A 113,436-nucleotide genomic window follows, 5' to 3' on the forward strand; every position below is an offset into this window, starting at 1 on the left:
AACTGCGGGATACACCATGAGACTGCCGCGCGAGATCGGACCTATCCACTTCGTCGGGATCGGCGGGATAGGCATGAGCGGAATCGCCGAGGTGCTGCTCAATCTCGGCTATTCCGTGCAGGGTTCGGACGCCTCCGACAATTACAATCTCGACCGCCTGCGCAAGAACGGTGCGAGGGTCTCGGTCGGCCACAAGGCGGAGAACGTCGACGGGGCCGAGGTCGTCGTGGTTTCTACCGCGATCAAGCGCGACAATCCGGAACTGACGGCGGCGCGCGAACGGCGCATCCCCGTGGTGCGCCGCGCCGAGATGCTGGCCGAGCTCATGCGGCTGAAGAGCTGCGTCGCCATCGCCGGCACCCACGGCAAGACCACCACGACCACGATGGTCGCGACGCTGCTCGACGCCGGCGGCCTCGATCCCACCGTGATCAACGGCGGCATCATCAATGCCTACGGCTCCAATGCGCGTCTCGGTGCGGGTGACTGGATGGTGGTCGAAGCGGACGAGAGCGACGGCACGTTCCTGAAGCTGCCGACCGAGGTCGCGATCGTCACCAATGTCGATCCCGAGCATCTCGATCACTTCAAGACCTTCGAGGCGGTGCAGGACGCCTTCCGCCATTTCGTCGAGAACCTGCCGTTCTATGGCTTCGCCGTGATGTGCATCGATCATCCCGTGGTGCAAACCCTTGTCGGCAAGATCGAGGATCGACGCATCATCACCTATGGTGAGAATCCGCAGGCCGATGTGCGCTTCGTCGACCTGACCCCGGCGGGCGGCGGATCGAAGTTCAAGGTTGCCTTCCGCGATCGCAAGACGGGCGCCGTGCACGAGATCTCCGATCTCATGCTGCCGATGCCGGGGCGCCACAATGCCTCCAACGCGACCGCCGCGATTGCGGTCGCGCGCGAGCTCGGCGTGTCGGACGAGGCGATCCGCAAGGCGATCGCCGGCTTCGGCGGCGTCAAGCGCCGCTTCACCAAGACCGGCGAGTGGAACGGCGTCACCGTCATCGACGACTACGGCCATCATCCGGTCGAGATCGCGGCGGTGCTGAAGGCGGCGCGGGAATCCACCAACGGTAAGATCGTCGCGGTGGTGCAGCCGCATCGCTACACCCGCCTGCAGTCGCTGTTCGAGGAATTCTGCACCTGCTTCAACGATGCGGATGCGGTGATCGTCGCCGAGGTCTATGCTGCGGGCGAGACGCCGATCGAAGGCATCGATCGCGACCATTTCGCCGCGGGCCTGCGCGCCCACGGCCACCGCGAGGTGATCCCGCTGCCCGCGGCGTCCGATCTCGCTGGCATCGTCAAGGGCGTGGCGAAGTCCGGCGATCTCGTCGTGTGTCTGGGCGCCGGCAACATCACGCAATGGGCGTATGCCTTGCCCGGCGAATTGAAGGCGCTGGGGTAGCGCAGTGAGCTTCCCCGACATCACACCCGACCTCAAAGCCGTGATGCCCGATCTTCGCGGCCGGCTGCTGGCGAACCAGTCGCTCGCCGAGCTCACCTGGTTTCGCGTCGGAGGTCCCGCGCAGGTGCTGTTCACGCCGACGGATGAGGACGATCTCTCTTATTTCCTCGCGCATCTCGCAAGCGACATTCCCGTCTATGTCGTCGGCGTCGGCTCCAACCTGATCGTGCGCGACGGCGGCATGGCGGGCGTGGTGATCCGGCTTGCGCCGCGCGCCTTTGGCGAGGCGAGCGCGAGCGGCGATGTCGTCACCGCGGGCGCAGCCGCGCTCGACAAGCGCGTGGCGGAAGTCGCCGCGTCGGCCAATATCGGCGGGCTCGAATTTTACTTCGGCATTCCCGGCACGATCGGCGGCGCGCTGCGCATGAATGCGGGCGCCAATGGCGGCGAGACCAAGGACGTGTTGATCGAGGCGCGTGGCGTCGGGCGCGACGGCACGAAGCACATCTTCTCCAATGCCGACATGAAGTTTGTCTACCGCAACAGCGGCGTCGATGCCTCCATCATCTTCACCTCCGCGCGGTTCTGCGGCGAGCTCAGGGATGCCGAGGCGATCCGCGCGCGCATGGCGGAAGTGCAAACCCATCGCGAGACCGCGCAGCCGATCCGCGAAAAGACCGGCGGCTCGACCTTCAAGAATCCGCCCGGCCATTCCGCCTGGAAGCTGGTCGATGCCGCCGGCTGCCGCGGTTTGCGCGTCGGCGGTGCAGAAGTCTCCGAGATGCACTGCAATTTCCTGATCAACACGGGCAATGCCACCGCGCACGATATCGAGACGCTGGGCGAGACCGTACGTGAACGGGTGAAGGCAAATTCCGGAATTGAGCTACACTGGGAAATCAAGCGGATCGGAATTCCCGGCTAATTTGGACAAGCGACGAGAGAACATGCGCATCACCATCCTCTTCGGCGGCTCCAACCGCGAACGTCTGGTTTCCGTCGCCTCAGCCCAGGCGCTGCATCAGGCGCTGCCCGAGGCCGATCTCTGGTGGTGGGACGTCGAGGACAAGGTGCATGTCGTGCAGTCCAAACAGCTGCTCGAACATGCCCGCCCGTTCGAGGACGAGTTCAAGCCGGGCACGTCGGGCATTCCGTTGGAGCAGGCGCTCGACCAGGCGAGGGCGGAGGACCGCGTGCTGGTGCTCGGCCTGCATGGCGGGCGTGCCGAGAACGGCGAATTGCAGGTGATGTGCGAAGCGCGCGGCGTGCCGTTCACCGGATCGGGCTCGGCCTCCTCGCATCTCGCGTTCGACAAGATCGCGGCCAAGCATTTCGCCGCGCTCGGCGGCGTGACGCCGCCGGCCAACATTGCGCTGGACCAGATCGACGAGGCCTTCGCCGAATACGGCCGGCTGATCGCAAAGCCCGCCAGGGATGGCTCGAGCTACGGCCTGATCTTCGTCAACGCCAAGCAGGATCTCGTCGCCGTTCGCAATGCGGCCAAGCACGAAGAGTACGTGATCGAGCCCTACATCTCCGGCGTCGAGGCGACCTGCGGCGTGCTGGAGCGGCCGGACGGCTCGATCATCTCGCTGCCGCCGATCGAGATCATTCCGGGCGAGGGCAGTTTCGACTACGCGGCGAAATATCTTTTGAAGTCGACCCAAGAGATCTGTCCCGGCCGTTTCGCACCCGAAATCACCGCCGCGCTGAAGCACCAGGCGATGCTGGCGCACCGGGCGATGTCGTGTACCGGCTATTCCCGTTCGGACTTCATCGTCTCGGACAAGGGGCTGGTCTATCTCGAAACCAACACGCTGCCCGGCCTGACCAAGTCCTCGCTCTACCCCAAGGCGCTGAAGGCCGAGAGCATCGAGTTCGTCGACTTCCTGCGCGGCCTGATCGAGCTCGCTGTGGCCGGTGTGCGAAAATAATTAGGACTGGTTAACGGCCGAACTGGCGAAACGGCCGGTTTTGGAACCCAAAACCGGTAAAATGCCGGATATTGCGGCATAAATGCCTCACAGGCCTGGGCAAAAAGCTCACGTCGTTAACGAACTTTACCTTTTGTTTACCAGGACGTCCGAAGGTTAACGCTGGCGGCGCATATGACGCTTTGGCTGCCGGCGCGTGGACCGTTGCGGGTGTTGTCACCCCCAGCGAACGCTCTGAAGGGGAGAGGTTTTCTTCTGCTGAAGACCAGCACCCGGCCCGGCAAGTCCGAGACGTCATGTTCGCCAGGACCCGCGCGATGTCGCGGGCAAACTGTTGACGAGCTCGTGCAATGGATGGAGCAGGAAGCCTCACTCGGTCGCTTTTCAGATCGCTGAGGCCCCAAGCTGACCTGAAGGCGGCCGCTATCGGAGCGGTCGTGCTTCTGCGCGAGTGGGTGCAGGACAAGCGTCAGGAAAGAGTTCTCGGCGCCCGTGCTGCCGCCAAGGAAAAGACCAGGGCCAAAGCCATCGTCGAGCGCGAGCCGCCGCCGCGGTTGGTCGCGCTGGTCGAGCGCTATCTGCCGCGCCGGGTCGGGATCAGCATGACGGTGCTGCTCCTGATCGGAAGCTGCGGCTTCGGTATCGTCAAGGGCGGCCATCTCCAGGATTTCATCACGGCGGTCAACGACACCCGCAACGCGCTGGCCAATTCCGCCGGCTTCCGCATCACCTCCGTCGTGATCAACGGTCGCAAGCAGCTCAGCCAGGACGAGATCCTCGCGATCGGCGGCGTCAGCGGCCGATCCTCGCTGCTGTTTCTCGACGCCGACGCCGTGCGCGACAAGCTCAAGGCCAATCCCTGGATCGCGGATGCGACCGTGCTGAAGCTCTATCCGGGCCAGCTCATGATCGAGCTCACCGAGCGCAAGGCGTTCGCGCTGTGGCAGGAGGCCGGCCGGCTCTCCGTCATCGCCGATGACGGCGCCGTGCTCGAACCCTACGTCTCGCGCCGCTTCCTGTCGCTGCCGCTCGTGGTCGGCAAGGGCGCCGAGACGCAGGCCCGCGATTTCCTCGCTTTGCTGGCGCGCTATCCGCAGGTCAATTCCATTACCAAGGCCGCGATCTTCGTCGGTGAGCGGCGCTGGAACCTGAGGCTCAAGGACGGCCTCGACATCCGCCTGCCCGAACAGGACGTCGGCAACGCGCTTGCGATGCTGTCCAGGCTCGACAAGGAGGACAGGCTGTTCTCCCGCGACATCGTCGCCGTCGACCTGCGCCTGCCCGATCGGCTCGTCGTGCAGCTGTCCGAGGACGCCGCCAAGGCGCGCGACGATTTGTTCAAGGACAAGAAGAAGAAAAAGGCCGGGGACGCTGCATGACCGGTCTTGATCGCACCCAGACACCGAAGACACGCCCGATGCCGCACAAGCGCGGCGGCCTCGTCGCCTGCCTCGACATCGGCACCAGCAAGATCGCCTGCATGATCGCGCGGCTGAAGCCGTCGGCGCCGAGCGAAGCCCTGCGCGACCGGACCCATGCGGTGGAGCTGATCGGCTACAGCCAGATTCAGTCGCGCGGCATGAAGGCCGGCGCCGTGATCGATCTCGGCGAATGCGAGCAGGCGGTGCGACAGGCCGTCGGGCTTGCAGAGAAAATGGCCAAGGTGCGGGTCGAGTCCGTGCTGCTGTCGGTCTCCGGCGGCCGGCTCTCCGGTCAGCTGGTCGAAGCTGCGGCCGACATCCGCGGCGGCGCCGTGACACCGGCCGATGTCAGCCGCGTCACCTCCACCGGCATGCGCCACGCCACCGGCGAAGGCCGCACCGTGCTGCACGCGCTGCCGGTCGGCTACACGCTTGACGGCGTCAAAGGTATCCGCGACCCCCGCGGCATGGTTGCGCATCAGTTCGGCATCGACATGAATGTCGTCACCTGCGACGCCACGGTGGCGCGGAACCTGATGCTGGCGGTCGAACGCTGCCACATCAACGTCGAAGCAATGGCGGCAAGCCCCTATGTGGCAGGCCTGTCGGTGCTGACCGACGACGAGGCCGATCTCGGCGCCGCCGTGGTCGAAATGGGCGCGGGCACCACCACGATCGCGGTCTTTTCCGGCGGCCACTTCGTGCATGCCGCGGGTTTTGCGGTCGGCGGGCAACACATCACGATGGATCTGGCGCGCGGACTCTCCGCGACCATTGCCGATGCCGAGCGAATCAAGACGTTATACGGGACCGTCATCACCGGCGGATCGGACTCGCGTGAGCTGATGTCTGTACCGACAGCCGGTGACGAGCAGGATCTGCCGCAGATCGTCTCCCGCGCTACCATCGCCAACATCGTCAAGCATCGTGCCGAGGAAGTCTTCGAAATGGTTCGGGACAAGCTGAAGGACTCGCCCTTCGCCTCGGAGCCGAACGGCCGCGTCGTGCTCTCGGGCGGGGCCTCGCAGCTCACGGGTCTCGTTGAGCTCGGAACGCAGATTCTCGGCCGGCCCGTGCGGGTCGGACGTCCGCTCGGTTTCGGCCGGCTGCCCAACGAGGCGAAGAACGCCGCCTTCGCGGTGCCGGCCGGACTGCTCGTCTACCCGCAATATGTTCACCACGAACATGTCGAACCGCGGCATACGCGGCAGCAGGTCAGGACGGGGACCGGCGGGTATTTCGGAAAGGTCGGACGATGGCTACGCGAGGGCTTCTGATGACTCCTTCCCGCAATATTCGATTTTCACCAACTCCCGCGGCCGCCGGCCGGGGCGAACCCACGCGCGCGTGATCGAGAGGCAAACATGACCATCAGCATCAATGTTCCTGATATTCACGAACTGAAGCCCCGCATCACCGTGTTCGGCGTCGGCGGCGCCGGTGGTAACGCCGTCAACAACATGATCACGGCGGGCCTCCAGGGCGTCGACTTCGTGGTCGCCAACACCGACGCGCAGGCGCTGACGATGTCGAAGGCGCAGCGCATCGTGCAGATGGGCACGGCGGCCACGCAAGGGTTGGGCGCAGGTTCGCAGCCGGTGGTCGGCGCGGCCGCGGCCGAAGAAGTCATGGACGAACTCCGTGACCATCTCTCGGGCGCCAACATGGTGTTCGTCACCGCCGGCATGGGCGGCGGCACCGGCACCGGCGCAGCTCCCGTGATCGCCAAGATCGCGCGCGAGATGGGCATCCTCACCGTCGGCGTCGTGACCAAGCCCTTCCACTTCGAGGGCGGCCGCCGCATGCGCACCGCGGAAGCGGGCATCAATGAGCTGCACAAGGTCGTTGATACGCTGCTGATCATCCCGAACCAGAACCTGTTCCGGGTCGCGAACGAGAAGACCACCTTCGCCGACGCCTTCGCGATGGCCGACCAGGTGCTCTATTCGGGCGTTGCCTGCATCACCGACCTGATGGTCAAGGAAGGCCTGATCAATCTCGACTTCGCCGACGTCCGCGCCGTCATGCGCGAGATGGGCAAGGCGATGATGGGCACGGGCGAAGCCTCCGGCGACAAGCGCGCGCTGACCGCCGCCGAAGCCGCGATCGCCAACCCGCTGATCGACGATAGCTCGATGAAGGGCGCCAAGGGCCTCCTGATCTCCATCACCGGCGGCAAGGATCTCACCCTGTTCGAGGTCGACGAAGCTGCGACCCGCATCCGCGAGGAAGTCGACCAGGACGCCAACATCATCGTCGGCGCCACCTTCGACGAGGCCCTCGATGGCCTGATCCGCGTCTCGGTCGTCGCCACCGGCATCGAACAGGCCGCGATCGCGCGCAACAGCCAGGCCACCAGCGCTCCCGTGGCGAATCCTGCTCCGCAGGCGCAGCAGGCTCCCGCCGCTCCCGCCGCGGCTGCCGAGAGCCGTCTTGCCGATCTGACCGCGCGGCTGCGCGCTGACAATCAGCGCATGGCCGAGCGCGCCCAGAAGTTCGAAGGACAGACCCCGGCCACAGGAACGGGCCAATTTGCCGCCGCTCCCACGGCTCCGCGTCCGAACGTCGAGCGCGCTGCGCTTGCCGCCATCGCCGCCGCCGTTGCGGACGTTCCGCAGGCTCCCGCGCCGATGCAGACCTATGGCGACGTTACCGTGCGCCCGATCGCGCAGAAGCCCACGCTGTTCCCCGAGCCCGAGCAGGCGCCGATGGCCATGCAAGAGCCGATGACGCCGGAAACCTTCATCCCTCCGCAGGCCGAGCGTGCACCGGTCCGCACACCGCGGATGCCGCGGATCGAGGAACTTCCGATGCCCGCCCAGGCCGAGCTTCGCCAGGCCCGCGGCGAGGTCGAGGAGGAGACCCCGCAAAAGACCCGGCTGTCGCTGCTGCAGCGCCTCGCCAATGTCGGCCTCGGCCGTCGTGACGAGGAGACCGAGGCGCCGATCGCGGCCCGCACCGCCGGTCCCGCGATGCCGCCACTGCCCGATCGCCGCCCCCAGAAGACCGTGGCGCAGCAAATCGCTTCTACCGAGCCGGTGTCTGAGTATGCCCGTCGTCCCGCGCCGCAGGGCCTGGACATGCACGGCCGTCCCGCGCCTGTTGCCCCGGCGCCACAGGGAGATGACCATCTTGATATCCCGGCCTTCCTGCGGCGGCAGGCGACCTGAGGATTGTTACAATAAGGCAGACGAAAAAAGGTCCCGGGGGGAAGCTTGCCGGGACCTTTTCTTTTGCCCCGTGCATATCCGGATTGCGTGGCCAAGCAACTGATTTTAAATCATTAATTACGTATTCGATGGTTCAGTAAAACTACCGAAAACGGTCCCGAACTCCGGTCCAATTTGGTTAAGCCTTGGCGCGAATACGGCGGGTTTGGGGTAACAATCGGTAAAAAAGCGTGAGTTGGCGCTGTTTGGGGCAGTGACTATGGTTTGCCGTGACTTGGGGATACGGATTCGGAACAGCGGTCTAGGCCGCAGTCGGGTTCAGTATAAGTCGCGATGGTCGTAGTGGGGCGGTTCCTGATGAAATTTAGCCGGCAAACAACGCTTCGTGCGCAAGCCAGTGTGGCAGGCGTCGGCGTTCATTCCGGTCTTCCTGTCACGCTCGCGCTTGGACCCGCGCCTGTCGACGCGGGATTTGTTTTTATCCGCACCGGGCTCGAGGGAAGCGACCGCGAAGTTCAGGCCACCGCCGAGCAGGTGATCGCGACGGATTTCGCCACCGTCCTCGGTGATCGCAACGGTCCGCTGGTTTCCACCGCCGAGCATGTCCTTGCTGCGCTGCGGGGAATGGGCGTCGACAACGCCATCATCGAGATCGATGGGCCGGAAGTGCCGATCATGGACGGCAGCGCGGCAGCCTTCGTTGCGGCGATCGACCAGGCCGGCATCGTGACCCAGCCGGCGCAGCGCCGCTTCATCCAGGTTTTGAAGCCGATCTCGGTCAAGATCGGCGACTCCTTCGGTGAGATCAGGCCCTATGCCGACGGGTTCCGCGCCGAGGTCGAGATCGACTTCACCAATCCTGTCATCGGCCAGCAGAGCTATGCCTTCGACCTCAACCCGGAGCGTTTCCGCCGCGAAGTCGGCCGGGCCCGGACTTTCGGTCTGATGTGCGACGTCGCGCGGCTCTGGAGCGCCGGCTACGCGCTCGGTGCCTCATTCGACAACACCGTCGTGTTCGACGAGGAGCGGCTGCTCAACACCGAGGGCCTGCGCTACGCCGACGAATGCGCCCGCCACAAGGTGCTGGACGTGATCGGCGACCTCGCGCTGGCGGGTCTGCCGCTGCTCGGCGCCTACCGCTCGGTACGTGGCGGCCACAAGCTCAACCACGCCGTTCTGACCGCGCTGCTCGCCGACCGCACCGCTTGGCGGGTGGTCGAGGGCGAGGCAGCCCGCCGCACCACGCGTCCGGTGGCCGAAACCGGTCGCGGCATCGTCGGTGGCCGGATCGCCGCGGTCTACGGGCCGGACGTTTCCTGAAGAGAGACGTTTCCTGCAGCGGACGTTTCCTAGACGAGAGACGCGTCCTGAAGAGACCCGTCGCCGCGGGCGTTTGGCGGCGGCTTTCCCCGGGAAACTCCTGGTAACGATGATCGGCTAGGATTGCGGCGCCTCGCCTTAATCCGGGCGGAATGCCTGCCTATCCGGTTGGTTGAAGATCGTTTTTCGGTTACACCGGCGTGGTCGCACGGCAGGCACCACGGCTATATTTCGCGCCCAGGACGGGGTTCATGGGCTGGCGGACACCGCACCACAGGGCGTCAGGGCAATACTCATGTCGGCACAGCGTATGACGCGCGGATATCTTCAAGTCCCGTCTCGAGAAGTCTCGTCTCGAGCCCGTGGGCTGCTTCAGGTTGTCGCCCTCTTCGTGCTCGCGCTGCCGCTGGCCGGCTGCGGCACCGGCGCGCTTTGGGACAAGTTCACCGCCAAGGACGACACCTTCGTCGAGGAGCCCGCCGACAAGATCTACAATGAGGGCCTGTACCTCATGAACGAGAAGAAGGACATGAAGGCGGCGAACAAGAAGTTCGAAGAGGTCGACCGCCAGCATCCTTATTCCGACTGGGCCCGCAAATCATTGCTGATGTCGGCCTACGCGTCCTACCAGGGCGGGGATTATGACAATTGTATCGGCGCGGCCACCCGCTACGTCACGCTGCATCCCGGCAGCCCGGATGCGGCCTACGCGCAATATCTGATCGCCGCCTCGCATTACGACCAGATTCCGGACATCAGCCGCGACCAGACCCGCACCGAGAAGGCGATCGCCTCGCTGGAAGAGGTGGTGCGCAAATATCCGACCTCCGAATATGCGACCTCGGCCAAGGCCAAGATCGAAGGTGCGCGCGACCAGCTCGCCGGCAAGGAAATGAACGTCGGCCGCTATTACGCGCAGAAGCGCGACTACACGGCGGCGATCAACCGGTACAAGGCCGTGGTGACGCAGTACCAGACCACCCGCCATGTCGAGGAGGCGCTGTACCGCCTGACCGAGGCCTATATGGCGATCGGCATCGTTGGCGAGGCCCAGACGGCCGCCGCCGTGCTCGGGCACAATTTTCCTGATAGTCGCTGGTACAAGGACGCCTATAATCTTGTAAAATCAGGCGGTCTCGAACCGAGCGAGAATCAGGGGTCCTGGATTAGCAAGACCTTCAAGAAAATGGGTCTCGGCTAGGAAATAGAATTCCATGCTGGCGCGTCTGTCGATCCGTGACATCGTCCTGATCGAACGGCTCGATATCGAATTCGCACCGGGCCTCGCGGTTTTGACCGGCGAGACCGGTGCGGGCAAATCCATCCTGCTCGATGCCTTTGCGTTGGCGCTCGGCGGCCGCGGCGATGCCGGCCTCGTGCGGCATGGGGCGGAGCAGGGGCAGGTCACTGCCGTATTCGATATCCCAAAAAACCATCCCGCGGCCAAAATCCTCGCGGAGAACGGGCTGGACGATACCGGCGAGATGATTCTCCGCCGGGTCCAGCTCGCCGACGGCCGCACCCGCGCCTTCATCAACGACCAGGCGATCAGCGTGCAGACGCTGAAGGCGGTCGGGGCTGCCCTGGTCGAGATCCACGGCCAGCACGACGAGCGCGCGCTGGTCGATGCCGCCACCCACCGCCGCCTGCTCGACGCCTTCGCCGGTCTCGAAAAGGACGTCTCGGCGGTCGAGGCGCTCTGGGACGCACGCCGCACCGCCAACACCGCGCTGGAGGAGCATCGCGCCGGCATGGAGCGCGCCGCGCGCGAAGCCGATTACCTCCGCCACGCCTCCGACGAATTGAAGCAGCTCGCGCCCAAGGACGGCGAGGAGACCTCGCTGGCCTCCCGTCGGACCACGATGATGCAGGGCGAGAAGATCGCCTCCGACCTGCGCGAGGCGCAGGAGGCGGTCGGCGGCCACCATTCGCCGGTCGCCTCGCTGTCGGCCGCCGTGCGGCGGCTGGAGCGTCGCGGCGTCAACTCGCCGGCGCTGGTCGAACCCGCGGTGAGGGCGATCGACATCGCCATCAACGCGCTGGAGGAAGCCGACCAGCATCTTCAGGCGGCGCTTGCCGCAACCGATTTTGATCCCTCGGAGCTCGAACGCATCGAGGAGCGCCTGTTCGCGTTGCGCGCCGCCTCGCGCAAATATTCGACGCCGGTCGACGGGCTCGCCGCGCTGGCCGCAAGATACGCCGCCGATGTCGTTCTGATCGATGCCGGCGCCTCACGGCTGAAGAAGCTGGAGCAGGCCGCGATCGAGGCCGATGCGCGCTATGCGGCGGCTGCGAAGAAGCTGTCGATGGCGCGGCAGAAATCGGCGGAGAAGCTCAACAAGGCCGTCAATGCCGAGCTCGCGCCGCTCAAGCTCGAGCGCGCAAAGTTCATGACCCAGGTCGAGACCGACGAGGCAGCTCCGGGCCCGCAAGGGTTCGACCGCGTCGAGTTCTGGGTGCAGACCAACCCGGGCACCAAGCCGGGGCCGCTGATGAAGGTCGCCTCCGGCGGCGAGCTGTCGCGTTTCCTGCTGGCGCTGAAGGTCGTGCTGTCCGACCGCGGTTCGGCGCCGACCTTGGTCTTCGACGAGATCGACACCGGTGTCGGCGGCGCGGTCGCGGACGCCATCGGCGGACGGCTGGCGCGGCTCGCCGGCAAGGTCCAGGTGATGGCCGTCACCCACGCCCCGCAGGTCGCCGCCCGTGCCGACCAGCATTTGCTGATCTCAAAGGACGCACTGGACAAGGGCAAGCGCGTTGCGACCCGCGTCAATGCGCTTGCCGCCGACCACCGCCGCGAGGAGATCGCGCGGATGCTCGCCGGTGCCGAGATCACCGCCGAGGCGAGGGCTGCCGCGGACCGTCTGCTCAAGGCGGCGACGGCTTGATTTCGTGTCCCGGACGCGCGCAACCGCAGGGCCCTAAACGTTGAGTCCGGGGTACGAAACTGTAACCGCCTTTACCCTCCTGCCCGCTCCATCGTATCCAAGCACCATGGCCAGAGCAGCAAAATCGAAACCAACACCGCTTCGCGAAGTCGCCGACCTCACCAAGGCGCAGGCCAAGGTCGAGCACATGCGGCTCGCGCTCGAGATCGAGGGGCATAACGAACGCTACTACCAGGAGGACGCGCCCACCGTCACCGACGCCGAGTATGACGCGCTACGCCAGCGCTTCAACGCGATCGAGAAGCGCTTTCCGGAATTCGTCAGCGCGGACTCTCCGTCGCAGAAAGTCGGTGCTGCACCATCAGGCCGCTTCAAGAAGGTGCGGCATGCCGTCCCCATGTTGTCGCTCGACAACGCCTTTGCGGAAGAGGATCTGCGCGACTTCGTCGGCCGCATCGTGCGCTTCCTGAAGCTCGACGACGACAAGATCGATTTTTCCGCCGAGCCGAAGATCGACGGCCTCTCGATGTCGCTGCGCTACGAGGGCGGTGAACTCGTCACCGCGGCGACTCGCGGCGACGGCGCGGTCGGCGAGGACGTCACCGCCAACATCCGCACGCTCGAAGACGTGCCGAAGAGGCTGAAGGGCCGCAACGTCCCCGACATCTGCGAGGTGCGCGGCGAGGTCTACATGACCAAGAAGGCGTTTCTGGCGCTCAACGAGCGGCAGAAGGCGGAAGGCAGCACCATCTTCGCCAATCCACGCAACTCGGCCGCGGGCTCGCTCCGGCAGAAGGATCCGACCATCACCGCCTCGCGCCCCCTCGGCTTCTTCGCCTATGCCTGGGGCGAGATGAGCGCGATGCCAGAGGGCACGCAGAGCGGCATGATCGGCTGGTTCGAGCGCTGCGGCTTCAGGACTAACCCGCTGACCAAGCTCTGTCACTCCGTCGAGGAACTGCTGGCGTTTCATCGTGCGATCGAGGAACAGCGCGCAAAACTCGACTACGACATCGACGGCGTCGTCTACAAGGTTGACCGCATCGATTGGCAGGAACGGCTCGGCTTCGTCTCGCGCACGCCGCGCTGGGGCATCGCGCACAAATTCCCGGCCGAGCGCGCCACGACGGTGCTGCGCGACATCGAGATCCAGGTCGGCCGCACCGGCTCGTTCACGCCGGTGGGCAAGCTCGAACCGGTCGGCGTCGGCGGCGTGATCGTGCAGAACGTCACGCTGCACAACGAGGACTACATCAAGGGCATCGGCAACAAGGGCGAAGTGCTGCGCGAGGGCCGCGACATCAGGATCGGCGACACCGTCGTGATCCAGCGCGCCGGCGACGTCATCCCGCAGGTGGTCGACGTCGTCCTCGACAAGCGGCCGAAGGCTGCCAGGGAATTCCAGTTTCCGAAGAAGTGCCCGTGCCCGTTGCACACCGATGTCACGCGCGAGGAGACGGCGGCGGGCGAAGAGGGCTCACGCGCTCGCTGCACCGGCGAGTTCGCCTGCCCCTATCAGAAGATCGAGCATCTGAAGCTGTTCGTGTCGCGGCGCGCCTTCGACATCGACGGTCTTGGCGAGAAGCAGCTCCAGTACTTCTTCGACGAAGGTTTTGTGAAGGAGCCAGCCGACATCTTCACGCTGGAAAAGCGCAACGCAAAGCTCAAGCTGGAGGACATCGAGGGTTACGGCGCAACCTCGGTGCGCAATCTGTTCGGCGCGATCGAGAGCCGTCGCAAGATCGCGCTGGAGCGTTTTATCTACGCGCTCGGCATGCGCCATATCGGCGAGACCACGGCGCTGGCGCTGGCCCGCGGCTACGGCTCCTGGGACGCCTTCCACGATGCCAGCCTGAAGGTCGCCAAGGGCGACGAGGAGGCGATGGCCGAGATGGACGCGCTCGACCAGATCGGCGAGACCGTGATCAAGAGCATCGCCGATTATTTCGGCGAGAGCCACAATCGCGGCATCGTCGAGCGGCTCACCAGGGAGGTCGAGATCATCGACGCGGAGAAGCCGAAGAGCAACTCCGCCGTCGCCGGCAAGACCGTGGTGTTCACGGGCTCGCTGGAGAAGATGACGCGCGACGAGGCCAAGGCCACCGCTGAGCGGTTAGGCGCAAAAGTGTCCGGCTCGGTGTCCAAGAAAACCGATCTCGTCGTCGCAGGCCCCGGCGCAGGTTCGAAGCTCGCGGAGGCCAACAAGCATGGCGTCAAGGTGCTGACCGAGGACGAGTGGCTGCAGCTGATCGGGGAGTGACTCTTCCCTTCTCCCCTTGTGGGAGAAGGTGGCGCGTAGCGCCGGATGAGGGGTTCTATTCTCGAGTTCAAGCTTTGAGAGGGGACCCGCGCGGAGAGAGACCCCTCATCCGGCGCGCTACGCGCGCCACCTTCTCCCACAAGGGGAGAAGGAAGAAGGCCTCACCGCGCCCGATCACATCATCCCGCTCTCTTCCTCTTCCGCCTGCTCGATCAGCGTCTCGCTCATCATGACCTCGCGGCGGGGGACGACGAAGATCATCGTGCAGGCGCAGAGCAGGGAGATCGCCAGTACCGCGGCGGTGAGCGGCAGCGTGGTCGCGGAATGGCCGCCGAGATAGGCGCCGAATTGCGACATCAGCGCGCCGATGCCTTGCTGGAGAAAGCCCATCGCACCTGATGCGGTGCCGGCGGCCTCGGGACGGATGCTGATCGCGCCGGCGGCCGAGTTCGCCATCACGAAGGCATTGCCGACCATCACGATCATCTGCGTGCCGAACAGCCAGGCGGGCGCCTCGTTCCAGCCGGTGAAGCTCCAGAGCAGGTTCAACAGGCTGCCGCAAAGCTGAAGCGCGAGGCCGAACCAGATCAACTTCTCCAGCGAGTGCCTGGGCGCGAAGCGCACGCAGAGCAGATTGCCGACGAGATAGGCAAAACCCGTCGTCGCGAACCACGCGCCGTATTCGGCGCTGGTCCTGCCCATCTGCGTCACCACGATATAGGGGCCGCCGCCGGCGAAGGTGAAGATGATCTGCGAGGCCAGCACCTGGCACATCACGTAGCCGACGAAGGCGCGGTTGCGGATCAGGATGCCGACATCGCCGCGAAAGCCGCTGCCGGCGGCGCGATCTCGGCGCGTCTCGGGCAGCGCGAATGCGATGCCGACGGCGACAATGATCGCGGCGACGGTGATGGCGTAGAAGATCGCGCGCCAGCCGAACGCTGTCTCGATCAGGCCGCCGCTGAGCGGAGAGACCATCTGCCCGATCATCAGCGCCGCGACCACGAGGCTGATCATCGAGGCGACGCGGTCGCGCTCGTAGATGTCGCGGATGATGGCGCGGCTCACCACCATGCCCGCGGCGCCGCCCAACGCCTGGAAAAAGCGCGCGGCGATCAGCTGCGGCAGGGTTTCCGCGAAGATGCAGGCGGCGCTGGCGACCACCATCAGCGCCAGTCCTCCGAGCAGCACCGGTCGCCGCCCGAAACGGTCCGACAGCGGGCCCATGATGAGTTGCGACAGCGCGATGCCGACCATGTACAGCGACACCGTCATCTGCGCGACCGAGATGTCGCTGCCAAAGGTCGTCGCCAGCACCGGCAGCGCCGGAACCAGCATGTAAAGCGAGATCGGCGCGATGCCGGTCATGACGACGAGCAGCAGCAACACCACGCGCGAGGTCGCGAGGTTCTTCGCCGTGTCCGGCGGCTTGCTGATCATGCCGTGCATGCGTGTCCGTCTCGTAGAAATTCGAATCGGACTGTAGCGCGCTCGCGCAAGACGCATATCGGCGTTTCGGAATGCGGCTATACGGATTCCGGGACGGTTATGATGAGGGCGCCATAGCGCCGCTTGGGCGCGTTGCTCGCGTCAAAAAGTCGGTGTCATCGCCGGCTTGACCGGGCGATCCAGTACGCCGCGGCTTCTTCGCATGCGTTTCCTGTCTCTGGAATGCTGGATTCCCCGCCTGCCGCCTTCGCTAAAGCTTCGGCGCCCCTAGACCTCACCCCGGCGAAGCCTTGGCGTAGCCGGGTCGCGGGGCATGACAGCTGTGGTGGAGAAGCAGCCTTGCGCAAAGCGCGTGGAGCCATGCGGCTTTGCGACGACGCGCTTACGCCTTCAACTCCGCCGTGGCCTGGTCCAGCCAGGCCTTGGTCGTCTCGTCCAGCGCCGGCCGCACCTCGGCCCTGACGCGCGCGTGGTAGGCGTTGAGCCAGTCGAGCTCGTCCTTGCTGAGCATGCCGACATCGATCAGCCGGCGGTCGATCGGCGCCAGGGTCAGCGTCTCGAACGCGTTCATCGATTTTTCCGCGCCCTTGATATCGGCTTCGACCACCAGTTCGAGGTTCTCGATGCGGATGCCGAAACCGTCTGTCTTGTAGTAGCCGGGCTCGTTGGACAGGATCATGCCGCGCTTCAGCGGCGTAGTGCCGAGCTTCGAGATTCGCGCCGGCCCCTCATGCACGCTCAGATAGCTGCCGACGCCGTGGCCGGTGCCATGCTCGAAATCGACGCCGGCGGCCCAGAGATATTGCCGTGCGAGTGTGTCGAGCTGCGCGCCGGTGGCGCCGTCGGGAAAGATCGCCCGCGCAATCGCGATGTGGCCGCGCAGCACACGCGTGAAGCGGTCGCGCATCTCGTCGGTCGGCTCGCCCACGGCCATGGTGCGGGTGACGTCGGTGGTGCCGTCTTCGTATTGTGCACCTGAATCGATCAGCAGCAGATCGCCGGGGACGATCCGCCGGTTGCTCTTGCGGGTGACGCGGTAGTGCACGATCGCGCCATTCGGGCCGGTGCCCGATATGGTCGGGAACGACACATCTTTGAGCGCGCCGGTGTCGCGGCGGAATGTCTCCAGCGCCTCGACCGCGTCGATCTCGGTGAGCTTGCCGCTTGCCGCCTCGCGGTCGATAAAGGCGAGGAAGCGTGCCAGCGCCACGGCGTCGCGCCGGTGCGCCGATTGCGTGCCCTTGATCTCGGTCGTGTTCTTGACCGCCTTGAGCAGCGCGATCGGATCGCTGCCGCGCACCGGCTTGCCGCCGGCGCCCGTGATCAGCCGGCTGAGGGCGTCGGCCGCGGTCGCATTGTCGAGCGCGATCGATCCGCCGCTCTTGGCGAGCGCCATCAGCGTCGGCGCCATCGCATCGGGCTCGCGCACGTCGGCGGACTGCTCGAGATGGTCGCGGGTCAGATTTGAGAGCTTGCGGTGATCGATGAAGATGGTGGGACGGCCGTCCTTCGGCACCAGCGCATAGGACAGCGGCAGCGGCGTATGCGCGACGTCGGCGCCGCGGATGTTGAAGGTCCAGGCCACGGCATGGCTGTCGGACAGCACCAACGCATCGACGCCGAGCTTGCCGATCTCGCTCCTGATCTGCGTCAGCTTCTCGGCTTCAGTCACGCCGGCATGTTGCATTCCGTGCACCGTGACCGGCGCAATCGGCGGCTGTGGCCGGTCTTGCCAGATCGCATCGACCGGATTGCTGTCGACGGCGACCAGTTCGGCACCGGCCTTGGTGCAGGCGGCGGCCAAACGCTCGGCTGCTGCAAAAGTGTGCAGCCACGGATCAAATCCTAGGCGGTCGCCGGCCTTCAGGTGTGCCGACATCCAGCTTTCCGGCGGGGGATCGATCAGAGATTCCACGGCCCAGGCCCTTGAATCGACCTGCTTGGCCGCCTGGATCGTGTAGCGGCCGTCGACGAAGACCGCGGCCTCGTGCGTCAGCACCACCGCCAGTCCCGCCGAGCCCGTAAAACCGGTCAGCCAGGCGAGACGTTCTTCGGACGGCGGCACGTACTCATTCTGCTGCTGATCGGCGCGTGGAATCACGAAACCGGTCAGCTTGCGGCGGGCGAGTTCTTCACGGAGCGCGGCCAGCCGGGCTGTCAATGCGACGCCGGCCTCGGGCTCCTCGAATGTCTGGAAATGCGCTTCGAACATGGTGGATCACTTTAGGATCATGCGGATCAGTCCGCAATGTAGACGCATTTGAGGTCGCATCTGGCATGGACTGTGCTTGAACAAGTTCCATTCGAATTGAGTGGAGTACAGGATGCGGCAGTTGCGCTTCGTCCAGATGACAGGGAAATTCGAGCAAGTTGTTCATCTCAACGACGAGGGGACACTCGATGCCAGCGTTCACGTTTGAAAAGATTACGCCGCCGGTGCGCCGCGCCCCGGCTGCGGCAACACCGAAGAAACCGCGCGGCCTGATCAGCCAGATGATCGACCGTTTCGCCGAACGCCGCGCGAGGCGCGCCTCGCAGGCCGAGCGCGCGATGCGCCGGGACGAAGAGACGGCAAAGTAGCGGCATCTACGGCAGCAGCCGTACTCACCCCATCTTCCGCAGCAACAGGCTGCTCCATCCCTGGATTCGCATGTGCTTCAGAGGCACGAGGCCGCGCGCGCGGTAGGCGGCGATCACGGCGGGGACCTGGGGCGTCAACAGGCCGGAGAGGATGACGCGCCCGCCAGGGGCGAGGTGGCGCGTCATCGGGCCCGCCAATTGCCGTAACGGATTGGCAAGGATGTTGGCCAGCACCAGGTCGAACGGGCCGCGTCTGCCGAAATCAGCCGCCGCGAAGCCGATGGCGCGGATCACTCGCACATGGTGACCGACCTCGTTCAACACGGCGTTCTCGGCTGCCACCTTGACCGAGGCCGGGTCGATGTCGGAGGCCAGCACCGCGCGATGCAGCGCTTTCGCCGCCGCTATCCCGAGCACGCCGGTCCCGGTACCGAGGTCGAGCACGCGGTCCGGCCGGGTGCGTTTCAGGACATGGTCAAGCAGGAGTAAACAGCCGCGTGTGGTGCCGTGATGGCCAGTGCCGAAGGCGAGAGCCGCCTCGATCTCGATGGCGAGCTTGTTCGGGGCCACGCGGTCGCGGTCATGGCTGCCGTGGACGACGAAGCGCCCGGCCGGCACCGGGACGAGATCTTCCAGGCTCGACTTGACCCAGTCCCTGGCTTCGACGGTGTCGAAGGCCAGCGTGTCCGCGATCTCATTTCCTGCTGATGTTGCAACGAGTTCGCGCAGCCACGCCCGGTCCGGCGCGTGGGCGAAATGCAGCGCGACGTCCCACTGTCCGTTCGGCTGCTCGAAGGCGGCGACCGCCGCATCATCCTCGAAGAACATTTCGGTGAGGACGTCGACAATGCGCCTTGCGGCGATCTCGCTGCCGATCGAAAAATTGGCGCGATGGGTGGGGGCAGGCTGCATCTCAGGGTTCCGTCCGGTTCAATTTTTGGAACTTTTGTTCCCGATTTTTCTAATAACTTGCATTTATGAGGTTAACCCGACCGCAGGTTGTGCCACGTAGATTTGCGGGTGTTGGGCAACCCACACAGCTTGAAATGGAAAAGGAGGCGAGACTTGAAGCGCATGATTTTGAAATTCTGGACCGACGATTCAGGTGCAACCGCAATCGAGTACGGCCTGATCGCAGCCGGCATCGCGCTGGCGATCATCACCGTCGTGAACGGACTGGGCACCACCATGAACGACAAGTTCACTTCGATTAGCAGCTCCTTAAAGTAATTTCCGCCTCCCATTCCCGGCGGGGCAATTCTCCATACGACTGCTTTCGAGCCGCGCCCGCCGGGGGAATTGCCCCCTGGCGGGCGAAGTCGTTTTGGGGAGAGGTTTTCACAGAATGCCCACAGGCTACCCGCTGGTTTGTCCGGACTTTGTCCACGGATTATCCCGCCGCTCATTCCCGGATTTTCCACCGATTTGTAGCAGGCTTTGAAGGGGCATAACCCACCGCCCTTTCACAGCTTTGCCAACAGTCTGTCCACAGCCCATCCACAGGCTTATCCACGGCTTCCGAACAACGACCGGTGATCCCTCAGGATTGCCTGGGCGGCGTTGTGGCCAGGCGCGCCGGTGACGCCGCCGCCGGGGTGGGCGCCGGAGCCGCAATGATAGAGGCCCTTCACGGGCCCGCGATAATCGGCGTGGCCCAGCATCGGCCGCGCCGAAAACAGCTGGTTCAGCGTCAGCGCGCCGTGGAAGATGTCGCCGCCGAGCAGGCCGAACTGCCGTTCGAGGTCGAGCGGTGACAGGATCTGGCGGCCGAGCACGCTTGTCGCAAAACCCGGCGCGTATTTGTCCACCGTCGCGATCATGAGGTCGGCAACCTCGTCGCGATGGTCGTCCCACGACTTCCCATCGGGAAGCTCCGGCGCGACGTGCTGGCAGAACAGGCTTGCGACGTGGTGTCCTGCGGGCGCGAGCGTGTCGTCGAGCGTCGAGGGGATCAGCATTTCCACGACCGGCTCCCGGCTCCAGCCGTGCGCGCGGGCATCGAAAAAGGCGCGGTCCATGTAGCCGAGATCAGGGGCCAGGATAATGCCGGAGGTGAGATGATCGCCGTCGCCCGGCAGCGCCGTGAAGGAGGGCAGGCGGTCCAGCGCCACGTTCATGCGGAAGGTGCCGGAGCCGTTCTTCCAGTGCCGGATGCGGGCGAGGAAGTCTTGGGGAAGCGCATCGGCGGCGACCAGCCGCGTGTAGAGCAGTTTCGGATTGACGTTGGCTGCGACATATTTCGCGCGGATGGTCGTACCGTTCTCCAGCGCCACGCCGACCGCGCGATCGCGCTCGACGATGACCTCGCGCACGCCTGCATCGGTGTCGATCACAACGCCGCGGTCGCGTGCGGCGCGCGCCATGGCCTGCGTGATCGCACCCATGCCGCCGATGGCGTGACCCCAGACGCCCTTCTTGCCGTTCACCTCGCCGAAGGCGTGATGCAGCATCACATAGGCCGAGCCCGCGGCGTAGGGGCTGGCATAATTGCCGACGATGGCATCGAAGCCGAACAGCGCCTTGACCAGATCATGCTCGAAACGTTCGTCCAGCATCTCGCCGGCCGAGCGGGTGAAGAGATCGAGCAGGCTGCGGCTCTGCTCCAGCGACAGCCCGCGCAGGATGTTGGCGCTCTGGAATGCGTTCACGGCTTCGCGGATCGAGGCCGTGCCGAAACCATCGAGCAGGTTTGGCGGCGCGCGCAGCACGAATTGCCGAAGCACGTCGGCGATATCTTCCAGTTCGCGCGAAAACCCGTCGAGTGCATTTGCGTCATGCGGGCTCAGCCGGGCGACGGACGCCTGCGTCCGCCCCTCGCCGGTGAGAAGATAGCTGCCGTCGGGGGCGGGCAGAAAATTCTGCGCGCGCCGTTCGACGATGCGCAGGCCCTGTTCGGCCAGCTTCAAGTCACGGATCACCAGCGGATTGAGCAGGCTCACGGTGTAGGCCGCGACCGAATTGCGGAAGCCGGGATGAAATTCCTCCGTGACCGCGGCCCCGCCGACCACCTTGCGGCGCTCGACCACGCGCACGCGCAAGCCGGCCATCGCGAGATAGGCCGCGCAGGTGAGGCCGTTATGGCCAGCGCCGATGATGATGACGTCGGTTTCGATCATGAAGGGGTCAGCTGTTCCACGCCCATTCCGGGATGGTCTGAACGACCGGGCTCGGGACATCTGTATATCAAGCATTCCCCGCTGCAACATCACGAGACCCTTTATTGCCCGTTCAGGCGCCTTGTGCTCCATTGCGCGCGCCCGGCGCCCGCCGGGGCTGGAGCTTCCATGGATTCGATCGTGCAACCCGCCGCCACGGAGCAGCCGTCCTCGTCACGCAACCGGCTGCTGCTGACGGTCTACACCGCCGCGATCTTCGTCAGCGCGCTGTTGCTGTTCTCGGTGCAGCCGCTGTTCACGAAAATGGTCCTGCCGCGGCTCGGCGGCTCGCCGGCGGTGTGGTCGGTGGCGATGGTGTTCTTCCAGTCGCTGCTGCTGGCGGGCTACGCCTATGCGCATTTGTTGATGCAGGTGAGGAACCGCATCGTTCCGGTGGTGGTGCATCTCCTGCTGCTGATCACGGCGTTCGTCACGTTGCCGCTCGGCATCGCCTCGGCCTATGGCGATCCGCCCGCTTCGGGCTACGCGATCTGGCTGCTCGGTCTGTTCGTGATCTCGATCGGGCTGCCGTTCTTCGCGCTTGCCGCCAACAATCCGTTGCTGCAGGCCTGGTTCGTCCGCACCGGGCATCCTGCCGGACACGATCCCTATTTCCTCTATGCGTCCTCCAACATCGGCAGCTTCCTCGCCCTGCTGTCCTATCCGTTCCTGCTGGAGCCGATGTTCACGCTGCACACGCAGAACCGGCTCTGGACCGGCGGTTACGGCATTCTGATCGTCCTGATCGCCGCCTGCGGCGTGCTGCTGTTGCGCTCGCCGAAACTGGCCATGGTCGATGCGCGAACCGAGGATTTGAATGCGCCGGCGCCCGGTCTCATGACGCGGCTGCGCTGGATATTCCTCGCCGGAGTGCCGTCCGGCCTGCTCATCGCCGTCACCGCGCACATCTCGACCGATGTTGCGGCAGCGCCGCTGCTGTGGGTGCTGCCGCTGTCGCTGTATCTCCTGACCTGGGTGGTGGTGTTCCAGTCGCGGCCGTTACTGCCGCACAAATGGATGCTGATGCTCCAGCCGGTCGCGATCGCGGGCGTCGTCTTCCTGCTGGCGTTCGGCGGCGAACAGAACCTGCTGCTGACGCTCGGCGGTCATCAATTGTGCTTCTTCGTCATCGCGATGGCCTGCCACGGCGAATTGGCGCGAACCCGGCCGGCCGCCAAATATCTCACCGGATTCTATGTCGCGCTATCGTTCGGCGGCATGGTCGGCGGCCTGTTCGCAGGGCTCCTTGCGCCGTTCACATTCTCCTGGATCGCCGAATATCCGATCCTGGTTGCGCTTGCCGCGCTGTGCCGGCCGCCCGCGAACGAGCGGCTGGCGGGCATCGTCAAATGGTACTGGCTGGCGCTTGCCGCGCTCGCCGTCGTGCTCGTTGTGCCGTCCACCACGACGGGCGGGCTATCGACCTGGTTCGAGGATCACCGGGTCTGGATGGCCGGCGGCGTCGGCGTGCTCGCCGCGCTGCTGGCGCTGGCGGTCAACGCCGGCCGCTGGAAGATATTCGCCACCGTCGCGCTCGCGCTGGCGTTGATCCGGGTTTATCCGGCGGACGAAGGCCGCGTCACCACGGTGCGCAGCTTCTTCGGCGTGCACAAGATCGTGGTGACGCCCGGCGGCTATTTCCACGTGCTGATGCACGGCACCACGATTCACGGCGCCGAGCGCTTCCTCAACAATGACGGCACGCCGGTCACCGGCCGGCCGGAGCCGATCACCTACTATCACAAGGACGGCGGCATCGGTCAGGCCGTGACCGCGATGCGCGAGCGCAAGGGCGCGCCGCTGAAGGTCGCGGCGATCGGCGTCGGATCGGGCACGCTCGCCTGCGCCGCCGAGCCCGGCGAGAGCTGGACATTCTTCGAGATCGATCAGTCCATGGTCGACGCGGCAAGCGATCCGAAGAATTTCCGCTACATCTCGAGCTGCATGCCGGGCCTGAAGCCGGTGATCGGCGATGCCCGCCTCACCTTCGCGAAGGAGCCGGACGGTGCCTATGATCTCATCATCGTCGATGCCTATTCGTCGGATGCGATCCCGATCCATCTTGCGACCGAAGAGGCGATGAAGATCTACAAGGACAAGCTCGCTCCGCACGGCGCCGTGGTGATGCACGTCTCCAACCGCCACCTCGATCTCGAGACGGTCGTGGTCGGTATCGCCGATGCCAACGATCTCAAGAGCTGGGTCTACAACGAGGATTCCGGGCGCGATGGTGACTACATCTTCTCGACCGACGTCGTCATCTCCGCCCGCGAGGATGCCGACGTCGGCAGGCTCGCATCGTCGAAAACATGGGAGCAGACCGAAGCCGACGACCGGGTGCGGGTCTGGACCGACGATTACTCCAACATTTTGGGCGCGCTGTACCGGCGCTTGCGGGACGGGGAGTAGGGCCCGCTTCTACGGCTCCACCGGCGTCCCCGCGGGCAACGCGATTGCCTTCTCGCCAGCGACCTGCCGCAACAAATCGGGCCTGTCGGAGATGATCCCGTCGACGCCGATCTCGATCATGCGCGCCATGTCTTCGGGTTTGTTGACCGTCCAGACCACGACATGCAGCCCGAGCGCATGGGCCTCGGCGATCAGTGCCGCGGTCACATCGCCGAAATAGGGTGACCAGACCGCGCCGCCCGCCGCCTTGATGGTCCGCGGCAGCGACCCGCCGTGATCGGCCGGGCTGAAGCCCGCCGTCCAATTGGTCGCCTTGTCCAGCGCCACCGTCTGGCCCGAGCCGCGCTGGAGCGTCAGGTACACCGTCGGCATCTTTGGTGCCCGCTGCTGGACGAGCAGCAGGGTCCGCCAGTCGAACGACTGGATCATGACGCGGTCGGAGAATTTCTCGGCTTCGATCACGCCGAGCAGTTTGGTGACGAAAGATTGCGGATCGAGCGTCTCGTCCGGATGGTTCGGATCGATCTTGGTCTCGATGTTGAAGCGCACGCGCGTATTGCCGGATTTGCGCACCAGCGCGAACAGCTCGCTCAAGGTCGGAATACGGGTCCCGGGCATGGCGCGCTGGTCGGGGAATTGCTTCGCGTAAGGGCTGTCTGGCCGGATCTGGCCGACGTCATAGGTCCTGACGTCGGCGAGCCGCAGTTTCACGAAGGGCGTGCCGGGAGGCGTGACGTAGGCGCCGCTCGCATCCCGCGTGATATCAGGATTGAGCCCGCGCTCATGCGAGACGACGACTTCGCCGTCGGCGGTGATGCCGACATCGAGCTCCAGCGTGTCCACGCCGATCGACAGCGCGTTGGCGAAGGCCGGAAGCGTGTTTTCCGGCAGCAGTGCCCGCCCGCCGCGATGGGCCTCGAGGTCGAAAGCCGAATCAAATGCCGAATCGAATCCCATGGCCGGTCCCGCAATGAGAAGTGACAGTACGGTCAAGATCGTCGCAGCACGTGACGGCATGGTGGCTCATGGGGCAAGGGGAAAGGGGCGATATTTCAACGCGTTTGGCGCGTCCGTCCTATTGTATAGGCTTTCCTGGCTGTTGAAACCTTGGGCGGTGGCTTGGGTTGCGCCCGCCGCGGGGGTATGTACTCATAGTCGGTGCCCTGGAATCCCGCCCGTGCAGCAGCAACGCGATCATCGAATTATCCGCAGCCGGCATTTTCGCCGGATGCAGCGCCGGCATTTCATGATCTTCGACGTTTTGCCCTTCGTCGGCACGCTGCTGGCGCTGGTCCTTCTGTTCTACCGCCCGATCGGCGCGATGGAGCTTGGCCTGTCCGTCGGCTTCTGGCTGGTCACCGGCCTCGGCCTTACCGTCGGCTATCACCGGCTCTTCACCCACCGCGCCTTCGCGACCTCCACGGCGATGAGTGCGATCCTGGTCGTGATGGGATCGATGGCCGGCCGCGGCCCCATGCTGTCCTGGGCGGCAATGCACCGCCGGCACCACGAATTGTCCGATCACGACGGCGATCTGCATTCGCCGCGGCTGCACGGCGAGGGCGCATTCGGCCGCCTGCGCGGCTTCCTGCACGCGCATTTGACCTGGATGATCGCGCACGATTATCCCAATGTTGCGCACTATGTCCCGGACCTGATGGCGGATCGCAGGCTGGTTGCCGTCAACAGCTACTATTACAGTTGGGTCGGTCTCGGCCTGGTGCTGCCGGCCGCGATCGGCGGCCTCGCCACCATGAGCCCGTGGGGCGCACTGACCGGCTTGCTCTGGGGCGGCGTGGTGCGCATGTTCGTGGTCGAGCAGACCATGTCGGCCATCAACTCCGTCATGCACAGCTTTGGCGCGCAGCCGTTCGTCACCCGCGACGACAACAGCCGCAATCTCGGCGTGGTGGCCTGGCTTGCCTGGGGCGAGGGCTGGCACAACAACCACCACGCCTTTCCCTATTCCGCGGCCTTCGGCTTGCGCTGGTTCGAGTTCGATCCGGGCTTTGTCTTCATCCGGGCGCTGGAAGCGCTGGGACTGGCCTGGGACGTCAAGGTGCCGAGCGAGGAGAAGATTGCGCGACGCATGCTGCGGCAGCCGGGTGACGCTGCGCCCGACCTCGAAACGGGCTGAGCATCATCCGCCGGCTCACGCCGGCGATGGCGCGGCTGTGAACCGATGCTGTTCAACGACTATCCCTTTCTCCTGGTCTTCCTGCCCGCGGCGCTGCTGATCTATCGCTTGGCCGATCCCTATCCGGGCTTGCGTATCGGCGTGCAGGTCGCGCTGTCGCTCGCCTTCTATGCCTGGGGCAGCCCGTCCTTCATCCTGCTCCTGATCGGCTCGATCGCGATCAACTGGCTCGCCTCGGTTGCCTATGGGCGCGTGAAATGGCCGGCGCTGCTGACGCTGGTGATCGGGCTCGATCTCGCGGTGCTGGCCCTGTTCAAATACGCCAACTTCGTTCTCGCTAATCTGGGTCTCGTGCTCGGTACGACGCTGCCGGTGCTCGACGTCGGGCTGCCGCTCGGCATCTCCTTCTTCACCTTCCATCACATCATGTATCTGGTCGACCTGAAGCGCGGCAGGGCGCCGCTCTATGCGTTCGACCGCTATGCGCTCTACATCGCCTTCTTCCCGCAGGCGATCGCCGGCCCCCTGGCGCGCTGGTCGGAGGTGATGCATCAGTTCGGCAGGCAGGTCTACGTTCCGGGCTGGCAGCGTCAGTTCTGCATCGCCACCTGCTTCATCGCGATCGGCCTGTTCGAGAAAATCGTGATCGCCGACGGCCTCGCGCATCTGCTCGATCCCATCTACGCGCAGGCCGCGAACGGGCCGCTCGCGGGCGGTGACGCCTGGCTCGCCTTCTGCTTCTCCTTCCAGATCCTGTTCGATTTCTCCGGCTATTCCGACGTCGCGATCGGCCTCGGCCTGCTGTTCGGCGTGCAGCTGCCGTACAATTTCGATGCGCCGCTGCGCTCGACCAACATCCAGGATTTCTGGCAGCGCTGGCACATCACCCTGATGCTGTTCCTGCGCGATTACGTGTTTTATCCGCTGGTCAATCTGCGCCTGCTGCCGCGGCGCTGGCTGCCGGTGCAGTTTTTCGGCGCGATGATGATCACGATGGCGCTGTGTGGCCTCTGGCACGGCGCGAGCTGGACCTTCGTGCTGTGGGGCGTGCTGCACGGGCTTGCGCTGGTCGCCTGCACGCTGTGGCGTCGCTATGGCCCGGAGTTCCCGTCATGGCTCGGCTGGGCGCTTACCGTGCTGTTCGTGCTCGCGACCGGCGTGATCTTTCGTGCAGGATCGGTGGAGGCGGCCTGGCATGTCTTCGCCGGACTGGCTTCGCGGCTCCCGCTCGAGCGCGGAAAGCATTTGTGGCCGCTAATCGCAGCGCCGCTGTTCGCCTTCCTGCTGCCGGCGAGCCAGGACATCGTGGCGGTGCTCACGCGCCGTCCCAATCCGTGGCTCGCGGGTCTGCTCGGTCTTGGGCTATTCGCATTGCTGCTTCACATGGGTGGTCGGGATCTCCATGAGTTCGTCTACTTCAAGTTCTGAGACCGATCCCGGCTGGGGCCGGAGCTTGCTGGCGTGTCTGGGCACGCTGATCGGGGCTGCGCTGCTGGTGCTCGCACTGATGGTGGCGGTCGATCCCTATGACAGCGGCAAGCTCGGCCTGCTTGGCATCGACGGCGTCGATAATCGTCTGACCAAAATCACGGCCGCGAGCCGCGCGCGGGATCCGGATTTCAATGCCGCGATCCTGGGTAATTCGACGGCGCAGATGATCGAGCCGGCGGAATTGTCGCGCGCAACCGGCCTGCGATTCGTGCAGCTCTACATGACCGGTGCGTTCCCCCGCCAGGAACTCGCGGTGCTGGACTTCTTCCTGCGGAATCACCGGGAGGTCGGCGCACTGGTGATCGTGACTGACCCTGGCTGGTGCACGCATGCACGGGCGAAGGAGGAGGGCGGCGTCCCATTCCCCGACTGGCTCTATGACAGAACCGTCGTCACTTACGCTGCACGCCTGATCTCCTGGCAGGCCATCGAGCACGCCTTTCAACGCATCAGCATCGGCCTTGGCCGGCGACCAAGGATGAACCCCGACGGCTTTGTCAGCTACGAGGACATCTGGCCGCCGGGCCAATTCAAAGAAGTCGGCTGGCCCAGGGATCCGGCGCCGGCCTCGTCTGCCGAGATGCGGGCGACATTTCCCGAGATCGCTGCGCTGGCAGATATCGTCAGGGCATTGCCGGCCGATGTGCCCGTCGTCATCATCGTGCCGCCGACCTTGGCGACCACCGTGCCGAAGCCCGGTACGGAAGCCGCCTTGGAGCGCAGCGCCTGCGATGCCGCGCTGAAGAAAGTGGTCGCGGGCCGACCGCGCAGCAATTTCATCAGCTATCGCGTCGACAACGATCTCACGCGCGACCGCGCCAATTTTGCCGACTTCATCCATTATCGCCCAATTCTCGCGCGCAAGATCGAGCAGGGGATCGATGCGAGCCTGCGCGATGGGGAGAGCGCGAAGATCGATTTCTGAATCGTCTCAGCCGAGCTGTTCGAACCCGCCATCGAGCCAGAGCTTGCGTGCCAGCTTGCGCTGGATCTTGCCGCTGGTGGTCTTCGGCAGCGTGCCGGGCCGGATCAGCGCGATGTGACGCGCGGAGAGTTCGTGGTTGTCGGCGACGGCCTCGCGAATTCGGCCCTTGATCGCTTCGGTGTCGATCGAGTGGCGCGCGGTGCGCTCGATTTCCTGGACGATGACGAGCATTTCTTCGCCGGTCTCGTCCGGCACCGAGAACGCCGCGCCGCAGTTTTCGCGCAAAGCTCCATTGAGCGATTGCACCGTGCGCTCCACGTCCTGCGGATAATGGTTGATGCCACGGATGATGATGAGGTCCTTGATCCGTCCCGTGACGAACAATTCGCCTGTGACGTCGATGAAGCCGAGGTCGCCGGTGCGCAGCCACGCTCCGTCTTCGCCGGCAATCTGCGCATTGAGCCCCTCGCGCGTCGCCTCGTCGTTGCGCCAATAGGCGCGGGCAATATTGGCCCCACTCACCCATATCTCACCGACGCGGTCCGCGGGCAGCCGCGTGCGGTTGTCCGCGTCCACGATGGCGATCCGTTCGCCGGTGAGCGGGCGCCCGCAGCCGACGGCGACCTGTGTATCTTCGGCGTCGGAAGGCGCCTGCGCCGCATGCGCCTGCAGCGCCGTGCGGCTCACGCTGCGTGTGACATGACCGCCGCCACGGCGTCCGCCGGAAATCAGGAGCGTCGCTTCCGCCATTCCGTAGGCGGGATACATTGCGCGCGGATCGAAGCCGTGGGGCGCAAATGTCTGGATGAACCGCTCGATGGTTTCCGCATGCACCGGTTCTGCGCCGTTCAGTGCGATCCTGAGCGAGGACAGCTCGATGCCTTCCATCTGGTCGGCGCGATAGCGGCTGACGCAGAAATCGAAGCCGAAGTTCGGGCTGCATGCCACTTCCGCGCGATAACGCGCGATCGCGCGCAGCCAGCCGAGCGGCCGCTGCATGAACGCGTTCGGCGCCATCAGTACGCAGGTCGCGCCGACATAGAGCGCTTGCAGCGCGTTCAGGATCAGCCCCATGTCGTGATAGAGCGGCACCCAATTGACGTAAGTCGATTGCCGGCTGTTGCCGAGCGCGAGCCGGATCATCTCGAGATTGGCGAGCAGATTGGCGTGGCTCACCATTACGCCTTTGGGCGCGGACGTCGAGCCGGAGGTGTATTGCAGGAAGGCGATGTCGTCCGGCGCCGGCTCGGGTAGTTCGATTGTCTCACCTTCGGCCGCGGCGAGATCGACCTCGATCCAGCGAATGTGCTCATGCGCGAAGCGTGCCCGCAAATCACCGCGGAGCGCGACGGCCGAATTGGTCAGCGCCACCGCCGGCGTGCAATTGGCGAGGATCGCGGCGCTGGCATCGCGCGCTCCGTTTCGCCGCGGCATCATCATCGGCACGGCGATGATGCCGGCCATCAGACAGCCGAAGAACGCCACCATGAATTCGATGCCGGGCGGAAACACCAGGATGGCGCGATCGCCGGGACGCGCGGCCACGGTCAGTCGCGACGCGAGCGCGCCCGCGGCATCGTGCAGCTGTCGAAAGCTGAGGACAGCGTCCTCCGTCCCGCGATCGGAGACGAAGACATAGGCGCGGTCGTCGGCCTGCTCCGCCGCACGCCGGGCCAGCAATGCCACGAGCGAGCGGAAGGTTTCCATGGGTTGCGCCGACTTCAACCGCCCTCAGGCGGCGGGGCGGATTGCGCGCTTGTCGGCGAGAAACCGCGACAACGCCTCAACGGTCGGATGGTCGTAGAAGTCGTCCGTCGACAGCTCGAGGTCGAGCTTCTCCTCGAGTTCCATCATCAGGTAGACCAGCATCGCCGAATCGAGGCCGAGGCGGCTGAATTTCGTGCCGATATCGACGCGGTCGCTCGAAATTCGCAGGATATTTGCCAGGGTGGTAACGCAGAAATCCGAAATCTGCTCGCGTGTCATGTCATGTCCCAGAAACAATGGGAACGACAATAGGGGCGACCCCCTGGTTGTCAATTTGGTCGGAACGCCGCTGCGTTGAAGGTTGTGGACTGTTGCTTCCTTGCGTCGGCCGGTGCCCAATCCGTGCACAAGGCTGGCGTTATTTCCTGCGGTCGATTGCGGCAAGCGCCCGTCGCGGCAGCGGCTTTCTGATTCGCTGGCGCGGCAACGCCGCGTCCAGATAGGTCAGTTCTGGTAGTAATAGCCACGCGGTTGGTAAACCTGCCGGGGCTGCGGCTGATAGTAGGTGCCCTGCTGGCCGTAGCCCTGATTGTAGTATTGCTGCGGCTGCGGCTGATAGACCTGTGCGTCATAGAGCGGGCGGCTGCCGCGCGGCGCGGGGTAGCGCGCGCCGGTGTCGCTGCCGTCGGCCGGATAGATGTAGTTGTCGTCTTGCGGCATGTAGCGGCGGGCAGGTGCGGCCTGAGGCGTCAGGTTCACGGGATCGCCTGATGTGGCGTACTGCTCTTCGGCGGGCTGCGGCGCGCGGGCCACTGCCGTGGGATTGCGGCCACGCGGATTGCGGGCGAGCGCCACCTGCGCCGAGCCGGTCAGCGTTACCGTGGTGTTGAGCACGCCCTGCTGCTGCACCAGCGCGTAGAGCGTGGTGGCATTCTGGCGCGACAGCCGCACGCAGCCATGCGAGGCGGGCGTGCCGAGCCGGCCGACCGAGTCGGTGCCGTGGATGGCGTGCCCGACCTTGGTGAAGAAGATCGCGTGCGGCATCGGCGCGTCGTCGAATTCCTTGGAATAGTGATCCTCTTCCATGCGGAAGGCGCGGAACGCGCCGTTCGGCGTCTCCCGCGAGGGGATGCCTGTCGACACCGGCCAGTGGTAGCGCGCGACGCCGTCGACGGCGACGGTCATCTGCTGATTGTCCTTGTCGACGGTGATGTCGACCTTGGCCTGCGCGGCGCCCGCGCTCAAAAGCATCAGGGAGGTGAAAGCAATAAAAAACGAACGCATCTGACTCGTGGCCTCCGGCCTGTTCATACTAGGCGCCGCGGCTCTCCGTCCCCCGGCGTGCATTATGCCTGCAATCGCGCTTTCGTTCCAGCGGCCTGCAAAGCAAACCTTATTGCCATCGTTAACGGGACGCCCGGCGTAAGCAAGGCCGCTTTGTGCCGCAAAGCGAGCGGCAGCGCTGACATTTTCGCGAGCGGGAGATGCGTTCACAACGCCGACAATTCATCACAATGGTGCAACCATCCGGGGCGCAACCATTTGGCCGCATCGGCGTTGACGATCGCTGCCTCGACCGGCCGCTTCCGCGGCCGGTTTTACCTTTGGGAATGAAGATGAACAAAGTCTGCGTCGCCGCCGCTTCTCGGCCGGCTGGTCTGCCTTTCCGTGTGCTCTTCGCTGGCGCCGCCGTTCTGGCCGCGCTGTCCTGCGTCCCCCAGCCTGGCCATGCCCAAGGCATCGTTCGGGGCGCCCAGGAAGGTTCTTACGAAGGCAACCGGATCGCCGGCCCCGTCGGCGGCGTGGTTGGGGGCGCGGTCGGCGCCGGTGTCGGCGGTGCCGTCGGCGCGGTCGAGGGGGTGTTCGGCATTCCCCATCGCGGCCACCGTCGGTGTCGCGGCTATTACGACGGATACAACCGCTTCCACTGCTATCGGTAGAGCTTGCGATTCCGGGGCGCGCGCGTGCCCCCCGGAATGACGGCCGGATCAGTTCTTCAACCGATATCCCGTGCGGAAAATCCACCAGATCACGACCAGGCAGATCACCAGGAACGCCGTTGTCATGCCGATGCTGACGGCCATGCTGACGTCCGCGATCTCGTAGAAGCTCCAGCGGAAGCCGGAGATCAGATAGACGACCGGATTGAGCAGCGCCACCGTGCGCCAGGCGGGCGGCAGCATGTCGATGGAATAGAAGCTGCCGCCGAGGAAGGTCAACGGCGTCACCACCAGCATCGGGATCATCTGCAGCTTTTCGAATCCGTCGGCCCAGATGCCGATGATGAAGCCGAACAGGCTGAACGTCACCGCCGTCAGCACAAGGAAGGCCAGCATCCAGACCGGATGATGGATGTGCAGCGGCACGAACAGGCCAGCCGTGGCGAGGATGATCAGGCCGAGGATGATCGATTTGGTCGCGGCCGCGCCGACATAGCCGAGCACGATCTCGAAATAGGAGATCGGCGCCGACAGGATCTCGTAGATCGTGCCGGTGAATTTCGGGAAGTAGATGCCGAACGAGGCGTTGGCGATGCTCTGCGTCAGCACCGAGAGCATGATCAGGCCCGGCACGATGAAGGTGCCGTAGCTGACGCCCTCGACCTGGCTGATGCGCGAGCCGATCGCGGCGCCGAACACCACGAAATACAGCGAGGTCGAGACCACCGGCGAGACGATGCTTTGCAGCAGCGTGCGCCAGGTGCGCGCCATTTCGAACAGGTAGATGGCGCGGACAGCGCGGTAGTTCATGACGCCCTCACGAGATCGACGAAGATGTCCTCGAGCGACGATTGCGTCGTGTCGAGATCGTTGAAGCGGATGCCGGCTGTACGGAGATCGCCGAGCAGGCTGGTGATGCCGGTGCGCTCGCCCTTGGTGTCGTAGTCGTAGACCAGCGTCGCGCCGCCGTCGCAGAGGTCGAGCTCGTAATGCCTGAGGCTCTCCGGCAGCGCATCGAGCTTGCCTTGCAGATGCAGCGTCAGCCGCTTCTTGCCGAGCTTCTGCATCAAGGTGGCCTTGTCCTCGATCAGCACGATCTCGCCCTTGTTGATGACGCCGATGCGGTCGGCCATCTCCTCGGCTTCCTCGATGTAATGCGTGGTCAGGATGATGGTGACGCCGGATTGCTGGAGCGTGCGCACCACCTCCCACATGCCCTTGCGCAGTTCGACGTCGACCCCGGCGGTCGGCTCGTCCAGGAACAGGATCTGCGGCTCGTGCGACAGCGCTTTGGCGATCATCACGCGACGCTTCATGCCGCCGGAGAGCGTGATGATCTTGCTGTCCTTCTTGTCCCACAGCGAGAGGTCTTTCAGCACCTTCTCGATATGATCGGGGTTCTTCGGCTTGCCGAACAGCCCGCGGGAGAAGCTCACGGTCGCCCACACGCTCTCGAAGGCATCGGTGTGCAATTCCTGCGGCACCAGCCCGATCAGCGAGCGCGCCTTGCGATAGGAGGTCTGGATGTTCTCGCCGCCGACGAGGACCTTGCCTTCGCTCGGATTGGCAATGCCGCAGATGATCGAGATCAGCGTGGTCTTGCCGGCGCCGTTGGGGCCGAGCAAGGCGAAGATTTCGCCGCGCGTGATGTCAAGATTGACGTTCTTGAGCGCCTTGAAGCCGGACCCATAGGTCTTCGACAAATTGGCGACGGAAATGATGGAGGACATGATGGCCGCAAGTCTGAGGGGCTAAGGCTGGGGAGGGGAGGCTGGAACCTACCGGGAGGGGCGGGTCAGCGGAGCCCTGACATAGGAAGGCCCTTGCGCGGCTGCAATTAGCGGGAGAAAAATGGCCTCGAAACAGCTCCTTCCGTGGCAGGTTTCGGGCAAGTGTTGCGCGATGGTCACGGCTTGATGCTAAGATCGTCGTTCACGCGGCTCTTTGTTGCGTCTGCGAGCAGGCCATGGCTACGATTCCGGCCGAAGCATATTCCCAGGGAAAAGATCGATGAGACCGAACGGCCGTCACACCGCTGGCGTCAGCCAGTTGTCCGCCCTCCGTGCCTGGGCGATGGGCCTGCTCCTGCTGTCAGCTGTTGCCATCAGCCCGACCACCGCCACGGCGGCGCCAAGCCAGGCTGCCGTCGCGACCACGCATGTCTACCTGCTCCGCGGCGTGCTCAACATCTTCTCGCTCGGGCTCGACACGATCGGCGCCCGGCTCCAGGCGCAGGGCATCCCGGTGACCGTGGCGAATTTCGTGTCCTGGTCCTCGCTCGCGGATGAGGCCGCGACCGCCTACAAGGCCGGCCGGCTCAAGACCATCGTACTGGTCGGGCACTCCTCCGGCGCGACTGCGCTGCCAGACATGATCGCCAAGCTCAACCGTCTCGGCGTGCCCGTGAAACTCGCGATCGGGCTCGACTCCGTGTTCAAGACCAAGCTGTCGACCGGCGCGGAGCGCTACATCAACATCTATATCGGCGACGGCCCCGGCGAGCCGGTGAAGCGCGCGGACGGTTTTCGCGGCAAGCTCGACAATGTCGACGTCCGCGGCTCCGGCGTCGGCCACATCTCGATCGACAAGAACGAAGCGATCCAGCGCCGCGTGATTGCCGAGATCGACGCCGCAATCATGCGATCGCGCGCACCGGCTCCGGTTGCCGAACCCGGCGCGCCCAGGTCGGCGCGCTCGGCGGCGGCAACGGCTCCCCGGAATTAAGCCGTTCGCCGCAAGCAGGTGAATTGACAATGCCGCCGTCACGCCGACGGCGGCATTGTCGTATCTGCACAAGCCAAGCTCGATCACCCGCCGGTCGAGGAAGGGAACTCGGCGTACGATCTGGTGTTGTTACAGCATGACAAGCGGACGAAACGTCGGCCCCATGGCGGTTCAGCCCGAGCGGACGTGGGCCGGTCGGCCTGTTTCCGAAAATGTCCTTGAGAAAAAGCCGCAGCCTCAATCGAGCCAGTTGAGCGCGACGCGAGCCGGCTTGTTAAGACAGCACGCGCTGCGGACGCAGCGTGCGTTGCTCGCCGGCAACAGCGACGGTCGCAAGAGTTCCTCGAAGTGCAAGAGTTCCTCGAATTGACAGGCCGGCCTTCCGGTGTGCCGTCTGTCTGGGGCCAGTCCACGTGAAGATCTTTCAGTGCCCGTCATGCCGCCATCCTGTCTCGTTCGAGCACATCGCGTGCGCGAATTGCAGCACTGAGCTGGCGTTCGACTCCTCGCGCATCGAGATGACTAGGCTTGCATCCCATCAATCTTGCCGTAACCGCGAGATCATCGGCTGCAACTGGTGTGTCGAGGGCGCGGACTGGTATTGCGGCTCGTGCCGCCTCACGCGCACAATTCCAAACCTCGGCAGCACCAGAAACATCATGCTCTGGCGCCTTATGGAGGAAGCCAAGCGCCGTCTTCTCTATGATCTCAGTCGCCTCAAGCTTCCGCTCGCATCGCGCAACGGCGCAGAATTGGCTTTCGACATTCTTTCGGACGAGGTCGGTCCGATCGTGACGGGGCATCTCTCGGGCCTGATCACGCTCAACCTTGCGGAGGCCGACGATGTCGAACGAGAATCTCGCCGCGTGGCGTTCCGGGAGCCGTACCGCACGCTGCTCGGGCATTTCCGGCACGAGATCGGTCACTTCTATTGGGACCTGCTCGTCGACGGCACGACATTCCAGGCCCCGTTCAAGCTGATCTTCGGTGACCAGGCGCAGGACTATCAGGCCGCGATCAACTCCTATTACAGCCGCGCCGATCGTTCATACGACCGAAGCGGCTTCATCAGCGAGTACGCCACGTCCCACCCCTGGGAGGATTGGGCGGAAACGTTCGCGCATTTCCTGCATATCGTGTCGACGCTCGACTCGCTCGCAGGTTTGCCGTTGGCGCTGGACGAGCGCGCCCGGCAGACCCTGACGGATCCCTATCTCGAGAGCGACTTCGAGGCACTCCTGGCACTGTGGATGCCGCTTGCTCGCAGCATCAACGAACTCAACCGCTCGCTCGGGATGAGCGATGCATATCCCTTCGACATATCGCCGGCGGTCAAAGGCAAGCTGCATCTCGTCCATATGGCGATCAGCGCATTCCGCGCTCAGCAGAGCCTGGCGGCGTAACTTTCGCGGAGGACAGCCCCCGTTACGTCAGGAAGGTACAAATGCTGTCCGCGATTTCCTTCGCGTGCGTCTCCAGCGCGAAATGACCGGTGTCAAAGAACTGCACCACGGCGTTCGGATTATCGCGCTTGAACGCTTCGGCGCCGGGCGGAATAAAGAATGGGTCGTTCTTGCCCCAGACCGCGAGGAACGGCGGCGTGTGCTTGCAGAAATAGTCCTGGAAGGCCGGATAGAGCGCGACGTTGCTCTTGTAGTCGCCGAACAGGTCGAGCTGCACGTCGTCCGAGCCCGGGCGCGCAAGGTAGAAATTGTCGAGGTTCTGGCCGTCCGGTGACACGGTCATCGGATCGGGGACGCCATGCGTGTACTGCCAGCGCGTCGCTTCCGGCGTGAGGAGCGCGCGTAGCGCGTCGCGATTGGCCGGCGACGGATCCTGCCAATAGGTCTTGAGCGGAGTCCAGTCGTCGCTGAGCCCTTCCTCGTAGGCGTTGCCGTTCTGTGAGATGATTGCCGTGATCCGCTCGGGGTGACTGAGCGCAAGCCGGAAACCAGTCGGCGCGCCGTAATCGAAAACGTAGACCGCGAAACGGTCGAAGCCGATCATTTCGGTGAAGCGTTCGATCACGCGCGCGAAATTGTCGAACGTGTAACGGAAGCTTTCGCGCGAAGGCATGTCGGATTGGCCGAAGCCGGGAAGGTCGGGCGCCACGATATGAAACCTGTCCGCCAGCAGCGGAATGAGGTCACGAAACATGTGGCCTGCGCTGGGGAAGCCGTGCAGCAGCAGGAGTTTTGGCGCTCCGACACGACCGGCCTCGCGATAGAACACCTTGAAGCCCTCGACATCCGCGGTGCGGTACGCGATTGCGGCCATGACATTCTCCATCTTAGTAACCACTAAATTGCCTACTAAGAGGTTACGTCTCCTTACCGTAACTTGTCAACGCCGTTCTATCAGGTTATCTGAGTCCATGCTCCCGACCGGCCAAGGACCGCTCATGGACCGCCCGCCCGCCATGTTCATCGCCGACTCTCTCGGCCTCGACTTCCTCAACTCGGTGGCGACGCCGCTCGATACGCCGGTCGACTGGATCGATGATGGTCATGGCCTGATCGACTGGCTGGCGCAGGCGAAGCTGGTGCCCGCGGATGATCTGCACGCGCTGACGGCGCGCGCCACGCCGGACGAGCTGGACAAGGTTGCGGATCAGGCGCGCGCCTTGCGCGAATGGTTCAGGGGCTTCGTGCGCAAGCATGCAGGCCGACCGCTCACGACGGATGCATTGCGCGAACTCGATCCGTTGAACAGCCTGCTGGAGCGCGACGAAGCGTTCAGCCGGATCGAGCCGGGCCATGCCGATGGCGGCGCTCTGGCATTGCGAATGAGGCGGCGCTGGCGATCGCCGGAGGCGCTATTGCTGCCGGTTGGCGAGGCCATGGCGAAGTTCGTTTGCGACGAGGATTTTTCGAACGTCAAGGCGTGCGAGGGGCACAACTGCACCATGCTGTTCGCTGACCACACGCGCAGACGCGCGCGACGATGGTGCATCATGGCGGTCTGCGGCAACCGCGCGAAACAGGCCGCACACCGCAGCAGGCTCAAGAGCATGCAGTGATTGGGGGGCGAGATGCTGGAATGAGCGCGGATCGAGCCCCGGTTCCGTGCCCCAAATTCCGCCCAATCGACCGTCACTAAGCGCCTTTGGGGGAGGCTGCAGCCTCCCGGAGTGGGACTGCTGGACTGATGATCGATTTGAGGCGACTTCTCGCGCTGGCAGCCGTTGCGCTGCTCGCCTTGAGCACCGGGACGACCGCTGCCTCACCTGCCAAGACGAAGCCCGCCGCGGCCGCACCCGCCGCGCCGCCGCCCCCACCGTTCGAGCCATTGCCGCCGCCGAAGATCTACCTGTTCCGTGGCGCCATGGGGCCGTTCTTCTCCACCGGCATGGACCGGCTCGAAGAGAAGCTGACGCAGGCCGGCTTTTCGGCCAACGTCTATGAATTCACCATCTGCCGATGGATCGGCGATCGTGCGATCTCCAGCTACAAGGAAGCGCCGGCGCCGATCGTGCTGATGGGGCATTCGATGGGCGGGCTTTGCTCGATCGTCATCTCCGAGATGGCGGCCAAGGAGAACATCCCGATCAGCCTCGTCATCACCATCGATCCCGCGCATGCGACCGGCGACGTGCCGCTCAATGTCGAGCGCTTCATCAACATCTATCTCTCCGACAGCGTGCTTGGCGGCGGCAACGTGGTCGCGGTGCCGGGCTATCGCGGTCACTATGCGAGCTATGACCTGAAGGAGAACGCGCGGGTCAGCCACATCAACATCGAGAAGTCCGACGACATCCACCGTCAGATCGTCGACATGGTCACGCAGTTGCCGCGCATTCCGCCCCAGACGCAGGTGGATGCCGTGCCGCTGCGTTATCTCGTGCCGGCGAATACGCTCGTCGAATTGTGGGACAGTGGCGTGCGGCTACCGGTGCGCCGCGGCGACACCATGGAGAGCATCGCGGCAGCCAATCGCGTGCCGCTGTGGTCGCTGGCGCAGAGCAACTCGCTGCCGGAGAACGCGACGCTCACCCCCGGCCAGTCCATCATCGTTCCACGCCACCTGACGCCGCCGGAGCCGACAGCCGCTATGGCGAACCCGCCGCCGGGACGGCGGTAAGCAGTCAGCAACGGAGATGGTCGGGATGGGCTGATGCAGGCACCATCCCTCGCGGCACCTGTCATTCACGCATCTTGTGCCGCGGCAGCCATCTTGATGCGGGTGTCGCCAAGGAGGAGCGAGCCGTGGCGGAAGCCCGGCCCGCCGGGCGATAGGGCGCGGCGAGAAGCATCATAAACAAGGCCCTGTCAGCCGCATATTTGGCAGCGGGTCGGCCATTTTCGAAGCCGTGCATGACCAGGCGTCCTTCCGTCGTGCAGACACGCCATCGCCATGTCCTTCGACCGCACTTCTTCAGGAACACTTCGAATGTCGGGAGGTGTTCGGGCATGTCGATCACCCGTGCCGGCTTGCCGTCAGGCGCGTGGTGGCGTTCCCCATCGCCCGGCTCGGAGCCTGAAAGGTGAGCGGAAAGGCGGAGACGGCGAGCTTCTCGATCGCCGAGCGCTCCTCGGACACACGTCTCTCGATGAACCGCCGTTCGAACTCGGTCAGCTCGGTCTTGAGCAACCGCTGATAGCGGCTGATGTTGCTGCGGTGGCCGCGCAACAAGGCCAGCTCTTCATCAAGCATCATCGCAATCCCCGTTGAGCTGTCGTTGCCTAGGCTGCGAGGCCGGTTCGTTCGACGGATCGCGTGCGGACCGGCTTGCCGCCCGGAGGGCCCTTCGGATGGTGGTCGAGGCTCGCGAGCGCTTCCAGAATTTCGTCGATGGTGACGGCTTTGTCCGAGCCGGGCAGCTCCCGCAATGTCGGGCTCGAGGCGACACTGGCTGCGTCCGAAGCCCAGGACGCTAGGATCGCGCGCTTCTCGCCGATCGACAAAGTTGGATCGGCTATGACGTCGCGGGGATGATCATAGACGGAGCCAGGGTGCAATATCGCGTTCAGATCGATGATGTTGTCGGCATGATCGAGCATGAGAGGTCCTCCTCCTTTCTCTAAAACCTCTGACTTGCATTCGGGTACGCGATCGAAGGCCATGGCCCATCCCGCCCGACGATCGGGCGGGATCACCGGGCCTCCGACAGACCGAATTCAGGCGGCTTTGCCCTCGAGTTGATGCACGTTGCCGGACGGCGCGGCATTGATCGCAATCCGCCGCGGCTTCATGGCTTCAGGGATTTCCCGGACCAGTTCGATCTTGAGCAGGCCGTTTTCGAACGAGGCGCTGTGCACCTGAACATATTCGGCCAGGTTAAACTGCCGCTTGAACGGCCGCGCGGAAATGCCCCGGTAGAGATACTCGCGTTCAGTTCTGTCCGGCTTGTTTCCCTCGACGGTCACCGCGTTCTGCTCGGCCGTCACCGCGACCTCGTTGGGTGAGAAGCCCGCAATCGCAAGCGAAATCTGGTAGCGATCCTCGCCGAGACGTTCGATGTTGTAGGGAGGATAGTTGTCCTCGCCGGCACGCTGTGCCGTTTCAACGAGGTCGAAAAGGCGGTCGAAACCAACGGTCGAACGCCACAAGGGAGAGAAGTCGTAAGCGCGCATAGCCAGATCCTCCAAGGAGCAAAATGGATACGAACGACACCGGACACGACCGGTGCCCGTCTCAGCTTCCCGACCCACCAGGCGTCGGGAACGCCACCTCTCGGCGGCAGCGGAAAAATAAAAAAAGCCCGTTTTGGTTTCAAGAGGGGGGCTCAAAATTTTTCGGAAACCCTGGCGCCTCCCGCTGACGTAGCTCGGATTACACGTTCGATCCGTGGATCGCTTCGATCACGGCATCGGTCACGTCCTTCGTCCTCGCCTTGCCGCCGACATCGGGCGTCAGCACGCCGGCCGCGCAGACGCGCTCCACCGCGGCCATCAACCGCACCGCCGCGTCCTTCTCGCCCAGATGCTCCAGCATCTGTGCGCCGGTCCAGAACGTCGCGACCGGATTGGCGATGCCCTTGCCGGTGATGTCGAAGGCCGAGCCGTGGATCGGCTCGAACATCGAGGGGAAGCGGCGCTGCGGGTCGATATTGGCGGTTGGCGCGACGCCGAGGCTGCCCGCCAGCGCCCCGGCGAGGTCGGAGAGGACGTCGGCGTGCAAATTGGTCGCGACAATGGTGTCGAGGCTCTTCGGATGCAGCGTCATGCGCACCGTCATGGCGTCGACCAGCATCTTGTCCCAGGTCACATCGGGGAATTCGGCCGCGACTTCGGCTGCGATCTCGTCCCACATCACCATGCCATGGCGCTGCGCGTTCGACTTGGTCACCACGGTCAGGAACTTGCGCGGGCGCGACCGCGCCAGCTCGAATGCATAGCGCATGATCCGCGTCACGCCGACGCGGGTGAACACCGCGACCTCGGTGCCGACCTCTTCGGGGAGACCCCTGTGGGCGCGGCCGCCCATGCCGGCATATTCGCCCTCGGAATTCTCGCGCACGATCACCCAGTCGAGGTCGCCGACGCCGACATTGCGCAGCGGCGAGGCGACGCCCGGCAAGATCTTGGTCGGCCGCACATTGGCGTATTGGTCAAAGCCCTGGCAGATCGGCAGCCGCAGGCCCCACAGCGTGATGTGATCGGGCACGTCGGGCGCACCGACCGCGCCGAAATAGATCGCGTCGAATTTCTTGAGCTCCGCGAGACCGTCGGCCGGCATCATCACGCCGTGCTTCTTGTAATAGTCCGAACCCCAGTCGAAGGTCTTGATGTTGAAGGCGAGGTCACCGCTGCGGTTGGCCAGCGCCTCCAGCACGCGGACGCCGGCGGAGATGACCTCGGGGCCGATGCCGTCCGCGGGGATCGCTGCAATCGAATGGGTGCGCATGAAGGGCTCCGTCCAGATGTCGGTGGGGTTGCGTGACACGAGCGAACCTAGGCGGGGAGGGGCAGGGACTCAATCGGCGCTGGTTTATACAAAAAAATGATATAATCCCGTCACGGGATCAGAGGACAGCGAGATGGAATTGCATCAGTTGCGATGCTTCGTGGCGGCGGCCGAGCAGCTGCATTTCGGCCGCGCAGCGCAGCATCTCCAGATGCTGCCCTCCGCACTCGGCCGCCAGATCAGGCTGCTGGAGCAGGATCTGGGCACGCGGCTGTTCGCGCGGACGACGCGTGCGGTGTCGCTGACGGAAGATGGCGTGACGCTGCTGCGTGATGCCCGTGCCATCCTCGCCCGCGTCGAGGCGGTCGAGACCAACCTGCGCAATCGCGCGCGCGCGGGGGCTGCTCGAAAACTCCGGGTCGGCGCCATCGACAGTGCCGCGGCGGGGCTGTTACCGGCGCTGCTGCGCGATTTTCGCGCAAAGCATCCCGATATCGCAGTGCAGCTCCTGGAAGAGAAGACCGTCCGGCTGCTGCCAAAGATCCTGACCGGCGCGCTCGATCTTGCCTTCGTGCGTCCACCGGCTCAGCGGGACAAGCGGCTCGAATTCCGCGATCTGCTGCAGGAAACAGCCATCGTGGCCTTCCCGCAGCGCCACGCGCTGGCCAAACGCAAGTCGATCACGCCGGCGGAGATCGCCGAGGAGGCGATGCTGGTGCCGGATCGTCGCTCGCGGCCGCACAGCCACGACCTCACGATAAGACTATTCGAGCAGGCAGGCCTCACGCCGCGCGTCGTGCAGGTCGCCGACGAGAAGCAGACCATCATCAATCTCGTCGCAACCAGGCTCGGGGTCGCGATCGTGCCGCGCTGGACCATGCGGATGGCGGTGTCAGGCGTGCGCTTCGTGCCGCTGCGGCCAAAGCAGATCGGGCCCGTCGGCCGGCTGCCGCTCGCTGCCGCATGGCTGCGCGGCTCGCGCGACCCCGCCCGCGACGCAATGCTCTCCGTGCTCGAGACGCGCCTGCGCAGCTATGCGCGCGACGCCTGAGGCGCTATGACATCGACTTGGCGAGAGGGGTGATGCGATGGCTGAACGGACAGCTTCGAACGAATTGCGGGTTGCCGTCGCGGGGCTCGGCTCGATCGGCACCAAGATCGCCGCCGCGCTCGATCAGGGCATCGAGGGATTGACGCTCTCCGCCGTGGCGGTGCGCGATCCTGCAAAGCATCAGAAATTGCTCGGCAGCCTGCGTCGTCCGCCATCCCTACTGCCGCTCGACCAGCTCGGCGACGCCGCCGATATCGTGGTGGAGTGCGCGCCGAGCAGCCAACTCCGCGCGATCGTCGAGCCCGCGGTGAAACGCGGCAGGGCCGCGGTCGTTGTCAGCGTCGGTGGGCTGCTCGACAATTTTGATCTCGTCGATCTCGCCCGGGCCAATGGCGGCCGCATCCTCGTGCCGACCGGCGCGCTGATCGGGCTCGACGCCGTCAACGCCGCCGCGATCGGCACAATTCACTCGGTGAAGATGGTGACGCGCAAGCCGATCGACGGCTTGAAGGGCGCGCCGTTCATCGTCCAGAACAACATCGATATCGACAATCTGCGCGAGCCGCTCAAGCTGTTCGAGGGGACCGCGCGAGAGGCAGCGAAAGGCTTTCCGGCCAATCTCAACGTCGCGGTCGCGCTGTCGCTCGCGGGCGTCGGGCCGGATCGCACCCAGGTGCAAATCTGGGCCGACCCGACCGTGACGCGCAATGTTCATCGCATCGAGGTCGAGTCGGATTCCGCGCGCTTCTCGATGTCAATCGAGAACGTCCCCTCCGAGAATCCCAAGACCGGGTTGATCACGGCACTGTCGGTGATCGCGCTGCTCCGCAAGCAGCGCACCACGCTTAGCGTTGGAACATAACCTTCAAGCGCCCGTCACGCGCCAGATCACGTTGCCGACGTCGTCGGCCATCAGCAGCGATTTCTTGTCGGGACCGATCACGACGCCGACCGGACGGCCGTAGGATTCTTTCTCGTCCGGCGCGAGGAAGCCGGACAGGATGTCGCGTGCTGGACCCGAAGGCTTTCCGTTCTCGAACGGGATGAACACCAGCTTGTAGCCGGACAGCGTGCTGCGATTCCACGAGCCGTGCTGGCCGATCGCCATGCCGTCGGGGAAGCCCGGCAGCGTGCCCGCGGGCATCCAGCACAGGCCGAGCGAGGCGGTGTGGCCGCCGAGCGCGTAGTCAGGCGTGAGTGCCTTGGCGACCATCGCCGGATCCTGCGGCACGCGGTCATCCACCGTCTTGCCCCAGTAGCAATAGGGCCAGCCGTAGAAACCGCCGTCGCGCACCGAGGTCAGATAGTCCGGCGGCGTTTCGTCGCCGAGGCCGTCGCGCTCGTTGACGACGGTCCAGAGCACACCGGTCGTCGGCTCCCAGGCGAGACCAACCGGGTTGCGCAGGCCGGCGGCGAAGATGCGGTGCGTACCGGCGACGAGGTCGAGCTCGTAGACCGCGGCGCGGCCTTCCTCGACCTCCATGCCCATCTCGCCGATGTTGCTGAGCGAGCCGACGCCGGCATAGAGTTTCTTGCCGTCGGGGCTTGCGAGCAGGCTGCGGGTCCAGTGGCCGCTCGGCTTGAAAGTGGTGAGGCGCTTGCCCGGCGCGGTGATGCGATCGGCATTCGCCACGTACGGGAAGGCCATCACGCCGTCGGTGTTGCCGACATAGAAGGTGTCGCCGACCAGCGCCATGCCGAACGGCTGGCTGAGGTTTTCCATGAACGCGCCGCGATACTCCGCGACGCCGTCGCCATCCTTGTCGCGCAGCAGCGTGATGCGGTTGGCGCTGACGCCGAGCGCGGCGGCGCGCCGCATCGTCGCTTGCATTGCGTAGTGAAACACGGACCGCGGCGCCCCCGCGATCTGCGTCGCCTCCGCGATCAGCACGTCGCCATTGGGCAGCACCTCGATCCAGCGCGGATGGTCGAGGCCGGTCGCGAACGCATTGACCTTGAGCCCGGGTGCGACCGTCGGCTTCTGTCCTTCGCTCCAGCCCCGCGCCGTCGGCATCTTCAGTGTCGGAATGGCGCCTTGCGGTTTTGCTTCGGGAATCGCGGGCGACTGGCCCCAGGCCGGCGCAGGCACGGTGCCTGACAGCTTCCGCCATTGCAGCGCGATGCCGCCGAGAAGCGCAACGAACTGCGCAAAGATGCTGGAAAACGTCATGAGAAGCCCCTGTTTGCGGGCGCATCCAACGGGCTGGCGGGGCAGACGTCAACCTGTGCGATGGGCCGCGGGGCTCTATTCCCGTGGAATGGCAGCCGTTCGAATTTGCATGGGACGAATGCCGGCAAGCGGGGCCCGGAGATCAGTGGCCGATCTGCCGCTCTGCCCGGCGCGCCGCGCGAAAATCATCCAGATGATGGATGTTCGGCGCGAGCGCGGCCTCCCTGGACAGGAGATGATAGACACGCGCCACGGTGCGCTGCTTCTGCTTCGGCCGCCCCGGCGGCAGCGCCCGCGCCTTGCGGACGGCGGCGATCGCGTGCTCGCGAAAATAATCGTAGGCGTCGGACATGGCTCGATGCTCTGCGGTCAGTGGCAGGTATCGAGAGGCTAACGGGCTGGAGGGAAGGCAGTTCCTCTCGCTGTCGTCCGGCGAAGGCCGGGACGACAGCGAATGTGGGGCGCGTCCGCCGCTCTCAGCGCGGCGACAGGAACGGGATGATCATCGGCACGCGGCGGCAATAGGCGCCGTAGGCGTCTTCGCCGAGCTCCTTGGACAGGAACACTTCTTCCATCCGGCCCTTCTGCCACATGCCGAGCGAGATCAGGATCGCGCCGAGCATCGCGGTCACCGTGCCGACCGCGATGCCCGTCACCAGCATGCCGAGGATCAGGCCGGTGTAGATCGGATGGCGTACGATGCCGTACGGGCCGGTGTCGATGACGCGGTGGTCTTGCTTGTGGGTGATGGTGTTGGACCAGAATTGTCCGAGATGCAGCCGTCCCCACCAGGTGAAGGAGATCCCGGCCAGCACGATCAGCGCCACCACGTAGACAGCTGTATTGCTGAACACCCAGAGCGGCTTCTCGCCGAGCACTTCCGCGGTCCATGGCGTGAACAGGATGCCGCCGACCAGGATCGGGATGCGATAGCGGCCGGACTCCAGCGTCATTACCTGCTTCTGGGTGCGGCCCTGCCAGAACGAGGCGCCGACCCAGCTTGCGAGCCAGGCGAGCCAGATCAGGGCGAGCAGTTGCGTCGGCCAAGTCGTGGTCCAACCACCCCAGGCGACAGAGAGAAGCTTGCTGAAATCGAAGGACATGCGGAAAGGTTCTTTGGGTTGGGCGGCAGCTCAGCTGGCGCGCGAGGAGAGCGCGTGATGCTCGATGGCGCCGGAGGCAAGCGCGCCGCCGCGGGCGAGAAGATGGGTGATGGTTTCGCGCAGGACCGGCTCGATCGGGCGCGGCGCGTAGCCGAGTTCGGTGCGCGCCTTGCTGATCGAGAGGTCGCTCGCGGCGAGCGCAATGCGCACGCCCTCGGCGGTGCCGTTGGGCGGCCTGCGCGTGATGCGGTCAGAGAGATATTCAAGCATGATGCCGGACAGCTCGGCCATCTTGCCGGGAACGACGACCGGGAATTGCCGGCGGCCGCTCATCGCGGACATCATCCGCAGAATCTGGCCGAGCCTGACGCAGTCGCCGCCGAGGATGTAGCGCTGGCCGTTACGCCCGCGTTCCATGGTCAGCACGAGGCCCATGGCAACGTCGCGAACGTCGACGAGATTGACCGGGAAGTCGAGATGCGGCTGCACTTTCTTCTGCAGGAAGTACCACAGCATCGCAGTCGGCGGCGTCAGATTGTGGTCGGCAGCACCGATCGGCATGGTCGGGGTGCCGATCACCAGCGGAAAACCTTCAGCTGCGGCCTTCGCGGCGCAATGCTCGGCCAGCGATTTCGACCGCGTGTAGGCGCCCGGCATCGCATCGGCCGGCTGCAGCGCCTCTTCGGCGGGAACACCGTTGAGGTCGGAATAGGGGAATAGGATCGATTCCGTCGAGCAGTGCAGAAAGCGCGAGACCCCGCGCTTCATCGCGGCCGCGAGCACGATCTCGGTGCCGCGGCAATTGACGTCGTGAAAGGCCTGCTTGTCGGCGACCCACATGCCGGGCAGGCCCGCGAGGTGATAGACCTGATCGACCCCAGCAATCGCGGCATCGACCGCGGCACCGTCGAGCACCGAGCCTTGGGCATATTCAACGTCGGCATACGGCGCGGCAGGCGCACGGACGTCGAGAACACGCACCCGCTGCCCACGGGCGCGGAGCGCTTCTACAAGATGATGTCCGATGAAGCCGCTGCCACCGGTAACCAGTACGAGAGCCATGCAGTAGGTTTGCTGTTTCGCGTCTAGAACTATCGGGTTGAAAGGGAATTGGTCGGAGCAGGCGCCAGAATCGCGGCAAGGTCGCGACGGAAGCCCAATGCAATGAATAATTTTGCCATGACAAACATCGGTCCAAGCAGAAAATGCGTGGGGTGGTCGACCATCGACGGCTGCCGCTCCTCGAAAACCTTGTGACCGACGATTTGCGACGCGACGCCGAGCCCGATCAGCACCACAAAAATCGACCACATCATGACGATCGAGACCTGATTGCCAATCGCGGTTGCGACCGAAAGCAGCACGATCATCGAGGCGAGGATGCCGAGCCCGATCCCGGCGTCCAGCATCAGCCAGTAGGCCAGCACCGGCAGGGCAAGAACCATGGCCAGGCTGACCTCGATCCCGAACACCGGGAAATGGACCAGCGTCAGCGGCAGCACGGCGCCGGTGAAGAGCAGGAGGATGCCGACCACGTGCATCGCGCAGTTCCAGGGATCGCGATGATATTCGACGTAGTCGGCCAGCTGACGTTGAAAATAACTGGCCATCTCGGTCTCGTGCAGCATGGGGTCGGGCAGGGCGAAAAAAGCCTATAGCACCTGATAGGGCGGTGCACAAACCGGCGTAATTGTCGCGCGAAACCGCGCTGTTGCGCTGTGAGACAGGTCACAAAAGAAACGTGACTTCAAAGGGTTGCGTCAGACGCCGTGGCGCGTCCGCTCAGCGCTTCTTGGCGGGCTTTTTCGCTGCAGGCGCAGGTGTCGCAGCCGGATGCGCAGGCGCTTCCTCCGGTACCTTGGCGTAGGTCAGGATTTGCAACTGGGCGTTGGCGGCTGAGGTCGGCCTGGCCCGGTCGAGAAACTGCTCCTCGCCGAGGCCGATCGGATGCAGCCGCTTGGTCGAGATCTTGAACGTGTTCACCAGCACGTCGCGTATCGCGTCCGCCCGGCGCTGGCTCAGGATCGCGTTGGCCTCGCGCGTCTTCGCGTTGGATTCGACATGGCCGACGATCAGGAACGTGTAGGGCAGCAGCGAGGCATGGACCAGCGCATCGGCGAGGCGGCCGACGGTCTGGTAGGACGCCGGCTGGATGATCGGCGTGTCGGCGTCGAACTGGATCTGCGCAGTGAAGGTCGGCAGATTGACCAGATCAGGCGCGATCAGCGGCCGGTTCACCGGACCGGGATCGTTCTTGATCCTGGCCTTGGCCCGCTCCATCACCTGCAGCTTCAGCGCGGGGAGATCGATCTCGGCGGCTTGTTCGAAATGGTTGAGCTTGCCGACGATGTCGTCGCGGGTTGGCGGCGCCGTCTGCGCTTCCGCTGTGCCCGCGAGCAAAGCGAGGCCGAGCGCGATGCATATTCCGGCGGTGGAAAGCCTCGTCGCTGGCATCACCGATACCCCGCGTCGTCAACGGCCTTCAGGCAATTGTTGCTGATGCCCTTGGGCGTCGAGACCAGGCAGGGGACCGCCTTGCTGGTCTCCTTGGTCGAGCCGCCGCAGACCTTGACGATCTCGCGCTGGCAGACGTTCGCCACGGTGACACGGGCTGCGACGCGCTTCTGGATGGCGTCGAAGGCACCGAGATAATCGCTCTGGCACTGCTGCGAGAGCACGTCGCGGTTGCGCGAGAGGCACTCCTTCAGGCGGGTCGAATCCGGGTTGACGCCGCGGCAATTGGCGACGATTTCCGCGCCGCAACTTTTCGCCAGCAGCCCGATCGCATCGCCAAAGCTCATGGTCTCCGCCGCCGCAAGCGACGGCATACCCAATGCCAGCAAGATCAGTGTGATGGAGCCCCGGACCATGGCCGCATCTGATACGGGGAAGTTCACGGTGGTCAAGGGCTGTTCGGACCTGAACTGTCGAGAGTCCGACCAGTGCGGCGAACAGTCCTCACTCCGTGGCCTCAGTGAGGGGTGGCCATTCGATCAGGGCGACCGTGTGCTTCCCGAGCTCGTCGGCGACATCAGGGTCGGCCTTGAGCTCGTCCAATGTCCGCGGCGGGGGAAGCTGGCGGCCGTCCGCGGTCAGTTCCTGTGCATAGAACGCGAGTGCCTCGGGCGCATTCTCCAGGGCCTCATCGACGTCGTCGCCGCCGGAAATGCAGCCGGGCAGGTCCGGAAACCACACGCCGACGGCTTCGTCCGGGCCGGCGTCCTCGATGATGGCGATGTAGTGCGGCATGCAGGCCTCACGCCCGCTGCACAAAACTGTCCACGACCTTCTTCTCCCCCGCCTTGTCGAAGGCGATGGTGAGCTTGTTGCCGTCGATCTTGGTGACGCGGCCATAGCCGAATTTCTGGTGGAAGACGCGGTCGGAGAGGGAGAATTCCGAGGTCGTGCCGGTGGATTTGGCCACCAGCTCGCCCTCGATCGTCAGCGGCCCGCGGCGGCGCGAGGAGAAGCTGCCGAAATCGGGCGAGGACGACTGGGACGAAAACGACGAGGCCTGTTCCTCGAAACTGCCGCGGCCGCCATTGCCGCCGCCACCGCCGCCGCGATTGCGATTGGCCTGGGCGCGCTGCCAGCCCGGGGTCGAATAGGTGGAGCCGAACGCTTCCATGTCGTCGAAGCGGGAGGCGCCGTAGCCGCCGGTGCCGCCCCAGGCCGAGCCGCCCTTGGATTCCGTGATCTCGACATTGGCCGCGGGCAGTTCGTCGAGAAAGCGCGAGGGGATCGTGGTCGACCAGGTGCCGTGGATCCGGCGGTTGGTGGCAAAATAGATTTTGGCGCGGCGGCGGGCCCGGGTCAGGCCGACATGACCGAGCCGGCGCTCTTCCTCGAGGCCGGCGCGGCCCTGTTCGTCCAACGTGCGCTGGCTCGGAAACAGGCCTTCCTCCCAGCCGGGCAGGAACACGTTGTCGAATTCCAGCCCCTTGGCCGAATGCAGCGTCATCAGCGACACCGCGTCCTCGTCGGCGCCGCTGTCGCGGTCCATCACCAGTGAGATGTGCTCCAAAAACCCTTGCAGGTTCTCGAACTCCTCCATCGAGCGCACCAGCTCCTTGAGGTTTTCGAGCCGACCCGCGGCGTCCGCCGAACGGTCCTTCTGCCACATCTCGGTGTAGCCGCTCTCGTCGAGCACGATCTCGGCGAGCTCGGTGTGCGAGGTGACCTCGCGCTGGGCGCGCCAGCGGTCGAACTGGGCGACGACGTCGCGCAAGGAGCCGCGCGCCTTCGGCTTCAGCTCATCGGTCTCGACCACCGCGCGCGCCGCCTCGAACAGCGGGATGCGGCGCTTGCGGGCGTGATCGTGCAGCATCTGCACGGTGGCATCGCCCAGGCCGCGCTTGGGCGTGTTGACGATGCGCTCGAAGGCGAGATCGTCGGCCGGTGAATTGATGACGCGGAGATAAGCCAGCGCATCGCGGATCTCGGCGCGCTCGTAGAAGCGCGGGCCGCCGATGACGCGATAGGGCAGGCCGAGCGTGACGAAGCGGTCCTCGAACTCGCGCATCTGGTAGGAGGCGCGCACCAGAATCGCGATCTCGTTGAGCTTGTCGCCCTGGCGCTGGATCTGCTCGATCTCCTCGCCGATGCCGCGGGCTTCCTCTTCCGAATCCCAAGAGCCTGTTACCGTGACCTTCTCGCCGTCCTGGTCCTCGGTGCGCAGCGTCTTGCCGAGCCGGCCCTCGTTGTGGGCGATCAGGTGCGAGGCGGCGGCGAGGATGTGGCCCGTCGAGCGGTAGTTGCGCTCGAGGCGGATGACCTTGGCGCCGGGGAAATCATGGTCGAAGCGCAGGATGTTGTCGACCTCCGCGCCGCGCCAGCCATAGATCGACTGGTCGTCGTCGCCGACGCAGCAGATGTTTTTGACGTGGCGCGTCTGCTCCTTCTCCCCGCTTGCGGGGTCGCGACGAGCTTCGCTCACGCTGAGAAGGTCAGGATGAGGGGCTGCCTCCACGAGCTCAGCTTGCTGAGAGTCCCCCTCACCCGGATCGCTCGGGCGCGCAATTGCGCTGCCGGGCGATCCGACCTCTCCCCGCACGCGGGGAGAGGCAAAAGAAGTCGGCGCTTGGGACAGCAGCCGCAGCCACAGATATTGAGCGACGTTGGTGTCTTGATACTCATCGACCAGGATGAATTTGAAGCGCTGCTGGTACTGCCGCAGGATATCCGGGTGCTCGCGGAAGATGCGGATGTCCTCGAGCAGCAGATCGCCGAAATCGGCGGCGTTCAGGATCTTCAGCCGCTCCTGGTAGCTCGCATAGAGCTTGCCGCCCTTGTCGTTGGCGAACACGGCGGCTTCGCCCGACGGCACCTGCGACGGCGTCAGGCCGCGGTTCTTCCAGCCGTCGATCAGCCCGGCCAGCATGCGCGCCGGCCAGCGCTTGTCGTCGATATTGTCGGCTTGCAGAAGCTGCTTGAGCAGTCGGACCTGATCGTCGACGTCGAGCACGGTGAAGTTCGACTTGAGCTGCGCCAGCTCGGCGTGGGTGCGCAGGATGCGCCCGCCGATGGAGTGGAAGGTGCCGAGCCACGGCATGCCTTCGACGGCATGGCCGAGCATCTGACCGAGCCGATGTTTCATTTCGCGCGCGGCCTTGTTGGTGAAGGTCACCGACAGGATTTCGGATGGGCGGGCGCGGCCCTGGCTCAGGATGTGGGCGATGCGCGTGGTCAGCACGCGGGTCTTGCCGGTGCCGGCGCCGGCCAGCACCAGAACCGGCCCGTCCAGCGTCTCCACAGCCTCGCGCTGCTCCGGATTGAGCCCGGACAGGTATTGCGGGCCTACCGAGGCGCGCGCACGCGCGGCGATGCCGCCGGCTGCGGGCTGGTGGTCGGGGACGCTCTGGGACGTGATCTTGCTCGGCTCGGTCATGCGAATCATTTGCCCCACGTTGGCACCGCGGGGTGGTGAAAGGGGAGCCTTCTTAACAGGGATTGGTCCCTATATGGGGCCGCGGACAGGGGTTTTCCACGTGCGCCGAAAGCCAATTTGTTCCTGTCGGTCAGGCGAATTTCCGGCTTCAGCGGCCCGGAACCATTGTTCCGAGTTGGCGATTGGTTCTGCAAGTGAGGCGCGTCAGCCGCGCCGATCGCAGACAGACATCGAAACAGAGGTTCGGATCATGCTTAGCTGGGTAGTTACGTTTCTGGTTATCGCCCTGATCGCCGGTATCCTGGGCTTTGGCGGCCTCGCCGGCGCGTCGATCGAAATCGCCAAGATCATCTTCTTCATCGCAGTCGTGTTGTTCCTGGTCTCGGCCGTTGTCGGACTGGCACGGGGTCGTAACAGGGTTTAGCGCGCTTACCGCTTCGAGGGCATCGCCACGTTCCGGCCGATGCCCTCGGGCCGCGGGACGGCGCTGTGGGCCTTGACCACCGCTGCGATGCGCTCACGGATGTCTGGGGGAAAAGCCGCCACCTTTCGTGAGCCCATGTCGATGTGAAGCGACATGTTTTCCGATGTGGCGGACAGCCATCCTTCGGTCGCGTGCCGCAGCTCCTGGAAGGTGTGCAGCCGCTTGTCGTCGGCTTCCAGCAGCCAGACCGAGACCTGCACGAGATCGTCGAGGTGGATTTCGCGCAAATACCGCACGTGGCATTCGGCGGTGAAGGTCGAGCCGCCGCGCTCCTTCATGTAGCCCGGTCCGATCCCGAGCGTCAGCCACATCTGGTCGATCGCGCGGTCGAACATCACGTTGTAATAGGCCATGTTGAGGTGGCCGTTGTAGTCGATCCATTGCGGCTCGATCTGCATGATTGACGAGCGGAACGGCACGCCCTCGATCGTTGTGGCAGCAGTCTCCGGCATGTGTCCTTCCCCAGCTATGCGTCCGGTCGCTTGACTTGACCGGTGAGATGTCCTTTGCCACGGTTCGTCTCGTCGGGAGGAACGTCCGTGGGTACGACCATCACCAATAATCCGCCGCGGCCGGCGCCGAAAGCCCTCGCGAGCGCGCTGGAGCAACTTGCCGCGCGGTTCGGCAACCGCCTCATCACCTCGCAAGCCGTCCGCGAGCAGCACGGCCATACCACCACATGGATCGTGAACCAGCCGCCGGACGGCGTGGTGATGGCGCAGGAGACTGCCGACATCCAGGACGTGGTGCGGATCTGCGCGAAAAACGGCGTGCCTGTCATCGCCTTCGGCACCGGCACCTCGCTCGAGGGCCAGGTCAACGCACCCGCCGGCGGAATTTGCATCGACCTGCGCGACATGAACAAGGTGCTCGCGGTGCATGCCGAGGACCTCGACTGCGTGATCCAGCCCGGGGTGACCCGCAAGGCGCTCAACGAGCATCTGCGCGACCAGGGCCTGTTCTTCCCGATCGACCCCGGCGCGGACGCTTCCCTCGGTGGCATGGCCTCGACCCGCGCTTCCGGCACCAATGCGGTGCGCTACGGCACCATGCGCGACAGTGTGCTGGCGCTGAAAGTGGTCCGCGGCGACGGCGAGATCATCACGACCGGCACGCGTGCGAAGAAATCATCCGCCGGCTACGACCTGACGCATCTGTTCGTCGGCGCCGAGGGCACGCTCGGCATCATCTCGGAGCTGACCATCCGCCTGCGCGGCATCCCCGATACGATCGCGGCCGGAGCGGTGTCGTTCGAGACCGTGCACGGGGCGTGTCAGGCCGTGATCCTGGCGATCCAGACCGGCATTCCCGTGGCGCGCATCGAGCTGCTCAACGCCGCGCAGGTGCGGGCCTGCAACGCCTATTCGAAGTTGACCCTGCCCGAAACGCCGCTGCTGCTGATGGAATTCCACGGCAGCGAGATCGAGGTCGCCGAACAGTCCAAGGCCTTCGGCGAGATCGCCAGGGATTGCGGCGGCGGCGACTTCTCCTGGACCACCAAGCCGGAGGATCGCACAAAGCTGTGGCAGGCGCGGCACGACGCCTATTGGTCGGTGAAAGCGCTGCGGCCCGGCGACAGCATCGGGGTGGTCGCGACCGACGTCTGCGTGCCGATCTCGCGGCTTGCCGAATGCGTCGGCGAGACCGAGGAAGATCTCAAGCGCCTCAACCTGTTGTCGCCGATCGTCGGCCATGTCGGCGACGGCAATTTCCACTGCTCGCTGGTCTGCGACACCAACGATGCCGACGAGATGGCGCGCGGCGAGGAGTTCATGCATCGGCTGGTCGAGCGCGCGCAGGCGATGGACGGCACCTGCACCGGCGAGCACGGCATCGGTCAGGGCAAGCAGAAATACCTCAAGGCGGAGCTCGGCCCCGAGGCGATCGACGCGATGCGGGCGCTGAAAAAGGCGCTCGATCCGCAGAACATCTTCAATCCCGGGAAGATCGTACCGGAGGCGTAGCGCGCGGCGTGGCCGCCGTTTATGCTCGCTCCCTCACCACGGAGCAGGCAATGCAGTGGTTCGCGCGCAAGACGCGTCAGGACGTCTGGGACGAAGCGATCGAACGGCCGCTCGGCGACATCGAGGCCGCCGAGCGCATCCGTGCGATCTGTGACGCCGCTGCGGCGAGCGCGGCAGGTAGCGCGCGCAGCGACAAGCGCGACAGCGAGCGCTACGAGCGCGCGGCGAAAGTCGCGATGGAAATCGCGATGAAGATCTCGGATGGACTGATGCGCGACGACGCAGTCCGTCGCATCGTCGATCTCTGCATGAAGGCGAACGACCTCAAGACGGCGCAAATCCTGTTTCGCGCGATCCATGCCAGCTGGATCCGCGAAACGATCCAGCGCGATCACCCGCCATTGGCGCAGTGAGCCCAGTTATCGCGCCAACTTCCGCACGGCCTCGTCGACGCTGTGGAAGACACGCTCTCTCGGCAGGGCGTCGAACAATCTAAACCGCTCGAACGCGTCCTGCGCGCGCACTGATTCCAGCCGGGCCAGCGCGACGGTGACGCCCTGTTCGCTGCACGCCCTGAACACGTCCAGCAGGATCTGCGCGGCGGTGAAGTCGATCTCGACCATGCCGCTCGCCTCCAGCACCAGCAGCTGTGGCGGCATCGTGCCGAGCACCTTGATCACGTCGCTGCGAAAGCCGGGCGCGTTGAGGAAGGACAGCGGCGCCTGCAGCCCGAGCACGGCGACGCCGGCGATGCGCTCGCCGGCGATGTGCGGATGTGCCGGCCACCAGATCGTGGTGCCCGGCACGCGCTCGAACTCGACCAGCCGCGCGCGCGTCGTGCTCCAGATGCCGTGCAGCAGCGACAGCACGATGCCGAGGAACGCGCCTTGCTGGATCGGCAGCACGATGATCAGCGCGGCGGTGGCGGCGATCAGCAGGAATTCGCTGGGGGATTGGCGATAGATCGTGACGATCTGCTTCACGCGGATGATGCGCAGCGCGACGAACAGCAGGATGCCGCCGAGGGCTGCGTCTGGAACGTGCTGCAGCAATCCCGTTCCAAACGCGAGCAGCGCCAGCACGATCGCAGCGGCGGCGAGACCCGCGAGCTGCGATTGTCCGCCGGTCTCGGCGACAATGCCCGTCCGCGGCGGGCTGGCGTTGACCGGAAACGCGCCGAACAGGCCCGACAGTACGCAGCCTACGCCCGCGCCGAGAAAATCGCGATCGACATCGGCCGGCTTGTCGGGATCGGACGGGAATGAGCGCGTCGTCGCCGCGGTCTGCACCATCACCACGACCGTGATGACAAAGGCGAGCGGCACGAGGCGGACCCATTGCTCCGGTGCAAGCTCGGGGAAGGTCGGCCGCGGCAGCGTCCCCGGCACGAGGCCTACGACATTGACGCCCTTGCTCTCGAGGCCGAGCGCGATCGTGGCCAGGGTCGCGGCGACGAGCCCGATCAGCGCGCCCGGAATTTTTGCGCTGATCTTCTCGGCGACGAAGCACACCGAAGCCGATGCATAGCGTGAAGGGATTGGTGCGGCCGAGCTCGCTTGCGAGCACACCGATGCGATCGAGCGTCGGCCCGTTCGGCGAGTCCAGGCCCAGCACGCCCGGTAATTGCGACACGATGATGTGGACGGAGATGCCGGCGAGGAAACCGACCATGACGGGCACGGACAAGAGATTGGCGATGCCGCCGAGGCGGAAGGCGCCGCCGGCCAGCATCATTGCGCCGACCATCAGTGCCAGCGCGATCGCGAGGCCCTGATACTCAGGCGAGCCGGCGGCGGCCAGCGCCGCCAGCCCGCCGGCGAAGATCGGCGTGATCGTGGAATCGGCGCCGCAGGACAGGAAGCGGTTTCCGCCGAGCATCGCAAAGCCGAGCGATCCCGCCATGAAGGCGAAGAAGCCGATCTGCGGCGCGAAGCCGCCGAGCCGCGCCGTGGCCATCTGCTCTGGGATCGCGATTGCCGCGAGCGTCAGGCCGGCCATCAAATCGCCCGGCAGCGAATAGGACGCGAGTGAGCGAAACAGCGGCCATGATGTTGCGGTGTGAGCGTCCTGCGCCATCAGCAGCGAATCCCCGAAGTGTTCCGTTGGTCGACCAGACCACAGCTGCCGGTCGTCGGCAAACATGGGGTTGCCGGCCTCGCCTGTATATCGTGCGACACCGCAGGGCTCGCGGCACTTATCGCGTCTGCGAGCCCCACGCGCACTCCCGCGAGGCACGCCCTATGGCTTCGACGCCTGCGCCTGCTTCAGCGCGCTCTTGCAGCCATCCGACAGCTGGTTGAAATGCTCGATCATGCACTGCTTGACGCGGCCGCCTCCCGGCATGATGCCGGAGCACAGCGCGCGCATGTCCGCGGTGCACGCTTGGCGTATCTCCTGTCGCGGTTGCTGGGCGGACGCGGCGCCCGCGGACGATATCGCGACCAACGCGGCGATGATGGCCGCGATCGCGCGTCGCAGCTCCCGTAGCTGTACAGGTCTCACCATGCGCAGACCCTCCGCACGCCGAATGGCGTGCTGGTCCACCAACAGGCCCCAGGATAGGGAGGCGCCGCATAGGCATAGGGTGGATGGGCGTAGGGCACGATGGTCCGCCGGCACAGGCCGTTGGCCGTCAGGTGCCAGCCGGGTCCGCAGCCGCCGCTGACTTCGGTGAGGCCGTCGGACATGCCGGGGTGAGGGCTGGGGGTGAAGGCTAGCGCGGTCGAACCTGCGGCCAGTGCGGCTGCCGCGGCCGACGCCAAGATCGTCAATCGTCGCATTCGAGATATCCATGCTTGCAAGTTGGAGGAAGGCAGTCCGCGGCCAGTGTTCTGACCCCGGCCGGAATTCACGGTCGTGCGGCGCGAGGGTCAGTACCGGTATCCGTAATAGGGATGAGTCCCGACCGTGCCGCTGCGCGTCACGCTGTTGCCGTTCGGACCCGTCGTGGTGCGCGTGTAGTCGAATGCATGCGGAGCGACGCGCGTGATGCTGCCGCTGCGTGCGATCGTGCCGCCATAAGGTCCCGTCACCGAAGCCGAACGCGAGCAGGTTCCGCCGGCGCATCCGCCGCTGGCGCTGCCGTAGTAGGTACCTCGCCAAGTCGTGACGCCGCCGCTGCGAACCCAGGCGTTTGCACCGGAGGCTCCCGTGAGGGCCAGCACCGTTGCGAGTGATAGCGAAGCCAGAATGGGTTTCATCGGATACTCCTGTTTGTGAGGACGCGCCGGAACGAGACCGGTCGCCGCATGGGGCCAATCTCGCCTCGATCTTTTGCCGTGATATTGCCGGCGAGGCCGGAAGTGTAACGTTTTGTAACGAGTGACGGGGTCGCCACATTCCTGCCAGCGGGCTGCTCGATAGAGGCCGCGATGGACACTCGGACGATCATGATCGTGGAGGACGACCGCGAGATCCGCGCGCTCTTGGCGGACCTGCTGACGCGGGAGGGCTATGCGCCGGTTTGCGTCGAGAACGGCGCGGCGATGGACCGGGCGCTGATGCAGGCATGCCCGGATCTCATCGTGCTTGACATCATGCTGCCGGGCGAGGACGGACTGTCGATCTGCCAGCGCCTGCGCAGCAAGAGCCGCACGCCGATCCTGATGCTGACGGCCAAGGCCGACGATGTCGACCGCATCATCGGCCTGGAGCTCGGCGCCGACGATTATCTGCCGAAGCCTTTCAATCCTCGGGAATTGCTGGCGCGCATCAAGGCCGTCTTGCGGCGTGTGGACGGCCCGCTGCAGATGCCGCCGCCGCGGCGAATTGCTTTCGGCAGGCTGGTGGCCGATCTCGACGGGCGCAGCCTGACCAACGACCAGAACCGTGTCGTCGAGTTGACGGCAGCGGAGTTTGATCTGCTGGCATGTTTCCTCGAACGGCCCAAGCGGGTGCTGTCCCGCGACCAGTTGCTCGACTGGACACGCGGCCGGACCGCGGATCCGTTCGACCGCGTCATTGACGTGTCGGTTAGCCGGCTGCGCCGCAAGCTCGTCGCCGCGGATCCCAAGGCTGCGTTCTCGATCAGGACCGTGCGCAATGGCGGCTATCTCTTCAGTGCTGACGTTCGCCCGCTCTGAGCACGGAGCCTGTGCGGAATGAGCAGGCTTCACATCGCCGCCCGCCTCGGCCTTATCGTCGTCGGCGCCATCATTCTCGTGCAGTTGCTGTCGGTCGCCATCTATTTGGTGGAGCAGCGCGGCCGCGGCGAGCCGTCCGGATTTGCCGCTTTGCTCGCGCAGGTCGCCGCCTTGGCGGAGGCGATCGACAGGGTCCCGCGCGACGATCGCGACCTGGTGCTGCGCGCGGCCACGACGGCGCGATTTAAGCCGGTCGTGCGTCAGGACGTGCCGCCCAACCCGTTGCATGGCCGTTTCCTGGGCAGCGCGGAGCAACGGTTGCGCGCGCTGAGCGGTGTGCCAGCGGAGCGGCTGGTCGCACTGTCCTTCGTCAACGTCAGGGACGGCCAACAGGTGGCCCGCTTGCGTGATCTCGTCACCTCGCGCCTGCAAGCTGTCATTGAACTTGCTGGCGGCGGCTATCTGGTGATCGAGACCGCAGGTGAGCTCAGCCTTCGCCTGCTCGGCATTCCTGTCGGCCTGCTGGCCGGAATTCTCGGCTTCGTCGTCGCTTTGGCGGCCTTGCTCGCGGTCCGCCACGAGACCAGGCCGCTGTCCGAGTTGACCGTCGCCATCGAGCGCTTCGGCGCTGCCATGGAGACCATGCCGGTCAGCGAGCGGGGTGCTCCCGACGTCCGGGCGCTGATCCGCGCCGTCAACGCCATGCAGGCGAACATCGCCGAACTGCTGCGCAGCCGCACCCTCGTGCTCGGCGCGATCAGCCATGATCTGCGCACTTATGTCACGCGGCTGCGGCTACGTCTCGAGCTGCTGCCCGAAAGCGTGCAGCGGGACAAGGCAACCGTCGATCTCGACGACATGCAATCGCTGATGGATGATGCGCTCGCCTTTGTCCGCGCCTCGTTCGCAGGCCCGTCGGCGGAAACCGTCGATCTTGCCCGCGTCGCGCGGACCGAGTACGAAGCGCGCAAGGGCGCCTGCGCAGCGCTGACGCTCACCTGCGAAGATCCGGCTCTCCTCATCCGCGGCTCGGCTGCGGGCATGGCTCGGGTCGTTGCCAATCTCGTCAACAACGCGATCCTCTATGGTGGCGCCGCGGACATCTCGTTGTACGCCGAGACCGATGTGATCGAACTCCTGGTCGAGGACCGCGGGCCGGGAATCCCGGTTGACGAACGCACCCGCGTATTCGATCCATTCTACCGGCTGGAGACCTCGCGCAGCCGCGGGAGCGGCGGCGCAGGATTGGGACTCACAATCGTGAGGCAAGTTGTCGAAAGCAACGGCGGCACGGTCGCCATTGAGGATCGTCCCGGTGGCGGCACCCGTGTCCGCGTCCGGCTGCCGCGCGAGCGGTCTCAGTAACGGCTGCGGTAGCCATCGCCGTGTCCCGGGCCGCCGTAGTTGCCGCCTCGACCGCCCATGCCCATGCCAATTCCGATGCCTATTCCGACACCTAAGGCTTCTGGCGGCGGGCCGCGATCCGGTGGCGGCGCGCGCTCGTAGATCACCTCATCAGGCGGCGGCCGGCGCGGCCTGGGCGGCGTGTCGACCACCTTGCGCTTCGGCGGTGTGTCGTCGACGCGCTTCTTGATCACAGGCGCGATCGTCGGGTTGATCGGCGAAGCCGGTGGTGTGGGCGTCGAGCACGGGCAGGTCGGGGCCATCGCGACGGCGACCGGGGCAGGAGCGGCCGCGACCGCGGCAGGCAAGACGTAGTTGCGGTTCTGCACGCGGAGCAGCAGCCGGCGTGCGGTCGCGGCCAGATCGCTGTTGTCCCAGTTCGCCAGATACGCCTCGAACGAGGCGCGGGTGTTGATCGCGGTGGCGCGCTCCCACGCCAGCATCTGGCGCCGGCGCTCCACAATCGTGCGCAGCCGCGGCGTACGGGTATCCTGAGCGTACAACTCGATATAGGCCTGATACGCCGGCACGGTGTCGTCGGTGATCACTATCTCATAGGCGACCATGGCCGGCTTGCCCTGCAAATCCTTGCGCCAGTCCTCGAGGCTGCGCGTGCCGCTCGCAAGTGCCATGGAGGATGCGCCAGGAAGCGCAGTCTGACTGCCGCTGCTGTCGCCGCCGAAGAACTTGAAGTCAGTCGTCAGCGACGAGCTTTCCCAGGGGATCTGGCGTCCGTCGGTCGATTGCGCCACGGCGACGCGAATGCGCTTGAACACTTCCTCGATCGGCAGATTGGGCTGCTTGGCGACGGTCAGCGCCGCGGTGGTATAGGGGCTGTCGATGCCGGAGCCATCCTCGGCTTCGGAGCCCGGCGAGGTCGAATAGGAAATGAAGGAGCCCGGCGCGCCGGCCTTGGTGTCGACGATCGCAAGCCCGTGTCCGGCGCCGCTGAGCGCAGGGAAGGGATTGTTGCGGCAGGCATCGAGCATGAAGATGCGCGCCCGCGTCGGCAGTGCGCCGAGCGTGTTGAGCAAATCGTTCAGTCGCACACCCTGCAGCGGAATGTCGGCTTCGCGCTTGGGGTCGAGATCGACGGGAACGAGATAGTTCTCGCCGTCGATCTGGAGGCCGTGGCCGGCATAGAACACCAGCGCGACGGTGTCGGCGCCGCTGGCGCTGACCTTGCCGGCGAAATCCGAGATCGCCTGACGCATATCGTTTTGCGCCAGATTGGATGCCGTGGTGACGGTGAAGCCGGCATTGCCGAGCAGCTCCGTCATGCCCTTGGCGTCGTTGGCTGCGTTGGGGAGTTCCGGCACGGTGCGATAGGCCGATTGGCCGATCACCAGTGCGAGCCGCGCTTCGGCCGCGGCCCCCGTCGGCATCGTCAATTGCGTGAGCGCGAGAAGAGCGGATGCAAGAAACAAATTGCGAAAGACTGGACGGCGCATGGTGTCACCTCCATCGGCAATGCGCGCGATGATGTCACCTTTTCTAGGTGGCCGCCATGCGTCTGTCTGTGCACTGGATCACGTTGAGCTGCGGCAAAATGGGGCAGAAGGTCTGCCAGAGCTGGTGCGGCATCGTTCTGGCGCCATCCATGTGAATTGCGCATTGATCCATGCGCCAATTGGATCGATGCCCAACGCTGCGCGAAAGCATCTTCTCGCGCATCGGCCCCATGCCGATCTGATCGAGAATCCCGCAAAAACATGGCTGTTTTGCCGCGCGCTGATGCCGTTGATCCTCGCGACACGCCGCTTTGCAACGGCCGGCCGCAAGCCTTGCCTGCGCCGTCGCTTTGGCCATACAGTCCGCGCAACGGGCTGCGGCAACGACCGTTGCTCGAAAAACAATAATTGGGGAGAAACCGCATTATGTCCATCGTGCCCGTGAACCGTCGCGCGTTCATCAAGTCGTCGACGGGACTTGCTGCCGGCCTCGTGCTTTCCCCCGCACTCATCGGCCGCGCCGAAGCCGCGACGCTGAAGCTGAAATGCTCCTCGTCGCTGCCGAACGATCCCAAATTCGCCAACGGCCGGGTCTACTACGACAATCTGGTGAAGAACCTGAAGGCGAACGGCCTCGGTGAGCAGGTCGAGGTCGCGTTCTTTCCCGACAACCAATTGGGTCAGGAAATCGACGTCATCAACTCAGTGAAGCTCGGCGTCATCGACCTCATGGTGTCGGGCTCCTCGATCTCGGCGAATCTGGTGCCGCTGGTCGGCACCTACGACCTCGGCTTTCTGTTCTCGAGCTTTCCGCAGCAGACCAAGGCGTTCGACGCTGGCGCGGCCAAGCCGATCGAGGACGCGCTGCTCAAGGGCAGCAACATCCGCATCATCGCCTGGGCCTATAATTTCGGTTCACGCAGCGTACTTGCGAGGAAGCCGGTGAAGACGCCGGAAGATCTCGCCGGTCTCAAGATCCGCACGCTGCCAAATCCCGTCATCACGGAATGCCTGCGCCTGATGGGAGCCGCCGCGACGCCGCTGGCGTTCGGCGAAATCTACACGGCATTGCAGGCCGGCGTGCTGGACGGGCTAGAGCACGACCCGCCGACCATCCTGGCCAGCAAGTTCTTCGAAACGGCGAAATTCTATGCATTGACGCAGCACAATTTCTCGCCGCTCGCGATCTATTTCAGCGACACGACCTACAATCGCATGGATCCGAAGCTGCGCGAGGGATTTCTCGATGCCGCGAAGAAGGCTGCGGCCGACACGCGGACCCACGGGCTCGCCGTCGAGAAGGAAGCGCTGTCGGCCTTGACCGAAAAGGGCGTGACGGTGGCCGAATGCGACCGCGAGGCGTTCAAAAAGCGCGTCGCGCCGCAGATCGAGAACTTCATGAAGGCGCGGCCGGAATCCAAGGCCGTGATCGACATCATCCGCGCCACGCAGGCCTGACGTGGCAATGACAGCTGCCGTACCTCTCTCGGGCGGCCGCCACGGGAGCATCGCCCTGCTGCTTCGCTTCAGCGACGCGATCGCGGCCATCCTGCTGGCCACGGATCTCGTCGTCGTCTGCGGTTCCGTGCTGCTGCGCTTCTGCTTCAACGCGCCGGTGGAGTGGTCCGACGACGTCGCGCGCGGACTGATGGTCGGATCGGCCTTCTTCGGCGCGGCGAGCGCGCTCGCGCGCGGCGAGAATGTCGGCGTCTCTTTCTTCCGCGATCTGGCTCCGGTACGGCTGCGCGCGCTGGTCGACGCCGCGAGCGCGCTGCTGGTGGTGCTGATTTCGGGCTACGTCGCCTACAACGCCATCAAGCTCGGCTCGCTGACGGCGGGCCAGACCACCGGATCCGGCCTGCCGCTGGAGCTGACCTTCTACCCGATGGGCGCCGGCGCGCTGTTCATGACGGTGTTTGCGATCGACCAGCTCTGCGCCAGGCCGCTCCCTGACATCGTCAGAGGCCTCGTCGCGATTGCCGTCGTGACCGGCCTTTATCTCGCCTGGGATTATCTGTCGCCCGCCACGGTGCCGTCGGCGGGCACGCTGATGCTGATCGGTTTCTTTGCGACGTTGGTCGGTGGCTTGCCGATCGGCTTTGCACTGGCGCTGGCCGCGCTGATCTTCATCTGGGTCGAGGGCGCGCTGCCCGGCGTGATCTTCGCCCAGCAGATGGCGCGCGGCATCGACAATTTCGTGCTGCTCGCGATTCCGTTCTTCATTCTCGTCGGCTACCTCATGGAAGCCAACGGCATGTCGGTGCGGCTGATCGAGCTGTTGCAGCGCGGGGTCGGCCGCATGCGCGGCGGTTTGAACGTCGTGATGGTGGCCTCGATGGTGCTGTTCTCCGGCATTTCCGGCTCGAAGATGGCCGACGTCGCCGCGGTCGGCTCCGTGCTGATTCCGGCCGCGCGCCGCTCCAAGCAGAATCCGGGCGGCGCCGTGGCGCTGCTCGCAGCCTCCGCGGTGATGGCGGAGACTATTCCGCCCTGCATCAACCTGATCATCCTGGGCTTCGTCGCGAACCTGTCGATCGGTGGTCTGTTCGTCGCAGGGCTGTTGCCCGCGGCGCTGATGGCGCTGGCCTTGATCGCCGTCTCCATCATCTTCGGCAAGACTCCAATTGAGACTCCAACTGAGTCTCCAGCTGATGCCGAGGTCATCGCGCCGCAGATGCCGGTGTCGGGCCTGTGGAGCGGCGCGATCGCCTCGTTCGGCCTGATCTTCATGATCTTCTTCGGCTTCAAGAGCGGCTTTGCCACCGCCACGGAAATCTCGGCCTTCGCCGTGGCTTATGCACTCGTCGTCGGCAGCGTGGTGTTCCGCGAACTCAGCTTCACATCGGCTGCGCACAGCTTCGTCCAGGGAGCGACGCGCGCGGGGCTCGTGCTGTTCATCGTTGCCGCAGCGCAATCGCTGGCGTTCACGCTGACCCTGCAGCAGGTGCCGCATGCGGTCGGCGATTTCATGCTGGGATTGTCCAAGACCAGCGGCACCTGGCTGTTCATCCTGCTCGCGATCGGCGTGCTGATCGTGATGGGCTCGGTGCTGGAGGGGGCGGCCGCGCTGATCATCTTCGGGCCGCTGCTGCTGCCGGTGGCCGTGCAGCTCGGCATCGATCCCCTGCATTTCGGGGTGGTGCTTGTGATCGCGATGGGCATCGGCCTGTTCGCGCCGCCGCTCGGGCTCGGGCTTTACGGCGCCTGCCTGATCGGCAATGTGCCGATCGAGCAGACGGTGAAGCCGATCATGGGCTATCTCGGCCTGTTGTTCCTTTGCCTGCTCGTGATCGCGTTCGTGCCATGGCTCAGCACGGCATTGCCGCGCGCGTTCGGCTATTGAGGGAGTATCGCCGTGAAAGTCCTGCTGGCCCACACGCCGGAGATGCGCCGCAATTACTACGGCGATCGCAGCCTGAACGGCTTGCGCGCGACCGCCGAGGTGATCCTGCACGAGAGCGATGAGACGCTGGTCTCAGCCAGCCTCGTGCGCGCTGCGCAAGATGTCGACATCATCGTGGCCGATCGCATGACCGAGGGACGCGGCGAGATCTTTGCGCAACTGCCGCGCCTGCGCGCCTTCGTCCGCTGCGCCGTCGACATCCGCAACGTCGATGTCGAGGCGGCCTCGAACGCCGGCGTGCTCGTGACCCGCGCCGGGCCTGGCTTCGTGCAAGCCGTTGCCGAGCTCGCGGTTGGCTTCATGGTCGATCTCTCCCGCGGCGTATCGCGAGCGACGGCCGATTATCACGCCGGCCGCAAGCCGGAAGCGCGGATGGGCCGTCAACTCGCCGGCAGCAAGATCGGCATCATTGGCTATGGCAGCATCGGGCGCTATCTCGGGGAAATCGCCAAGGTGATGCGCATGGAAGTGCTGGTCGCAGATCCCTTTGCGACCGTGACCGACGGTGCCATCCGGCAGGTCAGCCTCGACGAGCTCCTCGCCGCGTCCGACTATGTCGTCTGCCTTGCCATCGCCAACGAGCAGACCGAAAATCTGATCGGCGAGGCGGCGCTGGCGCGGATGCAGAAGCATGCGGTCTTCATCAATCTCTCCCGCGGCAACCTGGTCGACGAAGCGGCGCTGGCGAAGGCGTTGCTTGAAAATCGAATCGCGGGTGCCGCGATGGATGTGGGCCGCGCGCCCGACCAGATGCCAAGCCCGGAGCTTGCGAAGCTTCCCAACGTCATCGCCACGCCCCATGTCGGCGGCCTGACGCCGCAGGCGATCGAATATCAGTCGCTGGAAACCGTGCGGCAGGTCGAAGCGATCGTCAAAGGCGAGATCCCGCAAGGCGCCGTCAACGCCGACCGCTGGACGCGGCGGCCGTGATCTGCTCTATAGCCGGTCCACAGCTTTGAACGTCCCGTCCTTCTGGATCACCGTCAAAAACACCTTCGGCGGCGCGTCGAGCATGCGCATGCCGACGGTGATGGTGCTGCCGCTGATGTCGAAGCGGCCGACATCGTTGATGGTGCGCAGCAGGCTCGCGCGCGTCGGTTGCGGTCCGGCTTGTTCCAGCGCCGCGGCCGCGAGACGGCCGGCGATATAGCCTTCGAGCGCCACGAAATTCGGTGTCAGCGCCGGGTCGAACGCCGTCTGCGCCGCCTGGTAGTCGGCGACCAGCTTAAGCGAGCGGTCCCAGGGAAACGGCACGACCTGCGTGACGACGACGCCTTCGCCCTCGGGGCCGAGCTCCTTGGCGAGCGCAACGGCGCCGACAAAGGAGATGTTGACGAAGGTCGGATTGGCGCCGCTGCGGTGCGCGAGCTTGATGAACTCGGCGCAGGGACCGTAGGTCCCGACCATGACGATCGCCTCGGGTTCGACGCGCTTGATCGTGCGCCAGGCCGACGCGACGGCGCGGGTGTTGCGCTCGAAGGTGCCTTCGGCGGCGAGCTCGAGGCCGCGCCTGGCAAGCGCGCGCTTCACGCCGGAAAGACCGTCGCGCCCGAACGAGTCGTCCTGGTAGAAAATGGCGATGCGGGTGAAATGGCGATCCTCGGTGAGATGCTTGACCCACGCCTCGGCCTCGGCGCCATAGCTTGCACGGATGTTGACCACGTTCGCAAGCTCGAAGTCGCGCAAGAATTCAGCGCCGCTGAAGGGACCGATGAAGGGCACGTTCCTGGCGCTGGTGATCGGTATCGTCGCCACCGCGGTCGGCGTGCCCACCGCGCCGATCAGCGCGAACACCTTCTCGTCCTCGATCAGCCGCAGCGTCTGCGCCAGCGAGCGGTCGGGGTCGTAGCCGTCGTCACGGCTGATGAGCTGGAGCTTGCGGCCGTGGACGCCGCCTTTGGCGTTGATCTCGGTGAAGGCTGCGACAATGCCCTGCCGCATGCGCTGTCCGAGTGTGGAGGAGGGACCCTCGAGCGCTGCGGCTTGGCCGAACAGGATCGCATCCTCGCTGACGCCGATCTCGTCGGCTTTCGCCGGCAGCATGATTGCTGCCAGGACGGCGACGGTCATGACGATGCATGTCGCAGATCGAGATCGATACATCAGAAAAGTCTTGCTGGGTGCGGTGAGTAGCTTCGTGAAAGCTATCGCCACGGGATGAATCGGCGATGTATCGACGGCTCCGTACTACTCCGGGGAAAACCGGCAACTTGCTTCGACAGAGCCCGCATCATCCTGCACTTCATTAACTAAACCGGGTAATGCGGAAAAGCCGGGTTCCGAAATTGTGCAGTTCTTAACCGCGGTCCTGTTCCGATAGTGGCTCCGGCGGCTCAACCAGAGGTTCGGTTGAGCGGGACAGGGGACGGCGGTTTTTGGAATGGGCGGTCGGGATCAGAACGATCAGGATCGGGGGCGTATGACCGGATGGTGGCGTGCCGCGCCGCTGCTCGGGCTCTATCGCCCTGCGCTCGTCGCAGTCGGCGTCGGTCTTCTGTTCTCGGTCGTGGCTGCAGCCGCCGTGGCGCGATGGGAAGGCCGCGTCAACAAGATCGAGTTCGAGAACGCGGCCGAGACCGAAGTGATCGTCATGCAGAACGGCATGAGCGAGTACATCTCCAGGCTCGTCGCGCTGCGCACGCTGTTCGAATCGACCAATCAGGAGATCACCCGCAGCGAATTCGAGACCTTCAGCGCCCGCCTGTTCGAGCGCCATCCCGGCATGCTGCGCATCTCCTGGGTGCCGCGGGTGAACCGCAAGGAGCGCGCCGAATACGAGGCCGCGGCGATCACGGACGGCGTGTCCGGCTATCGCATCAAGTCGCTCCAGGGCGATGCGTTCGCGACCGCGCCGCAGAGCGACGAATATTTTCCGGTGTTCTACTCGACCCAGCCGAAGACGTCTCCAGTCTACGGAATGGACTACGCGACCGTTCCGGAGCGCCGCGCGGTCCTCGAGCGCGCGCGCGACACCGACCGGATAGGGGCCATTCGCACCCGCCTCTACGAGCCGAAGGAGGGCGGCCGGTTGCCCGACGTCCTCGTCGCCATTCCCGTCTACGCCAAGGGAACGTCGCGCGACGCGGTCGTGGACCGGCGCCGCAATCTCGCCGGCTTCGTCGTCGGCGTCTTCGACCTGCCGCTGCTGATCCAGTCCATTCGCGTGACCACCGGGGCAAGCCCCGCGGTCAGCGTCAACGTCTATCCGCCGTTCGCGGGTCAGATCGTCGGCCTGGAGCAAATGCTGCCGGATTACTCGTCGGCCGCGACGGCGCCGCAGACGATGCGGGACGTCGCGCTAGCCCTGCACTGGTCGGGCAATCTCAAGATCGGCGACACCGATTGGCAGGTGCGGGCGGTTCCGGCTGCCGGCGGTCCGCTGGAGACGACTTACGATCGCGCGGGTGCGGTGCTGATCGTCGGCATGCTGCTGACGCTGTCGCTTTCGACCTATCTCATGCTCGCAACCCGCAATTCGCAGCGGCTGTCACTGGCGAACCGGCGGGTGCTCGAACTCGCCCAGACCGACATCCTGACCGGATTGCCGAACCGCGCTTTCTTCCTGGCCCGGCTCGACGAGCTCAAGGGCCGTTTGAAGGACGCCGGTCCGACCTTCTCGATCCTGATGCTCGACCTCGACCGCTTCAAGAACGTCAACGACTCGCTCGGTCACGGTGCCGGCGATGCGCTGCTGCGTCAGGTCGCACAGCGGCTGAAATCCGCTTTGCGCACCAGCGACGTGCTGGCCCGGCTCGGCGGCGACGAATTCGCCATCATCCAGGAAGCTTGCGAGGATCAGCGCGTCTGCTCGACCGAACTGGCGGGGCGGATCGCCAAGCTCGTGGCCGAGCCGTTCCTTCTTCCCGGACACCGCGTCGAGATCGGTACCAGCATCGGCATTGCGATCGCGCCCGATCATGGCAGCGATCAGGAGCAGCTGCTGAAGAAGGCGGACCTGGCGCTCTACCGCTCGAAATCGTCGGGCCGCAACTGCTTCACCATCTACGACAAGGCGATGTCGGCCGAGCTCGAGGCGCGCAGCACGCTGGAAGGCGATCTGCGCGACGCCATCGCGCGGTGCCAGCTCGAGGTGCACTACCAGCCGTTCGTCGACGCCCTCAGCGGCACGCGGCGCGGCTTCGAGGCGTTGGTGCGCTGGCGGCATCCGACGCGCGGCTTGATTGCGCCGGACCAGTTCATCCCGCTTGCGGAGGAGACCGGGCTGATCGTGCCGCTCGGCGAGTTTGTGCTGCGGCGCGCCTGCGCGGACGCGGCCGGCTGGCCGTCCGATCTTGCGGTCGCCGTCAACCTGTCGCCGATCCAGTTCAAGGAGGCCGAGCTGTTCGAGATGATCAGCGCGGCGCTCGCCGATTCCGGATTGCCGCCGCAGCGGCTGGAGATCGAGATCACGGAATCCGTGCTGCTGGAGCGTGGCGTCGAGAACCACGCCTTCATGGAGCGGCTGAAGAGCATCGGCATCGCGCTCGCACTCGACGATTTCGGCACCGGCTATTCGTCGCTCAGCTATCTGACCGCTTTCCCGTTCGACAAGATCAAGATCGACAAATCGTTCATCCGGAACCTCACGCATCAGCCGCGCAGCTCCGCCATCATCTCCTCGATCGTGACGTTGGCGCGCGGGCTGGACATGTCGGTCACCGCCGAGGGCGTCGAGACCCGCGAGGAGTACGAGCGGCTGAAGGCGCTCGGCGTCAATTTCGCGCAAGGCTATCTGTTCGGCCGCCCGCAGCCGATCGAACGGATCCTGTTCGACGCGCCCGCCAAATCGTCGCAACGCGACGCGGCCTGAGGGCGGCCGCCCAAGGATCGCTCAATGAGGCATGCGCGAAAAGCGCTTGACCCGGGCAGTCCTGGATGGTCGGAAGGACCGTCCAGGGATGAAACACACAATGCGGCTTCCGTTCTTCTACGGCTGGGTCGTGGTCGCGGTGACCTTCGTCACCATGGCCATCGGCGTCAACGCGCGCACCGCCTTCTCGCTGTTCTTCCCTCCCATCATCTCCGAATTCGGCTGGGAGCGCGGCGTCACCGCGGGCGCCTTCTCCTTCGGCTTCGTGGTGTCGGGCATGGTCAGCCCGCTGATCGGCCGGCTGATGGACCGCGCCGGCCCGCGCGCGGTGATGGAGCTCGGCGTCGTTCTGATGGGCGGCGGATTGCTGCTCGCGCCGCTCACGAGCCAGCCATGGCATCTCTATGTCACCATCGGCGTCATGGTCGGCGCCGGTTCGGTGTGTCTCGGCTATTCCGGGCAGTCGTTGTTCCTGCCGAACTGGTTTATCCGCACGCGCGGCCTCGCCATCGGCATCGCCTTCGCCGGGGTCGGCATCGGCTCGGTCACGCTGCTGCCATGGGTGCAACACATGATCGAAGGGACCGGCTGGCGCACCGCCTGCACGGCGATGGGCCTGATGATCCTGATCGTGCTGGCGCCGATCAATCTGTTCCTGCATCGACGTCCCGAGGATATCGGCCTTCGGCCTGACGGCGATGCGGCCCCGGCCGCAGGCGCCGCAAAACCCGCCTCCAACGTCGTCGATCCCGTCTGGGCCGGGACCGAATGGACACTCCGGAAAGCGGTCGCCACGACACGGTTCTGGTGGATCGCGCTCGGCTATTTCTGCGGCCTCTACATCTGGTACGCGGTGCAGGTGCACCAGACCAAATTCCTGCTCGACATCGGCTTCAGCCCGGGTGTCGCGGTGTGGGCACTCGGCATCGTCAGCCTGCTCGGCATTCCCGGCCAGATCCTGCTCGGCCATGTCTCCGACCGGATCGGGCGGGAATGGGTGTGGGCGATCAGCTGCGCGGGTTTTGCGATCTCTTTCGCGGCGCTGATGGCCCTGAAATTCCAGCCTTCATTGTGGCTGGTCTACCTCATGGTGTTCACGCAAGGCGCGCTCGGTTACGGCCTGACCTCGATCATGGGCGCAGTGGTGTTCGAGATTTTTCAGGGCAAGCACCAGGGCAGCATTTTCGGCACGATCATGCTGGCGGCATTGGCCGGCGGCGCTGCCGGTCCCTGGGTCACCGGCTTGCTTTACGATCGGGTCGGCGACTACACGCTGGCCTTTGGCGTCGCCATCATCGTGAGCGGATTGTCGGCGCTCTCGATCTGGCAAGCTGCGCCCCGCAAGGTGCGCGCCGTTGCCGGCAAGCTTCAGGTGGAAACCGGCGCCGAATAGGTTCCGTGCGCGCCCAATTACCTTCGTTTCTTTCGCGGAATGTTAATCATGTCGCGTCTTGGCGCGGTGCGAGGGGACTGCAAAAAGGACTTGGACACCATGGTGGCGCTAGCGTCGGTTGCATATTTTCCCGATGCCTCCGGGTCTAGCGATGTCCGCCTCCGATTGTGCCATGACAGAAACTCCGGAAGTGCTGTTGGCCGCGCTCGAACGCGCCGACGAGGGCATCGTCATCGTCGACAGCGCGCATCGCATCACGCATTTCAATGCCGGTGCGGAGCGGATTTGGAAACTCGCACGCGCTGATGTGCTCGGTCACGACGCCGAAATTCTCACCCTCAAATGCCTTCAGGCCGATCCGGTTGCAGAATTCCGTGACGAGATCAGCCTCGTGCGAAACGACGGCAGCCGCATCCGGGCGGCCATCTCGCTTTCATCCATTGCAAGTGAAGGCATCACCTATCGCATCGTGTTCGCGCGCGACGTCACCGCGAATGCCGAACGCCGCGCCAGGATCGGGCTTCTCCACGCCGTCTCCGACCAGACCAACCGCGCGGTGCTCATCACCGACACCGACCAGAGCATCGTCTACGTCAATGCCGCCTTCACGACGCTGTTCGGCTACACCAGCGAGGAAGCCGAGGGCCGCCGTGCCAGGGGCCTGCTCGCCGGCCGCCACACCGATCGCAAGGCCGTTGCGAAGCTCGTCAAGCGCCTGATGGAGGGTGGCCACCGCGGCGAGGTCGAGATGCTCGCCTATGACAAGGACGGCGAGGAGATCTGGGTCTGCGCCCGCATCGATGCCTTCCGCGACAGGAGGGCCAGGTCAAGCACATCTTCGCGCTGCTCGAGGATATCACCGAGACCAAGCAGCTGCGCTCGCTGCAGCAGCTCATCATGGGCGCGCTCGCCGACGAGGTTCCGATCGGCGAGATTGCCGACCGGCTGTGCCGCCGTGTCGAGCAGATCGCGCCCGACGTCGTCTGTTCGCTGCTTCATATCGATGCCGCGGGCCTGATCCATCCGCTCGGCGGCCCAAGTCTGCCCGAGGACTATTCCCGCGCACTGGACGGCGTTGCCATCGGCCCCAATGTCGGCTCGTGCGGAACCGCGGCCTTCTACGGCGAGCCGGTGCTGGCGACGGATCTGGAGACCGATCCGCGCTGGCGGCCGTACAAGGCGATGCCGCTCGCGATTGGCCTGCGCGCATGCTGGTCGACGCCGGTCAAGGCCAAGGACGGACGGGTCATCGCCACGTTCGCCTTCTACTACCGGGAGCCGCGCGCGCCGAGCAATTGGCATCGGCGCATCGTCGAGGCCTGCGTCAATCTCGGCGCTTTCGCGATCGAGCGCAAGGAAGCGCGCGCCGAGATCGCGCGGCTCGCCTATCACGATATCCTCACGGGCCTGCCGAACCGCGCGCAATTGCGGCGCCTGATCACCACCGCCATCGATGCCTGCCCGACCGGCAGCCACGTCGCGCTGGCCTTCCTCGACGTCGATCATTTCAAGGACGTCAACGACACACTCGGTCATGCCGCCGGCGACGAGCTCCTGATCCAGCTCGCGCAGCGCCTGCGCGAGCAGATCGGGCCCGAGGACATGCTGGGGCGACTCGGCGGCGACGAGTTCGTGATCCTGCTGCCGCAGCGCAACGCCGAGGGTGCCGAGCGCGTCGCGGCCGGAATCACCGAAGCGCTGGCCGCGCCGCTGCGGCTCGGCTCCAGGCAACTGCAGATGTCGGCGAGCATCGGCGTCAGCCTCTATCCCGATCACGCCACCGACATCGACACCCTGATGCAGCAGGCGGACGCGGCCATGTACATGGCCAAGCAGGCCGGCCGCTCGACCCATCGCCTGTTCAGCGCCGAGATGAACGGGCTCACCGAGCAGCGGCTGGCCTTGATTGCGGCGCTGCGCCGCGCCATCGCCGAGGGCACGCTGACCCTCCGCTATCAGCCGCAGATCCGCAGCTGCGACGGCGCGATCCATGGCGTCGAGGCGCTGGCGCGCTGGCACGATGCCGAGCTTGGCGACGTCTCGCCGGCAAAATTCATCCCACTCGCCGAAGAGTGCGGCCTGATCGAGCAGATCGGCCTGTGGTCCGTGCGCGAGGCCTGCCGGCAGATGGCGAGCTGGCGCCGCGCTGGGCTGAACATTCCATCCGTGTCGGTGAACCTGTCGCCGATCAATTTCCGCAACGTCACGCTGGCCGCGCGGCTCAAGGATATCCTCGCCGAATACGATCTGGCGGCGGATGCGCTGATGCTCGAGATCACCGAGGGCGCGTTCATGCAGGACAGCGTCGCCGCGCTCGAGACGATGAACGCGATCCGGGAGCTCGGCGTCGGGCTTTCCGTGGACGATTTCGGCACCGGCTATTCCAGCCTCAGCCGGCTCGCCCATCTGCCGATCCGCGAGCTCAAGATCGACCGCAGCTTCATGCGCGACATCGAGCGTGACGCTGGCGCGCTCGCGATCGCCACCGCTGTGGTGCGCGTCGGGCAGGGCCTCGGCATGACTGTCGTCGGGGAAGGAGTTGAGACCGAGGCGCAGCGCAAGGTGCTGGCCGAGCTCGGCTGCGACGTCGTGCAAGGCTTCCTCTACGCGCCCGCGCTCGCGCCCCTAGCGTTCGAGCGCTGGCTGATCGAGCACTGCGCCGAGCAGGCGCGGGCGATGCTCGCTCGTCTCGACATTGCACCGGCCGGCGCGACCGCGGTGAAGCGGTCGGCGTAGGGCGTCTACTCTCGGAGCCGCCACGGCAGCAACGACCGGCTAGTCATCGAAATCAACGAAACGCGTTACTTCGATCGTGTCTGGTTTGATTTTGCTCGGCATTGACGCGGCAATGCATAGTGAACGGTCAGCAGGCTTTCGTTCCTGTCATCGAAAATCAAATGATCGGTCAAGGCCATTTCCGCGCGCATCGCGTTGCAGCAGAAGATCATCCATCGATTGAACGTGGGCAGCTGGCTCATGGAGCGGTAAAGCTCGCCACACTCGATGGTCAGGTTCGGCCGGCCTTGCGCGTTCGCCAATTCGAGCCGGGATCGAATCTCTTGCCGGAAACGATCCGTTGAAACCATGCGACATCCGATTGCCGAAAACCCTTCTGAGAGGGGGATCAGCCGGCCAATAATGAAATCGAGCGAGGAACCCCGTCAACTCAGACGCCAGGCCGCGTGACCATAGAGCAATGCCAACACAAAGATACAGCTAATAAAGCCGATCGGATTGATGCGCTCGTCTCGCTATTGGGTGACGGCGTTCCTATATGCTCGAGATCACCGCCCGCCCTTGGCAGTTATCGGTGACTGAGAGCATTTCGCTCCCGCCTCAACCACGCAGGCGGTCGCATGTCCGATATCCCAAAATACAAATCTCCTGGACCGATTGGTATCTCGGGTGCCGGTGCGGGTCGCTGCGTCGGCCTGCATGCAGCGGAATCCATTTTCAATTGATCTGCGGCAGCGATCTCGCACGCAGATCGTCAGGAGGTTTACGTGGCAAACACAGCAACGATCCGAAATTCGAACGGACTTCCGGCCACATTCACGGGATCGAAGACCGGGCAGGACGACGCTCCGTTTGTCTTCGTCAAGGTCGGCGATGAAGAGCGCCGCATGCGAAGGGCCGAATGGGATGCGCTTCCGCCCTGGACCGGTCCGCGCCCGGCACGAACAGCCAACGACTGATCGCACAGCCTTGGGGAGGCCCGCTTGACGGTCGAACATGCCATCGTGCGAACCAAGCCGAAGCCCTGGGGCAGTCTCGATCTGCGGCCCTGGAGTGAGACGTCGACGAGCGACGGGCCGATCGGGGAATTGTGGTTCGAGCGCCCCGGTCTTGCTGCGCCCAAGACGACGTTGCTGCTCAAAATGCTCTTCACCACCGAGCCGCTGTCGATTCAAGTTCATCCGGATGATGCGTTCGCGCGTTCGATCGGGCTTGCCAATGGCAAGACCGAAGCCTGGTATATCGTCTCCGCGATCCCCGGCGCCCGGGTCGCGGTGGGATTGAACCATTTGCGCTCCGCCGCGGAGTTGCGAACCGCGATCACTGATGGCTCGATCGCCGATATCGTGGATTGGCAGCCGGTTCATCCAGGCGACGTCATTCTCATTCCTGCTGGAACGATCCACGCGATCGGCGCCGGCATCGTGCTCGTGGAAATCCAGCAGCACAGCGACGCCACGTTCCGGCTGTTCGACTATGGACGAGCGCGCGAACTGCACATCGACCATGCCGTCGCGGTGGCGACGGCAGGCCCACGCCAGATTCAATCGCCGTCCGAACGCCTGAGCGGCGCGCGAACGGTCCTCACGGTCAATTCCTATTTTGCGCTGGAGCAGACGGACCTTGCTCCTGGCTCCGTTTGGATGCTCGACGCACCGAAAGAGACCTGGCTGCTGGCGATAGAAGGCCAGGCCCAACTCGGCTCGACGAGGCTGGCGCCGGGGGACGCGATCTTCCTGGAAGCCGACCATGCGGAAATCGAGGTCGGTGCGAGCGGCTTGAAAGCGCTGCTGGCCTATCCCGGCCCGAAGATAAACCCTGCTGCGCTAACAGGGCGCAGTGCCGCGAGCGCCAGTCTCGCACCGCACGCCTTTCCCGGCACCCTGGTCCCGTCTCCCTTCGAGACCGCCACGCTCAAACAATCGGAGACGCCAAATTGGCTGCCGTAAATCGTATCGCATTCATCGGCAATTCGCTTCCCCGCCGCTGCGGCATCGCGACCTTCACTACTGACTTGCAGAGCGCCGTTGCGGCGTCCCGGAGTGATCTGGAGACGGTCATCGTCGCGATGACCGATCACGGCCAGGTCTACGATTATCCTACCACCGTGGGCCTGGAGATCGACGACGACAGGCAAGATGATTATGTCCGTGCGGCTGCCTATCTGAACAGCGGCGGCTTCGAGGCCGTTTCGCTGCAACACGAATTCGGAATTTTCGGCGGCGAAGCCGGAGGCCAGATCATGGCGCTTCTGTCGCGCCTGACCATACCGATCGTGACAACCCTGCATACGGTCTTGTCCGAGCCGACAGAGGCTCAGCGCGACGTCATCACGCGCATCGTCGAGTGCTCGTCCAAGATCGTCGTGATGGCTGAAAAAGGTCGGGAATTGTTGCGCTCCGTCTATCACATGGCTGACGAGAAGATCGAGATCATCCCGCATGGCATCCCGGAATTTGCGTTCGTCGAACCCGACGCGGCCAAGGCTGCGCTCGGATTCAGCAACAAGTCGGTCATCCTGACCTTCGGATTGCTGTCGCCGAACAAGGGTATCGAAGTCATGATCGATGCGATGCCTTCGATTCTGAAGACCCGACCCGACGCCGTTTACGTCGTCCTCGGTGCGACGCATCCCAACCTCGTGCGCGACCGTGGCGAAGCTTATCGTGAGTCCCTGATGGCGCACGCGCGCCAGGCTGGCGTCGAGGATCACGTCGTGTTCCTCGATCAGTTCGTCGACAAGAAAACGCTGCTCGATTTCATCTCGATGTCTGACGTCTACGTGACGCCGTACCTCAGTGAGGCCCAGATGACCTCGGGCACGCTGGCCTACAGTTTTGGCCTCGGTAAAGCCGTGGTGTCCACCCCGTATTGGCATGCCCGTGAACTATTGGCCGAGGGCCGCGGCATCCTGGTTCCGTTTGGCGACGCGGCAGCGCTCGGCATTGAAATCGCCAAGTTGCTCACCAACGACGTGCTTCGGCAGGCGATGCGCAAGCGCGCCTATTCGAGCAGCCGCGCGATGACATGGGAAAGAACCGCCGAGCGCTATATGTCGGTCTTCGAGAACGCCGGCCGCCGGCATCGGCTCAAGACCATCGCGCGTATGGATACTGGCACGCTGCTGCGCGACAGCCGCGCCCCGCCGGAAATGCAGCTCGGCCATTTCCTGTCGATGTGCGACGACACGGGACTGTTTCAGCATGCCGTTCATAGCGTGCCGGATCGTGCCCACGGCTATTGCGTCGACGACAACGCCCGGGCGCTGCTCGTGGCCTGTGCGCTCAACAATCCGGGTGAAGAGCGGCTGCCGGATGCGCTGACGGCACGATTTGCCGCTTTCGTCCAGCACGCCTGGAATCCGGATACACGACGATTTCGCAATTTCATGGGCTTCAACCGCTGCTGGTTGGAGGACAAGGGGTCGGAGGACAGTCACGGACGTACGCTCTGGGCCTTGGGGGTGTGCGCGTTGACCGACGCCAGCTCGTCGCGGCGCTCATGGGCCGGGGCCTTGTTTTCCGAAGCAATGGCGACAGTGGAAGATTTTCGTTCGCCCCGTGCGTGGGCGTTCGTATTGCTGGGCCTCGATGCTTACTGCTCGGCTGTCCCGGGCGATGTCCAGGCGACCCGCCTGCGTGCCGTGCTTGCCGATCGCTTGATCTTGATCTTCGACACCGTGGCAACCGGCGATTGGGTCTGGTTCGAGGACGGGTTGGCCTATGATAACGCGCGCTTGCCCCAGGCGCTGATCATAACCGGTCTTGCCAGCAAGACATCGCGCTATGTCAATATCGGGCTGGAGTCGTTGCGCTGGCTTGTGAAGCGGCAAACCTCAGCGAAAGGCCAATTCCGCCCGATCGGCACGGCGGGGTTTGGCGATCGACGCCAGCCGTCGCAAGCCTTCGACCAGCAGCCGCTGGAGGCCGCGGCGACCATCGCGGCATGCCTCGCCGCGTGGCGGGCCGATCACGATGTCGAGTGGAAAGCCGAAGCCGCGCGGGTCTTCGCGTGGTTTCTGGGCAGCAACGACCTGTCGGCCTCGCTGGTCGATCTGGAGACCGGAAGCTGCCGGGATGGCCTGCATCCCGATCGTCCCAATGAGAACCGGGGAGGGGAATCCGTGGTGTCTTATTTGCTTGGGCTTTCCGAGATTCGGCAAATTGCCCGCCTGAGCGAAAGCCGGGCCAAGCCTGCTCCTCTCGTCGCTTGACGGAGCAGGATTACGATTTCCTCCTTCAACCCATCGAGGCCGTCTTGTCGCAATCTCCCTTCCTCAAACGTCAAGCCCTTCAGCTGCGGCCTGATCCGACCCGTGTCATCGTTCGGCCTTTCAAGCCGGCAACAGAGCCGCGCGACCTCAATCCGACGGACAAGACCCGCGCCAACCATATCGTCGAACGGGTCCTCGCGCTCGATGCCGAGACGGCTGACCGGCAATTGGCCGACGTTCTGGAGAATTTCCTCGGCCGTCACCGCAACCTGTTGCAGATATTCGAGACACGCGCCGCGGAAATGGAAGAGGCGCTGGCCGACCATGCTGTATTCACGCAGGTGCAGCGCCAACTCGCGGGCGCCTATTTTCTCAACGAATATTCGTTCGAGGCCTCGGCATTGTTCAATCCGAGTATCGTGCCGCATCCCGATCAATCCGGAACGCCGGAAGGCAGCCTTCGCTTCATCCTAAGTCTTCGTGCCGTCGGCGAGGGTCACGTGTCGTCCCTGACATTTCGCTCGGGGCTTATTGCGGCAGACGGGACCGTGACCATCGACCCGACGGCGCGCCTTGCATCCAGCCCCGATCTCGTCAAGCTGACATCGGGCGCCGGCGGCGACGAGATTGATGTTACATTTGCGGCCGGCCAGGATCTGAGCGAGCGGGTGATTTTCCCGGTCACTGAAGCGCAGTCGAACGGGATCGAGGACGCCCGCTTTGTGCATTTCAGCAACGCCGGCGAGACGATCTACTACGCGACCTACACCGCTTATAGCGGACGGGCGATCCGGTCGGAGCTGATCGAGACGTCCGACTTTGTATCGTTCCGGCTATCGACCCTGAAGGGCAGTGCCGCGCGCAACAAGGGCATGGCGTTATTCCCGCGCAAGATCGGGGGCAGATATGCAATGATCGCGCGCCAGGATAACGAGAACCTCTATCTGATCTTTTCCGACGATCTCCAGACGTGGGATGGCGGCCAGCCGATTCTGAAGCCGCGATACCCCTGGGAATTCGTGCAGATCGGCAATTGCGGATCACCCATCGAGCTCGACGTCGGGTGGCTGCTGCTGACGCACGGCGTCGGACCTTTGCGAAAATATTCGATCGGGGCCGCGCTGCTGGACAAGAACGACCCTTCGAAGGTGCTCGGCCGCCTGCGCGAGCCACTATTGCGCCCGGACCCTTCCGAACGCGAAGGATATGTTCCAAACGTCGTCTACACTTGCGGCGCGATGCGCCACCACGACAAGATCATCTTCCCCTACGCGGTCTCCGACAGCTACTGCAATGTCGCGACAATCGAGATCGGATCCTTGATCGCGGCCATGGACAGGAGCGCATAGGAACTGCGCTGACCGTTCTCGACATCCATCCGGTGGATTGGAAAAGCGTGAAGCGGTCGGCGCAGAACACTGCGTCGAGCTGGTGATATCCGGGCTCAGGCATCCGGTTGCAGGAACGTGCCGTACTGCTTGGTCGCGGCGACCGCGGCCGCGGCCTGTCCGATCATCCGCATCGCGGCCATCATCGGCCACGGCCCGAGGCTGACCCGCCGAACGCCGACGCGAGCCAGATCCGGAAGTGCGGGAACGCCTTGTGTCACCATGATGTTGACCGGCAGAGGCGTGAGCTGAACCAACTTTTCAATGAGAGCGAGATCGGTGAGGCCGGGGACGAAAATTCCGTCGGCGCCGGCCTCGGCATAGACCTTCGCCCGCCTTGCCGCTTCGTTCATGCACTCGTCCGGCGATCCGAATTTCAGCAGGAACGGATCTGTTCTCGCATTGATGAACAGCTGAACTCCAAGATCTTTCGCGGCGTCGCGCACGGCCTTGATCTTGGCGGCATGGAGTTCGGGATTGACCAGTTGCCGCTTTCCCCCCGATAGCCCGTCCTCGATATTGATGCCGACGGCGCCGGCTTTCAAAATCTCGGTCGCCGATCTGGCGGCGGCCTCCGGGGTGTCGCCATATCCTGCCTCCAGATCGATTGAGACTGGAACTGACACGGCCGCAGTCATCCGCGATACGAGGCCGGTCACCATGTCGAACGGGACATTTTCTCCGTCGGCGTATCCAAGTACGGAGGCGACCGCGCCGCTGCTGGTCGCGATGGCCGGAGCGGTCTTCGCGATGGCTTTGGCGGTGGCGGCGTCCCAGGCGTTGAACAGGACGAGCGGATCGCCCTTCCTGTGAAGGGCATGAAAGGTCTCGGCATATTGATGTTGTGTCTTGGCGTCCATTGCGCGCACTCCAGATTAGAAAATCGAAGGATGTTGTGGGCCACCGCCCTCTGCGTTCAGTCAGGCGCGTGCGTCTTGAACCAGTCCATGATCAGGCCGGTGACTTCTTCCTCACGCTCGAGGTGCGGGAAGTGCCCGACATCGGGCAGGACAATCCGCTTGTGCGGCCCCTTGAACAGCGGCTCCTCCTTGACCGAGTACCTCGCTGTCGGATCGTTGCTGCCATAGATCGTCAGCGTCGGCGTGTGCATGTCATTGATCGGCAGCCGGCCCGTGAGCCCCGCATCGGTCAGGCCTCCGTAATATTTCAGCGCCGCGGCCATCGTGCCGGGCGAGCTGAGTGTCTCCTTGATCGAACGGATGTGCTCGGCATTGTTGAATGTCGGTGACCACAGCTTCCAGAGATAGTCGACAAAGGGGAGGCCCTCGGTATTGACCGCGGATTCGGCGCCGGGCAGCTGGAAAAAATAGACGTGGAAGACGGCTCGAACGAGCTCCGGATCCCGTCTGATGCTCGAAATTGTAATCGGGTGCGCGGTGTTCATGACCACGGCGGCCTTGATTGCCGATGGCGCCGTGGCCAGCGCCTGAAAGGTCGAGGTGCCGCCCCAATCCATGCCGACGACGCGTGCCTGTCCGTCGTCGCTCAGCGCCGCGATGAGGGCTTCGAGATCCTTGCCCAGTGCGATCGGATCGAAAATGCCGTCCGCCGGAATCTCGGTCGGCGCATAGCCACGCAGGAACGGCGCGACGGCACGATACCCGGCATCCGCGAAGACCTGCAGCTGCTTTCGATACGACCAGGCATTGTCGGGAAAGCCGTGCAGGAACATGACCAGGGGGCCATCGCCCTGTTCGAGATAGGCGAAGCGCACGCCGTTGGCCTGCACGTATTTCAAGGCGGGTTCGGTGCCCCTGGTATCCGCTTGGGCATTCGCTTGTCGTGCCGCGCTCCGAGTATTCATCGTCATTCTCCATGTGATCGAGCCCCGCGATCCAAATTATGTGCGGAGCGCACATATCGTCAAGTTGTTTTTTGTGCGCTCCGCACATATTGTCGGTGTATGGAAATTGGAATCGCAAATTTGCTGGGGGCGCTTTCGCTCGCCGTCATGGATCGGATCGAGCAGGGCGCGCGCGAGGTCATCGGCCGCGGTGGCGAGACCCCTGCGGCACTGGTCGTCATCGGCTATGGCCAGGGCATGACCAACGACAAGCTGCGGCGGATCCTTGGCCTGTCGCATTCAGGAACGGTCCGGCTGGTGGACCGTCTGGTGTCGGATCGGCTGGTCGAACGTCGGCCCGGACAGGACGGCCGCGAGGTTGCCTTGCACCTGACGGCGAAGGGCGCCGCAACCCGCAACGATTTGATGACTTCGCGGATTTCGGCCGTCGCGTCGCTTCTGGATGTACTGTCGCCGGCTGAAACGAAGCGCCTTGAAACGCTGCTCCATGAGTTGTTGGCTCGGCAGGATACCTCCGAGATGGATCGCTTCACGATCTGCCGCATGTGCGACGACAGCGCTTGTACGAATTGCCCCTTGCCCACGGACAAGGGCAAACGCGCTCGCTAGCGGGCGCGCTCGAGACTATCATCCGGCTTGGGCGCAACGCGCGTTCACATCGCGGAAAGGAACGTCCGGCGTTTCCCCACGTTGTCGGCCCACCAGCACAAGCCGGTCCATACGATGAAGAAGATCGCCACCATCCTTGTCATGCTCTGTGCCTTTCCGGCGGCCGCCCGCGCGGACAGCTGGAGTGGCTATCGCATTCCCGAGACCGGGACCAGCGTCGATATCCCTTCGTCCATCTTCACCGAGCAAGCCGGCCGGCCCGACGGCTATGGCATGCAGTACCGGACCAGCGACGGCCGTGCGGATTTGACGGTGCAGGCCGTTCCCAATGACGGCAGCTCACCGGCCGCTTTCCTGGCGCGGAAGAATCCGCCGCCCGGCATCACCTACAAGCGCATCACGCCGCGCTTCTTCGTGGTCTCCAGCACCCGGGGCGGCAAGATCTGGTACGACCGCTGCAACTTTGGCCGCCGCTACGTGCATTGCGTGCTGATCAACTATCCGGCCGCCGAGAAGCGGCAGTGGGATGCACTCGTGACCCGCGTCAGCCGCACGCTGAGCGGCGGTTGATCCGTTCACCAACGAAAAACCTGCTCACAAAGAAAAACTGCCCGCAGGTTGCGGGCAGCAGTCTCGTGAGGATGGTTCAGCGCACGTTGGTCGATGTCGTCGACATGGTCGGCTTGGAGCCCGGCACGTGCGACATGGTCTTGGTGGTCGACCCGACCTCCTCGCCCGCCTTGACTTTCGTGCGGGTGTGGGAGCGGCTGAACGTACCACCCTCATGCGCCTGCGCGCGCGCATTGGAATTGAGCACCGGACCGTTGCCCTTGTTCATGCTGGTGCCGGACTGCGCCTTGCCGTTGGCAGACGCGGCGCTGCCGCCCGCTGCAATCGACGAGCCGGTCTGTCCGGAGCCCGACGTCGACGTGCCGCCGGTGCCGAGCGTGCTGGCCGAGGTGCCGCCGGCCGCGGCCGAGCCCCCGGTGCCGCCGGTCATGCTGGTTTGCGCCGACAACGGCGAGGCGGCGGCGAGCAGAAGTGCGACCGACGAGGTCGCGATCAACATTCTCATCTGTGAAATCCTTTTGCTAGGGCGACGATGTCGAGATGGTGCAGCCGTTGACCGTGACGGTGCTCGCGCTGGTCGAACCCGGGCCGCCGGCCGTCGAGGACGAACTCGACACGTTGCCGCCACCGGCCTGGACGTGCACCGACGATCCGCCGGCCGAGCTAGAGCTCGACAGCGAGCCGCTCGATGAGGTCGAGCCGGTGGTGCCCGAACCCGATGACCCCAGCGCGGTAATGCTGCCGTCGGGATGTTTTTCCACCGTGACCCGGCAGGTCTCGCCGGACGCGGTCTTGCCGGTTTTCTGCATGGTTTCCCCCGCAGCGGCGCTGCTCATCAAAGTCAAAACTGCGATCGCAACGATTGGTCTGTTCATGCCAGTCCTCCTCAGGAAGGACGAAGGAGCGGCATTGCTGCCGCTCCGCCGGCCGGATGTCAGTCCTTGTCCTTCTTCATCTCGTCCTTGTGGTGGCCTTTGCCCTTTTCCATGCCCATGTCGCTGGCATGTCCCGCGGAGGAGCCGGCCGCTCCCACGGTCGAGCCGCTCTTGCCGCCGCCGGCCGACGAGCCGCCCGTGCCGACTGTCGATGCCGAGTTGGAGCCGGAGCCTGCCGCAGAGCCGCCGGTGCCGACGCTGGACGAACTCTTGCCGCCACCCGCCGACGAACCACCGGTGCCGAGCGTCGAGGCCGAGCCTGAGCCGCTGCCGGAGCCTGCGGCGGAGCCGCCGGTGCCGATCGACGAACTGCTGGTGCCGCCGCCCGCCGACGAGCCGCCGGTGCCAAGCGTCGAGGCCGAGCCCGATCCGCTGCCCGAACCCGCCGATGAACCGCCCGTGCCTACGGTCGAGTTGCTGGTGCCACCGCCGGCTGACGACCCGCCAGTGCCGACCGTCGAACTCGACTGCGCCACGGCGAGCGCGGTACCGGCCAGCAGCGCAGCTGCGGCCGCAGACAATTTCAGAATCCTCATCGCTGTCTCCTCGAATGATCAAATTGCCAAAACAGGCACGGGATAAAGTGGCAAGCTGCAGAAACGTTCCTTGGATCGGTATGAGGATGTGGAAAATGCGCGCGAGAATTGCGACGAGGTTCCAGCGGCGCGGCGCGCCGATGCCGAGCGGGAACAGCGAAGCGCGACGATCTGAAGAAAACAAACGCTACTTCAACGACAATCCCGTCCTGCGCCGCAGATCCGTGATCGCGCGCAGAAAACTGTCGGCCGGCGTCGTCTCCGGATCGATCAGGCGGTGCAGGCGAAAGCCGTCTTCCAATGCCAGCACGACGGAGGCCATCCAGGGGGGATTGAGCGTGTCGCCCTTCGCGTTGCTCTTCAGCGTTGCCTCGATGATGTCGGCGACCAGCTTGCGCCGCGCGCGCAGGCGCTTTGCAAGCTCCGGTCGGCGCTTCTCGGCGCGGGCGACAAACAGGATCATCTCCATGTGGAGCAGCGGCGAGCGGCCGAGCGGATCCTGCCTTGTGCGATCCATCGCCTTCAGCGCCGCGATGAAGTCGTCGAGATTGTCGTGCTGCGCGAGGATGTCCATGTTGCGCCGGATCGACTGCGCGACATGCTCCTCGAGCATGGCGATAATCAGCTCGTCCTTGCTCTTGAAGTTGGAATAGAACGCGCCGCGGCTAAATCCGGCCGCCGCCGCGATCGCCTCGATGCTGGCGCCGCCGATGCCGTCCTGCTCGAACACGCGCGCCGCCGCCTCGAACAGCCTGTCGCGCGTGTCGTCCCTGGTCGGCCTGGTTCTCACCCTTGACATCGGGGCAGTTTAGGGCAAAATGCAACTCGATACAACAATGTATCGAGTTGATAATTCCGGGATGGTTACGCTGCGCAAGAGGGGCTGCGGCGTATGCGATTCATGCGGCAACCGATATGAGGTCACCATGAACGAGCACGTGCAGGGCACCGGCGGTCCGCTGTTCAACCCGCTGTCGCCGGACTTCATCCGCGATCCCTATCCGCATTATGACCGGCTCCGCGCGATCTACCCGATTCACGTGACGCCGTTCGGCCAGTTCGTCGCCAGCCGCCATGCCGATGTCAGCCTCGTGATGCGCGACAAGCGTTTTGGCAAGGATTTCGTCGAGCGCTCCAAGCGCCGCTATAGCGAGAAGATCATGGAGGAGCCGGTCTTCCGCAGCATGAGCCACTGGATGCTGCAGGCCGATCCGCCTGACCACACCCGCCTGCGCGGCCTCGTCGTGAAGGCCTTCACCGCCCGCCGCGTCGAGGACATGCGGCCACGCATCCAGGAGATCGTCGACCAGACCATCGATGCCGTGATCGACCGCGGCCACATGGACCTGATCGAAGACTTCGCCTTCCGCCTGCCTGTCACCATCATCTGCGACATGCTCGGCATCCCCGAGGACCATCGCGAGACTTTCTATAACAGCTCGCGCGATGGCGGACGGCTGCTCGATCCCGTGCCGCTGTCGCCGGAGGAGATCGCCAAGGGCAACGCCGGCAACATGATGGCGCAGATGTATTTCCAGCAGCTGTTCGAGCTTCGTCGCAAAAATCCCGGCGACGATCTCATTACCCAGCTGGTGCAGGCCGAGGAAGACGGCAACAAGCTCACCAACGAGGAACTGACCGCCAACATCATCCTGTTGTTCGGCGCCGGCCACGAGACCACGGTCAATCTGATCGGCAACGGCCTGCTGGCGCTGCATCGCAATCCGGACCAGCTCGCGCTTTTGAAGGCGCGGCCGGACCTGATGGTGGGCGCGATCGAGGAGTTTCTGCGCTACGATTCCTCGGTGCAGATGACCGGGCGGGTCGCGCTGGAGGATATCGACGATCTCGGCGGCGCCAAGATCCCCAAGGGCGAGACCGTGCTCTGCCTGCTGGGCTCGGCCAACCGCGACCCGGCGGTCTATCCTGACCGGCCCGACCGGCTCGACGTCACCCGCCAGAATGTGAGGCCGCTGTCGTTCGGCGGTGGCATCCATTTCTGCCTGGGGGCCCAATTGGCCCGCCTCGAGGCCGAGATCGCCATCGCCACGCTGTTGCGTCGGCTGCCCGACCTGCGCATCGACGACGTCGAAAACCCCGAATGGCGGCCGACCTTCGTGCTGCGCGGCCTGAAGCGGCTGCCTGCGAGCTGGTGATGGCTGCCGGCGTTAACCTCCGCGCGCAACAGTCGCTGTGACTTCGCCACACTTCCCCCTATATAAGGGGCTGTTCCGGTACGTCTGAGGCCCTGCGGCTCAGGCAAGGCCCGCATCCGGTTTGGCCGAGGGGAGACCCGTGCAGACGACGCTGCTCGGATTGGCGATTGCCTTTATCTTAGCGCTGCTGGCCGCTCTGATCGGACCGTACTTCGTCGACTGGAACCAGTTCAGGCCCCAGTTCGAAGCAGAGGCCGGCAGGATCATCGGCGTGCCGGTGCGGGTGGCGGGCGAGCTCGACGCGCGGCTGTTGCCGGCGCCGACGCTGCGGCTGCGCGCGGTCACCTTCGGCGGCAACAACGATCTCGGCCGCCTGCGCGCCGACAAGCTCGATGTCGAATTCAGCCTGAGCTCGCTGATGCGCGGCGAATGGCGCGCCACCGAGCTTTCGGTCAATGGCATGGCGGTCGATCTCGGCCTCGACGCGCGCGGGCGGGTCGATCTGCCGTCCACCGCGAGCGGGAGCTTCAATCTGGCATCGCTGGCGATCGAGCGGCTGAATCTCACCGGTCGCATCGCCCTGCATGATGCCGCCAGCCATTCGACACTGGAGCTCAACGACATCGCTTTCTCCGGCGATGTGCGCTCGCTGGCCGGCTCGGTCCGGGGCGACGGCAGTTTTGCCCTCAGCGGCGTGCGCTATCCGTTCCGCGTCTCCTCCGGCCCGAGCGCCGACGGCAATGCCACCCGCCTCCACCTCAACATCGATCCCGGCGAGCGCGCGATCCTCGCCGATCTCGAAGGCGTGCTCGCCTTCGACAACCGCCTGCCGAAATTCGAGGGCGCGCTGACGTTCGCCGTGCCGGCGCCGAAGAAGCCGGGCGAGGCGGGGCCGATGCCCTGGAAGCTCACGACGAAACTCAAGGCTGATCCGGCCGGCGCCAAGTTCGAGCAGGTCGACGCCAGCTTCGGGTCCGAAGACTCCGCGCTGAAGCTCGGCGGCGTCGGCGATATCAGGTTCGGGGCTTCGCCGCTGCTGCGTGCGGTGCTGTCGGCGCGCCAGGTCGATGCCGACAAGCTGACCGGCAAGGACGAGCCGCAGCGCATCCTTCCGGCGCTCCGCGCAGGCCTCGCCGCAATCCCGCAGGCGCCGATCCCGGCACAGATCGAGTTCAACTCCGACCAGATCATGCTCGGCGCACGGCCGCTCCAGAACATCACGGCCGAGCTTGCGACCGACGGACGATCCTGGACCTTCCAGCGGCTCGAGCTGCGCGCGCCGGGACAGACGCAGCTCTCGCTCAACGGCGCGACGCCCGGCGCCGACAGCTTCAGCGGCCGTCTCAGCGTCGATTCCTCCGATCCCGATACGCTAGTGGCCTGGCTCCAGGGCCGCAGCGAGGTCAACCGCCGCAGCACGCGGCCGCTGCGCCTTGCCGGTGACGTGACCATCGCCGCCAACCATTTCGCCATCGACAGGCTGAAGGCCGAGATCGACGGCGGCGCGGTCGAAGGCCGCATCGCTTTCGTCCAGACCGGCGCGAGCAAGGGCTCGCGGATCGACGCGGAGCTCAAGGCCGACCGCCTTGACCTCGATGCGGCCGCAAGTTTTGTGCGCGCGCTTTCGGGACCGCAGGGCGAATGGCCGGAGGAAGCGAAGCTGTCGCTCGATATCGGCCGCGCGATCTCGGCCGGGCAGGAGCTGCGGCCGTTCACCGCGAAACTCGGCTACGGCCCCGCATCGCTCTCGCTGGAGCAGTTGCGGTTCGGCCAGGCCAGTGGCGTGACCACGGAAGCAAGTGGCAGCTTCGACCGCGCCAAGGCCACGGGCAAGCTCGCGCTGAAATCCTCCGCCAATTCGCTGCGCGATCTCACTGCACTGCTCGAGCCGTTTGCGCCATCGGTGCGCGCGCGCTTCGACGCCATCCCGTCGCTGCCGGCTGCGACCCGCCTGAAGCTCGACCTCAGCCTCGACAAGAACGCCGAGCACGCCGATCGCAACGACGCGCGCGCTGTCCTCGAACTCGACGCGCCGCAGCTCAAGGCCACCGCGACGCTGGCTGCGCAGACGCCGGTGGCCGCCGTCAACGGCATCGACGTCGACCGCTTGCGCAACAGCGACTTCACGCTGGACTCGAAAGTCGCGACACCGCAAGCCAGTGCACTGCTGGCGTTGCTCGGGCTCGATCGCGTGGTGGCCGCAGGCGAGGGCGCTTCGCAGTTCGAAGGCCGCTTGAGCGGCGCGTGGCGCCATCAGCTGCAATTGAATGCCAAGCTTAGCGGCGGCGGGCTGGATGCGGACGCACAAGGCAACGTCGAATTGTCGGAGCCGAAAGGCAGCGTAAATTTGCGCGTGCGCAACGCCAATCTGGGGCCGCTGTTCGGGACCAGCCCGGCCGATAAATCGGTGCAGAGCGTCAATCTGTCCTCGCGCGTCGGCCTCTCCGGCAACCGCCTGACCTTCAACGATCTCGAGAGCACCCTGGCCGGCTCGCATTTGCGCGGTCATCTGGCGGTGACGCTCGATCAGGAGAAGACCGTCGACGGCGAAGTCGGCCTCGATACGCTCGACCTCGTGCCCGCGCTCGCGATGGCCATCGGCGCGGCCGGACACGATGCCAATGCGCCGCTGAGTGCCGGGCTTCTCGGCGGCTGGCGCGGCCGCGTCGCCTTCCAGGCGTTGCACGGCACGTTGCCCGGCGGCATCGAGCTGCGCCCCTTCGGCGGTACGGTCCGGAGCGACGGTCAGTCGCTCGCGCTCGACGCAATGAAGGGCGGCGTCGGCGGCGGCGAGATGTCGGCGAGCCTTGATGCGCGCAATGGCGCCAATGGTCTGACGCTCAACGCGCGCATCGAGCTCGGCAATGTCGACGCGGCGGCGCTGCGCTACCGCGACCTCGCGCTGCCGAAGGGACGAGCCTCGGCGCAGATGGCGCTGACCAGCCAGGGCCGTAGCGTCGCGGCGCTCACCGGTGCGCTCGCCGGCAACGGTACGGTGACGCTCGAATCCGCTGAAATCTCCGGCCTCAATCCACGCGCCTTCGAAATCGCCATCCGCGCCAGCGACGGCGGCCAAATTGCCGACGACAATCGGCTGCGGCAGCTGGTCGAGCCCGCGCTGTCGGCGGGTCCGATTGCAGTGGCCTCGGCGCAGATCCCGTTCACGATCCGGGACGGGCGCCTGCGCGTCGGCGCAACGTCGCTAGAGGCGAAGAACGCGCGTGCCATCGTCTCCGGCGGTTACGACATCCCCGCCGACCAGGCCGACATCCGTGCCAGCCTGACGCCGATCATGACCGGGCTCTCCGGCGCGCCGCCCGAAATCCAGCTGTTCGCGGCCGGTCCCCCCGACAGGCTCAATCGCACCGTCGATCTTGGGCCGCTGTCGTCGTGGCTCGCGGTACGCACGATCGATCGCGAGACGCGCCGGCTGGACGCCATCGAGCGCGGCGAGCCGCCGCCGGCCACCGCCGCGTTGCCGACGCTGGTGTCGCCCGAACCGGCGCCGGAGCCGTCGCTCACGGATGTGCCGATGCCCGGCCGCGATCCGCGCCGTGCGCCGCCGCCGAAGCCCAAGTCCGATATCAGGGTTGCGCCGACGCCAAAGGCGCCGCAGGCCGCTCCCGCGGCACCAAGCCCGCCGCTTGCAAGCACGCAGATCGCGCCGCTGCCTCCGCCGATCGACGTCAGGCCGGCCCCGGGCCCGCCGCCCGCAAAGCCCAAGCCAAAGCCGCCGCTGGTGCTGACGCCGTCAAATCCGTAGGCGATAGTCCGTCATGCCCGGGCTTGTCCCGGGCATCCACGTTCTCCGTCCCAGGCGGTGAGACGTGGATGGCCGGGACAAGCCCGGCCATGACGCCGGAGAGACACCCTCACCCCAACCCTCTCCCGCAAGCGGGAGAGGGGGCGCAGCTTCCTCGTGACGTACCGGTAAACTCATTCTCTCGCTTTTTATCGAATTTTCCGCGGCAAAACTGATCTGCCGACTTTACCGGATTCTCGCGTTTGTTCCCTAGCCTCTGTTCCCAGAGGAACTCGGCGTCCTGCCGGCACAAGCAGGATGGCCAGCCAAGAACTGGGGTCATCGGGATGAACGGCGCGACAACACTTCTGCAGGATCTGGACGACGCAATCGCACGCGGCACCGACGAAAGCCGGACCAAGGCGTTGTGGCATGCGACCGACATTCTGATCACCGGTCGCTACAGCGACGACGAGATCAGCACGTTCGGCGAAGTCATCGGCCGGCTCGCCGACGAGATCGAGGTCGCCGCACGGGTGCAGCTCTCCGAGGTGATGGCAGCCTGCGATCACGCTCCGCTCAATGTCATTGCGCAACTCGCGATCGCCGACGAAATCGAGGTCGCCGGTCCCGTGCTGCGCGATTCCAATCGTATCGACGAGAAGCTGCTGGTCGAGAGCGCCATGACCAAGAGCCAGTCGCATCTGCTCGCGATCGCCCAGCGCAAGTCGATCGGCGAGGCCGTCACCGACGTGCTGGTCAAGCGCGGCGACCAGGAGGTCGTGACGTCGGTCGCCAAAAACGAGGGCGCGCGCTTTTCAGGTTCGGGTCTGCTCCACATGGTCCGCCGCGCCGAGGGTGACTCGATTCTCGCCGAGCAGCTTGGCCTGCGCAAGGACGTGCCGCGTCACATCTTCCAGCAACTGATCTCGAAGGCGTCGGAGGACGTCCGTCGCCGGCTCGAGCACGAGCGCCCGGAAATGATGGCGCAGATCCAGAGCTCGGTAAGCGACGTCACCGGCGATCTGCAGTCCAAGTTCGGCCCGTCCTCGCGCAGCTATTTCGTTGCCAAGCGCGTGGTGACGACGCAGTACCGGCAGGGCAACCTCAACCAGGACTCGATCTCGAACTATGCTCGCCAGCACCGGTCCGACGAGGTGCAGATCGGCCTGTCGCTGTTGTCGTCGCTGCCGGTCGACGTGATCGAGCGTGCGATGATGGACCGCAATCGCGAGATGATCCTGGTGCTGTGCAAGGCGCTCGACTTCTCCTGGGACACCACCATGTCGCTGCTGTTCCTCGGCGCCAAGGATCATCTGATCACGGCGCGCGAGCTCCACGACAACGAGCGCGATTTCGGCAAGCTCAAGATCGAGACCTCGCGCAGCGTCTTGAAGTTCTACCAATCGCGCAAGACCGGCACCGATCCCGTCACGGGTCGTCAGCCCGAGCTGCAGGTGCACTGAGCGGTACACCGAACAGGTACACCGAGCATCATCCGGGAATTGGCAGGGAGTATTTTCAATGTTGCCTCAATTCGGCACCGCAGTTCGCAAGAAGAACCTCAACAACGCCGCAGCCGGCGAGATCGGCGGCGGAGCAGCGGACCAGGCCTCGGTCGATGCGGCATGGCTCGTGCTGGAAGCCGCCAACGACCTCGGCGACCATGCCGCGATCGAGGCTTGCCGCCGCGTCATCGACGCCGAGCTGAACGGCACGGCGGCCGGCAGCGCGGATGTCGATCTCGTGCTCGGGTATTTCAGGTAGACTCCGCGGGCGTCCGCTCCATCCGCGCGATAGCGGCTGTTTCCACACCGTCATTGCGAGCGCAGGGCACCGCCGTCGCTCCTTCAACGGCACATTAACGCGCCGACAGCCCCAGACCGGGCGGCCATCCCGCGAACACGCGCATCGCACGCAGCTGTGATCTCCGGAACCGGCCGACGCGGGTAACGACCGAAGCTCCCCTTCGTACAGCCTTCAGCGAGCGTAGTCTCGCAGAGCTGATGGATGTGAAACCGGGGAGACATGGTCGGATGAAAGAGTTCAACGTCGCTGAGGTCGGGGGCGGTTCCTATCGTCCTCTTGCCATTCTGCGCTGGGTCATGGTGATCATCTTCGTATCGTTTGGCATGCAGAAATTCACGCCGCAATCTGCGCAGGGCATCGCGCAGTTCATCAGCAACAGCCCGTTCATCTCCTGGCTGTCGGTGTTCGGCCTGAGGGGAGAGGCCTATGTCCTCGGTGTCGCTGAATTCGTGATTGCGGCGCTGCTCGCGGCAGGCAGCTTCAGCCCGGTTTCGTCCGCCCTCGGTTCATTCATGGGCATGGTGACCTTTGCGATCACCTGGTCGTTCTTCTTCACGACGCCCGGTGTGGTCAAATGGAGCCTTTCATCCGATCCGATGGCGTGGAATCTGACCGGCGAATTTCTGTTCAAGGACATCGTCCTGCTGTGCGTTTGCGCGGTGTTGTTTCTGGCCTCCCTGCCGCAATCGGTTGTCCGGCTGCGCACCGGGTGATCGTCAGGCCGTCTCTCACCGCCGGATCCGGTAGAGGACGCCGTTCTCGCCGTGACGGAACGTGGTTCGCTCGAGGAGATAGTTGGACTTCTCCAGAACTCGGCGCGATGCGCCATTGCCGACATAGACCAGGCCAATGAGGGACGGCAGCTCATGGTGTAACAGTCCAATATCGGTGAGTGCGGTCGCGGTCTCGCTTGCAAGGCCACGGCCCCAGAATTCGCGCTTGAACGCGTAGGCAATCTCGATCTCGTCGACATCGTCCACGAGGATATGCCTGATGCCCGCTCGCCCGGCGAATGCCCCGTCTTTCGTTCGCAGCACCCACAGACCGAAGCCATGCTGATCCCAATGCGCCATATTGGCGTCGAGATAGGTCTTCGTCTTCTCCGCCGAACGGACGCCGCCGAGATAGCGCGAAACCTCGGCATCGAGATGCAACGCGACGAGGTCGGCGAGATGATTTTCACGAAGCCTTTCGGCGCTGAGCCTCGCCGTTCTGAAATGTTCCATTGGGAACAGATAGCCGCTTCCGAGGTGGGGCGTCGAGTAACATTGACGCGGAATGACTTGGCTGGCAGTGCTTTTCACCGTTGCAAGGACGCGCTTTCAGTTGGGCGGCCGGCCCGGGGCGAATGTTCCCAAGCGGAGTGGCAATGGATTTCGAGCGCGACATAGCCAAGATCAGCGGGATCGCTGCGGTCTCGACCATCCTCGACGTGGTCAGCCGGACCACCGGCATGGGGTTTACGGCCGTTGCCCGCGTCACCGAGGACAGGTGGATCACATGTGCCTCGCGTGACGAACTTGCGTTCGGGCTGAAACCCGGTGACGAGCTCAAGGTCGAGACCACGATCTGCCATGAGATCCGGCAGAGCCGCGAGGCGGTCGTCATCGAGAATGTCAGCAAAGACGCCGGCTACTGCAAGCATCACACGCCTGCACAATATGGCTTCCAAAGCTACATCTCCGTGCCGATCATTCTGCCCGACGGTTCATTCTTCGGAACTCTTTGTGCGATCGATCCGAAGCCGCGCAAGCTTCGGACTCCCGAAGTCATCGGCATGTTCAAGCTTTTTGCCGAGCTGATCGCGTCTCATCTCGACGCGGCCGAGCGCGTCGAACTGATCGAGAACAGGCTCGCGCTGGAACAACGCAATGCGGAACTGCGCGAGCAGTTCATCGCCGTGCTCGGTCACGACCTCCGAAACCCTCTTGCCTCGATCCAGGGCGGCCTGCGGCTTCTGAACAAGAAGGTCGATGACGAGGGGAAGAACTGGATCAACCTCCTGCAGGGAAGCGTGGGCCGGATGGCGGGCCTGATCGACAATGTCATGGACTTCGCCCGCGCGCGGCTCGGCGCCGGGATGCAGCTCAAGTTGAAAGAACAGCCACTCGAGCCTGTCATCAGGCAAATCGTCGCGGAGTTCGAGAACGTGCACCCGGATCGCGTCATCGAAACGGTCGTCAACGTTCCGGGACCTGTGAGAATCGACGCCGACCGCATAGGTCAGATGCTGTCCAATCTTCTCGGCAACGCGATTTCCTATGGCGCCGCCGACAAGCCGATCAGGGTGCTGGCGCAGACGACCGGCGCTGGCTTTGATCTCAGCGTTGCCAACAAAGGCGCGCCAATTCCGGCTGATGCGATCCCGCGCCTTTTCACTGCGTTCGATCGCGGCGACGTTCTGCCGAACCAGAAAGGGCTTGGGCTCGGACTGTACATTGCCCAAGAGATCGCGCGCGCCCATGGCGGGTTGATCGTCGCGTCGTCGATGCGAGATGAAACGGTGTTCACCGCGACGTTTCCGGCGAGCCCGGCCCGCGGCTGAGAAGGCGTGCTACGCCGGCCTAGCTTGCCGTCACGAAGCGTCGCGCCAATTCTCCGACAATACCATCATGCGCCTGTTTTGCGCGACGGTGCAACCGGCGAACAGCTGATAGCGCTGATTGTGCGAGGCTCTTTCCGGATGCGGTCCGGCGATTTTCTTGCGGGCAAGGCATTGTGCCTCTTCAGAGAGAGAGCTGCACGAAAACGTCCAGAGGATGTGAATTGGTTCACACACACGTGGTCGCTCCGGATTTACGGTACGCCTAATTCCGCGTAGAGCGGCCCGTTCGAACTATCTCGCTCAAGAGGGAGTTCAGGCTATGGCTAGCATCGTGTTGGGAATTGTCATTTCCATTTTACTATCGACACAAGCCTCCGCAGATCAGGTCCGTGACGCCGCGTCCGACCTGGTTCCTTCGCTGGTGCGCTGGTCCATCACGTTGTTGGGCCTGGTGGTGGCAGGCCGGTTGGCCTGGCAGGCTTTTGGCCGCGCGGTCAACATTGCCGAAGTCCCGACTTTCCCGCGATACATGACGACCCGGCAGCAGTATCGATTGGGCGGGTTCATCTTTGTCGTATTCTCATGCGGCTTCTTCCTTCTTCTCATCCATGAGAACCGCGACGTCATTGCCCTGGCGCCGCTGGTTCCTGCATTTCCAGTAGCCTTCATAGAGGCTGCGAAAAGTCAGTCTGCTCCGTACCTGACCGTCGTCGCCGCAATGGGGATCGTGTATCTGTTCCTCCTGACGAAGGAGGCTCAATGGAACGTCCTGCTGATGGTGCGCGATGTGATCCAGAGCTGGATCAGCGTGCCTCAGCTCGCGAAGCAGATCATGGCGCAAATCCGCTTTTCGCTGCGTGTGCCGCAGGAGGTGCTCTCGAAAGTCATCGCGAATTCTCCAGATGTCGTCGATCAGGACTTCCGCAAGGATCCGAACACCCCGGATCGGATGTGGGCGGAAATCTGTTACATGAAATGGTGGCTGACGCAGGGACGCGACACCGGAGATGACGCCACCTTCTTCACCGAGGACAGCTTTGGTTTCGACAAGCTGATGGCAGACTTCCAGCAGGGGGCGCCGACGATGAGCCAGTGGAAGGCTGGGACGTTGACGGGCCTTGCTGCGCCCCAGGCCACGCAACTGATCAAGGACCTCTACAACCGATTTGCCCGGCTTGTCGCGTGTTACCTGATCTATCGCAACGGCTCCCGCATCGACCTGCGCAATGAGGCCAGCAAATTCGGCATCGAAATCGATGCGCCCATTCACGACAATCCGCTACGGTACTGGATCGTCTATATCATTGCCTTGATCTGCTCCGTTTATCTGGGCGTGACCATTTCGGCCGTGATTTATGACGTGCTGCAAGGCAGAGGCGTCGTCTGGGCGCAGGACCCCAATCGCTCGATTGCATGGGTCATGTATTCGCTTTGCAATTATGGATTGGCAATCGTCGTCGTTCTCTTGCTTCGATTTGCGATGTCATCTCTGGGAAGCGATTCAGATCAGTCCCACCTCACCACTTATTGCTGGAGCTTCCTGGTCGCGCTCGCCGTAGGGCCCGCTGGTCTGACGTTGGCCGTGCATAACTTTGGCGAGGGCAATTTGCGGGAAATGTCCCTTGCCAGCCTTTACTTTGCGATGTTGCGGTGGGGCCTCGGGCCGGCGCTCGTGACAGTCTATATTTCGTACTATCTCGACAGGCAGAGCTGCTCCGATCTGCCGGACATCGACAATTCGATGCGAACGGTCGCGTGGCGGCTGTTCAATTGCTTCGGCTTTGCGGCAACCAATGTGTTCTTGCTTCTGCCCCAACTGCTGTCGCTGATGGCACAGGAGGGGGCAATCTGGGAAACCAATAAGCTGCGCTTCATTGCGGCTGGGACGACGTTCTGCCTGGCATTCGGCCTCGCATTGGCCGCGCAGTTCGCGCTCAAGAAGGAGCGGATTGGAACGGTGCTGGCGCATAAACCGGCTTGACGCCAGATATGGTCGGTCGTGGCGATGATGGCATCATGCTCCTGTTTTGCCCGACGGAGCAACTGGCGCAGCCCTGCGGCCGGACGATTTTCGCACAAGTGTAAGTCATTGATTTCACAACACCCGTCTACTGTGCATGGGGTTGTTTTCGCAGTTTTTGTTTGGGGCCTACCCCGCCCCGAACGCGACCGCGACATTGTAGGTCAGAAGGCTCGCGGCATAGGCCAGCACCAGCATGTAGAAGAAGGTGACGGCCATCCAGGTCCAGCTTCCGGTCTCGCGCCGGATCACGGCCAGCGTCGATGCGCATTGCGGGGCAAAGATGTACCAGGCAAGCATCGACAGCGCGGTCGCGAGCGACCATTTCGTCGCCAGCACCTGGCCGATCTGCTCGGCCGCTTCCTTGCCGCCTTCGATCGCATAGACGGTGCCGAGCGCCGCGACCGCGACCTCGCGCGCCGCCATGCCGGGGATCAGCGCGACCGCGATCTGCCAATTGAAGCCGACCGGCGCCAGCAGCGGCTCGAGTGCCTTGCCGATGATCGCAGCGAGGCTGAAATCGATCGCCGGTTCGGTGGCGCCTGCGGGCGGCTGCGGGAACGAGGCCAGGAACCAGATCAGCACCATCATCGAGAAGATCGTGGTGCCGGCGCGGTGCAGGAACATCTTGGCCCGCGTGTAGACGCCGATCGCGATCGATTTCAGCCGCGGCATCTTGTAGTCCGGCAGCTCCAGCATGAACGGCGCCGGCGCATAGTCGCGCAGCATGAAGAATTTGATGAGAAACGAGACCAGCAGCGCGCTGATGATGCCGGCAGCGTAGAGGCCGAACATCACGAGGCCCTGGAGGTTGATGAAGCCCCAGACGTCTTTGGCCGGAATGAAGGCGGAGATGATCAGCGTGTAGACGGGAATGCGCGCCGAGCAGGTCATCAGCGGCGCGATCAGGATCGTGGTCAGCCGGTCGCGCTTGTTGTCGATCACGCGCGTCGCCATGATGCCGGGGATGGCGCAGGCGAAGCTCGACAGCAGCGGAATGAAGGCGCGGCCGTGCAGGCCGGCGCCGCCCATGATGCGGTCCATCAGGAACGCGGCGCGCGCCATGTAGCCGAAATCTTCCAGCAGCAGGATAAACAGGAAGATGATGATAATCTGCGGAAGGAACACGATGACGCTGCCGACGCCTGAGATCACGCCGTTCTGAAGGAAGCTCTGCAGCAGGCCGGCGGGTAAGGTCGCGTGCACGAACTCGCCGAGGGAGTCGAAGCCGGAATTGAGCAACTCCATCAGCGGCTGCGCCCAGGCGAACACCGCCTGGAACATCACGAACAGGATCGCCGCGAGCACGATCAGCCCCCCGACGGGATGCAGCACGACCGCGTCGATCCGCGCCGTCCAGGTGTCGGGCCGGCTGGGCAGGCTGACGCAGTCGGCGATGATGCGGTCGGCTTCGCGCTGGGTGGCGCGCAAGTCGGCCACGCTGAGCGCCCGCCAATTGTTCTCTCCCGGCTCGGCGGCGAGCTTTGCCGAAATCTCGTCGGTCAGCGACAGCAGGTCGGCCGTGCCGCCCTTGCGCACCGCGATCGAGGTGACCACGGGCACGCCGAGCTCCTTGGCGAGCCGCTCGACGTCGACAGTGATGCCGCGGCGGGTCGCGATGTCGAACATGTTGAGCACGAGGATCATCGGCCGGCCGGTGCGCTTGAGCTCCAGCAGCAGGCGGATGGTCAGGCGCAGATTGGTCGAGTCCGCCACGCACAGCACGAGGTCGGGCACGATCTCGCCGGTGGCCTTGCCGAGCACGAAGTCCCGGGTGATCTCCTCGTCCGGGCTCCGTCCGCGCAGCGAATAGGTGCCCGGCAGGTCGACCACGGAGACCTGGCGTCCCAAGGGCGTGACGAAGAAGCCTTCCTTGCGCTCGACGGTGACGCCGGGATAGTTCGCGACCTTCTGCCGGCTGCCGGTCAGCGCATTGAACAGCGAGGTCTTGCCGCTGTTTGGCGTGCCGACCAGGGCGAGATGCAGCAGGGGTGCTTCCATGGAATTGGGGTCCGGTCGCTTCAGGCGACGATAATGGCCATGGCTTCGCGACGGCGGACCGCGATGGTGATGCTGTCGACCCGCACGGCGATCGGGTCGCGGCCGACCAACCCCTCGTGCAGGATCTCGACCCGCGCGCCCTCGACGAAGCCGAGCTCGATCAGCCGACTCTCGAGTTCGATGTCCGAGAGTGCCGAGCCTGCGTCCTTGGGGGAAAGGTGCTGGATGACGCCGGTATAGCCGCGCTGGGCCAGGCCCAGCGGCATCTGCGGACGCGTATCATGGATGTCGGTCATGCCCTGTATTTTCAACGCAGGGCATCGAGGTCAAGCGCGCTCGGTCGCTGAAACTGCACCTTAGAGTGATTTTAAAGTACCAGCTTCGTGACAGAAGCGATCGGCGCCAGGATCGGCATCAAGGATCGGCGCAAAGACGGCTACTGGGCCGGGACCTTTTCCGCCTGGATGGCGGCCATGGCGCGGCTCTTGAAGTAGTCGAGCACGAACAGGCGGATCGCCGAGGACAGATTGCCCTGCTGGCGGTTGCTGTCGATCTCGCCGACCAGCTCGGACAGCGTCATGTTGCGCAGGCCCGAGATCTCCTTCATGCCGTTCCAGAACGCCTCTTCCAGGCTGACACTGGTCTTGTGGCCGGCGACGACGATCGACCGTTTCACGACGGGCGACTTCATGGCTGCTCCTCGCAATCGATCCGGTGCTGGTCCAGGTGCGTCTTCGCCTGATCCGCGCGCGTCTCCTCCGCCGACCGCTCCGCCTTCGTGCGGCCGAACTTCGTTCGGTTGGCGTCCGCCTGCTTCGCCGTGGCTTCCCGCTCGGCGCGCTTCCGGAAACGATTCAGGTTGATGACGTTCGCCATGTCGCGTCTCCATCATCCGATCCTCCGTGGGCAGGATGAAACATTCAGAAACTGTGCGCCGAATTGCGCCCGATGAGACTTGATCGCCATTCGCTTGTCCTCGTCAATCGACCCTTGGGCCATCAAACGATGAATTCCGCCCCGTGGGGGCGGAGGGGCTACGTAACACGCAATCCCGCCGCGACATTGACGGTAATCAAATCCCGTCCTTTAAGCCCTACATTTAATGGAGCTAGGGGCTCCGTATCATTACGGATGGCTATCGGAATTCGGAATTTATCCCGGGCTGGTCATCTTCTCGGGGCGCACCAGGCGGTCGAATTCCTCGCTTGAGACGAAGCCAAGCCGCAGCGCCTCTTCCTTCAGGGTGGTGCCGTTGGCATGCGCCGTCTTGGCCACCTTGGCCGCGTTGTCGTAGCCGATCTTGGGGGCGAGCGCCGTCACCAGCATCAGCGAGCGCTGCATCAGTTCCTTGATGCGCTTCTCGTCGGCGCGGATGCCGCTGACGCAATGCTCGGTGAAGGAGCGCGCGGCGTCCGCCATCAGCCGGATCGAGTGCAGCATGTTGTAGGCCAGTACGGGCTTATAGACGTTGAGCTCGAAATGGCCCTGGCTGCCGGCGACCGTGATCGCGGTGTGATTGCCGAACACCTGGCAGCACACCATCGTCATCGCCTCGCACTGCGTCGGATTGACCTTGCCCGGCATGATCGAGGAGCCCGGCTCGTTCTCCGGCAGCATGAGTTCGCCGAGGCCCGAACGCGGACCCGATCCGAGCAGGCGGATGTCGTTGGCGATCTTGAACAGGCCTGTCGCGACCGAATTGATGGCGCCGTGCGCCGATACATAGGCGTCGTTCGAAGCCAGCGCCTCAAATTTGTTGGCCGCGCTGGTGAACGGCAGCTTGGTAATCCCGGCAACGTGCTTTGCGAACAGTTTTGCAAAGCGCGGCTTCGAATTGAGGCCGGTGCCGACGGCGGTGCCGCCCTGCGCCAGCGGATAGAGCTCCTTCACCGCGACCTTGAGCCGGGCGATGCCGCTTTCGACCTGTGCGGCATAGCCGGAAAATTCCTGGCCGAGCGTCAACGGCGTCGCGTCCTGGGTGTGGGTGCGGCCGATCTTGACGATCTTTGCGAACTCCTTCTCCTTCTTGCGCAGTGCACGCAGCAATTCGCCAAGGGCAGGGACCAGATCGGCGGTAATGCGGCTTGCCGCCGCGATATGCATCGCGGTCGGGAACGAGTCGTTCGACGACTGGCTCATGTTGACGTGATCGTTGGGATGCACCGGCTTCTTGGCGCCAAGCTCGCCGCCCAGGATCTCATTGGCGCGGTTGGCGATGACCTCGTTGAGATTCATGTTGCTCTGGGTGCCCGAGCCGGTCTGCCACACCACCAGCGGAAAATGATCGTCCAGCTTGCCCTCGATCACCTCGCGCGCAGCGCGGATGATGGCGTTGGCGCGGCGCTGGTCGAGCAAACCGAGCTCCTGGTTGGACTGCGCTGCGGCGAGCTTGACGATGCCGAGCGCATGCACGAGCGAGATCGGCATGCGATCGATGCCGATGCGAAAATTCTGGCGCGAGCGTTCGGTCTGCGCGCCCCAATAACGATCGGCGAGGACCTCGATCGGGCCGAAGCTGTCGGTCTCGGTGCGGGTCGCCGGGCGCGAGGAGCCGTCGGTCTTCGAGGGGGAAGTCTTCGAGAGGGAAGTTTTGGCCATGAGCACATCCATTCCGCCGCGCGAAATGCCGCGCGGCCTCATCATGTGCCTCTATATAGGGAGTTTGGCCGCCTGCGACGGGCGCCGACCCGATCTAGATCATTTCTTGCGGAAACGATCCAATCGCACGACTTCGGCGCCGCCCTGGTTCGGAGCCGCCGGCTCCTCAGTGCCTTCCGCAGGGTCAGTGGCAGGGGCCACCGCGACCGCGGACGGGGCGGGAGCGGCCGGCAAGGTCTCGGCCGAGACGTCGGCGACATCGGAGGTGTCGAACTGGAGGCCGAATTTCACGGACGGATCAAGGAAGCTCTTGATGGCGCTGAACGGCACGATCAGCCGCTCCGGAATGCCGCCGAAAGACAGGCCGACCTCGAAGCGGTCCTCGAGCACGGTCAAATCCCAGAACTGGTGCTGCAGGATGATCGTCATCTCTTCTGGATATTGGGCCAGCAGCCGCGACGACAGCTTCACGCCCTCCGCCTTCGACACGAAGGTGATGAAGAAATGATGCTCGCCGGGTAGTCCCTGGGACGCGGCGTCGGTCAGCACCTTGCGCAACACGCCGCGCAGCGCGTCGCGGGCCAGCACATCGTATCGGATATGATCGGTCGCCATGGTGGTCCTGTTGCATTCCAGGAGCTGGGCCCTGCCGGCCCGACTCGCCAAGTCGCAATAGTACCGCGCCTGACGGGTCAGCAGGAGTCCCCGCGGGGTAGGAAATAAGAGGTAAGTGGAGGCTTCTGTTGCCAGGTGCCTCCGAACCCCGCCTAACGGAGCTTAACCCGTTAGGACTTCAGAATGGTCTTTCAAACTGCGTTACGCAGCCTGAGCAACCGGAGCAAAGTTGTCGTTGGCAACTATTGCATAGCCCGATAACGGCGGAACAATACCGGGAAAAAGAACGCCCTTTACGCCCTCGTCGATCCTATTTCGCCCCCGCCAAAGCCCGCTTTCAGGGCCAGCCCGCTGGTGGGCTTTGGTGGAGGCGCCGGGTACCGCCCCCGGGTCCGAATGGTTTATTGCGACGACCGTTTATTTCCATAGCCGGCGAACCGGCACTCCCAATATAGGGGGCAAACGTTTCAAATAACAGGTGTTTCGAGGGATCATTCCGAGGTTCCCTCTGGATAGGTTCCCGGCAGGCTTGGCCGCCTGCCGGCCGGCGTTCTAAGCTCCTGACATGTCCGAGGATTCCGCACCGGTCGCGCAACAACCAGTTCAAGAGCCGGACGGTCCAGCCACCAGCGCCGTTCCGCCGGGCTTGCTCGCGCTGTTCCTCGCCTTCGCCAGGATGTCGCTGGCGGGCTTCGGAGGGGTTTTGGTATTCGCCCGGCAGGCCATCGTCGAGCAGCACCGCTGGATGACGGCGGACGAGTTCAACGAGACTTTTGCGCTCTGCCATTTCCTGCCCGGGCCCAACATCGTCAATCTCTCGATGGTGTTCGGCGCGCGGCTGCGCGGGATCGCCGGCGGCATTGCCGCCTTTGCAGGGCTGTTGCTGCCGCCCACGCTGATCATGACGGTGCTCGCGATCATCTACGCCCGGTTCGGCGATGTGGACGTGCTGCGCCGCATCCTCGCGGGCATTTCCTGTGCGGCCGTCGGCCTCTTGATCGCGGTGGTCTTCCGGATGATGACGCCGCTGCTCAAGCGGCTGGACGCCTTGGCGCTCATCCTGATGCTGGGCGTGTTCCTCGCCATCGGCGTCCTTCGCCTGCCGCTCCAGGCCGTGCTTTTGGTCGCGATCCCCGTCAGCGTCGGCGCCACTTTCCTGATGCGGCGGAAGGTAGCAGCATGAACGCGGAGAACCCGATCTGGGGGCTGATCTCGACCTTCGGTCTGATGTCGCTGTTCGCGGTCGGCGGTGCCGCGGCGGCGGTGCCCGAGATGCACCGCATCGCGGTCGATGTGCATCACTGGATGACCGACAAGCAGTTCGCCGATGCCTATGCGATCGCGCAGCTCTCACCAGGTCCGAATGTGCTTATCGTCACGTTGATCGGCTATGCTGTCGCCGGCATCCCCGGCGCCCTGGCGGCGACTTTGGCCATGTGCCTGCCCACCGCGTTGCTTGCCTATTATGTCAGCCGGCTCCTCAACCGGCCGAACCAATCGCGCTGGCCCGGGCTGATCCAGGCTGCACTGGTTCCGCTCTCGATCGGCCTGATGGCGGCGAGCGCCCTGATCCTCGCCGAGTCGACCGATCGTACGCTTGCTGCGCTGCTTCTGACCGCGACGGTTGCAGTGGTCGCATCCGTCTCGCGCATCAATCCACTATGGATTTTGCTCGTCGGGGGCTTGTTGGGTTTTGCTGGCATTGTGTAATGAAAATGGCTAGGCAGGGATCCGGGCGGGGGCATCGATTTCCAGCCGATTAGAACAACAGTGCTCGTGGCTTACGGGTCGCGGAGGAGACATGCATGGCCGATACGATGGGCCACTCGGCGACAGCCAACCGAAACACCTCGGTGGTGATCAGCTTTTGTCTGCTGGCCATAGCGCCGCAGATTTTCGAATTCATCTGGTCGTTCGGGACGATCTTTGGCTGGGGCGCTGGACGCGGGCCGGCCGCCGTCGTCATCAGCCACGCGACTGCGCTGCTCGCGGGGGCGCCCGGCGCGTTGCTCGGGGCGGTCGGCGGTGACACCAAGAAGGCGTCATCCGATGTGCTGCTGGCGCTGATCTATTCCTATCCGATCTTTGCGGTGGCGATTCTCACGTTCTTCATGACGATCAGGTCCGCGCAGGACTATGTCGGCGGAATCGTGCTGATGGCGCTCGCCTTGTTCGCACTGTGGGCCTCTAGCGATTTGCAGGGGATGCGGGGCTTCTCCTTTGGCGCCGGCACGGCGCCGCGGATGTTTGGCGGGCTCCTCGTCGCACTTGGCGCCGGCATCGCGTTGACGGGGCTGCTGACCGACGGGCCCAGCATGGCGCACTATGCCTGGCGTGGGCCGCTCTTCGTGATGTTCTCGATCGTCTTCTTCGCGCTGGCGATTCGTCCGCTTGGGGTGGTGGTAACGGCGTTCGCAAGCTTCATGATCGCGGCGATGGGTACGCATGAGACACGCTGGGTCGAAGCGCTCATTGTCGGCGCCTGCCTGACGCTCGGCTGCGCGCTGCTCTTCCCCTACGTGCTAGGCCTGCCGATGCCGATGTTCCCGCGCTTCCTGGTTCAGTGAGGGTGTGATGTTCGATCTCTTCCACAATCTGGGCCTTGGTTTCGGTGTGGTGTTTCAGATCTCCTGGTGGTCACCCTGGTGGCTCTACGGTCTGTCGCTCCCGATCTCGATCAATATTCTCATGTGCCTGATTGGCGCATTGGTTGGCACACTGGTCGGCGTGCTGCCCGGTATCGGCACCGTCGCAACCGTGGCGATGCTCCTGCCGATCACGTTCGGATTGCCGCCGGTCGGCGCGCTGATCATGCTCGCCGGCATCTATTATGGTGCCCAGTACGGCGGCTCCACCACCTCGATCCTGGTCAATATTCCCGGTGAGGCGACGTCGGTCGTTACCGCCATCGACGGTCACCAGATGGCGAAGCAAGGCCGTGCCGGCCCGGCGCTGGCGATCGCGGCGATCGGCTCGTTCTTCGCCGGATGCGTTGCGACCGTGCTCATCGCCGTGCTCGGTGCGCCGCTGACCAAGCTCGCTCTGGCGTTCGGCCCGGCGGAATATTTCTCGCTGATGGTGCTCGGCCTGATCTTTGCGGTGGTGCTGGCCAAGGGCTCGGTCCTGAAAGCGATCGCGATGATCGTGTTCGGCCTGATGCTGTCGATGGTCGGCTCCGACATCGAGACCGGCGCCTCGCGCATGGCGTTCAACATTCCGGAGCTTGCCGACGGTCTCGGCTTTGCGACGGTGGCGATGGGCGTGTTCGGCTTCGCCGAGATCATCCGCAACCTCGACGCCGGCGCCGAGATGAACCGCGACCTCGTGCAGCAGAAGATCACCGGCCTGATGCCGACCAGGAAAGACCTGATCGACTCGGCGCCTGCGATCCTGCGCGGCACCGTGCTCGGATCGATCCTCGGTATCCTGCCGGGCGGCGGCGCGGTCATCGCGTCCTTTGCGTCCTACACGCTCGAGAAGAAGATCGCCAAGAACCCGTCGCGGTTCGGCCGCGGTGCGATCGAAGGCGTGGCGGCGCCGGAAAGCGCCAACAATGCCGCGGCGCAGACCTCCTTCATCCCGCTGCTGACACTCGGCATCCCGCCCAATGCCGTGATGGCGCTGATGGTGGGCGCGATGACCATCCACGGCATCGTGCCCGGTCCGCAGGTGATGCAGAAGCAGCCGGAGCTGGTTTGGGGCATGATCGCCTCGATGTGGATTGGCAATCTGATGCTGATCATCATCAACCTGCCGCTGGTCGGAATCTGGGTGCGGCTGTTGCGCGTCCCTTACCGGCTGATGTTCCCCTCGATCGTGATCTTCTGCGCGATCGGCATCTACTCGGTGAACAACGCGCCGGTCGACGTCATCCTGGCAGGCGTGTTCGGTCTGGTCGGCTACTGGCTGATCAAGCACGATTTCGAGCCGGCGCCGCTGCTGCTCGGCATGGTGCTCGGACCGCTGATGGAAGAGAACCTGCGCCGCGCGCTGCTGATCTCGCGCGGCGACTGGAGCGTGTTCCTGACGCGTCCGCTGTCGGCCGTGCTGCTCGGCATCGCCGCTTTCCTCCTGGTGCTCACGGTGCTGCCGGCGTTGCGTGCCAAGCGCGACGAGGTGTTCACCGAATCCGAAAACTAGGGGCGCCGCCAGCGTCGGCGCGCCGTGACCCGAACCCAAGCCGGCAAGTTGGCCAGCAGGATCAATCTGATAGACAAGGGGCGGGACGCTGAGTTCCGCCCCTTGTCGTTTGCACCGGGAGCGCTCACTTTTCCGGGTATAATGCGCATGGATGGCGAATCGCCGCTGTCGCAGCGCGGGGGCGGCCGCTAAGTTCGCCGCCTCCCCAAAGGCTCACGCACATGCACCAGTATCAGGACCTGCTCGAGCGGATTCTTTCAGACGGCGCCGAAAAGACCGACCGGACCGGCACCGGCACGCTGTCGGTGTTCGGCCATCAGATGCGCTTCAACCTGTCCGCCGGTTTTCCGATGCTGACGACAAAGCGCCTGCCGCTGAAGGCGATCGTGCACGAACTGTTGTGGTTCCTGAAAGGCGATACCAACATCAAATATCTGCGCGACAACGGCGTCACCATCTGGGACGAGTGGGCCGACGCCAACGGCGATCTTGGCCCCGTCTACGGCCACCAGTGGCGCTCCTGGCCCGCGCCGGACGGACGCAGCATCGATCAGATCGCGAATGTGATCGACATGATCAAGCGCAACCCGGACTCGCGCCGCCTGATCGTCTCGGCCTGGAATCCGGCCGAGGTCGACAAGATGGCGTTGCCGCCGTGCCACTGCCTGTTCCAGTTCTATGTCGCCAACGGCAAGCTGTCGTGCCAGCTCTATCAGCGTTCGGCCGACGTGTTCCTCGGCGTCCCCTTCAACATCGCCTCCTACGCACTGCTCACCATGATGGTGGCGCAGGTCACGGGCTTGAAGCCCGGCGACTTCGTGCATTCGTTCGGTGACACCCATCTCTATTCCAACCATCTGGAGCAGGCGAAGCTCCAGCTCACGCGCGCACCGCGCGCGCTGCCGGTGATGCGGATCAACCCCGACGTGAAGGACATCTTCTCCTTCCGTTACGAGGACTTCGAGCTCGTCGGCTACGATCCGCATCCGCACATCAAGGCCGCGGTCGCGGTCTGAAGTCGATGCAGCTCAACATCCGCCGTGTGCGTCCCGGTGAGGCCGGGCTGGTTCTCGCTTTCATCCGCGAGCTCGCCGAGTACGAAAAACTTTCGCACGAGGTCGAGGCGACCGAGGCTGACATCGCCGACGCACTGTTCGGCGAACGACCGCAACTCCATTGCGCTCTCGCCGAGTGGAACGGCGAGCCGGTCGGCTTCGCGGTGTGGTTTGCGAATTTTTCGACGTTCAGCGGCCGCCACGGCATCTATCTCGAAGATTTGTATGTGCGGCCATCGCATCGGGGCAGGGGCCTCGGCAAGGCTCTGCTCGTGCACCTCGCCAGGGAATGCGTCGAGAACGGCTGGTCCCGGCTGCAATGGGCGGTGCTTGACTGGAACGCGCCGTCGATCGCGTTCTACAAATCGCTCGGTGCCATCATGCTGGAGGACTGGACGCTGTGCCGCGTCACCGGTCCGGCGCTGACGCGGCTTGCCGGGAGCGCGACCTGATGGAGATCGTCTTCGTCGTCGCGATCGCGGAGAACGGCGTCATCGGGGCCGGCAACGCAATGCCGTGGCGAATGAAATCCGACATGGCGCGCTTCAAGGCGCTCACGATCGGCAAGCCCGTGATCATGGGCCGCAGGACCTTCGAATCCCTGCCCCGGCCGCTTCCCGGCCGCACCAACATCGTCGTCACGCGCGATGCGGATTATCGCGCCGCCGGCGCCATCGTGACGACATCGACTGCCGCCGCAGACGCCATCGCGCGCGGCGATGCCCTGCGGCGTTCGGTCGCCGAGATCGCCGTGATTGGCGGCGCCGAAATCTTTCGGCAATGGCTCGATCGCGCCGATCGCCTCGAGATCACCGAAGTGCATGCCCGGCCCGAAGGCGACACGCATTTCGACATCGACAGGGCAGAGTGGGATGAGGTTGAACGCATCCGTCATCCTGCCGGACCCCACGACAGCGCCGACTACTCCTATGTGACATATCGTCGGCGGGCAGGCCATTAACCGCATTTGCCAATGTTAACATTGACTTTTCTGCCCCCAAGCTTAGCTCGGAGGGCGGCGAGGGCTGCGTTGTAAGGGACCTGCCTGTCCCCTATAAAGCCGGACCGGACAAAGCGGGCGGGGGCAATTTCACCCTGCCGAGGAGAGCGTCGAATGCCGTGGAAGAATCAGGGCGGTGGCCCATGGGGCTCGGGTCCGAAGGGACCATGGGGCAACGGCCCGCAACCGGTCGGGCCAAGGCCGCCGGATCTGGAAGATCTTCTGCGGCGCGGCCAGGATCGCCTCCAGCAGATCATGCCGGGTGGCTATTTCTCCGGCATCGGCATCACGCTGATCGTGCTGCTCATCGTCGCGTTCTGGCTGCTGTCGGGCTTCTTCCGGGTGCAGTCCGAAGAGCTCGGCGTCGTGCTGCGCTTCGGCAAGCATGTCCGCACCGTGGAGCCCGGCCTGAACTACCATCTGCCCTATCCAATCGAGACCGTGCTGCTGCCAAAGGCCTTGCGCGTTTCCACCATCTCCATCGGCATGACGCTGATCGACGACCCGGCGCGGCGCGGCCGCTCCATTCGTGACGTGCCGGAAGAGAGCCTGATGCTGACCGGCGACGAGAACATCGTCGACGTCGACTTCACCGTGCTCTGGCGCATCAAGCCCAACGGCGTCGGCGATTTCCTCTTCAACATCCAGAATCCCGAAGGCACCGTGAAGGCGGTCGCCGAGAGCGCGATGCGCGAGGTGATCGGCCGCTCGCAGATCCAGCCGATCCTGACCGGCGCGCGCAACGTTACCGAACAAGGCGTGCAGGAACTAATCCAGAAGACCCTGGACAGCTACGGCGCCGGCATTCAGATCAGCCAGGTGCAGATGCAGAAGGTCGACCCGCCGGCGCAGGTGATCGACGCCTTCCGCGACGTCCAGGCGGCGCGCGCCAATCTCGAGCAGCTGCAGAACGAGGCGCAGACGTATGCCAACCAGGTCGTGCCGCAGGCACGCGGGCGTGCGGCGCAGATCATGCAGGCCGCCGAAGGCTACAGGGAGCAGACCGTCGCCGAGGCCAAGGGCCAGAGCTCGCGCTTCCTGAAGGTTTACGAGGAATACAAGAAGGCGCCCGACGTGACGCGTGAACGGATTTATCTGGAGACGATGGAGCGCGTGCTCGGCGGTTCGGAAAAGCTCATTTATGACGGCGGCCAGTCGGGCCAGGGCGTCGTGCCTTATCTGCCGCTCAGCGAGTTGACGGCCAAGCGGCCGCCTGCAACCGGCCAGCAGACGACCGGAGGCAACCGATGAGATCTCCGGTCACAGGTATCGTCACGCTGCTCGGCCTCCTGCTCGTCGTGATCGTGGGCTACATGTCCCTGTTCACGGTGGCGCAGACCGAGCAGACCATCGTGCTGCAGTTCGGCAAGCCCGTCGATGTCGTTACCGCTCCCGGCCTGCACTTCAAGGCGCCGTGGAATTCGGTGATCAACATCGACAAGCGCATCCTCGATCTGGAGAACCCGTCGCAGGAAGCGATCGCGTCCGACCAGAAGCGGCTCGTGGTCGACGCCTTCGCGCGTTACCGCATCAAGGACGCGCTCCGCTTCTATCAGAGCATCGGCTCGATCCAGGCCGCCAACATCCAGCTCACCACGCTCTTGAACGCTGCGCTGCGCCGCGTGCTCGGCGAGGTCACCTTCATCAACGTGGTCCGCGACGACCGCGAGAAGCTGATGCAGCGCATCCGCGATCAGCTCGACCACGAGGCCGACGGCTACGGCATCCAGGTCGTCGACGTCCGGATCCGCCGCGCCGATCTGCCGGAGCAGAACAGCCAGGCGGTCTATCAGCGCATGAAGACGGAACGCGAGCGCGAAGCCGCCGAGTTCCGCGCGCAGGGCGGCCAGAAGGCCCAGGAGATCCGCTCCAAGGCCGACCGCGAGGCGACCGTGATCGAGGCGGATGCAAGGTCGCTGGCCGAGCAGACGCGCGGCGTCGGCGATGCCGAGCGCAACCGTCTGTTCGCCGAAGCCTACGGCCAGGACGCGGATTTCTTCGCCTTCTACCGTTCGATGGCGGCCTATGAGACCGGGCTGCGCGCGAACGACACCCGCTTCCTGCTGCGCCCGGACTCGGATTTCTTCCGGTTCTTTGGTAACCCGTCCGGCAAGACGGCGACCACGACGCCAGCGAAGCCGTAAGTGAGACAAGGGCGGCAAGTCTGGCCGCCCTTCGTCCAGACAAGAACAGCACAACGGGAGGTTCCAATCCGATGAGGTCCATTGCGTTCGCCGACTTCCTCATCGGTTTGGGCATCCTGTTCGTGCTGGAAGGCTTGATGTTCGCGGCAAGTCCGGCCTGGATGCGCAAGGCCATGAAAAGCGCGATGGCCACGCCGGATAACGTCCTGCGGGCGGTCGGCATTGGTTCGGCCGTGGCCGGCCTGGTCCTGATCTGGGTTATGCGACGTCCAATTTAGCCGTCGCACCAACGCCAAAGTGAAGGCGAGGGACCGGTTTTCGCCTTATTATCCGGGTCTTGAGGCCCGTTAAGGTCCGCGCTTGCGCCGTCCCCCCGTTCGAGCGCAGTCTTGACGTCGAATCCTTGTTTCCTGGAGATCACAATGACCGCTGCCACCATTGCCCCGACCCGTTTGCGCTTAGGGCTGGCCGCGCTCGCCGTTGGCGCTTTCAGCGCACTCGGCACACCGGCCCATGCGCGCGGACCGGATGGCATCGCCGACGTCGCCGAGAAGGTGATTGACGCGGTCGTCAACATCTCGACCTCGCAGACCGTCGAAGCCAAGGGCGGGGGCGGCGGCAGCAATGCCATGCCGCAACTGCCGCCCGGTTCGCCCTTCGAGGAGTTCTTCGACGACTTCTTCAAGAACCGCAAGGGTCCCGGCGGCGGCAGCAAGGGCGGCGAGAACAGCCCGGCGCCGCGCAAGACCAACTCGCTCGGAAGTGGCTTCATCATCGACACGTCAGGCGTCGTCGTCACCAACAACCATGTCATCGCGGACGCCGATGAGATTAACGTCATTCTCAACGACGGGACCAAGATCAAGGCCGAACTGGTCGGAGTCGACAAGAAGACCGACCTTGCCGTGCTCAAGTTCAAGCCGTCGAAGCCGCTGGTGTCGGTGAAGTTCGGTGATTCCGACAAGCTGCGCCTCGGCGACTGGGTCGTCGCGATCGGCAATCCTTTCAGCCTCGGCGGCACCGTGACGGCCGGTATCGTTTCGGCGAAGAACCGTGACATCTCCTCAGGTCCCTACGACAGCTACATTCAGACCGACGCCTCCATCAACCGCGGAAATTCCGGCGGTCCGCTGTTCAACCTCGATGGCGACGTCATCGGCGTCAACACGCTGATCATCTCGCCGTCCGGCGGCTCGATCGGCATCGGCTTCGCCGTACCGTCGAAGACGGTGGCGGGTGTCGTCGACCAGCTCCGCCAGTTCGGCGAATTGCGCCGCGGCTGGCTTGGCGTGCGCATCCAGAGCGTCACCGACGAGATCGCCGAGAGCCTCAACATCAAGCCGCCGCGCGGCGCGCTGGTTGCCGGTGTCGACGACAAGGGCCCGGCCAAACCGGCCGGCATCGAGCCCGGCGACGTCGTCGTCAAGTTCGACGGCAAGGACGTCAAGGACCCGAAGGATCTGTCTCGCGTGGTCGCCGACACGGCGGTCGGCAAGGAGGTCGACGTCGTCATCATCCGCAAGAGCCAGGAGGAAACCAAGAAGGTCACGCTCGGCCGGTTGCAGGATGCCGACAAGGTGCAGGCCGCGGTGAAGACCGACGAGCCTCCGCCTGAAAAGACCGTGACACAGAAGGCGCTCGGCCTCGATCTCGCCGCGCTGAGCAAGGACCTGCGTGCGCGCTACAAGATCAAGGACAGCGTCAAGGGCGTGGTCGTCACCAATGTCGACGCCAATTCGGATGCCGCCGAGAAGCGCCTCTCGGCCGGCGACGTCATTGTCGAGGTGGCGCAGGAGGCCGTCTCCAGCGGCGCCGACATCCAGAAACGGGTCGACCAGCTCAAGAAGGACGGCAAGAAATCGGTGCTGCTGCTGGTGTCGAACGCCGACGGCGAGCTGCGTTTTGTCGCGCTGAGCGTGCAGTAAGAGCGCTCGCTTTCACCTCTCGTCATGGCCGGGCTTGACCCGGCCGTCCACGCCTTGCCATGCGGACGAGCGTAACGTGGATGCCCGGGACAAGCCCGGGCATGACGGCGGAGAGGAGGAGGCTACGCCTCCACGAACTCCTCGCGCCGATACCCCTGCGCGTACAGCAGCGCGGTGAGATCGCCATGATCGATCCGCGCCGCCGCAGCGGCGGCCACCGCGGGCTTGGCGTGATACGCCACGCCCAGCCCCGCCGCCTGGATCATCGCGAGATCATTGGCGCCGTCGCCGACCGCCAGCGAGTCGATGTCGTCGAGATCGAACGATTCCATCAGATCCACCAGCGTCGCGAGCTTTGCCGCGCGCCCCAAAATCGGCTCCTTCACCTCGCCAGTGAACTTGCCGTCGCGGACGACGAGCTCGTTGGCGCGGTTCTCCTGGAAACCGATCCTGGTGGCGACCGCGCTGGTGAAAAGCGTGAAGCCGCCGGAGACGAGGCAGGCATAGGCGCCATGGGCGCGCATGGTCGCGACCAGTTCGCGGCCACCCGGCGTCAGCGTAATGCGCTTGGCCAGCACCTCGTCGACGGCACTGGCGGGAAGGTCCTTGAGCAGCGCGACGCGCTCGCGCAGCGCCGGCTCGAACTCGATCTCGCCGCGCATCGCGCGCTCGGTGATGGCGGCCACATGGGCCTTCACCCCGACGAAATCGGCGAGCTCGTCGATGCATTCCTGACCGATCATGGTGGAATCCATGTCGGCGAGAAAAAGCTTCTTGCGCCGGAAGCCGACTGGCTGCACCACGATGTCGATGGGCAGGTCGCCGCGAAGCTCGCGGAGCCGCTGCTCGATGGCGTGACGGTCGCCTTCGAGGTTACTGTCGGCGCCGAACGGGATGTCGACTGCAACCCCGTCGAACAGCCAGTGCGCGGGAGCTGCCTGAGGCAGCACGGCGCGGGCGCCGTCGACGATGGTCGAGTCGAGCGCGGGATTATTCGGGTTGCAGATCAGCGTGGCAACGAGGGACATTTGAGGTTTTCGTGAGCGAGGGGCAAGTCGGCAGAAGGCATGTTGGCAAGGCGGTGCTTATCGCAGGCCCGACCGCCAGCGGCAAGTCGGCGCTGGCGCTCGAGCTTGCGCTCGCTGCGGGCGGGGTCGTGATCAATGCCGATTCCATGCAGGTCTACCGTGACCTCCGCATCATCACCGCGCGCCCCACCCTTGGCGACGAGGCGCAGGTGCCTCATCGCCTGTACGGCCATGTCGATGCGGCCGTGAATTTTTCAGCCGGTGCCTGGGTGGGCGACGCGGCCAAGGCGCTCGAAGCGGCGAAAGCCGAAGGGCGCCTGCCGATCTTCATCGGCGGCACCGGGCTCTATTTCAAGGCGCTCACGGCGGGCCTTTCCGTGGTGCCACCGATCCCTCTCGAGGTGCGCGAGGACGTCCGGGCGCGGCTGGAGCGGAACGGCGTCGAAGCGCTGCACGACGAACTCGCAGCCTCCGATCCGCGGGCGGCCGAGCGCTTGAACCGTCGCGATCGCACGCGCATTGCGCGCGCGCTCGAAGTGGTCGAAGCCACCGGCCGTTCGCTGCTGGACTGGCATCATGAGGGCCAGCCGCCGCTCTTGCCCAAGGACAGTTTTCGGGCGGTGTTCCTCGCGCCCGAGCGCGACGAGCTCTATGCGCGCATCGACGCCCGCTTCGACGCCATGTTGGGTGCCGGCGCGCTAGAGGAGGCGGTGCGTCTCGCCGCCCGAAACCTCGATCCGCTGCTGCCGGCGATGAAGGCTCATGGCGTGCCGGCGCTAATCCGGCATCTGCGCGATGAGCTCAGCCTGGAGCAGGCGGCGACCATCGGCCGCGCCGACACCCGCCACTACGCCAAGCGGCAGTTCAC

At 64.6% G+C, this 113,436-nt stretch carries 104 protein-coding genes, 1 other RNA gene and 2 pseudogenes (1 of these 107 running past the window's edge); 59 read left to right on the forward strand and 48 right to left on the reverse strand.

Annotation, left to right across the window (positions count from 1 at the left end; genetic code table 11):
• Positions 1-16 precede the first annotated feature (16 nt).
• The 10 genes from murC (at position 17) to ligA (ending at position 14,413) form a co-directional block, all read left to right on the forward strand.
• On the forward strand, positions 17-1,420 hold the full coding sequence (gene murC / locus IVB13_RS05920) for a UDP-N-acetylmuramate--L-alanine ligase (RefSeq protein ID WP_204513990.1): 1,404 nt from the start codon (positions 17-19) through the stop codon (positions 1,418-1,420).
• 4 nt (positions 1,421-1,424) lie between these two features.
• On the forward strand, positions 1,425-2,345 hold the full coding sequence (gene murB, locus IVB13_RS05925) for a UDP-N-acetylmuramate dehydrogenase (protein ID WP_247294863.1): 921 nt from the start codon (positions 1,425-1,427) through the stop codon (positions 2,343-2,345).
• Positions 2,346-2,367: 22 nt separating this feature from the next.
• Positions 2,368-3,354 (forward strand): D-alanine--D-alanine ligase, encoded by a 987-nt coding sequence (locus tag IVB13_RS05930; protein WP_085349138.1) that lies wholly within the window; start codon positions 2,368-2,370, stop codon positions 3,352-3,354.
• A gap of 350 nt (positions 3,355-3,704) precedes the next feature.
• Positions 3,705-4,733 (forward strand): cell division protein FtsQ/DivIB, encoded by a 1,029-nt coding sequence (locus tag IVB13_RS05935; RefSeq protein WP_026232695.1) that lies wholly within the window; start codon positions 3,705-3,707, stop codon positions 4,731-4,733.
• Positions 4,730-6,052, forward strand: coding sequence for a cell division protein FtsA (gene ftsA / locus IVB13_RS05940; protein ID WP_018454244.1), 1,323 nt, complete (start codon positions 4,730-4,732; stop codon positions 6,050-6,052). The genes IVB13_RS05935 and ftsA overlap by 4 nt, the downstream gene beginning before the upstream one ends.
• An 87-nt stretch (positions 6,053-6,139) precedes the next feature.
• A complete protein-coding gene (gene ftsZ / locus IVB13_RS05945) occupies positions 6,140-7,945 on the forward strand; it encodes a cell division protein FtsZ (protein WP_018454245.1) in 1,806 nt (601 codons plus the stop codon).
• 357 nt (positions 7,946-8,302) lie between these two features.
• A complete protein-coding gene (lpxC, locus tag IVB13_RS05950; protein WP_247294861.1) occupies positions 8,303-9,265 on the forward strand; it encodes a UDP-3-O-acyl-N-acetylglucosamine deacetylase in 963 nt (320 codons plus the stop codon).
• Positions 9,266-9,560: 295 nt separating this feature from the next.
• Positions 9,561-10,466 (forward strand): outer membrane protein assembly factor BamD, encoded by a 906-nt coding sequence (locus IVB13_RS05955; RefSeq protein ID WP_026232697.1) that lies wholly within the window; start codon positions 9,561-9,563, stop codon positions 10,464-10,466.
• A gap of 13 nt (positions 10,467-10,479) precedes the next feature.
• Positions 10,480-12,153, forward strand: coding sequence for a DNA repair protein RecN (gene recN / locus IVB13_RS05960; protein WP_247294859.1), 1,674 nt, complete (start codon positions 10,480-10,482; stop codon positions 12,151-12,153).
• 106 nt (positions 12,154-12,259) lie between these two features.
• Complete coding sequence (ligA, locus tag IVB13_RS05965) at positions 12,260-14,413, forward strand: NAD-dependent DNA ligase LigA (protein WP_247488034.1); 2,154 nt, start codon at positions 12,260-12,262, stop codon at positions 14,411-14,413.
• Positions 14,414-14,587: 174 nt separating this feature from the next.
• On the opposite strand, the gene IVB13_RS05970 is transcribed toward ligA, so the two are convergent.
• Positions 14,588-15,862: a multidrug effflux MFS transporter gene (locus IVB13_RS05970; RefSeq protein ID WP_085349080.1), complete on the reverse strand. Its 1,275-nt coding sequence runs from the start codon at positions 15,860-15,862 to the stop codon at positions 14,588-14,590.
• A 382-nt stretch (positions 15,863-16,244) separates the two neighbouring features.
• Positions 16,245-18,074: an aminopeptidase P family protein gene (locus IVB13_RS05975; protein ID WP_018454251.1), complete on the reverse strand. Its 1,830-nt coding sequence runs from the start codon at positions 18,072-18,074 to the stop codon at positions 16,245-16,247.
• A gap of 188 nt (positions 18,075-18,262) precedes the next feature.
• Between IVB13_RS05975 and IVB13_RS05980 the strand changes: the two genes are divergently transcribed.
• Entirely contained in the window at positions 18,263-18,442 is a 180-nt protein-coding gene (locus tag IVB13_RS05980; protein WP_018454252.1) for a hypothetical protein, read from the forward strand.
• Positions 18,443-18,466: 24 nt separating this feature from the next.
• Here the strand turns inward: IVB13_RS05980 and IVB13_RS05985 are convergent, their stop codons facing one another.
• On the reverse strand, positions 18,467-19,354 hold the full coding sequence (locus IVB13_RS05985; protein WP_018454253.1) for a 50S ribosomal protein L11 methyltransferase: 888 nt from the start codon (positions 19,352-19,354) through the stop codon (positions 18,467-18,469).
• Positions 19,355-19,507: 153 nt separating this feature from the next.
• Here IVB13_RS05985 and IVB13_RS05990 point away from each other — a divergent pair, with 153 nt between their 5' ends.
• Positions 19,508-19,672, forward strand: coding sequence for a Flp family type IVb pilin (locus tag IVB13_RS05990; protein ID WP_018454254.1), 165 nt, complete (start codon positions 19,508-19,510; stop codon positions 19,670-19,672).
• A gap of 275 nt (positions 19,673-19,947) precedes the next feature.
• Here the strand turns inward: IVB13_RS05990 and IVB13_RS05995 are convergent, their stop codons facing one another.
• A complete protein-coding gene (locus tag IVB13_RS05995) occupies positions 19,948-21,558 on the reverse strand; it encodes an NAD(P)/FAD-dependent oxidoreductase (RefSeq protein WP_085385411.1) in 1,611 nt (536 codons plus the stop codon).
• Between the two features lie 168 nt (positions 21,559-21,726).
• Here IVB13_RS05995 and IVB13_RS06000 point away from each other — a divergent pair, with 168 nt between their 5' ends.
• Positions 21,727-24,006 carry a fused MFS/spermidine synthase gene (locus tag IVB13_RS06000; RefSeq protein WP_018454256.1) on the forward strand — a complete coding sequence of 760 codons (2,280 nt, stop codon included), beginning with the start codon at positions 21,727-21,729 and terminating at the stop codon, positions 24,004-24,006.
• A gap of 9 nt (positions 24,007-24,015) precedes the next feature.
• Here IVB13_RS06000 and IVB13_RS06005 read toward each other — a convergent pair whose 3' ends face one another.
• On the reverse strand, positions 24,016-24,963 hold the full coding sequence (locus tag IVB13_RS06005) for a glycerophosphodiester phosphodiesterase (RefSeq protein ID WP_247294849.1): 948 nt from the start codon (positions 24,961-24,963) through the stop codon (positions 24,016-24,018).
• A 220-nt stretch (positions 24,964-25,183) separates the two neighbouring features.
• On the opposite strand from IVB13_RS06005, the gene IVB13_RS06010 reads away from it, so the two are divergent.
• The 3 genes from IVB13_RS06010 to IVB13_RS06020 are packed head-to-tail and all read left to right on the forward strand — an operon-like array spanning position 25,184 to position 28,559.
• On the forward strand, positions 25,184-26,143 hold the full coding sequence (locus IVB13_RS06010; RefSeq protein ID WP_247294847.1) for a fatty acid desaturase: 960 nt from the start codon (positions 25,184-25,186) through the stop codon (positions 26,141-26,143).
• A 45-nt stretch (positions 26,144-26,188) separates the two neighbouring features.
• Complete coding sequence (locus IVB13_RS06015; protein WP_247294845.1) at positions 26,189-27,571, forward strand: MBOAT family O-acyltransferase; 1,383 nt, start codon at positions 26,189-26,191, stop codon at positions 27,569-27,571.
• 25 nt (positions 27,572-27,596) lie between these two features.
• Positions 27,597-28,559, forward strand: a complete 963-nt coding sequence (locus IVB13_RS06020) for a hypothetical protein (protein WP_018454260.1) — start codon at positions 27,597-27,599, stop codon at positions 28,557-28,559.
• Positions 28,560-28,565: 6 nt separating this feature from the next.
• On the opposite strand, the gene IVB13_RS06025 is transcribed toward IVB13_RS06020, so the two are convergent.
• Genes IVB13_RS06025 through IVB13_RS06035 form a run of 3 tightly spaced genes read right to left on the reverse strand, consistent with a single transcriptional unit; the run spans position 28,566 to position 31,577 of the window.
• The gene (locus IVB13_RS06025) at positions 28,566-30,266 is read right to left on the reverse strand and encodes a fatty acyl-AMP ligase (RefSeq protein ID WP_247337760.1); all 1,701 of its coding nucleotides are present in this window, start codon (positions 30,264-30,266) and stop codon (positions 28,566-28,568) included.
• A gap of 24 nt (positions 30,267-30,290) precedes the next feature.
• The gene (locus IVB13_RS06030; RefSeq protein ID WP_247488036.1) at positions 30,291-30,710 is read right to left on the reverse strand and encodes an acyl carrier protein; all 420 of its coding nucleotides are present in this window, start codon (positions 30,708-30,710) and stop codon (positions 30,291-30,293) included.
• A 60-nt stretch (positions 30,711-30,770) separates the two neighbouring features.
• Entirely contained in the window at positions 30,771-31,577 is an 807-nt protein-coding gene (locus IVB13_RS06035) for a L,D-transpeptidase (protein ID WP_085349071.1), read from the reverse strand.
• A 305-nt stretch (positions 31,578-31,882) separates the two neighbouring features.
• Here IVB13_RS06035 and IVB13_RS06040 point away from each other — a divergent pair, with 305 nt between their 5' ends.
• Positions 31,883-32,206, forward strand: coding sequence for a hypothetical protein (locus tag IVB13_RS06040; protein WP_085349135.1), 324 nt, complete (start codon positions 31,883-31,885; stop codon positions 32,204-32,206).
• Positions 32,207-32,254: 48 nt separating this feature from the next.
• Here the strand turns inward: IVB13_RS06040 and IVB13_RS06045 are convergent, their stop codons facing one another.
• Both IVB13_RS06045 and IVB13_RS06050 read right to left on the reverse strand, forming a co-directional pair.
• Positions 32,255-33,016 (reverse strand): ABC transporter permease, encoded by a 762-nt coding sequence (locus IVB13_RS06045; protein WP_018454266.1) that lies wholly within the window; start codon positions 33,014-33,016, stop codon positions 32,255-32,257.
• Positions 33,013-33,936: an ABC transporter ATP-binding protein gene (locus IVB13_RS06050; RefSeq protein WP_018454267.1), complete on the reverse strand. Its 924-nt coding sequence runs from the start codon at positions 33,934-33,936 to the stop codon at positions 33,013-33,015. The genes IVB13_RS06045 and IVB13_RS06050 overlap by 4 nt, the downstream gene beginning before the upstream one ends.
• Positions 33,937-34,216: 280 nt before the next feature.
• Between IVB13_RS06050 and IVB13_RS06055 the strand changes: the two genes are divergently transcribed.
• Both IVB13_RS06055 and IVB13_RS06060 read left to right on the forward strand, forming a co-directional pair.
• Complete coding sequence (locus IVB13_RS06055) at positions 34,217-34,930, forward strand: hypothetical protein (protein WP_247361207.1); 714 nt, start codon at positions 34,217-34,219, stop codon at positions 34,928-34,930.
• Between the two features lie 413 nt (positions 34,931-35,343).
• Positions 35,344-36,333 (forward strand): putative zinc-binding metallopeptidase, encoded by a 990-nt coding sequence (locus IVB13_RS06060; RefSeq protein WP_204512061.1) that lies wholly within the window; start codon positions 35,344-35,346, stop codon positions 36,331-36,333.
• Between the two features lie 22 nt (positions 36,334-36,355).
• Here the strand turns inward: IVB13_RS06060 and IVB13_RS06065 are convergent, their stop codons facing one another.
• Complete coding sequence (locus IVB13_RS06065; protein WP_247488038.1) at positions 36,356-37,207, reverse strand: alpha/beta hydrolase; 852 nt, start codon at positions 37,205-37,207, stop codon at positions 36,356-36,358.
• A 124-nt stretch (positions 37,208-37,331) separates the two neighbouring features.
• On the opposite strand from IVB13_RS06065, the gene IVB13_RS06070 reads away from it, so the two are divergent.
• Positions 37,332-37,949 (forward strand): ABATE domain-containing protein, encoded by a 618-nt coding sequence (locus IVB13_RS06070; protein ID WP_247295147.1) that lies wholly within the window; start codon positions 37,332-37,334, stop codon positions 37,947-37,949.
• Positions 37,950-38,077: 128 nt separating this feature from the next.
• Complete coding sequence (locus tag IVB13_RS06075) at positions 38,078-39,010, forward strand: LysM peptidoglycan-binding domain-containing protein (protein ID WP_247294832.1); 933 nt, start codon at positions 38,078-38,080, stop codon at positions 39,008-39,010.
• Between the two features lie 336 nt (positions 39,011-39,346).
• On the opposite strand, the gene IVB13_RS06080 is transcribed toward IVB13_RS06075, so the two are convergent.
• From IVB13_RS06080 to IVB13_RS06095, 4 genes are all read right to left on the reverse strand, one after another.
• Entirely contained in the window at positions 39,347-39,586 is a 240-nt protein-coding gene (locus IVB13_RS06080) for a hypothetical protein (RefSeq protein ID WP_018454273.1), read from the reverse strand.
• Positions 39,587-39,612: 26 nt separating this feature from the next.
• Positions 39,613-39,930, reverse strand: a complete 318-nt coding sequence (locus IVB13_RS06085; RefSeq protein WP_018454274.1) for a hypothetical protein — start codon at positions 39,928-39,930, stop codon at positions 39,613-39,615.
• Positions 39,931-40,047: 117 nt separating this feature from the next.
• A complete protein-coding gene (locus tag IVB13_RS06090; RefSeq protein WP_247295145.1) occupies positions 40,048-40,503 on the reverse strand; it encodes an Hsp20 family protein in 456 nt (151 codons plus the stop codon).
• A gap of 199 nt (positions 40,504-40,702) precedes the next feature.
• Positions 40,703-41,776, reverse strand: coding sequence for a tartrate dehydrogenase (locus tag IVB13_RS06095; protein WP_247294829.1), 1,074 nt, complete (start codon positions 41,774-41,776; stop codon positions 40,703-40,705).
• Positions 41,777-41,909: 133 nt separating this feature from the next.
• On the opposite strand from IVB13_RS06095, the gene IVB13_RS06100 reads away from it, so the two are divergent.
• Together IVB13_RS06100 and IVB13_RS06105 are read left to right on the forward strand one after the other, a co-directional pair.
• On the forward strand, positions 41,910-42,827 hold the full coding sequence (locus tag IVB13_RS06100) for a LysR family transcriptional regulator (RefSeq protein ID WP_018454277.1): 918 nt from the start codon (positions 41,910-41,912) through the stop codon (positions 42,825-42,827).
• Between the two features lie 37 nt (positions 42,828-42,864).
• Positions 42,865-43,689: an aspartate dehydrogenase gene (locus IVB13_RS06105; protein WP_247294827.1), complete on the forward strand. Its 825-nt coding sequence runs from the start codon at positions 42,865-42,867 to the stop codon at positions 43,687-43,689.
• A 3-nt stretch (positions 43,690-43,692) separates the two neighbouring features.
• Here the strand turns inward: IVB13_RS06105 and IVB13_RS06110 are convergent, their stop codons facing one another.
• The 9 genes from IVB13_RS06110 to IVB13_RS06150 all read right to left on the reverse strand — a co-directional run bounded on the left by IVB13_RS06110 (position 43,693) and on the right by IVB13_RS06150 (position 51,996).
• Positions 43,693-44,997, reverse strand: coding sequence for a sorbosone dehydrogenase family protein (locus IVB13_RS06110; RefSeq protein WP_018454279.1), 1,305 nt, complete (start codon positions 44,995-44,997; stop codon positions 43,693-43,695).
• A gap of 142 nt (positions 44,998-45,139) precedes the next feature.
• Entirely contained in the window at positions 45,140-45,349 is a 210-nt protein-coding gene (locus IVB13_RS06115) for a hypothetical protein (protein ID WP_018454280.1), read from the reverse strand.
• 124 nt (positions 45,350-45,473) lie between these two features.
• Positions 45,474-46,100: an isoprenylcysteine carboxylmethyltransferase family protein gene (locus tag IVB13_RS06120; protein WP_007600907.1), complete on the reverse strand. Its 627-nt coding sequence runs from the start codon at positions 46,098-46,100 to the stop codon at positions 45,474-45,476.
• A 30-nt stretch (positions 46,101-46,130) separates the two neighbouring features.
• Positions 46,131-47,162, reverse strand: coding sequence for an NAD-dependent epimerase/dehydratase family protein (locus IVB13_RS06125; protein WP_018454281.1), 1,032 nt, complete (start codon positions 47,160-47,162; stop codon positions 46,131-46,133).
• A gap of 29 nt (positions 47,163-47,191) precedes the next feature.
• A complete protein-coding gene (locus IVB13_RS06130) occupies positions 47,192-47,728 on the reverse strand; it encodes an Mpo1-like protein (protein WP_018454282.1) in 537 nt (178 codons plus the stop codon).
• A 154-nt stretch (positions 47,729-47,882) separates the two neighbouring features.
• Entirely contained in the window at positions 47,883-48,554 is a 672-nt protein-coding gene (locus IVB13_RS06135) for an OmpA family protein (RefSeq protein ID WP_018454283.1), read from the reverse strand.
• Positions 48,554-48,970: a hypothetical protein gene (locus IVB13_RS06140; protein ID WP_018454284.1), complete on the reverse strand. Its 417-nt coding sequence runs from the start codon at positions 48,968-48,970 to the stop codon at positions 48,554-48,556. The genes IVB13_RS06135 and IVB13_RS06140 overlap by 1 nt, the downstream gene beginning before the upstream one ends.
• Before the next feature lie 88 nt (positions 48,971-49,058).
• Positions 49,059-49,349: a type II toxin-antitoxin system HicB family antitoxin gene (locus IVB13_RS06145; RefSeq protein WP_018454285.1), complete on the reverse strand. Its 291-nt coding sequence runs from the start codon at positions 49,347-49,349 to the stop codon at positions 49,059-49,061.
• 7 nt (positions 49,350-49,356) lie between these two features.
• Positions 49,357-51,996, reverse strand: a complete 2,640-nt coding sequence (locus IVB13_RS06150) for a UvrD-helicase domain-containing protein (RefSeq protein WP_247488040.1) — start codon at positions 51,994-51,996, stop codon at positions 49,357-49,359.
• Between the two features lie 241 nt (positions 51,997-52,237).
• Between IVB13_RS06150 and IVB13_RS06155 the strand changes: the two genes are divergently transcribed.
• Complete coding sequence (locus IVB13_RS06155; RefSeq protein WP_007600914.1) at positions 52,238-52,411, forward strand: DUF1328 domain-containing protein; 174 nt, start codon at positions 52,238-52,240, stop codon at positions 52,409-52,411.
• 5 nt (positions 52,412-52,416) lie between these two features.
• Here IVB13_RS06155 and IVB13_RS06160 read toward each other — a convergent pair whose 3' ends face one another.
• Positions 52,417-52,923: a thioesterase family protein gene (locus IVB13_RS06160; protein WP_085385101.1), complete on the reverse strand. Its 507-nt coding sequence runs from the start codon at positions 52,921-52,923 to the stop codon at positions 52,417-52,419.
• Positions 52,924-53,010: 87 nt separating this feature from the next.
• Here IVB13_RS06160 and IVB13_RS06165 point away from each other — a divergent pair, with 87 nt between their 5' ends.
• Together IVB13_RS06165 and IVB13_RS06170 are read left to right on the forward strand one after the other, a co-directional pair.
• Positions 53,011-54,435, forward strand: coding sequence for an FAD-linked oxidase C-terminal domain-containing protein (locus IVB13_RS06165; protein ID WP_085350292.1), 1,425 nt, complete (start codon positions 53,011-53,013; stop codon positions 54,433-54,435).
• Between the two features lie 50 nt (positions 54,436-54,485).
• The gene (locus IVB13_RS06170; RefSeq protein ID WP_026232706.1) at positions 54,486-54,848 is read left to right on the forward strand and encodes a hypothetical protein; all 363 of its coding nucleotides are present in this window, start codon (positions 54,486-54,488) and stop codon (positions 54,846-54,848) included.
• A gap of 6 nt (positions 54,849-54,854) precedes the next feature.
• On the opposite strand, the pseudogene IVB13_RS06175 reads toward IVB13_RS06170, so the two are convergent.
• The 4 genes and pseudogenes from IVB13_RS06175 to IVB13_RS06190 all read right to left on the reverse strand — a co-directional run bounded on the left by IVB13_RS06175 (position 54,855) and on the right by IVB13_RS06190 (position 57,635).
• Positions 54,855-56,511, reverse strand: a pseudogene (locus IVB13_RS06175) (SulP family inorganic anion transporter).
• A 162-nt stretch (positions 56,512-56,673) separates the two neighbouring features.
• Positions 56,674-56,940, reverse strand: a complete 267-nt coding sequence (locus tag IVB13_RS06180) for a hypothetical protein (RefSeq protein ID WP_018454291.1) — start codon at positions 56,938-56,940, stop codon at positions 56,674-56,676.
• Positions 56,934-57,215: a hypothetical protein gene (locus tag IVB13_RS06185; protein ID WP_143273231.1), complete on the reverse strand. Its 282-nt coding sequence runs from the start codon at positions 57,213-57,215 to the stop codon at positions 56,934-56,936. Before IVB13_RS06185 ends, IVB13_RS06180 begins: the two co-directional genes overlap by 7 nt.
• Positions 57,216-57,305: 90 nt before the next feature.
• The gene (locus IVB13_RS06190; protein WP_018454292.1) at positions 57,306-57,635 is read right to left on the reverse strand and encodes a hypothetical protein; all 330 of its coding nucleotides are present in this window, start codon (positions 57,633-57,635) and stop codon (positions 57,306-57,308) included.
• A 171-nt stretch (positions 57,636-57,806) separates the two neighbouring features.
• Here IVB13_RS06190 and IVB13_RS06195 point away from each other — a divergent pair, with 171 nt between their 5' ends.
• Positions 57,807-58,517 (forward strand): response regulator, encoded by a 711-nt coding sequence (locus IVB13_RS06195; RefSeq protein WP_018454293.1) that lies wholly within the window; start codon positions 57,807-57,809, stop codon positions 58,515-58,517.
• An 18-nt stretch (positions 58,518-58,535) separates the two neighbouring features.
• Positions 58,536-59,882: an ATP-binding protein gene (locus IVB13_RS06200; RefSeq protein ID WP_247488042.1), complete on the forward strand. Its 1,347-nt coding sequence runs from the start codon at positions 58,536-58,538 to the stop codon at positions 59,880-59,882.
• Here IVB13_RS06200 and IVB13_RS06205 read toward each other — a convergent pair.
• Positions 59,876-61,372 (reverse strand): caspase family protein, encoded by a 1,497-nt coding sequence (locus tag IVB13_RS06205; protein WP_018454295.1) that lies wholly within the window; start codon positions 61,370-61,372, stop codon positions 59,876-59,878. The genes IVB13_RS06200 and IVB13_RS06205 overlap by 7 nt on opposite strands.
• Positions 61,373-61,415: 43 nt before the next feature.
• Positions 61,416-61,730, reverse strand: a complete 315-nt coding sequence (locus IVB13_RS06210) for a hypothetical protein (protein WP_026232707.1) — start codon at positions 61,728-61,730, stop codon at positions 61,416-61,418.
• A 68-nt stretch (positions 61,731-61,798) separates the two neighbouring features.
• On the opposite strand from IVB13_RS06210, the gene IVB13_RS06215 reads away from it, so the two are divergent.
• From IVB13_RS06215 to IVB13_RS06225, 3 genes are read left to right on the forward strand one after another with little or no spacing between them, the layout of a single operon-like run.
• The gene (locus IVB13_RS06215) at positions 61,799-62,830 is read left to right on the forward strand and encodes a TRAP transporter substrate-binding protein (protein WP_085350285.1); all 1,032 of its coding nucleotides are present in this window, start codon (positions 61,799-61,801) and stop codon (positions 62,828-62,830) included.
• 7 nt (positions 62,831-62,837) lie between these two features.
• Positions 62,838-64,715 (forward strand): TRAP transporter large permease subunit, encoded by a 1,878-nt coding sequence (locus IVB13_RS06220; RefSeq protein WP_018454298.1) that lies wholly within the window; start codon positions 62,838-62,840, stop codon positions 64,713-64,715.
• Between the two features lie 12 nt (positions 64,716-64,727).
• Entirely contained in the window at positions 64,728-65,705 is a 978-nt protein-coding gene (locus IVB13_RS06225) for a hydroxyacid dehydrogenase (protein ID WP_018454299.1), read from the forward strand.
• 6 nt (positions 65,706-65,711) lie between these two features.
• Here the strand turns inward: IVB13_RS06225 and IVB13_RS06230 are convergent, their stop codons facing one another.
• Positions 65,712-66,845, reverse strand: coding sequence for an ABC transporter substrate-binding protein (locus IVB13_RS06230; protein ID WP_018454300.1), 1,134 nt, complete (start codon positions 66,843-66,845; stop codon positions 65,712-65,714).
• 349 nt (positions 66,846-67,194) lie between these two features.
• Between IVB13_RS06230 and IVB13_RS06235 the strand changes: the two genes are divergently transcribed.
• The 3 genes and pseudogenes from IVB13_RS06235 (at position 67,195) to IVB13_RS06245 (ending at position 73,714) form a co-directional block, all read left to right on the forward strand.
• Positions 67,195-69,585: an EAL domain-containing protein gene (locus IVB13_RS06235; protein ID WP_018454301.1), complete on the forward strand. Its 2,391-nt coding sequence runs from the start codon at positions 67,195-67,197 to the stop codon at positions 69,583-69,585.
• 100 nt (positions 69,586-69,685) lie between these two features.
• Positions 69,686-70,978 (forward strand): MFS transporter, encoded by a 1,293-nt coding sequence (locus tag IVB13_RS06240; protein WP_018454302.1) that lies wholly within the window; start codon positions 69,686-69,688, stop codon positions 70,976-70,978.
• A gap of 151 nt (positions 70,979-71,129) precedes the next feature.
• Positions 71,130-73,714 (forward strand): annotated as a pseudogene (locus IVB13_RS06245) (EAL domain-containing protein).
• A 65-nt stretch (positions 73,715-73,779) separates the two neighbouring features.
• Here the strand turns inward: IVB13_RS06245 and IVB13_RS06250 are convergent.
• A complete protein-coding gene (locus IVB13_RS06250) occupies positions 73,780-74,064 on the reverse strand; it encodes a hypothetical protein (RefSeq protein WP_143273233.1) in 285 nt (94 codons plus the stop codon).
• Between the two features lie 417 nt (positions 74,065-74,481).
• Between IVB13_RS06250 and IVB13_RS06255 the strand changes: the two genes are divergently transcribed.
• From IVB13_RS06255 to IVB13_RS06270, 4 genes are read left to right on the forward strand one after another with little or no spacing between them, the layout of a single operon-like run.
• Entirely contained in the window at positions 74,482-74,673 is a 192-nt protein-coding gene (locus tag IVB13_RS06255; RefSeq protein ID WP_018454304.1) for a hypothetical protein, read from the forward strand.
• Between the two features lie 24 nt (positions 74,674-74,697).
• The gene (locus IVB13_RS06260; protein WP_247488044.1) at positions 74,698-75,663 is read left to right on the forward strand and encodes a class I mannose-6-phosphate isomerase; all 966 of its coding nucleotides are present in this window, start codon (positions 74,698-74,700) and stop codon (positions 75,661-75,663) included.
• A complete protein-coding gene (locus tag IVB13_RS06265; RefSeq protein ID WP_018454306.1) occupies positions 75,651-77,927 on the forward strand; it encodes a glycosyltransferase family 4 protein in 2,277 nt (758 codons plus the stop codon). The genes IVB13_RS06260 and IVB13_RS06265 overlap by 13 nt, the downstream gene beginning before the upstream one ends.
• Positions 77,928-77,971: 44 nt before the next feature.
• Complete coding sequence (locus tag IVB13_RS06270) at positions 77,972-79,276, forward strand: glycoside hydrolase family 130 protein (protein ID WP_026232711.1); 1,305 nt, start codon at positions 77,972-77,974, stop codon at positions 79,274-79,276.
• 95 nt (positions 79,277-79,371) lie between these two features.
• Here the strand turns inward: IVB13_RS06270 and IVB13_RS06275 are convergent, their stop codons facing one another.
• Together IVB13_RS06275 and IVB13_RS06280 are read right to left on the reverse strand one after the other, a co-directional pair.
• A complete protein-coding gene (locus IVB13_RS06275; protein WP_247488046.1) occupies positions 79,372-80,175 on the reverse strand; it encodes an isocitrate lyase/phosphoenolpyruvate mutase family protein in 804 nt (267 codons plus the stop codon).
• Between the two features lie 56 nt (positions 80,176-80,231).
• Positions 80,232-81,140, reverse strand: a complete 909-nt coding sequence (locus tag IVB13_RS06280; protein WP_026232712.1) for an alpha/beta hydrolase — start codon at positions 81,138-81,140, stop codon at positions 80,232-80,234.
• A 120-nt stretch (positions 81,141-81,260) separates the two neighbouring features.
• Here IVB13_RS06280 and IVB13_RS06285 point away from each other — a divergent pair, with 120 nt between their 5' ends.
• The gene (locus IVB13_RS06285; protein WP_231190451.1) at positions 81,261-81,749 is read left to right on the forward strand and encodes a MarR family winged helix-turn-helix transcriptional regulator; all 489 of its coding nucleotides are present in this window, start codon (positions 81,261-81,263) and stop codon (positions 81,747-81,749) included.
• A gap of 114 nt (positions 81,750-81,863) precedes the next feature.
• A complete protein-coding gene (locus tag IVB13_RS06290; protein WP_026232713.1) occupies positions 81,864-82,319 on the forward strand; it encodes a hypothetical protein in 456 nt (151 codons plus the stop codon).
• A 76-nt stretch (positions 82,320-82,395) separates the two neighbouring features.
• On the opposite strand, the gene IVB13_RS06295 is transcribed toward IVB13_RS06290, so the two are convergent.
• The 4 genes from IVB13_RS06295 to IVB13_RS06310 form a co-directional block, all read right to left on the reverse strand.
• On the reverse strand, positions 82,396-82,818 hold the full coding sequence (locus tag IVB13_RS06295; RefSeq protein WP_018454312.1) for a hypothetical protein: 423 nt from the start codon (positions 82,816-82,818) through the stop codon (positions 82,396-82,398).
• A 22-nt stretch (positions 82,819-82,840) separates the two neighbouring features.
• The gene (locus IVB13_RS06300; protein WP_026232714.1) at positions 82,841-83,194 is read right to left on the reverse strand and encodes a hypothetical protein; all 354 of its coding nucleotides are present in this window, start codon (positions 83,192-83,194) and stop codon (positions 82,841-82,843) included.
• 59 nt (positions 83,195-83,253) lie between these two features.
• Complete coding sequence (locus tag IVB13_RS06305) at positions 83,254-83,790, reverse strand: hypothetical protein (RefSeq protein WP_018454314.1); 537 nt, start codon at positions 83,788-83,790, stop codon at positions 83,254-83,256.
• Positions 83,791-83,977: 187 nt separating this feature from the next.
• Positions 83,978-84,589: a TetR/AcrR family transcriptional regulator gene (locus tag IVB13_RS06310; protein ID WP_018454315.1), complete on the reverse strand. Its 612-nt coding sequence runs from the start codon at positions 84,587-84,589 to the stop codon at positions 83,978-83,980.
• A 127-nt stretch (positions 84,590-84,716) separates the two neighbouring features.
• Between IVB13_RS06310 and IVB13_RS06315 the strand changes: the two genes are divergently transcribed.
• The 5 genes from IVB13_RS06315 (at position 84,717) to IVB13_RS06335 (ending at position 92,210) form a co-directional block, all read left to right on the forward strand.
• Positions 84,717-85,946, forward strand: coding sequence for a cytochrome P450 (locus IVB13_RS06315; RefSeq protein ID WP_018454316.1), 1,230 nt, complete (start codon positions 84,717-84,719; stop codon positions 85,944-85,946).
• A gap of 139 nt (positions 85,947-86,085) precedes the next feature.
• The gene (locus IVB13_RS06320) at positions 86,086-89,709 is read left to right on the forward strand and encodes an AsmA-like C-terminal region-containing protein (protein ID WP_018454317.1); all 3,624 of its coding nucleotides are present in this window, start codon (positions 86,086-86,088) and stop codon (positions 89,707-89,709) included.
• Positions 89,710-90,035: 326 nt separating this feature from the next.
• Positions 90,036-91,154: a DUF2336 domain-containing protein gene (locus IVB13_RS06325; protein ID WP_018454318.1), complete on the forward strand. Its 1,119-nt coding sequence runs from the start codon at positions 90,036-90,038 to the stop codon at positions 91,152-91,154.
• 58 nt (positions 91,155-91,212) lie between these two features.
• Positions 91,213-91,455 (forward strand): hypothetical protein, encoded by a 243-nt coding sequence (locus IVB13_RS06330; protein WP_018454319.1) that lies wholly within the window; start codon positions 91,213-91,215, stop codon positions 91,453-91,455.
• A 269-nt stretch (positions 91,456-91,724) separates the two neighbouring features.
• Complete coding sequence (locus tag IVB13_RS06335; protein ID WP_085360657.1) at positions 91,725-92,210, forward strand: DUF417 family protein; 486 nt, start codon at positions 91,725-91,727, stop codon at positions 92,208-92,210.
• 15 nt (positions 92,211-92,225) lie between these two features.
• Here IVB13_RS06335 and IVB13_RS06340 read toward each other — a convergent pair whose 3' ends face one another.
• Positions 92,226-92,723, reverse strand: a complete 498-nt coding sequence (locus IVB13_RS06340) for a GNAT family N-acetyltransferase (RefSeq protein ID WP_018454321.1) — start codon at positions 92,721-92,723, stop codon at positions 92,226-92,228.
• Between the two features lie 143 nt (positions 92,724-92,866).
• On the opposite strand from IVB13_RS06340, the gene IVB13_RS06345 reads away from it, so the two are divergent.
• Both IVB13_RS06345 and IVB13_RS06350 read left to right on the forward strand, forming a co-directional pair.
• Entirely contained in the window at positions 92,867-94,042 is a 1,176-nt protein-coding gene (locus IVB13_RS06345; RefSeq protein ID WP_018454322.1) for a GAF domain-containing sensor histidine kinase, read from the forward strand.
• 319 nt (positions 94,043-94,361) lie between these two features.
• Positions 94,362-96,023: a hypothetical protein gene (locus IVB13_RS06350; RefSeq protein WP_018454323.1), complete on the forward strand. Its 1,662-nt coding sequence runs from the start codon at positions 94,362-94,364 to the stop codon at positions 96,021-96,023.
• A gap of 168 nt (positions 96,024-96,191) precedes the next feature.
• Here IVB13_RS06350 and IVB13_RS06355 read toward each other — a convergent pair whose 3' ends face one another.
• The 7 genes from IVB13_RS06355 to ssrA form a co-directional block, all read right to left on the reverse strand.
• Positions 96,192-98,063 carry a ferrous iron transporter B gene (locus tag IVB13_RS06355; RefSeq protein WP_018454324.1) on the reverse strand — a complete coding sequence of 624 codons (1,872 nt, stop codon included), beginning with the start codon at positions 98,061-98,063 and terminating at the stop codon, positions 96,192-96,194.
• A 20-nt stretch (positions 98,064-98,083) separates the two neighbouring features.
• Complete coding sequence (locus IVB13_RS06360; RefSeq protein ID WP_018454325.1) at positions 98,084-98,359, reverse strand: FeoA family protein; 276 nt, start codon at positions 98,357-98,359, stop codon at positions 98,084-98,086.
• A gap of 140 nt (positions 98,360-98,499) precedes the next feature.
• Positions 98,500-98,754, reverse strand: a complete 255-nt coding sequence (locus IVB13_RS06365; protein WP_018454326.1) for a ribbon-helix-helix domain-containing protein — start codon at positions 98,752-98,754, stop codon at positions 98,500-98,502.
• On the reverse strand, positions 98,751-98,939 hold the full coding sequence (locus IVB13_RS06370; protein WP_018454327.1) for a DUF4169 family protein: 189 nt from the start codon (positions 98,937-98,939) through the stop codon (positions 98,751-98,753). Before IVB13_RS06370 ends, IVB13_RS06365 begins: the two co-directional genes overlap by 4 nt.
• A gap of 276 nt (positions 98,940-99,215) precedes the next feature.
• Entirely contained in the window at positions 99,216-100,661 is a 1,446-nt protein-coding gene (fumC, locus tag IVB13_RS06375) for a class II fumarate hydratase (protein WP_244561280.1), read from the reverse strand.
• A 99-nt stretch (positions 100,662-100,760) separates the two neighbouring features.
• Positions 100,761-101,276 carry a ClpXP protease specificity-enhancing factor SspB gene (locus IVB13_RS06380; protein WP_018454329.1) on the reverse strand — a complete coding sequence of 172 codons (516 nt, stop codon included), beginning with the start codon at positions 101,274-101,276 and terminating at the stop codon, positions 100,761-100,763.
• 114 nt (positions 101,277-101,390) lie between these two features.
• Positions 101,391-101,757, reverse strand: a transfer-messenger RNA (tmRNA) gene (ssrA, locus tag IVB13_RS06385).
• Between the two features lie 84 nt (positions 101,758-101,841).
• Here ssrA and IVB13_RS06390 point away from each other — a divergent pair.
• The 11 genes from IVB13_RS06390 (at position 101,842) to IVB13_RS06440 (ending at position 111,540) form a co-directional block, all read left to right on the forward strand.
• Positions 101,842-102,459 (forward strand): chromate transporter, encoded by a 618-nt coding sequence (locus IVB13_RS06390; protein WP_018454330.1) that lies wholly within the window; start codon positions 101,842-101,844, stop codon positions 102,457-102,459.
• On the forward strand, positions 102,456-102,986 hold the full coding sequence (locus IVB13_RS06395; protein ID WP_018454331.1) for a chromate transporter: 531 nt from the start codon (positions 102,456-102,458) through the stop codon (positions 102,984-102,986). Before IVB13_RS06390 ends, IVB13_RS06395 begins: the two co-directional genes overlap by 4 nt.
• 95 nt (positions 102,987-103,081) lie before the next feature.
• Positions 103,082-103,843, forward strand: a complete 762-nt coding sequence (locus IVB13_RS06400; protein WP_018454332.1) for a tripartite tricarboxylate transporter TctB family protein — start codon at positions 103,082-103,084, stop codon at positions 103,841-103,843.
• Positions 103,844-103,850: 7 nt separating this feature from the next.
• A complete protein-coding gene (locus IVB13_RS06405) occupies positions 103,851-105,416 on the forward strand; it encodes a tripartite tricarboxylate transporter permease (protein ID WP_018454333.1) in 1,566 nt (521 codons plus the stop codon).
• A gap of 221 nt (positions 105,417-105,637) precedes the next feature.
• Positions 105,638-106,432, forward strand: a complete 795-nt coding sequence (locus IVB13_RS06410; protein WP_007613362.1) for a thymidylate synthase — start codon at positions 105,638-105,640, stop codon at positions 106,430-106,432.
• Between the two features lie 5 nt (positions 106,433-106,437).
• Positions 106,438-106,923, forward strand: a complete 486-nt coding sequence (locus IVB13_RS06415; RefSeq protein ID WP_018454334.1) for a GNAT family N-acetyltransferase — start codon at positions 106,438-106,440, stop codon at positions 106,921-106,923.
• Positions 106,923-107,432 carry a dihydrofolate reductase gene (locus IVB13_RS06420; protein WP_018454335.1) on the forward strand — a complete coding sequence of 170 codons (510 nt, stop codon included), beginning with the start codon at positions 106,923-106,925 and terminating at the stop codon, positions 107,430-107,432. The genes IVB13_RS06415 and IVB13_RS06420 overlap by 1 nt, the downstream gene beginning before the upstream one ends.
• A 153-nt stretch (positions 107,433-107,585) precedes the next feature.
• Positions 107,586-108,722 (forward strand): FtsH protease activity modulator HflK, encoded by a 1,137-nt coding sequence (gene hflK, locus IVB13_RS06425; protein WP_007600977.1) that lies wholly within the window; start codon positions 107,586-107,588, stop codon positions 108,720-108,722.
• Positions 108,719-109,615 (forward strand): protease modulator HflC, encoded by an 897-nt coding sequence (locus IVB13_RS06430; protein WP_018454336.1) that lies wholly within the window; start codon positions 108,719-108,721, stop codon positions 109,613-109,615. Before hflK ends, IVB13_RS06430 begins: the two co-directional genes overlap by 4 nt.
• A gap of 71 nt (positions 109,616-109,686) precedes the next feature.
• Complete coding sequence (locus tag IVB13_RS06435; protein WP_018454337.1) at positions 109,687-109,893, forward strand: DUF2065 domain-containing protein; 207 nt, start codon at positions 109,687-109,689, stop codon at positions 109,891-109,893.
• A gap of 144 nt (positions 109,894-110,037) precedes the next feature.
• On the forward strand, positions 110,038-111,540 hold the full coding sequence (locus tag IVB13_RS06440) for a Do family serine endopeptidase (RefSeq protein WP_247488048.1): 1,503 nt from the start codon (positions 110,038-110,040) through the stop codon (positions 111,538-111,540).
• Between the two features lie 122 nt (positions 111,541-111,662).
• On the opposite strand, the gene serB is transcribed toward IVB13_RS06440, so the two are convergent.
• Positions 111,663-112,568, reverse strand: coding sequence for a phosphoserine phosphatase SerB (gene serB, locus IVB13_RS06445; protein WP_018454339.1), 906 nt, complete (start codon positions 112,566-112,568; stop codon positions 111,663-111,665).
• 11 nt (positions 112,569-112,579) lie between these two features.
• Between serB and miaA the strand changes: the two genes are divergently transcribed.
• Positions 112,580-113,436 carry the 5' portion of a tRNA (adenosine(37)-N6)-dimethylallyltransferase MiaA gene (gene miaA, locus IVB13_RS06450; RefSeq protein WP_247488050.1) on the forward strand. It continues 100 nt past the right edge of the window, so the window shows 857 of its 957 coding nt (coding positions 1-857); its start codon is at positions 112,580-112,582; its stop codon lies off the right edge, out of view.

Source organism: Bradyrhizobium sp. 17 (genome assembly GCF_023073515.1).
In the GTDB taxonomy this organism is placed as follows: domain Bacteria; phylum Pseudomonadota; class Alphaproteobacteria; order Rhizobiales; family Xanthobacteraceae; genus Bradyrhizobium; species Bradyrhizobium canariense_D.

What these genes read in the sequence shown, in the direction of transcription:
- IVB13_RS05980 (WP_018454252.1), top strand. Translation starts at nt 18,263, where the DNA reads ATGCCAGCGTTCACGTTTGAAAAGATTACGCCGCCGGTGCGCCGCGCC.
- IVB13_RS06210 (WP_026232707.1), bottom strand. Translation starts at nt 61,730, where the DNA reads ATGGCCAAAGCGACGGCGCAGGCAAGGCTTGCGGCCGGCCGTTGCAAA.
- hflK (WP_007600977.1), top strand. Translation starts at nt 107,586, where the DNA reads ATGCCGTGGAAGAATCAGGGCGGTGGCCCATGGGGCTCGGGTCCGAAG.
- IVB13_RS06025 (WP_247337760.1), bottom strand. Translation starts at nt 30,266, where the DNA reads ATGGAAACCTTCCGCTCGCTCGTGGCATTGCTGGCCCGGCGTGCGGCG.
- IVB13_RS06190 (WP_018454292.1), bottom strand. Translation starts at nt 57,635, where the DNA reads ATGAAACCCATTCTGGCTTCGCTATCACTCGCAACGGTGCTGGCCCTC.
- IVB13_RS06360 (WP_018454325.1), bottom strand. Translation starts at nt 98,359, where the DNA reads ATGACCGACATCCATGATACGCGTCCGCAGATGCCGCTGGGCCTGGCC.
- IVB13_RS06195 (WP_018454293.1), top strand. Translation starts at nt 57,807, where the DNA reads ATGGACACTCGGACGATCATGATCGTGGAGGACGACCGCGAGATCCGC.
- IVB13_RS06215 (WP_085350285.1), top strand. Translation starts at nt 61,799, where the DNA reads ATGTCCATCGTGCCCGTGAACCGTCGCGCGTTCATCAAGTCGTCGACG.
- IVB13_RS06090 (WP_247295145.1), bottom strand. Translation starts at nt 40,503, where the DNA reads ATGCGCGCTTACGACTTCTCTCCCTTGTGGCGTTCGACCGTTGGTTTC.
- IVB13_RS06280 (WP_026232712.1), bottom strand. Translation starts at nt 81,140, where the DNA reads ATGAATACTCGGAGCGCGGCACGACAAGCGAATGCCCAAGCGGATACC.
- ftsA (WP_018454244.1), top strand. Translation starts at nt 4,730, where the DNA reads ATGACCGGTCTTGATCGCACCCAGACACCGAAGACACGCCCGATGCCG.
- IVB13_RS06370 (WP_018454327.1), bottom strand. Translation starts at nt 98,939, where the DNA reads ATGGCGAACGTCATCAACCTGAATCGTTTCCGGAAGCGCGCCGAGCGG.
- IVB13_RS06345 (WP_018454322.1), top strand. Translation starts at nt 92,867, where the DNA reads ATGGATTTCGAGCGCGACATAGCCAAGATCAGCGGGATCGCTGCGGTC.
- IVB13_RS06125 (WP_018454281.1), bottom strand. Translation starts at nt 47,162, where the DNA reads ATGGCTCTCGTACTGGTTACCGGTGGCAGCGGCTTCATCGGACATCAT.
- IVB13_RS06310 (WP_018454315.1), bottom strand. Translation starts at nt 84,589, where the DNA reads ATGTCAAGGGTGAGAACCAGGCCGACCAGGGACGACACGCGCGACAGG.
- IVB13_RS06015 (WP_247294845.1), top strand. Translation starts at nt 26,189, where the DNA reads ATGCTGTTCAACGACTATCCCTTTCTCCTGGTCTTCCTGCCCGCGGCG.
- IVB13_RS06180 (WP_018454291.1), bottom strand. Translation starts at nt 56,940, where the DNA reads ATGGTGAGACCTGTACAGCTACGGGAGCTGCGACGCGCGATCGCGGCC.
- IVB13_RS06040 (WP_085349135.1), top strand. Translation starts at nt 31,883, where the DNA reads ATGAACAAAGTCTGCGTCGCCGCCGCTTCTCGGCCGGCTGGTCTGCCT.
- murC (WP_204513990.1), top strand. Translation starts at nt 17, where the DNA reads ATGAGACTGCCGCGCGAGATCGGACCTATCCACTTCGTCGGGATCGGC.
- IVB13_RS06335 (WP_085360657.1), top strand. Translation starts at nt 91,725, where the DNA reads ATGAAAGAGTTCAACGTCGCTGAGGTCGGGGGCGGTTCCTATCGTCCT.
- IVB13_RS06315 (WP_018454316.1), top strand. Translation starts at nt 84,717, where the DNA reads ATGAACGAGCACGTGCAGGGCACCGGCGGTCCGCTGTTCAACCCGCTG.
- IVB13_RS06305 (WP_018454314.1), bottom strand. Translation starts at nt 83,790, where the DNA reads ATGAGGATTCTGAAATTGTCTGCGGCCGCAGCTGCGCTGCTGGCCGGT.
- IVB13_RS06415 (WP_018454334.1), top strand. Translation starts at nt 106,438, where the DNA reads ATGCAGCTCAACATCCGCCGTGTGCGTCCCGGTGAGGCCGGGCTGGTT.
- ligA (WP_247488034.1), top strand. Translation starts at nt 12,260, where the DNA reads ATGGCCAGAGCAGCAAAATCGAAACCAACACCGCTTCGCGAAGTCGCC.
- IVB13_RS06275 (WP_247488046.1), bottom strand. Translation starts at nt 80,175, where the DNA reads ATGGACGCCAAGACACAACATCAATATGCCGAGACCTTTCATGCCCTT.
- IVB13_RS06250 (WP_143273233.1), bottom strand. Translation starts at nt 74,064, where the DNA reads ATGGTTTCAACGGATCGTTTCCGGCAAGAGATTCGATCCCGGCTCGAA.
- IVB13_RS06150 (WP_247488040.1), bottom strand. Translation starts at nt 51,996, where the DNA reads ATGATTCGCATGACCGAGCCGAGCAAGATCACGTCCCAGAGCGTCCCC.
- ftsZ (WP_018454245.1), top strand. Translation starts at nt 6,140, where the DNA reads ATGACCATCAGCATCAATGTTCCTGATATTCACGAACTGAAGCCCCGC.
- IVB13_RS06130 (WP_018454282.1), bottom strand. Translation starts at nt 47,728, where the DNA reads ATGCTGCACGAGACCGAGATGGCCAGTTATTTTCAACGTCAGCTGGCC.
- IVB13_RS06155 (WP_007600914.1), top strand. Translation starts at nt 52,238, where the DNA reads ATGCTTAGCTGGGTAGTTACGTTTCTGGTTATCGCCCTGATCGCCGGT.
- IVB13_RS06105 (WP_247294827.1), top strand. Translation starts at nt 42,865, where the DNA reads ATGGCTGAACGGACAGCTTCGAACGAATTGCGGGTTGCCGTCGCGGGG.
- IVB13_RS05975 (WP_018454251.1), bottom strand. Translation starts at nt 18,074, where the DNA reads ATGTTCGAAGCGCATTTCCAGACATTCGAGGAGCCCGAGGCCGGCGTC.
- IVB13_RS06235 (WP_018454301.1), top strand. Translation starts at nt 67,195, where the DNA reads ATGACCGGATGGTGGCGTGCCGCGCCGCTGCTCGGGCTCTATCGCCCT.
- IVB13_RS06070 (WP_247295147.1), top strand. Translation starts at nt 37,332, where the DNA reads ATGGACCGCCCGCCCGCCATGTTCATCGCCGACTCTCTCGGCCTCGAC.
- IVB13_RS06065 (WP_247488038.1), bottom strand. Translation starts at nt 37,207, where the DNA reads ATGGCCGCAATCGCGTACCGCACCGCGGATGTCGAGGGCTTCAAGGTG.
- IVB13_RS06400 (WP_018454332.1), top strand. Translation starts at nt 103,082, where the DNA reads ATGGCCGATACGATGGGCCACTCGGCGACAGCCAACCGAAACACCTCG.
- IVB13_RS06240 (WP_018454302.1), top strand. Translation starts at nt 69,686, where the DNA reads ATGCGGCTTCCGTTCTTCTACGGCTGGGTCGTGGTCGCGGTGACCTTC.
- IVB13_RS06095 (WP_247294829.1), bottom strand. Translation starts at nt 41,776, where the DNA reads ATGCGCACCCATTCGATTGCAGCGATCCCCGCGGACGGCATCGGCCCC.
- serB (WP_018454339.1), bottom strand. Translation starts at nt 112,568, where the DNA reads ATGTCCCTCGTTGCCACGCTGATCTGCAACCCGAATAATCCCGCGCTC.
- IVB13_RS06295 (WP_018454312.1), bottom strand. Translation starts at nt 82,818, where the DNA reads ATGTTGATCGCGACCTCGTCGGTCGCACTTCTGCTCGCCGCCGCCTCG.
- IVB13_RS06050 (WP_018454267.1), bottom strand. Translation starts at nt 33,936, where the DNA reads ATGTCCTCCATCATTTCCGTCGCCAATTTGTCGAAGACCTATGGGTCC.
- IVB13_RS05955 (WP_026232697.1), top strand. Translation starts at nt 9,561, where the DNA reads ATGTCGGCACAGCGTATGACGCGCGGATATCTTCAAGTCCCGTCTCGA.
- IVB13_RS06355 (WP_018454324.1), bottom strand. Translation starts at nt 98,063, where the DNA reads ATGGAAGCACCCCTGCTGCATCTCGCCCTGGTCGGCACGCCAAACAGC.
- IVB13_RS06080 (WP_018454273.1), bottom strand. Translation starts at nt 39,586, where the DNA reads ATGATGCTTGATGAAGAGCTGGCCTTGTTGCGCGGCCACCGCAGCAAC.
- IVB13_RS06230 (WP_018454300.1), bottom strand. Translation starts at nt 66,845, where the DNA reads ATGACCGTCGCCGTCCTGGCAGCAATCATGCTGCCGGCGAAAGCCGAC.
- IVB13_RS06135 (WP_018454283.1), bottom strand. Translation starts at nt 48,554, where the DNA reads ATGCCAGCGACGAGGCTTTCCACCGCCGGAATATGCATCGCGCTCGGC.
- IVB13_RS05995 (WP_085385411.1), bottom strand. Translation starts at nt 21,558, where the DNA reads ATGATCGAAACCGACGTCATCATCATCGGCGCTGGCCATAACGGCCTC.
- IVB13_RS06440 (WP_247488048.1), top strand. Translation starts at nt 110,038, where the DNA reads ATGACCGCTGCCACCATTGCCCCGACCCGTTTGCGCTTAGGGCTGGCC.
- IVB13_RS05935 (WP_026232695.1), top strand. Translation starts at nt 3,705, where the DNA reads ATGGATGGAGCAGGAAGCCTCACTCGGTCGCTTTTCAGATCGCTGAGG.
- IVB13_RS06325 (WP_018454318.1), top strand. Translation starts at nt 90,036, where the DNA reads ATGAACGGCGCGACAACACTTCTGCAGGATCTGGACGACGCAATCGCA.
- IVB13_RS06000 (WP_018454256.1), top strand. Translation starts at nt 21,727, where the DNA reads ATGGATTCGATCGTGCAACCCGCCGCCACGGAGCAGCCGTCCTCGTCA.
- IVB13_RS06200 (WP_247488042.1), top strand. Translation starts at nt 58,536, where the DNA reads ATGAGCAGGCTTCACATCGCCGCCCGCCTCGGCCTTATCGTCGTCGGC.
- IVB13_RS06220 (WP_018454298.1), top strand. Translation starts at nt 62,838, where the DNA reads ATGACAGCTGCCGTACCTCTCTCGGGCGGCCGCCACGGGAGCATCGCC.
- IVB13_RS06435 (WP_018454337.1), top strand. Translation starts at nt 109,687, where the DNA reads ATGAGGTCCATTGCGTTCGCCGACTTCCTCATCGGTTTGGGCATCCTG.
- IVB13_RS06115 (WP_018454280.1), bottom strand. Translation starts at nt 45,349, where the DNA reads ATGTCCGACGCCTACGATTATTTTCGCGAGCACGCGATCGCCGCCGTC.
- IVB13_RS05930 (WP_085349138.1), top strand. Translation starts at nt 2,368, where the DNA reads ATGCGCATCACCATCCTCTTCGGCGGCTCCAACCGCGAACGTCTGGTT.
- IVB13_RS06110 (WP_018454279.1), bottom strand. Translation starts at nt 44,997, where the DNA reads ATGACGTTTTCCAGCATCTTTGCGCAGTTCGTTGCGCTTCTCGGCGGC.
- IVB13_RS06340 (WP_018454321.1), bottom strand. Translation starts at nt 92,723, where the DNA reads ATGGAACATTTCAGAACGGCGAGGCTCAGCGCCGAAAGGCTTCGTGAA.
- IVB13_RS06410 (WP_007613362.1), top strand. Translation starts at nt 105,638, where the DNA reads ATGCACCAGTATCAGGACCTGCTCGAGCGGATTCTTTCAGACGGCGCC.
- IVB13_RS06330 (WP_018454319.1), top strand. Translation starts at nt 91,213, where the DNA reads ATGTTGCCTCAATTCGGCACCGCAGTTCGCAAGAAGAACCTCAACAAC.
- IVB13_RS06100 (WP_018454277.1), top strand. Translation starts at nt 41,910, where the DNA reads ATGGAATTGCATCAGTTGCGATGCTTCGTGGCGGCGGCCGAGCAGCTG.
- IVB13_RS06365 (WP_018454326.1), bottom strand. Translation starts at nt 98,754, where the DNA reads ATGAAGTCGCCCGTCGTGAAACGGTCGATCGTCGTCGCCGGCCACAAG.
- IVB13_RS06205 (WP_018454295.1), bottom strand. Translation starts at nt 61,372, where the DNA reads ATGCGCCGTCCAGTCTTTCGCAATTTGTTTCTTGCATCCGCTCTTCTC.
- IVB13_RS06395 (WP_018454331.1), top strand. Translation starts at nt 102,456, where the DNA reads ATGAACGCGGAGAACCCGATCTGGGGGCTGATCTCGACCTTCGGTCTG.
- IVB13_RS06005 (WP_247294849.1), bottom strand. Translation starts at nt 24,963, where the DNA reads ATGGGATTCGATTCGGCATTTGATTCGGCTTTCGACCTCGAGGCCCAT.
- IVB13_RS06185 (WP_143273231.1), bottom strand. Translation starts at nt 57,215, where the DNA reads ATGCGACGATTGACGATCTTGGCGTCGGCCGCGGCAGCCGCACTGGCC.
- fumC (WP_244561280.1), bottom strand. Translation starts at nt 100,661, where the DNA reads ATGGCCAAAACTTCCCTCTCGAAGACTTCCCCCTCGAAGACCGACGGC.
- IVB13_RS05985 (WP_018454253.1), bottom strand. Translation starts at nt 19,354, where the DNA reads ATGCAGCCTGCCCCCACCCATCGCGCCAATTTTTCGATCGGCAGCGAG.
- IVB13_RS06380 (WP_018454329.1), bottom strand. Translation starts at nt 101,276, where the DNA reads ATGGCGACCGATCATATCCGATACGATGTGCTGGCCCGCGACGCGCTG.
- IVB13_RS06035 (WP_085349071.1), bottom strand. Translation starts at nt 31,577, where the DNA reads ATGAACAGGCCGGAGGCCACGAGTCAGATGCGTTCGTTTTTTATTGCT.
- IVB13_RS06120 (WP_007600907.1), bottom strand. Translation starts at nt 46,100, where the DNA reads ATGTCCTTCGATTTCAGCAAGCTTCTCTCTGTCGCCTGGGGTGGTTGG.
- IVB13_RS06350 (WP_018454323.1), top strand. Translation starts at nt 94,362, where the DNA reads ATGGCTAGCATCGTGTTGGGAATTGTCATTTCCATTTTACTATCGACA.
- IVB13_RS06290 (WP_026232713.1), top strand. Translation starts at nt 81,864, where the DNA reads ATGAAGAAGATCGCCACCATCCTTGTCATGCTCTGTGCCTTTCCGGCG.
- IVB13_RS06300 (WP_026232714.1), bottom strand. Translation starts at nt 83,194, where the DNA reads ATGAACAGACCAATCGTTGCGATCGCAGTTTTGACTTTGATGAGCAGC.
- IVB13_RS06430 (WP_018454336.1), top strand. Translation starts at nt 108,719, where the DNA reads ATGAGATCTCCGGTCACAGGTATCGTCACGCTGCTCGGCCTCCTGCTC.
- IVB13_RS06420 (WP_018454335.1), top strand. Translation starts at nt 106,923, where the DNA reads ATGGAGATCGTCTTCGTCGTCGCGATCGCGGAGAACGGCGTCATCGGG.
- IVB13_RS06075 (WP_247294832.1), top strand. Translation starts at nt 38,078, where the DNA reads ATGATCGATTTGAGGCGACTTCTCGCGCTGGCAGCCGTTGCGCTGCTC.
- IVB13_RS06145 (WP_018454285.1), bottom strand. Translation starts at nt 49,349, where the DNA reads ATGCCGCACTACATCGCCATCATCGAGGACGCCGGCCCGGACGAAGCC.
- IVB13_RS06160 (WP_085385101.1), bottom strand. Translation starts at nt 52,923, where the DNA reads ATGCCGGAGACTGCTGCCACAACGATCGAGGGCGTGCCGTTCCGCTCG.
- IVB13_RS05970 (WP_085349080.1), bottom strand. Translation starts at nt 15,862, where the DNA reads ATGCACGGCATGATCAGCAAGCCGCCGGACACGGCGAAGAACCTCGCG.
- recN (WP_247294859.1), top strand. Translation starts at nt 10,480, where the DNA reads ATGCTGGCGCGTCTGTCGATCCGTGACATCGTCCTGATCGAACGGCTC.
- IVB13_RS06405 (WP_018454333.1), top strand. Translation starts at nt 103,851, where the DNA reads ATGTTCGATCTCTTCCACAATCTGGGCCTTGGTTTCGGTGTGGTGTTT.
- IVB13_RS06170 (WP_026232706.1), top strand. Translation starts at nt 54,486, where the DNA reads ATGCAGTGGTTCGCGCGCAAGACGCGTCAGGACGTCTGGGACGAAGCG.
- lpxC (WP_247294861.1), top strand. Translation starts at nt 8,303, where the DNA reads ATGAAATTTAGCCGGCAAACAACGCTTCGTGCGCAAGCCAGTGTGGCA.
- IVB13_RS06055 (WP_247361207.1), top strand. Translation starts at nt 34,217, where the DNA reads ATGAGACCGAACGGCCGTCACACCGCTGGCGTCAGCCAGTTGTCCGCC.
- IVB13_RS06045 (WP_018454266.1), bottom strand. Translation starts at nt 33,016, where the DNA reads ATGAACTACCGCGCTGTCCGCGCCATCTACCTGTTCGAAATGGCGCGC.
- IVB13_RS06140 (WP_018454284.1), bottom strand. Translation starts at nt 48,970, where the DNA reads ATGGTCCGGGGCTCCATCACACTGATCTTGCTGGCATTGGGTATGCCG.
- IVB13_RS06085 (WP_018454274.1), bottom strand. Translation starts at nt 39,930, where the DNA reads ATGCTCGATCATGCCGACAACATCATCGATCTGAACGCGATATTGCAC.
- IVB13_RS06390 (WP_018454330.1), top strand. Translation starts at nt 101,842, where the DNA reads ATGTCCGAGGATTCCGCACCGGTCGCGCAACAACCAGTTCAAGAGCCG.